87 protein-coding genes, 1 tRNA gene and 1 pseudogene (1 of these 89 running past the window's edge) are annotated in these 115,343 nt (G+C 55.8%); 43 read left to right on the top strand and 46 right to left on the bottom strand.

Annotation, left to right across the window (positions count from 1 at the left end):
- Window positions 1-2,262: the 5' portion of a glycoside hydrolase family 2 gene (locus tag DMG62_10960; protein PYY22992.1), read on the bottom strand. 84 nt of this gene lie to the left of the window's left edge; only the first 2,262 of its 2,346 coding nucleotides appear in the window; it begins with the start codon at window positions 2,260-2,262; the stop codon falls past the left edge of the window.
- Window positions 2,263-2,647: 385 nt separating this feature from the next.
- Here DMG62_10960 and DMG62_10955 point away from each other — a divergent pair, with 385 nt between their 5' ends.
- Together DMG62_10955 and DMG62_10950 are read left to right on the top strand one after the other, a co-directional pair.
- Entirely contained in the window at window positions 2,648-4,792 is a 2,145-nt protein-coding gene (locus tag DMG62_10955) for a glucan 1,4-alpha-glucosidase (protein ID PYY22991.1), read from the top strand.
- Between the two features lie 132 nt (window positions 4,793-4,924).
- On the top strand, window positions 4,925-5,551 hold the full coding sequence (locus DMG62_10950; GenBank protein PYY22990.1) for a hypothetical protein: 627 nt from the start codon (window positions 4,925-4,927) through the stop codon (window positions 5,549-5,551).
- Window positions 5,552-5,613: 62 nt separating this feature from the next.
- On the opposite strand, the gene DMG62_10945 is transcribed toward DMG62_10950, so the two are convergent.
- The gene (locus tag DMG62_10945; protein ID PYY23008.1) at window positions 5,614-6,897 is read right to left on the bottom strand and encodes an amino acid transporter; all 1,284 of its coding nucleotides are present in this window, start codon (window positions 6,895-6,897) and stop codon (window positions 5,614-5,616) included.
- A 281-nt stretch (window positions 6,898-7,178) separates the two neighbouring features.
- Between DMG62_10945 and DMG62_10940 the strand changes: the two genes are divergently transcribed.
- From DMG62_10940 to DMG62_10925, 4 genes are all read left to right on the top strand, one after another.
- Window positions 7,179-9,113 carry a molecular chaperone DnaK gene (locus tag DMG62_10940; GenBank protein ID PYY22989.1) on the top strand — a complete coding sequence of 645 codons (1,935 nt, stop codon included), beginning with the start codon at window positions 7,179-7,181 and terminating at the stop codon, window positions 9,111-9,113.
- 214 nt (window positions 9,114-9,327) lie between these two features.
- On the top strand, window positions 9,328-9,963 hold the full coding sequence (locus DMG62_10935; GenBank protein PYY22988.1) for a hypothetical protein: 636 nt from the start codon (window positions 9,328-9,330) through the stop codon (window positions 9,961-9,963).
- Window positions 9,964-9,998: 35 nt separating this feature from the next.
- On the top strand, window positions 9,999-11,216 hold the full coding sequence (locus tag DMG62_10930; GenBank protein ID PYY22987.1) for a molecular chaperone DnaJ: 1,218 nt from the start codon (window positions 9,999-10,001) through the stop codon (window positions 11,214-11,216).
- A gap of 71 nt (window positions 11,217-11,287) precedes the next feature.
- The gene (locus tag DMG62_10925) at window positions 11,288-11,659 is read left to right on the top strand and encodes a MerR family transcriptional regulator (protein PYY23007.1); all 372 of its coding nucleotides are present in this window, start codon (window positions 11,288-11,290) and stop codon (window positions 11,657-11,659) included.
- Between the two features lie 135 nt (window positions 11,660-11,794).
- On the opposite strand, the gene DMG62_10920 is transcribed toward DMG62_10925, so the two are convergent.
- Together DMG62_10920 and DMG62_10915 are read right to left on the bottom strand one after the other, a co-directional pair.
- Window positions 11,795-12,802 (bottom strand): hypothetical protein, encoded by a 1,008-nt coding sequence (locus tag DMG62_10920; protein ID PYY22986.1) that lies wholly within the window; start codon window positions 12,800-12,802, stop codon window positions 11,795-11,797.
- A gap of 113 nt (window positions 12,803-12,915) precedes the next feature.
- On the bottom strand, window positions 12,916-14,112 hold the full coding sequence (locus tag DMG62_10915; GenBank protein PYY22985.1) for a hypothetical protein: 1,197 nt from the start codon (window positions 14,110-14,112) through the stop codon (window positions 12,916-12,918).
- 453 nt (window positions 14,113-14,565) lie between these two features.
- On the opposite strand from DMG62_10915, the gene DMG62_10910 reads away from it, so the two are divergent.
- From DMG62_10910 to DMG62_10900, 3 genes are all read left to right on the top strand, one after another.
- On the top strand, window positions 14,566-18,075 hold the full coding sequence (locus DMG62_10910) for a TonB-dependent receptor (protein ID PYY22984.1): 3,510 nt from the start codon (window positions 14,566-14,568) through the stop codon (window positions 18,073-18,075).
- A 349-nt stretch (window positions 18,076-18,424) separates the two neighbouring features.
- Window positions 18,425-21,931: a hypothetical protein gene (locus DMG62_10905; GenBank protein ID PYY22983.1), complete on the top strand. Its 3,507-nt coding sequence runs from the start codon at window positions 18,425-18,427 to the stop codon at window positions 21,929-21,931.
- A 432-nt stretch (window positions 21,932-22,363) separates the two neighbouring features.
- Window positions 22,364-23,071, top strand: coding sequence for a hypothetical protein (locus DMG62_10900; protein ID PYY22982.1), 708 nt, complete (start codon window positions 22,364-22,366; stop codon window positions 23,069-23,071).
- A gap of 352 nt (window positions 23,072-23,423) precedes the next feature.
- On the opposite strand, the gene DMG62_10895 is transcribed toward DMG62_10900, so the two are convergent.
- Complete coding sequence (locus tag DMG62_10895) at window positions 23,424-23,612, bottom strand: hypothetical protein (GenBank protein ID PYY22981.1); 189 nt, start codon at window positions 23,610-23,612, stop codon at window positions 23,424-23,426.
- A gap of 41 nt (window positions 23,613-23,653) precedes the next feature.
- Between DMG62_10895 and DMG62_10890 the strand changes: the two genes are divergently transcribed.
- Both DMG62_10890 and DMG62_10885 read left to right on the top strand, forming a co-directional pair.
- Window positions 23,654-24,982: a sorbosone dehydrogenase gene (locus DMG62_10890; protein ID PYY22980.1), complete on the top strand. Its 1,329-nt coding sequence runs from the start codon at window positions 23,654-23,656 to the stop codon at window positions 24,980-24,982.
- A gap of 567 nt (window positions 24,983-25,549) precedes the next feature.
- Window positions 25,550-25,882, top strand: a complete 333-nt coding sequence (locus DMG62_10885; protein ID PYY22979.1) for a hypothetical protein — start codon at window positions 25,550-25,552, stop codon at window positions 25,880-25,882.
- Between the two features lie 88 nt (window positions 25,883-25,970).
- On the opposite strand, the gene DMG62_10880 is transcribed toward DMG62_10885, so the two are convergent.
- Window positions 25,971-26,963, bottom strand: coding sequence for a hypothetical protein (locus tag DMG62_10880; GenBank protein ID PYY22978.1), 993 nt, complete (start codon window positions 26,961-26,963; stop codon window positions 25,971-25,973).
- Between the two features lie 352 nt (window positions 26,964-27,315).
- Here DMG62_10880 and DMG62_10875 point away from each other — a divergent pair, with 352 nt between their 5' ends.
- Window positions 27,316-28,011, top strand: coding sequence for a hypothetical protein (locus tag DMG62_10875; GenBank protein PYY22977.1), 696 nt, complete (start codon window positions 27,316-27,318; stop codon window positions 28,009-28,011).
- Between the two features lies 1 nt (window position 28,012).
- Here the strand turns inward: DMG62_10875 and DMG62_10870 are convergent.
- A pseudogene (locus DMG62_10870) lies at window positions 28,013-28,494 on the bottom strand (protein-tyrosine-phosphatase).
- Window positions 28,491-29,342 carry an arsenite S-adenosylmethyltransferase gene (locus DMG62_10865; protein PYY22976.1) on the bottom strand — a complete coding sequence of 284 codons (852 nt, stop codon included), beginning with the start codon at window positions 29,340-29,342 and terminating at the stop codon, window positions 28,491-28,493. The pseudogene DMG62_10870 and the gene DMG62_10865 overlap by 4 nt, the downstream one beginning before the upstream one ends.
- An 84-nt stretch (window positions 29,343-29,426) precedes the next feature.
- Here DMG62_10865 and DMG62_10860 point away from each other — a divergent pair, with 84 nt between their 5' ends.
- A complete protein-coding gene (locus DMG62_10860; protein ID PYY22975.1) occupies window positions 29,427-29,837 on the top strand; it encodes an ArsR family transcriptional regulator in 411 nt (136 codons plus the stop codon).
- 50 nt (window positions 29,838-29,887) lie between these two features.
- Here the strand turns inward: DMG62_10860 and DMG62_10855 are convergent, their stop codons facing one another.
- Complete coding sequence (locus tag DMG62_10855; GenBank protein PYY23006.1) at window positions 29,888-30,544, bottom strand: DNA-binding response regulator; 657 nt, start codon at window positions 30,542-30,544, stop codon at window positions 29,888-29,890.
- Between the two features lie 40 nt (window positions 30,545-30,584).
- The gene (locus tag DMG62_10850) at window positions 30,585-32,183 is read right to left on the bottom strand and encodes a hypothetical protein (GenBank protein ID PYY22974.1); all 1,599 of its coding nucleotides are present in this window, start codon (window positions 32,181-32,183) and stop codon (window positions 30,585-30,587) included.
- Window positions 32,184-32,501: 318 nt separating this feature from the next.
- Between DMG62_10850 and DMG62_10845 the strand changes: the two genes are divergently transcribed.
- From DMG62_10845 to DMG62_10835, 3 genes are read left to right on the top strand one after another with little or no spacing between them, the layout of a single operon-like run.
- Window positions 32,502-33,260 carry a hypothetical protein gene (locus DMG62_10845; GenBank protein ID PYY22973.1) on the top strand — a complete coding sequence of 253 codons (759 nt, stop codon included), beginning with the start codon at window positions 32,502-32,504 and terminating at the stop codon, window positions 33,258-33,260.
- A 6-nt stretch (window positions 33,261-33,266) separates the two neighbouring features.
- The gene (locus DMG62_10840; protein ID PYY22972.1) at window positions 33,267-36,638 is read left to right on the top strand and encodes a hypothetical protein; all 3,372 of its coding nucleotides are present in this window, start codon (window positions 33,267-33,269) and stop codon (window positions 36,636-36,638) included.
- On the top strand, window positions 36,638-38,791 hold the full coding sequence (locus DMG62_10835; protein ID PYY22971.1) for a VWA domain-containing protein: 2,154 nt from the start codon (window positions 36,638-36,640) through the stop codon (window positions 38,789-38,791). Before DMG62_10840 ends, DMG62_10835 begins: the two co-directional genes overlap by 1 nt.
- Window positions 38,792-38,822: 31 nt before the next feature.
- Here DMG62_10835 and DMG62_10830 read toward each other — a convergent pair whose 3' ends face one another.
- The 4 genes from DMG62_10830 to DMG62_10815 form a co-directional block, all read right to left on the bottom strand.
- Window positions 38,823-40,949, bottom strand: a complete 2,127-nt coding sequence (locus DMG62_10830) for a hypothetical protein (GenBank protein ID PYY22970.1) — start codon at window positions 40,947-40,949, stop codon at window positions 38,823-38,825.
- Window positions 40,792-41,313: a hypothetical protein gene (locus DMG62_10825; protein PYY22969.1), complete on the bottom strand. Its 522-nt coding sequence runs from the start codon at window positions 41,311-41,313 to the stop codon at window positions 40,792-40,794. Before DMG62_10825 ends, DMG62_10830 begins: the two co-directional genes overlap by 158 nt.
- Window positions 41,314-41,320: 7 nt before the next feature.
- On the bottom strand, window positions 41,321-42,826 hold the full coding sequence (locus DMG62_10820) for an IMP dehydrogenase (protein PYY22968.1): 1,506 nt from the start codon (window positions 42,824-42,826) through the stop codon (window positions 41,321-41,323).
- 127 nt (window positions 42,827-42,953) lie between these two features.
- Window positions 42,954-43,940: a CPBP family intramembrane metalloprotease domain-containing protein gene (locus DMG62_10815; protein ID PYY22967.1), complete on the bottom strand. Its 987-nt coding sequence runs from the start codon at window positions 43,938-43,940 to the stop codon at window positions 42,954-42,956.
- A 247-nt stretch (window positions 43,941-44,187) separates the two neighbouring features.
- Here DMG62_10815 and DMG62_10810 point away from each other — a divergent pair, with 247 nt between their 5' ends.
- From DMG62_10810 to DMG62_10795, 4 genes are all read left to right on the top strand, one after another.
- Window positions 44,188-44,787 (top strand): ribosome maturation factor, encoded by a 600-nt coding sequence (locus DMG62_10810; GenBank protein PYY22966.1) that lies wholly within the window; start codon window positions 44,188-44,190, stop codon window positions 44,785-44,787.
- Window positions 44,788-44,816: 29 nt separating this feature from the next.
- Window positions 44,817-46,400, top strand: a complete 1,584-nt coding sequence (locus DMG62_10805) for a transcription termination/antitermination protein NusA (GenBank protein ID PYY22965.1) — start codon at window positions 44,817-44,819, stop codon at window positions 46,398-46,400.
- A 140-nt stretch (window positions 46,401-46,540) separates the two neighbouring features.
- Window positions 46,541-49,531: a translation initiation factor IF-2 gene (locus DMG62_10800; GenBank protein PYY22964.1), complete on the top strand. Its 2,991-nt coding sequence runs from the start codon at window positions 46,541-46,543 to the stop codon at window positions 49,529-49,531.
- 118 nt (window positions 49,532-49,649) lie between these two features.
- Window positions 49,650-49,940, top strand: coding sequence for a DUF503 domain-containing protein (locus tag DMG62_10795; GenBank protein PYY23005.1), 291 nt, complete (start codon window positions 49,650-49,652; stop codon window positions 49,938-49,940).
- A 324-nt stretch (window positions 49,941-50,264) separates the two neighbouring features.
- Here the strand turns inward: DMG62_10795 and DMG62_10790 are convergent, their stop codons facing one another.
- Together DMG62_10790 and DMG62_10785 are read right to left on the bottom strand one after the other, a co-directional pair.
- Window positions 50,265-52,727, bottom strand: coding sequence for an ABC transporter permease (locus tag DMG62_10790; protein PYY23004.1), 2,463 nt, complete (start codon window positions 52,725-52,727; stop codon window positions 50,265-50,267).
- Between the two features lie 245 nt (window positions 52,728-52,972).
- Entirely contained in the window at window positions 52,973-53,530 is a 558-nt protein-coding gene (locus DMG62_10785; GenBank protein PYY22963.1) for a hypothetical protein, read from the bottom strand.
- Between the two features lie 203 nt (window positions 53,531-53,733).
- On the opposite strand from DMG62_10785, the gene rbfA reads away from it, so the two are divergent.
- From rbfA to DMG62_10760, 5 genes are all read left to right on the top strand, one after another.
- A complete protein-coding gene (rbfA, locus tag DMG62_10780; GenBank protein PYY23003.1) occupies window positions 53,734-54,102 on the top strand; it encodes a 30S ribosome-binding factor RbfA in 369 nt (122 codons plus the stop codon).
- A gap of 28 nt (window positions 54,103-54,130) precedes the next feature.
- A complete protein-coding gene (locus DMG62_10775) occupies window positions 54,131-55,105 on the top strand; it encodes a bifunctional oligoribonuclease/PAP phosphatase NrnA (GenBank protein PYY22962.1) in 975 nt (324 codons plus the stop codon).
- Window positions 55,106-55,174: 69 nt separating this feature from the next.
- On the top strand, window positions 55,175-56,911 hold the full coding sequence (locus DMG62_10770; GenBank protein PYY22961.1) for a dolichyl-phosphate-mannose--protein mannosyltransferase: 1,737 nt from the start codon (window positions 55,175-55,177) through the stop codon (window positions 56,909-56,911).
- 218 nt (window positions 56,912-57,129) lie between these two features.
- Window positions 57,130-58,062 carry a GNAT family N-acetyltransferase gene (locus DMG62_10765; GenBank protein ID PYY22960.1) on the top strand — a complete coding sequence of 311 codons (933 nt, stop codon included), beginning with the start codon at window positions 57,130-57,132 and terminating at the stop codon, window positions 58,060-58,062.
- An 11-nt stretch (window positions 58,063-58,073) separates the two neighbouring features.
- Window positions 58,074-58,721 carry a hypothetical protein gene (locus tag DMG62_10760; GenBank protein PYY22959.1) on the top strand — a complete coding sequence of 216 codons (648 nt, stop codon included), beginning with the start codon at window positions 58,074-58,076 and terminating at the stop codon, window positions 58,719-58,721.
- Here DMG62_10760 and DMG62_10755 read toward each other — a convergent pair.
- Complete coding sequence (locus DMG62_10755) at window positions 58,695-60,347, bottom strand: hypothetical protein (protein PYY22958.1); 1,653 nt, start codon at window positions 60,345-60,347, stop codon at window positions 58,695-58,697. The genes DMG62_10760 and DMG62_10755 overlap by 27 nt on opposite strands.
- Window positions 60,348-60,388: 41 nt before the next feature.
- Between DMG62_10755 and DMG62_10750 the strand changes: the two genes are divergently transcribed.
- Both DMG62_10750 and DMG62_10745 read left to right on the top strand, forming a co-directional pair.
- Window positions 60,389-60,955, top strand: a complete 567-nt coding sequence (locus tag DMG62_10750) for a hypothetical protein (GenBank protein ID PYY22957.1) — start codon at window positions 60,389-60,391, stop codon at window positions 60,953-60,955.
- 387 nt (window positions 60,956-61,342) lie between these two features.
- Complete coding sequence (locus tag DMG62_10745) at window positions 61,343-62,221, top strand: hypothetical protein (GenBank protein PYY22956.1); 879 nt, start codon at window positions 61,343-61,345, stop codon at window positions 62,219-62,221.
- A gap of 78 nt (window positions 62,222-62,299) precedes the next feature.
- On the opposite strand, the gene DMG62_10740 is transcribed toward DMG62_10745, so the two are convergent.
- The 5 genes from DMG62_10740 to DMG62_10720 all read right to left on the bottom strand — a co-directional run bounded on the left by DMG62_10740 (window position 62,300) and on the right by DMG62_10720 (window position 66,848).
- Entirely contained in the window at window positions 62,300-63,265 is a 966-nt protein-coding gene (locus DMG62_10740) for an LPS biosynthesis protein WbpP (protein PYY22955.1), read from the bottom strand.
- A gap of 122 nt (window positions 63,266-63,387) precedes the next feature.
- Window positions 63,388-63,846, bottom strand: a complete 459-nt coding sequence (locus DMG62_10735; GenBank protein PYY22954.1) for a hypothetical protein — start codon at window positions 63,844-63,846, stop codon at window positions 63,388-63,390.
- A gap of 12 nt (window positions 63,847-63,858) precedes the next feature.
- Window positions 63,859-65,322: a sigma-54-dependent Fis family transcriptional regulator gene (locus tag DMG62_10730; protein PYY22953.1), complete on the bottom strand. Its 1,464-nt coding sequence runs from the start codon at window positions 65,320-65,322 to the stop codon at window positions 63,859-63,861.
- 3 nt (window positions 65,323-65,325) lie between these two features.
- A complete protein-coding gene (locus DMG62_10725; GenBank protein ID PYY22952.1) occupies window positions 65,326-66,171 on the bottom strand; it encodes a hypothetical protein in 846 nt (281 codons plus the stop codon).
- 275 nt (window positions 66,172-66,446) lie between these two features.
- Window positions 66,447-66,848 (bottom strand): hypothetical protein, encoded by a 402-nt coding sequence (locus DMG62_10720; protein ID PYY22951.1) that lies wholly within the window; start codon window positions 66,846-66,848, stop codon window positions 66,447-66,449.
- A gap of 739 nt (window positions 66,849-67,587) precedes the next feature.
- Here DMG62_10720 and DMG62_10715 point away from each other — a divergent pair.
- Both DMG62_10715 and DMG62_10710 read left to right on the top strand, forming a co-directional pair.
- The gene (locus DMG62_10715) at window positions 67,588-68,619 is read left to right on the top strand and encodes a sigma-54-dependent Fis family transcriptional regulator (GenBank protein PYY22950.1); all 1,032 of its coding nucleotides are present in this window, start codon (window positions 67,588-67,590) and stop codon (window positions 68,617-68,619) included.
- A 215-nt stretch (window positions 68,620-68,834) separates the two neighbouring features.
- Complete coding sequence (locus DMG62_10710; GenBank protein PYY22949.1) at window positions 68,835-69,374, top strand: hypothetical protein; 540 nt, start codon at window positions 68,835-68,837, stop codon at window positions 69,372-69,374.
- 87 nt (window positions 69,375-69,461) lie between these two features.
- Here DMG62_10710 and DMG62_10705 read toward each other — a convergent pair whose 3' ends face one another.
- From DMG62_10705 to DMG62_10685, 5 genes are all read right to left on the bottom strand, one after another.
- Window positions 69,462-70,007, bottom strand: coding sequence for a hypothetical protein (locus DMG62_10705; GenBank protein PYY22948.1), 546 nt, complete (start codon window positions 70,005-70,007; stop codon window positions 69,462-69,464).
- A gap of 261 nt (window positions 70,008-70,268) precedes the next feature.
- Window positions 70,269-70,808 carry a hypothetical protein gene (locus tag DMG62_10700; protein ID PYY22947.1) on the bottom strand — a complete coding sequence of 180 codons (540 nt, stop codon included), beginning with the start codon at window positions 70,806-70,808 and terminating at the stop codon, window positions 70,269-70,271.
- 6 nt (window positions 70,809-70,814) lie between these two features.
- A complete protein-coding gene (locus DMG62_10695) occupies window positions 70,815-71,459 on the bottom strand; it encodes a transmembrane reductase oxidoreductase (GenBank protein ID PYY22946.1) in 645 nt (214 codons plus the stop codon).
- Between the two features lie 9 nt (window positions 71,460-71,468).
- Complete coding sequence (locus DMG62_10690; protein ID PYY22945.1) at window positions 71,469-72,455, bottom strand: aldo/keto reductase; 987 nt, start codon at window positions 72,453-72,455, stop codon at window positions 71,469-71,471.
- A 632-nt stretch (window positions 72,456-73,087) separates the two neighbouring features.
- Window positions 73,088-77,206 carry an alpha-amylase gene (locus DMG62_10685; GenBank protein PYY22944.1) on the bottom strand — a complete coding sequence of 1,373 codons (4,119 nt, stop codon included), beginning with the start codon at window positions 77,204-77,206 and terminating at the stop codon, window positions 73,088-73,090.
- 315 nt (window positions 77,207-77,521) lie between these two features.
- Between DMG62_10685 and DMG62_10680 the strand changes: the two genes are divergently transcribed.
- A complete protein-coding gene (locus DMG62_10680; protein ID PYY23002.1) occupies window positions 77,522-78,487 on the top strand; it encodes an alcohol dehydrogenase in 966 nt (321 codons plus the stop codon).
- A 110-nt stretch (window positions 78,488-78,597) separates the two neighbouring features.
- Here DMG62_10680 and DMG62_10675 read toward each other — a convergent pair whose 3' ends face one another.
- Window positions 78,598-78,918: a helix-turn-helix domain-containing protein gene (locus DMG62_10675; GenBank protein ID PYY22943.1), complete on the bottom strand. Its 321-nt coding sequence runs from the start codon at window positions 78,916-78,918 to the stop codon at window positions 78,598-78,600.
- Between the two features lie 94 nt (window positions 78,919-79,012).
- Between DMG62_10675 and DMG62_10670 the strand changes: the two genes are divergently transcribed.
- Together DMG62_10670 and DMG62_10665 are read left to right on the top strand one after the other, a co-directional pair.
- The gene (locus tag DMG62_10670; protein PYY22942.1) at window positions 79,013-79,390 is read left to right on the top strand and encodes a glyoxalase; all 378 of its coding nucleotides are present in this window, start codon (window positions 79,013-79,015) and stop codon (window positions 79,388-79,390) included.
- A complete protein-coding gene (locus DMG62_10665; GenBank protein PYY22941.1) occupies window positions 79,387-79,803 on the top strand; it encodes a hypothetical protein in 417 nt (138 codons plus the stop codon). Before DMG62_10670 ends, DMG62_10665 begins: the two co-directional genes overlap by 4 nt.
- A gap of 120 nt (window positions 79,804-79,923) precedes the next feature.
- Here the strand turns inward: DMG62_10665 and DMG62_10660 are convergent.
- Window positions 79,924-80,010, bottom strand: a tRNA-Leu gene (locus tag DMG62_10660).
- 227 nt (window positions 80,011-80,237) lie between these two features.
- Complete coding sequence (locus DMG62_10655) at window positions 80,238-83,078, bottom strand: hypothetical protein (GenBank protein ID PYY22940.1); 2,841 nt, start codon at window positions 83,076-83,078, stop codon at window positions 80,238-80,240.
- A 336-nt stretch (window positions 83,079-83,414) separates the two neighbouring features.
- Here DMG62_10655 and DMG62_10650 point away from each other — a divergent pair, with 336 nt between their 5' ends.
- The gene (locus tag DMG62_10650) at window positions 83,415-83,660 is read left to right on the top strand and encodes a hypothetical protein (GenBank protein ID PYY22939.1); all 246 of its coding nucleotides are present in this window, start codon (window positions 83,415-83,417) and stop codon (window positions 83,658-83,660) included.
- 51 nt (window positions 83,661-83,711) lie between these two features.
- Here the strand turns inward: DMG62_10650 and DMG62_10645 are convergent, their stop codons facing one another.
- From DMG62_10645 to DMG62_10625, 5 genes are all read right to left on the bottom strand, one after another.
- On the bottom strand, window positions 83,712-84,482 hold the full coding sequence (locus tag DMG62_10645) for a nucleotidyltransferase (protein ID PYY22938.1): 771 nt from the start codon (window positions 84,480-84,482) through the stop codon (window positions 83,712-83,714).
- Window positions 84,479-85,579, bottom strand: coding sequence for a glycosyltransferase (locus DMG62_10640; GenBank protein PYY22937.1), 1,101 nt, complete (start codon window positions 85,577-85,579; stop codon window positions 84,479-84,481). Before DMG62_10640 ends, DMG62_10645 begins: the two co-directional genes overlap by 4 nt.
- Before the next feature lie 159 nt (window positions 85,580-85,738).
- Complete coding sequence (locus tag DMG62_10635) at window positions 85,739-86,164, bottom strand: OsmC family peroxiredoxin (GenBank protein PYY22936.1); 426 nt, start codon at window positions 86,162-86,164, stop codon at window positions 85,739-85,741.
- A 145-nt stretch (window positions 86,165-86,309) separates the two neighbouring features.
- Complete coding sequence (lon, locus tag DMG62_10630) at window positions 86,310-88,757, bottom strand: endopeptidase La (GenBank protein PYY22935.1); 2,448 nt, start codon at window positions 88,755-88,757, stop codon at window positions 86,310-86,312.
- Window positions 88,758-88,991: 234 nt separating this feature from the next.
- Window positions 88,992-89,798 carry a prephenate dehydratase gene (locus DMG62_10625; GenBank protein PYY23001.1) on the bottom strand — a complete coding sequence of 269 codons (807 nt, stop codon included), beginning with the start codon at window positions 89,796-89,798 and terminating at the stop codon, window positions 88,992-88,994.
- Between the two features lie 306 nt (window positions 89,799-90,104).
- Between DMG62_10625 and DMG62_10620 the strand changes: the two genes are divergently transcribed.
- Both DMG62_10620 and DMG62_10615 read left to right on the top strand, forming a co-directional pair.
- Window positions 90,105-90,257: a lmo0937 family membrane protein gene (locus DMG62_10620; protein PYY23000.1), complete on the top strand. Its 153-nt coding sequence runs from the start codon at window positions 90,105-90,107 to the stop codon at window positions 90,255-90,257.
- A gap of 89 nt (window positions 90,258-90,346) precedes the next feature.
- On the top strand, window positions 90,347-90,592 hold the full coding sequence (locus DMG62_10615; protein ID PYY22934.1) for a CsbD family protein: 246 nt from the start codon (window positions 90,347-90,349) through the stop codon (window positions 90,590-90,592).
- A 329-nt stretch (window positions 90,593-90,921) separates the two neighbouring features.
- Here DMG62_10615 and DMG62_10610 read toward each other — a convergent pair whose 3' ends face one another.
- Together DMG62_10610 and DMG62_10605 are read right to left on the bottom strand one after the other, a co-directional pair.
- Window positions 90,922-92,985 (bottom strand): 5-oxoprolinase, encoded by a 2,064-nt coding sequence (locus DMG62_10610; GenBank protein PYY22999.1) that lies wholly within the window; start codon window positions 92,983-92,985, stop codon window positions 90,922-90,924.
- A 97-nt stretch (window positions 92,986-93,082) separates the two neighbouring features.
- Window positions 93,083-93,949: a 4-hydroxybenzoate octaprenyltransferase gene (locus tag DMG62_10605; GenBank protein PYY22933.1), complete on the bottom strand. Its 867-nt coding sequence runs from the start codon at window positions 93,947-93,949 to the stop codon at window positions 93,083-93,085.
- A 273-nt stretch (window positions 93,950-94,222) separates the two neighbouring features.
- Here DMG62_10605 and DMG62_10600 point away from each other — a divergent pair, with 273 nt between their 5' ends.
- Window positions 94,223-94,492, top strand: a complete 270-nt coding sequence (locus DMG62_10600; protein ID PYY22932.1) for a hypothetical protein — start codon at window positions 94,223-94,225, stop codon at window positions 94,490-94,492.
- A gap of 213 nt (window positions 94,493-94,705) precedes the next feature.
- Here DMG62_10600 and DMG62_10595 read toward each other — a convergent pair whose 3' ends face one another.
- Window positions 94,706-95,740, bottom strand: coding sequence for a thiamine biosynthesis protein ThiF (locus DMG62_10595; GenBank protein ID PYY22931.1), 1,035 nt, complete (start codon window positions 95,738-95,740; stop codon window positions 94,706-94,708).
- Between the two features lie 241 nt (window positions 95,741-95,981).
- On the opposite strand from DMG62_10595, the gene DMG62_10590 reads away from it, so the two are divergent.
- The 4 genes from DMG62_10590 (at window position 95,982) to DMG62_10575 (ending at window position 104,756) form a co-directional block, all read left to right on the top strand.
- A complete protein-coding gene (locus tag DMG62_10590; protein PYY22930.1) occupies window positions 95,982-99,071 on the top strand; it encodes a hypothetical protein in 3,090 nt (1,029 codons plus the stop codon).
- The gene (locus DMG62_10585; protein PYY22929.1) at window positions 99,071-99,823 is read left to right on the top strand and encodes a hypothetical protein; all 753 of its coding nucleotides are present in this window, start codon (window positions 99,071-99,073) and stop codon (window positions 99,821-99,823) included. The genes DMG62_10590 and DMG62_10585 overlap by 1 nt, the downstream gene beginning before the upstream one ends.
- Before the next feature lie 8 nt (window positions 99,824-99,831).
- The gene (locus DMG62_10580; GenBank protein ID PYY22928.1) at window positions 99,832-103,905 is read left to right on the top strand and encodes a hypothetical protein; all 4,074 of its coding nucleotides are present in this window, start codon (window positions 99,832-99,834) and stop codon (window positions 103,903-103,905) included.
- A gap of 209 nt (window positions 103,906-104,114) precedes the next feature.
- Entirely contained in the window at window positions 104,115-104,756 is a 642-nt protein-coding gene (locus DMG62_10575; GenBank protein ID PYY22927.1) for a protein-L-isoaspartate O-methyltransferase, read from the top strand.
- A 156-nt stretch (window positions 104,757-104,912) separates the two neighbouring features.
- Here the strand turns inward: DMG62_10575 and DMG62_10570 are convergent, their stop codons facing one another.
- Together DMG62_10570 and DMG62_10565 are read right to left on the bottom strand one after the other, a co-directional pair.
- Window positions 104,913-105,632, bottom strand: coding sequence for a hypothetical protein (locus DMG62_10570; GenBank protein PYY22926.1), 720 nt, complete (start codon window positions 105,630-105,632; stop codon window positions 104,913-104,915).
- 271 nt (window positions 105,633-105,903) lie between these two features.
- Window positions 105,904-106,344, bottom strand: coding sequence for a hypothetical protein (locus tag DMG62_10565; protein PYY22925.1), 441 nt, complete (start codon window positions 106,342-106,344; stop codon window positions 105,904-105,906).
- Window positions 106,345-106,669: 325 nt separating this feature from the next.
- Between DMG62_10565 and DMG62_10560 the strand changes: the two genes are divergently transcribed.
- Genes DMG62_10560 through DMG62_10550 form a run of 3 tightly spaced genes read left to right on the top strand, consistent with a single transcriptional unit; the run spans window position 106,670 to window position 109,443 of the window.
- Window positions 106,670-107,626: an HAD family phosphatase gene (locus tag DMG62_10560; protein PYY22924.1), complete on the top strand. Its 957-nt coding sequence runs from the start codon at window positions 106,670-106,672 to the stop codon at window positions 107,624-107,626.
- Window positions 107,626-108,354: a lytic transglycosylase domain-containing protein gene (locus tag DMG62_10555; protein PYY22923.1), complete on the top strand. Its 729-nt coding sequence runs from the start codon at window positions 107,626-107,628 to the stop codon at window positions 108,352-108,354. The genes DMG62_10560 and DMG62_10555 overlap by 1 nt, the downstream gene beginning before the upstream one ends.
- A 3-nt stretch (window positions 108,355-108,357) precedes the next feature.
- Entirely contained in the window at window positions 108,358-109,443 is a 1,086-nt protein-coding gene (locus tag DMG62_10550) for a hypothetical protein (GenBank protein PYY22922.1), read from the top strand.
- A 335-nt stretch (window positions 109,444-109,778) separates the two neighbouring features.
- Here the strand turns inward: DMG62_10550 and pheT are convergent, their stop codons facing one another.
- The 6 genes from pheT to infC all read right to left on the bottom strand — a co-directional run.
- Window positions 109,779-111,860, bottom strand: coding sequence for a phenylalanine--tRNA ligase subunit beta (gene pheT / locus DMG62_10545; protein PYY22921.1), 2,082 nt, complete (start codon window positions 111,858-111,860; stop codon window positions 109,779-109,781).
- 216 nt (window positions 111,861-112,076) lie between these two features.
- Entirely contained in the window at window positions 112,077-113,189 is a 1,113-nt protein-coding gene (locus DMG62_10540; GenBank protein ID PYY22920.1) for a phenylalanine--tRNA ligase subunit alpha, read from the bottom strand.
- Window positions 113,190-113,336: 147 nt separating this feature from the next.
- Window positions 113,337-113,702 carry a 50S ribosomal protein L20 gene (locus tag DMG62_10535; protein PYY22919.1) on the bottom strand — a complete coding sequence of 122 codons (366 nt, stop codon included), beginning with the start codon at window positions 113,700-113,702 and terminating at the stop codon, window positions 113,337-113,339.
- Window positions 113,703-113,984: 282 nt separating this feature from the next.
- On the bottom strand, window positions 113,985-114,179 hold the full coding sequence (locus DMG62_10530; GenBank protein PYY22918.1) for a 50S ribosomal protein L35: 195 nt from the start codon (window positions 114,177-114,179) through the stop codon (window positions 113,985-113,987).
- 194 nt (window positions 114,180-114,373) lie between these two features.
- On the bottom strand, window positions 114,374-114,871 hold the full coding sequence (locus tag DMG62_10525; protein PYY22917.1) for a hypothetical protein: 498 nt from the start codon (window positions 114,869-114,871) through the stop codon (window positions 114,374-114,376).
- Window positions 114,872-115,011: 140 nt separating this feature from the next.
- Window positions 115,012-115,343 (bottom strand): translation initiation factor IF-3 (gene infC, locus DMG62_10520; protein ID PYY22916.1); only part of this gene is annotated, 332 nt, incomplete at its 5' end.

Below are 115,343 nucleotides of genomic sequence, written 5' to 3'. Positions count from 1 at the left end.
CATCCCCACCTCCTGCCCTGCCCGAACCCATACAGCGCCACATCCGCCAAAGAGGCTGAATGGATTCTCGCCGATGAGGTCCGCTGGACCTTCAAGGCTAAGCGAAATCGCGGCTGTAGAGTAGCGGCGCAAGTTGCCATATTCGTCAGCAACGCGCATGGCGATACGGGTGCTGTCAGCTCCATCGGCGACGAGCTTGCTGTCATCCGCCGATAGCAGAAGTTGCCGATCGATACCTTCGTGTGCGTAAAGCTTTTCAACGATCTTCTTGCCTCCTATATATCCCTCGATCTTGAGAGGTCCCTTCTTCGGTCCCTTGTGCAGATTCACCGTGAACGGCGGATGCGGAAGGTTACCGAAGGTAGCGCGATCGGGATCCGCTTCTGAAACCAGCTTGTCGCCGACGTAGAACTTGAGATGGTCGCAGTTGGAACAGACGATTGCAGTCTCCATCACCTGGCTCCAGTCGTCCGCGGCTGACCATTGAAAGGCCGGTTCCAATACGATTTCCTCCGAAGGATCGCATTGCGATTGATAGAAGAAAGCTGCAGGCTTGGGCAGGCGAAAGATGTCGCTGACCCCGTGATAGCAAATGCGATCGCCTGACCCGAACTCCTCGTGTGTGTCGTAGTCGAAGGCGCACCAGCCCAAGCCGCCGGCGTATTGCGGGTTGCTTGCGATCGTGTTGTGCACTCTCGCATGGCGACGAATATGCTCCGCGAGTCGCTCGCCTGAGTCGTTCATTTTGGTCGGGTAAGTGTGGCCGCAGAATTCCGTGTTCAAGTAGTTCGGATGATTCGGAAGACGCAATGGGAATCCGAAGTCGTTCATAGTGAAGACGTCCTCGAGAAATTCCGAATCGTAGAAATACCGGACGCCCCCGGTTTGCCGAGTGGGATCGAGTTCGTGCGCTACCGCGTTCGTCTTGACATAAAACTCGTGATAATCGTGCGATTCGTTGATGCGAACTCCCCAGAGAATGATCGAGGGATGATTCCAGTCGCGTCGAACCATGCGACGAACATTGTCGATCGAGATTTCCTGCCATTTGTCGTCTCCAACGTGCTGCCATCCTGGGATTTCTTCAAAGACCAAGAGGCCAAGTTCATCGCAAGCGTCAAGAAAGTGTGGAGACTGGGGATAATGTGATGTTCTCACGATGTTGCACTTGAGTTCCCGTTTCAGGATGTACGCATCACGCCGCTGTCCTCGCGAGGCCATCGCCTGACCGGCGAACGGAAATGTCTGGTGGCGGTCCAGACCGCGCAGCTTCACCTGCTGACCATTAAGCTCGAAACCTTGATCCGTGAAACGAGCAGTGCGAAAGCCGAAGCGGCGCCGATCTTCGTCGATCACTGACAAACGCCGCTGGTCTGAATCAGTGATCGGATGATTCTGCAGGATTCGAACAACCACGGTATAGAGATAGGGGTTCTCCAAATCCCATTTGCGAATCGAACCCAAGTTGCTCAGCCTGATGTCGTGCGCTACTGGTTCTACTGAGGCGGGACCCGCAGGAATTGCTTGGACGGCCCGAGCAATGACGCGATCACCATCACGTAGTTCCGCCTGCAGGACAAGTGGGGTCGGTTGAGCCTCGATCCGTCGCACGAAACACGAAACAGCAGCGGTGGGCCGATCAGAAAGAACATCGCCGGGCTTCACGAAAATATTTTCCAGATACACGAATGGCACCAGGCGCAACTTCACGTCGCGGTAGATTCCCCCAAAGGTCAGGTAATCGATTTGCCCGCCGAAGGGAGGAATGTCGGGGCGCTCGCTAGAGTCAAGCTCCACAGCCAGCAAGTTATCGCTTTCCCAATTGATGTGTTGCGTCAAGTCGAAGGAGAAAGGAGTATATCCACCTTTGTATTCCCCGAGGCGCTGACCGTTAATCCATACCGTGGAGGCGGTCATGGCTCCATCGAAGTCCACCAAGACGTGCCGTCCGCGAGCTTCGGGGGGCAGCCGGAACTTGCGGCGATAGATCGAGACGAACTGGTACGATTTCTCGTCGAAGCTATGCCACGGCAATTTCTTGTTGGTGTGCGGAATCGTGATTTGATCGAATTTCGAATCATCGAAGTCGATTGCAGTGTCGTTCGGTAAACGCTGTGCGTTGAATCGCCAATTGCGATTGAGAGGGAAGACGATTCGTCCAGAATACGGACTCTCAGGGGTTGGAGGAGTGAGCGCTTCGGATTGAAGCGCAATAGCGGCGAGCGCCGCCGATCCGGTTTTCACAAAGTCTCTTCGATTCATCGATCGTCGATCCTGTGAGAAGTGAAAGCGGGACAGTGTTTCAGAAACAGTTGTCAATGGCAAGACCGCTGAACGTCACAATAGCAGTTGACAGACTGATCTGAAGCGTCGTAGCAAGAATTAGCAGGAACGGTTGCATCGCATCATGCGAACAGCCAGCCGGAAGGACGATATCAAAGGAAATCAGCGAAGGAGATTCCCTGCTGATTCCCTAGACGATGAGCATCGTAAGTATTGATGCGGGTTTCATAACCAGGATTTTCGTTTCGGGAAAGATTCCCTGCTGCTTACCCTGATGCAGGGAAGTGGCTGTTTATGATCTCAAGAAGCTGAGCTCCGTCGCTCTCATTGCCGTTTCCGTTGGGCATGTGCCAGAATCTGACAAATGAGGGTTCGTTGCGCTGTCCTGTTTCTTTCTTTGGTTTTCCCCTTGTTATCCGCGAATGCCCAGCTTGCTCCCGGCGCTCCTGGCCAAATGGCTCACTGGACAGGCGGCAACAAGCAGGGAGTAGGCACCTCGAATTCCTTGAGTTCACACGTCTGGTTCACGCTAGGGCCGGATGGGGTTCTTAACGAGGTTTATTACCCGACAGTCGACAAAGCCAACACGCGCCTGCTGGAGTTTGTTGTCACCGACGGCAAGAGTTGGGTCGAGCGCGAATCGGAAGATACCACGCACCAAATCGAAGTGCCGGATACGGAAGTGCTCAGTTTGCGTCAGGTGAATACATCCAAGGCTGGACGTTATCGCATTACCAAAACGTACATCACTGATCCGGAACGGGATGCTCTGCTGATTCAGGTGCGTTTTCAGCGACTGAAGTCCGGCCCAGTCCAGCTGTATGTGCTCTACGATCCTTCGATTAATAACAGCGGAATGCACGATACCGGCTATAGCATCGACGACTCGCTAGTTGCTTCCGATAATGGCATCGCATCGGCTCTTGCCAGCAGCTTGCCATTTACTAAGACGACTAGCGGATACTTCGGAACCAGTGATGGCCTCGTTGATCTGAAGAAATCATTTACGCTGAAAAATCTCTATCCGAGAGCGCAAGATGGCAACGTCGTGCAGATGGCAGAACTTCCTTCGGCGGCAACTCGCGATGTGAACTTCACGATTGCCGTTGCATTCGGATCCGAAGGCGAAGTGGCCATCGAGACTGCTAAAAAATCTCTGCAGAAGGGCTATGAGCACGCCTATACCGAGTACGCAAAAGGGTGGCGAGACTGGATCGGCACGCTGAAGCCAGTTGATGCGAAGTATCGCGATCAATACCAGATCGCCGCGATGGTAATGAAAGCGCATGAGGACAAGACGTATCGCGGTGCCGGCGCAGCGTCGCTCACCATTCCGTGGGGAGAGGAAACTGACGCCGACCAGCCTTCGGTAGGCGGATATCACTTGATTTGGGCGCGCGACCTGTACGAAGTCGCAACAGCGTTTTATGCGATCGGGGACAAAGAAGCTGCGGACCGAGCCTTGAATTATCTGTTCAACGTCCAGCAGAAGCCAGACGGATCATTCCCGCAAAACTCATGGCTCGATGGCCGCCCATTTTGGGGCTCGCTGCAAATGGATGAGGTTTCCTATCCGCTGATTCTCGCCTGGCAGCTCGGACGCACCGACTCCCAAACTTATGAGAAGCATGTGAAGCTGGCAGCCAACTTTATCGTGAAAAACGGTCCATCTTCGCCGCAGGAGCGTTGGGAAGAGCAGTCGGGATACTCTCCTTCCACGATCGCTGCCGAAATCGCCGGCCTGGTTTGCGCCGCTCGAATCGCTCAAATGAATCATGACGACGATGCACGCGTGCAATGGCTTAATGTTGCAGATGACTGGGCAAGTAAGCTCGAAAGCTGGACTGTGACCCAGAACGGGAAGTACTCCGATCGCTACTTTCTGCGCTTGAGCCAGCATGGACAGCCGAACTCTGGGGAAATCATCAACATCGCGAATAAAGGCGGCACTTGGGATGAGCGTGAAATCGTCGACGCAGGATTTCTTGAGCTGGTTCGTCTTGGGATTCGATCCGCGGGCGATCCGCTGATCGAGAAATCGCTCGGAGTGGTTGATACTGTGATCAAAGTCGACAGTCCAAATGGTCCAGTCTGGTATCGCTACAACCACGATGGCTATGGTGAACAGGCAGACGGACATGGCTATAACGAAGTGGGGATTGGCCGCTTATGGGTCTTGCTCGTAGGCGAGCGCGGCGAGTATGCGGTCGCATCGGGAAAGGATCCTGCGCCTTATCTCGATGCCATGCAGAAGATGGCCAATAATGGACACATGTTGGGCGAACAGGTTTGGGACCGAAAGGATTCTCCAGATCCGAACCGGTTCCAATTTGGCGAGGCGACTGGCTCTGCGACTCCGCTGAACTGGACCTGTGCACAGTTTGTCCGACTTGCAGTAGCAGCCGAAGACAAGAGACTGCCAGAGACGCCGGCCATCGTTAGCGAGCACTTTGCTCAACGACGGGCGTCACGGACGGAATTGCCAAAGACGCAGGGCGGAACTCACTGATCTTTCATCGCACCGATTTTCAAAATGCGAAAAGTGCACGATAAGTTGTGCCAAAGTGGGACCGTCGCGCGAAAAGTTGTTTAACGCCCCGTATAATCTGCATGACACTAAATTCTGCTGAGAGGGTTATCTTTGAAGAGAACGCTCCTAACGCTCTTTTGCTTGCTGGTCCTGTCTAGCCTGGCTTACTCACAAGCGGCCGACGTTGCCGTCCTGGTCGGTGGAATCTTCACAACCGATAAAACACCGCCAACCGGTGTGGGAAGCTGCTCGACCAACAATCCATTCTGCGGCCTGACAGTTCACACCCCCTCTAGGATTTCGTATGAAGGTGCTTTAGGCGTTCGGATGGTTAATCTGCACCTGGCCTCTCTCCATTTCGATCTGCCCGTAGTGGGAACACCGACACGAACTTTAGAGCAAGGAGGCTTTCGGCAGAATTACTCTACTGTGCTCGTCACACCGGGTGTGCGGTTGAAAGTCTCTTTACCTTTCTTGTCCCCATTTGCTGCGGTGGGTGGAGGTTTTGCTCATTATTCTCCTGGCACAACCGCCTGTAGCCCTGCCTGCACGGGAATAAGCAACGCGAGCAGCAGCACAGTAGGCGTATTTGAGGCTGGGGGTGGATTGGAGTTTGGCACACATATTCCTTTGGTAGGCTTTCGGGCCGAGGCGCGTTTTTTTCATACTGGATCTCCCAACTTTAATGTTGGGCAAAATCAGGTTTTCGCCGGTGCTGGACTCGTCTTGAAGTTCTGAGGAACAGAAGCTTCACCACTCAGCTCCGACAGCTTTCGTTCAAAGTCACTTCGTCTTTTTCATCAGTGCTCGGGACGCCATGCTTTAGCATTTTCCGCAACCTTCCGACTGGTTAACCTGCAGAGAAGGTAAATGCCTCCTCCCGCAAGCATTACCAGCAAGCTGAACCAGAGCGCGTTCATTCCAGCTACGGTCTCGCCGCGACTATGAAGTGCGGCAACGATGATGAGAACAGTCGGAGCAACCCCAAGCAAAGCGCAGGCTGGTACGCCACCTGGAATCCGAAACGGACGTACCAATTCTGGCTCGCGGATCCGTAGTAGGACGAGCGCGACGAATTCGAGAACCATACTAGCGCCCCACAGGACGATGTCGAGTGTGACGAGTCGCTCAAATCCCAAACCCAGGCAAGCTCCCCAGAGAATCGCGCAGGTAATAATCGCCACCCAAGGAGCTTGAGTGTTGTTCGTTGTGAGCGCGAAGGCTCGCGGCAGGAGTCCATCTTCGGCCATTGTCATTGGAAGCCGGGAGTAACTCATCAGGAGCGAATTGAATGTGGCCAGAGCTGCCACCATTCCGCCCCCGATGATTGCGATCTCCAGCCATTGTCCTGCGATCTGCCCGCCGATGGCGGCCCATGCACCAGTGGTCCAAGCCTGCGGCGGAATGCCAGTTCGGGACATGGCGCCTATAGGAATGATGTAGCCCAGCACGATCAGGACGATTGTCAGAATCATCGCCAACGGATACACACGTTGCGGGTTCTCGACTTCGCCGGCGACGTTCGAGGCATTATCGAAACCCATGTAGTTCCACATGCACACCATGAGACCCCCGATCAATCCAAACGATTGTGTCGGAGTGGTCGGTCCCGATGAGCCGCTCTTCGAGTGGATGAGTGCGAAGACCGTGAGCAAAATGAAAGGTCCGAGCATGATGAACAGCATCGCCAACGCACTGTCACCGACTGCCTTGCCGCCTGCCAGGTTCCAGAGGACGCACACGGCGATCACGGCGACACCAATTGCGATTCCGTGCCATTCCCTCTCGGATCCGGGAAGGATCCGCGACGCGTAAGCCACAAACAGGGTCGGGTAAATCGCCATATCGAAGATGCTGGCGGCCAGTGACAACCATGCTTCCTGAAATCCCCAGAATGGACCCGCAGCCCGACGTACCCAGATGTAATACCCACCTTCGGCTGGAATTGCGCTCGAGAGCTCCCCAATCATCAGAGCTGTTGGCAGGCTCCAGATTAAAGGAGTAATCAGCAGCAGCAGGATTGCTCCTCCGTACCCGGCTCCCCTAACTACGTCTTCCAAGCCATAAGGGCCGCCCGAGACCATGAAGTAAGTAGCAGCGATCAGCGGCCAGAGCGTGATCCCCTTCCTCGGTTTAGCGTTCAATTGGCCTGAGTCCTCCTTAAACGCAAAGACCCGGATTCTAACACCCAACAGCTATCCTCATGAAAATAAAAGTCAGAAACAGGAATCCCGAAGCCTTTACCAAGCATCTACATCGCAGTTGACAATAAGTCACTCAACTCTCATACTACGTCTGTTATAAAATAAGTTCTTATTGGTTTTCAGCAAGATAGGGGCTAAGCGAGAAGTTAGGAGACGCCAATATGGCAAAGATTATCGGTATTGACTTGGGTACGACCAACTCGGTTGTAGCCGTTATGGAAGGCGGGGAACCCAAGGTCATAGCAAATGAAGAAGGCGGCCGGACTACACCTTCGGTGGTCGCGTTCACCAAATCGGGTGAGCGATTGGTTGGCCAAGTCGCCAAACGCCAAGCCATTACTAATCCGGAAAACACAATTTATTCGATCAAGCGGTTCATGGGCCGTCGTTTCGACGAAGTCAGCGACGAGATGAAGATGGTGCCCTACAAGGTCGTCCGTCAGGGGGACCATGTGGCGGTGGTCGCGCAGGGAAAGGAACACACGCCTCCGCAGATCTCGGCCATGATTCTGCAGAAGTTGAAGAAAGCTGCGGAAGACTATCTCGGTGGGACTCTCACGGAAGCCGTGATTACCGTTCCCGCGTACTTCAACGACGCGCAACGTCAGGCGACCAAAGATGCCGGCAAGATCGCCGGTCTCGATGTAAAGCGCATTGTGAACGAGCCTACGGCGGCGGCACTCGCTTACGGTCTCGATAAGAAAAAGGACGAGACCATCGCCGTGTACGACTTCGGCGGCGGCACCTTCGACATCTCGATCCTCGAAGTGGGTGAAGGCGTGATCGAGGTGAAGTCCACGAATGGTGACACGCACCTCGGCGGCGACAACATCGACCAGCGCATCGTGGATTGGCTAGTGGAGGAATTCAAGCGAGAGGAAGGGCTCGACCTGCGGGCTAAGGGCAACGAGATGGCTTTGCAGCGTCTGCGCGATGCCGCGGAAAAAGCCAAGATCGAACTGTCCACTGCAATGGAGAGCGAGATCAACCTGCCGTTCATCACAGCGGATGCCTCCGGTCCGAAGCATCTGGTCAAGAAGCTTACTCGTTCCAAACTGGAACAGCTGATCGAAGACATCATCCAACGCTCGGTAGGACCATGCAAGCAGGCAATGAAGGACGCGGGCGTTGATCCCAGCAAGATTGACGAAGTCGTGCTAGTTGGCGGACAGACGCGTATGCCGCGCATTCAGGCGCTGGTGAAGGATCTCTTCGGCAAGGAGCCTCACAAGGGCGTGAATCCTGACGAAGTGGTTGCGATCGGAGCTGCAGTACAGGCCGGCGTGCTCGGTGGCGAAGTGAAAGACCTGTTGTTGCTCGACGTGACTCCGCTGACGCTATCGATCGAGACTCTCGGTGGGGTGTCCACGACGATGATTCCGCGCAACACAACGATCCCGACCAAGAAGACGGAGACGTTTTCAACGGCCGCGGACAGCCAGACTTCGGTCGAAGTTCACGTGTTGCAGGGCGAGCGTCCCATGGCGGGGCAGAATCGTACGCTCGGCAAATTTCATCTAACCGGAATTCCGCCGGCTCCGCGAGGCGTGCCGCAAATCGAAGTCACTTTTGACATCGATGCGAACGGCATCCTCAACGTCACGGCGAAGGACGTTGCGACGAGCAAGGATCAGAAGATTACGATTACGTCTTCTTCAGGTCTGAGCAAGGAGGAAGTCGAGCGCATGGCGAAGGACGCCGAATCGCACGCTTCCGAAGACAAAGCCAAGCGCGAAGAAGTGGAAGCGCGTAATCAGCTCGACTCGATGGTTTATCAGATCGACAAGATGCTGAAAGAGCATGGAGACAAGATCTCCGGCAGCGAGCGTGGCGATGTGGAATCGGCGTTGGCCGATGCCAAAAAGGCACTCGAAGGCACCGACGCAGCGGCGATGAACTCCGCACGCGAGCGGCTCACGCAGGCTTCGCACAAGTTGGCTGAGGCGATGTACAAATCGGCTCCGCCGACTGGCGCTGCGCAAGCTGGCGGCGCAGCTCCCGGCGGCGATGGTGCTCAGTCTGGCCAGGAGCAGAAGAAGGATGAAGGCGTGATCGACGCTGAGTATGTCGATGTCGAGCCGAAGAAGGCTGGGTGATCCCATTCTGCACAGTAGAGACGCAGCATGCTGCGTCTCTACTGTGGGATGAACAAAACGCGGGCTTTATAGCCGCAAAACGATTCACAGAGTTTGGGGTTAGTAGCAGTAGAAGGGAACCAGGAGCACAACATGCTCCGTATCAGGGACATGAAACAATATTTGGTGGTGAAAATTGCGCAGCAGTTGGGATCTCTGATTGAGCTGATCCCGGTTGCTGGACTTTTTCCGCTCGAAGCCGCCGAACAGTTCGTGCGCAACGCGGTGGCGACCGAGCCGGAATCATTATTTCTTATTCAGCAGGTTGGGAACGCATAATCGAAACGGAGCTCGGGTGAGCCTGGCAAAGAAGGTTGTACGACGAACGATCCCGCTGTGCGGGATCGTTCTCATTTTAGGAAGTCTCGGATGCGGGAGAGTTTCGTTCTATAGCTACGTTGCGAATCCAGCCTCGGCGCAACCTGACAGGGCGCCCGCGAGTCAAGAGCTGATCGTTCTCATACAGGAATTTCTGAAGAATGTTCCAAACAATGAACGGGTTACTTTCGACCGTTTCTTCGCCGATGATGTTCTTTACACCCGTGGCACAGGAATTCTAATCACCAAAAAAGATGTCCTTGCTGACGCAGGCAAGACTAGTGCGCCGCGAGCAAACGCGAGTTTCAGCGGAGAAGACTTCACCGTACATCAATACGGCGACATCGCGGTAGTGAACTTCCGTCTGGTAATGCATTCCACGGACAACGATAAGCCGGTAACACGCGCATTTCGCAATACTGGAACGTTTATGAAGCGCAACGGCAGATGGCAGGCAGTTGCCTGGCAAGCGACGTCGATTGCGGAGAAGTGAAAACGAGCTGCGAAGCTTCGCAGCCTTGAAGCTAAATGGCTACTCAGACCAAAGACTATTACGCGGCGCTCGGTGTTAAGAAGACGGCCTCGGCGGACGAGATTCGCAAGGCTTTCCGCAAACTTGCGCGTAAATATCATCCTGACGTTAATCCTGGCGACAAGAAGGCTGAGGAGAAGTTCAAGGAGCTCTCTGAAGCCAACGACGTTCTCAGCGATCCGAAGAAGCGCAAGATCTACGATCAGGTGGGCTTCTATTCCGACAACATCGATCCCGCCACGGCGGAAGCATACGCTCGGGCAGGTGGCGCCGGCGGTTTCCCGGGCGGAGGGGCATATACACGCGGCTCCGGCGCCGGCGGGCAAGGTGTCCCGTTCGATTTTGGCGGCTTTGATTTTTCCGATTTTGCGAGCGGCGGTTCGAGCCAGAAATCGAGCGGCGGATTCCGCGATATTTTCTCCGGCATTTTCTCGGGCGGAGGCGGACGCGTGGAACCGCAGGGTCCCGAACCGGGAACCGACCTTGAGTATCAGGTAAATGTAGGATTCTGGCAGGCGATTCGCGGCAACGTACTGCGTTTGAGCATTACCCGCCAGGACGTGTGTCCGGTTTGCAAGGGAACGGCTACGGTTGGTTCAGGACAGACATGTCCGGAATGTAAAGGGAGCGGGCACATTACTCAGACCAGCGGTCGCATGAAGTTCAACATGCCCTGCCCGCGATGTCACGGAATCGGGCAGATTCAGAATGAGTGTCCGAATTGCCACGGTCAGGGGTTGATAAACGTTACCGAACCCCTTGAAGTCCGTATCAAACCGGGAACCCGCGGTGGTCAACGCATCCGCATCGCTGGAAAAGGCAATGCCGGCCGTGGGGGCGGCCCACCTGGCGATCTGTTCATTATCATCCGCATAGAAGAGCATCCGGTGTTTCGCCGCGAAGGAGACGATATCCACGTGACCGTCCCCATCTCGATCACCGAGGCATCGCTTGGAGGGAAGATCGAGGTGCCGACCATCGATGGGCGCACTCAGCTCAAGATTCCGCCGGGTACACAGAGCGGGCAGAAGCTGCGCATGCGCGAGAAGGGCGTGCCATCGGCTACCAAAGACGGAGCCCGCGGGGACGAGATCGTCGAGGTAAAGATTGTGGTTCCGCAATTGCGTGACGAGCGCTCGAAGGAAGTCATGCGAGAGTTGGCGAAACTGAATCCGGAAGATCCCCGCGCGGAGTTATGGGCGAAAGCCAGCTAGTAAGTTCCGCGGCTTAGGACTTTGCAAGCCGAGCAGCTTCTCTTATGAAACGACGCAAACAAGGAGCTTACATGATCTCGGCCGTGGCCGAGATGTACGGCATTCATCCGCAGACGCTTCGTCTGTACGAGCGCGAAGGTTTGTTGAAGCCTTCGCGGACGGAAGGCAATACTCGTCTCTATACCGATCAAGATCTTGAGCGGCTCGAATTTATTCTCAGCCTCGCTCGCGATCTGGGTGTGAACATTTCTGGCATCGCGATCATCTTGAACATGCGTGAGCGTATGGAAGAGATGCAAAGGCAGATGCAGGACTTTGTAAAGTTCGTCCAAAGCGAAGTCTTTGCACGGGCTGCCGCGACCCATTCCGACGCGAGTAAAGGCGCCTTGGTTCCACTTCGCCGGACGATTCATCCTGCCGGCAATCGCGATCGAAAGCCCTAACAGCGAGGCGCCTCTGTCTGCGGCCTTCGGGTATTTTGCGCCCCAAGGGAATTGAGCCATGCAATTGTCACGAGTAATGGATAAACGACCGATCTCTTCAAGACCTCGCGAACTCTACAAATCGATGAATGCGATCTAGCGCTCCAACAATGAATTCATCGGCGCAGGAGTGCTCGGCTGTTGTACCGCCACCGAGGTTAGCTCGCTGATTCTCCTCGCCGCTTGCTCTCGCAGTGATTGCTGACTGCACTCGGTGATGAATTGCTGGTATTCGGATACTGCATTGTGCGGCTGATGCAATGCTTCAAATGACGCCGCCGCGATGACGTGCACTGTTGCCCAGTTCGCATGGGGCAGAGCGTGAGAGGCCCTGGCTTCTCGGATTGCCTCGTGGTACCTGCCGAGCTTCAGAAAGGACTCAGCTTCCATGGCGTGAATGTCCACCATATCAGGAGTCCCAATTCGGTATCGCTCCAGAATGGTTAGAGCCTCATCGAATCGTCGTTCCACGATCGAGAGCTTAGCCAGATTCATCAGCGCAGGCTTGCTGCGGGGATTCAGCTCCAGAGCCTTTTCGAGGTACTGCCGTCCGCTCTGCGGATCCCCAAGCTGATTGCAAATCACTCCAAGGATGTTGTAAGCACGCGACAATTTTGGAGCTACTTTAGTGACCTCGATGAAAGAGTTCCGAGCCTTCTGCAATTCCCCGCGTTCGAACTCAGCAAAAGCGCTTTGGAATAAAGATCTGACTCGAGACGAGATTCGCAAGTCTTCAACTTCCACATCGTCTTCCAGGAGAGCGCTGTGCGAATCGGCTCGGCCAACGATTGTGAATCCAAGTTCGCATGGGCCGGAATCAGGGACGTGTAGAGGTCCAGCGGTGAGGAAGTTAGTATCTACGCCACCAGTCTGCAGGCGATACTCGCCTGGGAGCAAATCAGGAATGGTAATCGAGCCCGTCTCGGGAACTCGAACCTCACGAATACGACGGCTTTCATCGAAAATCTGTAATTTTAGCTTGGCGGGAACTGCGCCGCTGGACATTACGACTTGAACATGGCAACTCTGAAGCTTTGAGTCAGACGCTAAAGAGCAGATCGATGAGCAGAAGAGTAGCAGAGCCGAAACTAAACTGCGTTGCATAAGGGCCTCGCGAGAATGACGCGGGCCCGGCTACTCGGATAGTGAGAATGTGATCAGTAGTATCAGAACGGTGATGTTCCATGCGCGAAACGGTGCGGTGTTCGCGAATGGTTTTACATGATGCTGGCAGATTGTGCAGGGGACCTGGGAAAGACAGTATCGACGATCTCGACTCTGCCGGGAGTTCTTACCAGCGGAATGCGGACGAGTAGCCTGACTCCGTCACGCGAGTTCTCAAGTTCCATTGTTGCACTTTCCTTGTACAGCAGCGAAAGACGTTCCATGGTGTTTTTCAAACCAATGCCGCTGCGAACCTTCCAATCGGGACGAACCGACGGGCCATCGTTATAGATCGAGATAATAAGATCGCCGCTTTCGGCTTTGGCGCGGAGCTCCACGCGACAGTCGCCGCGCGTGCGAGCCACGCCGTGCACGCAAGCATTCTCCACCAGCGGCTGCAAGAGCATGTTCGGAACGCGCGCTTCCAGCACGTCGTCGTCAATATCAATCTCTAACTTCATTCTGGAGCCAAATCGAATCTTTTGGATCTCAAGATACTCCTCAGCGAGCTCCACTTCCTCCAGCAAGCCCACTTCGCGGCTATCATCGCGGGCCAGCGCGAGCCGAAGCAGGTTGGCAACTCGCGAAAGCATCTGATCGGCTGCAGCGGTGTCGCGATGAAGCAGGCAAGACACCGAGTTCATCGCATTGAACAGAAAATGAGGATTTAACTGCGCGCGGAGAGTCTGGAGCTTCGACTCGATCAGAGCGTGCTGTAGTTGAAGCTTTTCGCGTTGATCGTCACGATGTCGCCGGTAATACTCAACCGAAGCGAGCACCGCAAGGATCGTAAGATATTCAATGATGTTCTGCCCAAACTCGCCGCGCAGGTTGTACATAAGGCGCGCCTTCACGCTCATGTCGCGTATTCCCAATTGCGCAATCGCCACGCCGGCGATATAAAGACATGTCGCCACAGGAGCGGTGACGATCGCAATGCCAGCGTGTACGGCCAAGTCCCGTTTCCATTTTGGGCCTTGCAGGGAGAAAACGCGCATGTATTGCCAAATGGCGAGCGCCATCAGGCTCCACACATAGAAATCAATAAGTTGATTGGCAGCCTGTTCAGAGAAGTAGTTGTTTGGCCGATTCCACTGCTTCATCACCTGATGCGCTTGCCAGGCCAGCAGCAATGCGAAGCTCGTCATAATCGCGAACAAATAAGCAACAGGAATGACGAAGAGCCCTCGCTGGTTCTTTCGGATGTGACCCTGCGTTTGGTTCTCAACTTTCTGAATCTGGTCAATCATCTTTCTATAACGTCTTTCTATTAGCTAGAGCACGCTCAATCAATTGGACTGTACAAGCAGATGCATGCGAGTCACAGGACTGTAATCTTAGTCTCTGCAATGCACAGAAAATTGAACTGATCCTCCTGTAGTCCCTAAAAAATCGGTATTGGTCCCTAAGGCTTGCTTTTGTTGCCGCGACGCAATCTCAGGAATGGCCTTGAAAAGGTGACTCAAAGAGCCATCAGAAAAGTCCTTGTTTCTGGAGGCAGGTGCGGCCGACTATTCCAGATTTTGTAGTCCTATCTCCCGCTCGACGCGCAATTTGCTCAATTCAAACCGACTACCTCTATCCAACCGGGTACGACTCGTTATCGAGGGATGCAATTTCGTACCTAACTTCCAGATTGGCGTTTCGGCTGGCTTGCCACATGCACACAGCAGCCAGGAACGCATTTGCGTTCTGGAGGAAGGATGCACCGCAAAATTACGAGTGTTCTTGCAGTGATGCTCTTTGGCTGCACGTTGCTGTTTGCGCAGGTTCAAAGTGGGAATATCACCGGGACGGTGCGAGATACTTCTGGAGCCGTGGTTCCTAATGCGACGGTCGCTGTGGTGAATCTCGGAACTCAAGCGCACAGAATCGTTCAAAGTAACTCGGCGGGGACTTACACAGTTACAGGCTTGCAGCCCGGACAGTACGAAATCACGATCACCAGCGGAAACTTCGCTCCTTTTAAAAGAAACCTGACCGTTGCCGTTGGAGGCAACGAGACGGTCGATGCCTCGCTGGGAGTTTCTGCCTCCACCACGGTTGAGGTTGTGGCGACCAACCCAGCAATCGAGGTCAATACGCAGTCGCAAGAGCTTTCGCAGGTGATCAGCTCTCAGCAACTGTCACAGCTACCCAGCCTTACGCGCAACCCATACGACTTCGTAATGTTGTCGGGAAACGTGAGCGCCGGCGATCGCACCGGAGTGGGATCGGTTCAGGCTGGTCAAAACGCCGGGCAGAGTATGACTGATCGCGGTGTTGGCTACTCAATCAATGGACAGCGCTCTTCGGGCACGGAGATATTGCTTGATGGAGTCGAGAATGGCGATCTTTTTGCCACTGGCGCGGCTCAGATCGTTCCGCAAGATGCCGTTCAAGAATACCGCATATTGACCAGCAACTTCGACGCGCAATACGGGCGCGCCTCAGGCGGCGTCGTGAATTTAACCACGAAGGCGGGCAGCAATTCTTTACACGGCTCGGCATGGGAGTTCAATCGCGTGTCCGCGCTCACAGCCCGCACGTATGACAATGCTGCCAATAATCTTGCTTCCATGAACAGCGGCAACGGTCCTATTCCCAAGGGGAGCTACACGCGCAATCAGTTTGGGTATGTTGTCACCGGCCCGGTCATCAAGAACAAGCTGTTCTTCTCTCAGATCACGGAATGGGTTCGCGTTCGCAGCGCTGCGAGTCTGAACGCACTTGTTCCAACACCGCAGCTGATTTCCTTTACCGCTCCTAATGTTCAACAGTATTTCCAGGGTGCAGGGAAGAATGTTCGTCCCTTCGGAAGCACGTTGAGCGCAGCGCAGGTAGTCGCGGCTACGAATGATACGGGCGCATTTGCACAGCGAGTGCCAGGCAACACGCCCGCTTTCGGCTCGGTGAATTACATCGCGCCGGCCGATGCCGGCGGCGGCAATCCACAAAATACCAAAGACATCATCGGCAGGCTCGATTTCAATCCGACCGAAGCCACGCAGATGTTCTTCCGCTACGCACTGTATGACGAGAACGATTTCCCTGGAGTTATTTTTAACAGCCCGTACACTGACTTCAACGTTGGCCAGGCTTCCTTCGCCAACTCCGCGCTTTACTCCATCAATCACACTTTTTCTTCATCAGTGCTCTCGAGCAGCAAGATCAGCTATGCCCGAGAACGGCTGAATCAGAGCTTCGATAAGGCCTTTGCCAACATCCCCACGCTCTACCTCGATGGAGCGCCGACGATCGCGAATCAGCCGGTGAATCTGCCTGGGTTCTTCAGTCTCACGCCTGGAGCGGGAGGACTCCCGTTCGGAGGACCGCAGAACGTGATTCAAGCGAATGAGGATCTCTCATGGGTGAAGGGAAATCACACCATGCGCTTCGGCGGGCAATATAGCTATCAGCAGGTGAACCGCGCATTCGGGGCCTTTGCCCAGGCCACTGAAGTACTCGGCGCTAACGCTTCACAAGGGCTCGACAATCTCATCAACGGCAACCTTGTGCAATATACGAAGGCGGTATTCCCTCAGGGCAAATTTCCCTGCGTACGGAATCCGAACACGAACGCGCTGGTGGTGACTCCCGCTTGCAGTCTGAATCCTCCTCTAACGCAACCCAACTTTGCTCGCAGTTTCCGTTATCGGGACTGGGCTGGGTACGCGCAAGATAGCTACAAGTGGAGTCCGCGACTCACACTCAACTATGGATTGCGCTATGAGTACTACGGAGTGCAACACAACAATCATCCGGAACTTGATTCCAACTTCTATCGAGGAAGCGGATCGAACTTCTTTGAGAAGGTAGCGAACGGCGCTGTGTTTACGGTTCCGAACAGTCCGATTCATGCCCTGTGGAATCCAAGTTACGGAACGCTTGCTCCTCGAGTCGGATTTGCCTGGGATGTGTTTGGAACAGGCACGACAAGTCTGCGCGGTGGGTATGGCATCAGCTATGAGCGGAATTTCGGCAACGTCACTTTCAATGTGATCCAGAATCCGCCGAATAACTCAACCATCAACCTCCAGGCCGGAGGAGGCATTCCGTTGTTCGTGAGTCTCGACCCTCTTGGTCCGGTTTCGGGCGGAGGGGGAGCTACGATTCCGCTGCCTCCAGCCAGCTTGAGGAATGTGGATCAGGACATTCGAACTGCTCAGACTCAGTTCTATAGCATGGCGCTGGAGCGCAGAGTGGGAGCGAGTTCGTTGGTCGCTATGGAGTACAGCGGCGCGCGCGGAATCCACCTATACGACATCAAGAACATCAATACGCTTGGCTCGGGACAGGCGTACCTTGGACAACCGTTCAACGGAACATTCCTCACTCGCGTGAACCCGCAATATACCGGCATCAACAACCGCGGAAGCAATGGCGACTCTTACTATCATGGGCTCAATTTCCGATTCCAGACGCAGGACATCTGGAAGTCCGGCTTGAGTATGGTCGCCAACTATACCTTTGCGCATTCGATCGACGATCTAAGCTCGACCTTCGCCGATAACCTCCAGGGAGCTTCGGGCGGAATTGGGAATTTGGGATATCTGGATCCACGCAACCCTGGGCTGGATCGCGGAAATTCGGATTACGACATCCGCCATCGCGTGGTGGTTTCGCCGATTTATGAAACGCCATGGTTCAAGCAATCGGGTGGCTGGTCTCATCTGTTGCTTGGTGGCTATACCTTTACGAGCATCTTCACCGCGCGTACCGGAACTCCGTTTGGCGTCTTCGACAGCACAAATTCTGCGAACGCGGGAGGTGGATACGGGTGGCCGCGATACGTTCCCGGCGCATCGATCACTGGTTATTCGACGGGAACTCCAATCAGCGTTGGCGTGGACAGCTTCAACATGCTCAATTTGCCGGCAGCGAATACTACGGTATTCAATCCGACAATCGGGTTCTCGGACTTTGGTCCATATCCCGTAACTATGACTCATCGCAATGCGTTTCGTGGTCCTGGCGCGTGGTCATTCGATCTCTCGGCAGCCAAGAACTTCCGCATCGGCGAACGTATGAATCTGGAATTCCGAGCCGAGGGATTCAACATTCTCAACCATCACAACTTCTTCGTGAACGGCGCGAATCTCGATGTACCCAACTTCGCTACCGGCGCACCCATCCAAGTGCTGGCGAAGAAAGGTGGACTCGGAACGCTAGCGACCGGCGGCAATCACGATGAGCGCCGCTTTGGACAATTCGCTCTCCGATTGCACTTCTGATCCCTAGCTGTTCTTTAATTAATTCTTAGGGAGCCGTCCCTGCGGCTCCCTTTTTCGTGCCTAGCGGATTGTTTCTAATCATCAACAGTCTCCATGAATTAATAGTTTGGGTCTATCTCCTCCAGAAATCCATACTCACCCACCGTCAACTGATACCAAGCTGTTGTATTGGGTATTCAGTGCCAGCAACCTCGTGACACAAATCAGTAGTTTCATCACTACGAATCCGGCATTCGTCACTGGGAAGCCGATTTCGGTCATCTTGTACTCAAGTAGTACCGTTTTAGGAAGCCCACGTGCACTCATTGTTCCACAGTAAAACGCACAGCGTCAGGAGATGTGAATTAAGATGAGTTTCAGACTGTCAAAAGTGTTTGCGCCTTGCATGAGCGCCCTCATGCTGCTCACAAGTTTCCTGCTGCTCGTCCCAATGCTAGCGGGACAAGGAATCACGACCGGTTCGATTACCGGTAGCGTGCAAGATCAGCAGCAGCAGGTGATCCCAGGGGCCAGGGTGACCGCCATCGAGAATGGCACCAATACGTCATTCAATGCGACGACCGATGCCTCAGGCTCATTCGAACTGCGAGGATTGCCTGTGGGTACTTACAACGTAGCCATCGAGGCTTCCGGATTCAGCAAGAAGCAGGTGACCAATGTGGGAACGAGCGCCGGACGCGCCTCCTCGTTGGGCGTGCAGATCTTGGGAATCGCCTCGACCCAGGAATCTATAACTGTCGAAGGGACCGCCCCCATTCTGCAGACTGACACGATGCAGATTGGCGAATCATTCGAGACGAAAAAGCTTGCGGATTTGCCTGTAGGAAATGGACTCGACATCGTCACTCTGTTCACGCCGGGCGTTGTCCCGGCTGGCGACTCCGGCTTCAGCAATCAAGGTGGAGCACAGTTCGCCGCGAACGGTCAGCGAGCTCGCGACAACAACTTTCAGCTCGACGGACAGAGCAACAACGATACTTCCATCGGCGGCCCCGTGGTTTTCTTCGGCAATCAAGACGCCGTCGCCGAAATCCAGGTGCTGACGAACTACAGTGCGGAGTATGGACGCAACACCGGAACCGTCGTGAATTATGTCACGAAATCCGGAACCAACAATTACCATGGTTCGGCGTTCGAGATCTACAACGGGAATTGGGGTGACTCGCTGGCGAATCAGGACAAGTCGCCACTGTTCGGCATTTGTCCAAAGGGAGTCGCCAAAGGAACCGCGACAGACTTTGCGAGCTCCTGCACTGAGCCGGTTGTTCCCCGCAACGTGGACAACCGTTTCGGAGGGATAATAAGCGGTCCGATTTTGAAAGATCGACTCTGGTTTTTCGGTTCCACCAATCTGGAGAAAATCCGCACGGGCCCAACGCTAGCGTCGTCAGGCGGCCAGCTTACTCCTACTCAGAACGGACTTGCGCAGCTCGCAGCCGCGTTTCCGAACAACCCTGCCGTTGCGGCGTTGAAGGCGGTCGGACCCCTTGCGGTGACAAAAGGAACGCTCACTGTGGGAGCGCCGCAGATCGTGACGGTGAATGGAAGGCCGATCGAGTTTGCCACGGTAACTCGGAACCTCGATGCCATTGCCAATGACTATGAAGGCAGCGGGCGCATCGATTACCAGCTTTCCCAAAACGACAAAATCTTTGGGCGGTATTACTACCAGAAACAGTTATTCACGAACGTCTCAATAAATGGCCTTGCCGGATTGGCGGCTGGACAGTTTATTGACGAGCCGAGCCGCACTCACTCAGTAGGAATTGATTGGGCGCATACTTTTTCTCCGATGTTCCTCAACCAGGCTCGCTTCAGTTACTTCACAACGACTGTGGGCTTCGAAAACGGGGGGTTCCCCGACTGCAGCCGCACCAACTTCGCCAAATGCCCCACCTTCGTTAATTTCAATGACAACACCCTGGGATTTGGAGAGGTAAGCGGGTTTCCGCAGGGACGCGATGTAATCAATTATCAGGTCCAGGACAACGCCACCCGACAAGTTGGAGCTCATGCTTTGAAGTTCGGAGGCGAGTTCCAGCGCCAGCGTCAGCCAAATTTCTTCCTGCCCAATTCAGCCGGGACATTTACGTTCTCTTGCCTAGCAGCGTGTGCACCCGGACAGACTAGCGATTTCATTAGCAACACTGCAGCGCAGTTCCTGTTTGCAGATGGGCCCCCGCAAATCAACTTCGAGGAGAATGATGGCGCCTTCTACTTGCAGGATGATTGGAAAGCTCGAAGCAATCTCACTTTGACTCTCGGATTGAGGTACGAAATAGGCTCACAAGCCGTGAATCTGCTGCACGACATTACGGTGCAGCGCGAGAGCAATCCTGCGACGGCATTTTGGAACACATCGTTGCCATTGTCGCGGACGACTTTGCCTGCGATTCCTATCGCGAACAAGAACTTCGCACCGGTTGTGGGATTCGCGTATTCTCCAAGCGGCGGATGGTGGGGTAACAATGCAACCGTCATTCGCGGCGGTTTCAGAATTGCCTACAATCCGGAGTTCTACAACCTCTTTACAAACGTCGCTGGAGGCGCGCCATTCGTAAACCTCGGTCAGGTTTCGAATTGTCCAAATTGCTTGCCCGCTTCGGGAAACGGCGCCGATGTTCGATCTAGCGATTTGGCATTGATTCCGCGAGGCGTAGATCCAGGCACACGCAAGCAAACGCTGGTGGCGCCGAACCTGCACAATCCATATGCCGAACAGTGGAACCTCGGTGTGCAGCGCCAACTTGGTTCTCGCATCGTGGGGGAACTCCGGTATGTTGGAAACCGTGGCGTAGGACTATTCCAGGACGTGAATACGAATCCAGCGCTGAACGCGCTCACTGCTGCCGGATTTGGAAAGTTTATCCCCTCCAACTTCACGCCTTGTGCTACTCCGGGAGCGCCAGGCTTCTCAGCTGGCTACGCGAACTGCAATCAGACTCGCGTTCTCTCGCGTAACAACATCGGTATGTCCTACTACAACGGACTGCAGTCCCGTCTCGATGTGCAGGGCTTCCGTGGCATGACGGCAGGAGTGAGCTATACGTTTAGCCACACCATCGATACTTCCAGCGAGGTATTTAACAGCCTGGGTGGAGGAAGCACGCTCGCTTATCCGCAGAACCCATTCAACATCACCGGAGGAGAGCGCGGGACCAGCGGTCTCGACTATCCGCACGTATTCTCGCTCTACATTCTTTACGATCTTCCGTTCTTTAAGGATCGAGGAGGAATCATGGGCAGACTGTTGGGTGGATGGCAGGTGAATCCAGCTTATCGTTTCACCAGCGGTCAACCTTACACGCCGGTTGAAGCTCGCGGACTGGGAGCCGGCACGACTCTTTGCGATCCAACGGGAACGTTCAGCACGGCGAATTCGCCCTGCCGGCCGATCCTCGCAAATCCAAATGCGCCGGTCGATACAGTGGGCGCATATGATAACAACTTGCAGCTGACAAACTTCTTCACTGGAGCTCCGATCAGCGGTAGCGCCGTGCATTGGATTCTCAATGACAACAACGCTGCCAGAGTGCTCGGAACGCCTTTTGGAGGAGCAGCCCGCAACACCGTGCGCGGCGACACCATCAACCAGTTGAACCTGTCTCTCTTAAAAGACATGAAGCTTACAGAGAGATTCACGGTCCAATTGCGAGGAGTCGCTTACAACGTGATGAATCGTCAGTATCGTGGGGTGCCCGATCCGCAAATCCGGAACGGAAACTTCGCCGATCAGCAAGGTTCATTCGGGAACACCTTCTTCAACAGCAACGGTGGCAATCCGCAACAAGCTAACTCGATCTTCTCCGGAATCGATCGCAGGAGGATCGAGGTCGGCGCGAAGGTCATCTTCTAGACGTCGGTACGTCGGTCGTCAGCGGTGAGGAGAGTCCTCACCGCTTCTTTTTTGGTACATGAGCGCCAATTCGGACGAAACTTTCAATTTGCCAATATCAGCGCACTGATATTTCTCCTGTTCAATTTTGAACATTCATCACCCAGCGATGGACAGTGCGATCCACTGAACGCGTCGTTCAGCAGAGGAAATCTGAGGTTTTATCAATCACCTGCATTGGACAACAGAATCTCCATTTTCATTGCGACCTCGGACTGTCACACTCGTCTGAAGTCCATACCTAAACAACGACAACTTATCCCCACGAAGGGACGAAATCTGCTCTGCTCCGTCCAAAGCTCAGCTCCTGCCAAGTGAGAGGCGAGAAACTTGCACTGAATCAATAACAGTCGTGTTGCCGGTGTGAGCCGGCAAGGGAGGGCTGTCGTGGGAATGCCAAGTACTGCGGAGGGTCAGATCAATATGATTCTTGCCCCCAAGTTGCGAGCCGTCATTGCGGACGATGAACCCCTATCGCGCGAGAAGCTGCGGGTTCTGCTGGAACGAGAATCAGACGTACAGATCGTCGCTGAGTGCAGCGGCGTAGAAGATACGTTAAATGCGGTGCGAAGCCATCATCCCGATGTGCTCCTGCTCGATATCGAACTCGAAGGCGGCGATGGCTTCGACATCATCCGCAGCATTCCCGGTGAGATGCCGATCGTGATATTCACTACCGCCTACGACAGCTACGCTCTCCAGGCCTTCGAGGCGCAAGCCCTCGATTATCTGCTGAAGCCATTCGATCAGGAGCGCCTGCATCGCGCATTGGAACGTGCCAAGACTGAGATGACGAAGTCGGCCAAGGGCGCGCTGAACGACAACCTCGCCAGCCTGCTCTCGGCAGCACGGAAGCCCCACGCGGAGAATCGGCTCATTATCAAGTCAGGCGGACGCGTAGTATTCATCCAGCTCGACGAGCTTGATCCCTCGCAATTCATCCGCATTCACCGCTCATTCATCGTGAATGTAAGCAAGATCAAGGAGCTCCAGCCCTGCAACAACGGAGAGTTCATGGTGTCACTGCGTAACGGCAAAGAACTCCCGTGCAGCCGCTTCTATCGCCATGCCCTGGAGTCGCTCTGGAAGGGAACTCAGTAGGATTCCAGGCGAATCGCCAGACTAAGAACAGCGAAAGTAACAGTGAACTTTTAGTTTTCACCGGACGGTTTCGAATTCTGCCCAGAATTCGCAAAACTCGATTTCAGGAACACTGAATTAGCAGTGAATTGCTTTTTATCATCAGCTCCCGTTTTCCGGCCTGCTCCGACATTGCAACTGGCTGAATTCGCGCTATAGTGTGGCCGTGAACCGTACGGACACGCTAGCCGAAGTTCCTCACCGGAAGCCAGAGGATTCCAGCGCTACCTGTTATTGTCCGAACTGCTCATCGCGGCTCGAAGATTCACGCTGCAAGATGGTGTGCAGGAACTGTGGATTCTTTCTGAGCTGCTCAGACTTCTACTGAGTTGATCGCTGCCAACACACGCCATCTCAGGACAGCAGGCAATCGTCCCTTCAGCAAATGGCGTCTCATCAGAACGCATGTTGAATTCTCCTTCCACCTCCTGGCAGTGAGCTTTGTCTCCTTCAGCACGACCCGCATTGCGGGGCCATTTTTCTGCGTGAAACGCAGACGCATCGTAGAGCGGGCATCCTGCTATCGTTAATGAAGACGAAGCTATGAACGAGCTCAGACTTCTCACCATCCTCGCCTCCATGACTGCAGCTGTGTCTTTCGCCGCTCACTTCTCGGGCGCGCAAACGCAGAAGCCAACTACGTTCAGCGACTATCGCACGCAAGCTCCAGGCGTTTGGCACAAGATCACGGTCGCCGATCTTCCTGAACCCTACGCAACCAAAGCCGTAGACAACGGCCCTCCCGGAAGAGGACCACAAGGCGCGCTGGCCTCGCGCCCGAAGGACGTCTGGCCCAAAGCTCCTGCCGGATTCAAAGTGGAACTCTACGCAACGGGCTTGCGAAATCCTCGCGAGCTTCGCACCGCGCCCAACGGCGACCTGTTTCTGGCGGAAAGCGAACCCGGCGTTATCATGGTCTTCCGGGGCATCACCAAAGACGGCAAGGCCGAGCGCACTGAGACTTTTGCCACAGGTCTAAACAAGCCGTTTGGGATCGCGTTCTATCCCGTCGGACCCGATCCTCAGTGGATCTACATTGGGAACACCGACTCGGTCGTTCGCTTTCCCTATAAGAATGGAGAACTCAAAGCGAGTGGCCCCTCGCAGAAGATCGCCGATCTTCCCGGCGGGGGACGCCTTCGTGGCGGAGGTCACTGGACACGGGATATTGCTTTCTCCCTCGATAGCAAGAAGATGTACGTCTCCGTCGGCTCGCATTCCAACGTCGACGACACCGACAATAATCCCACGGAGTCCGAACGCGCCGACGTTCTCGAGTTCAATCCCGATGGCTCGGGACGCCGCGTCTTCGCCTCCGGCATTCGCAATTGCGTCGGAATTGCCGTCAATCCCAAAACGGGCGAGCCGTGGTGTTCCGTCAACGAACGTGACAACATCGGCGACGATCTTCCGCCGGAGTACATCACGCACGTCAAGGATGGAGGCTTCTACGGCTGGCCCTGGTATTACATCGGCGGCCATCAGGACCCGCGTCATAAAGGAAAGCACCCGGAGTTGAAGGACAAGGTCGTCGTTCCCGACGTCCTGGTGCAGCCGCATAATGCGTCGCTCGAGATGGCGTTCTATGAAGGCAAGCAGTTTCCCGCACAGTATCAGGGAGACATCTTCGCCTCCGAACACGGCTCCTGGAACCGCAAACTACGGACTGGCTACGAAGTAATCCGCGTGCCCCTGCATCAGACCGGCCACGCAGGGGGCGAATACGAGGACTTCCTCACCGGCTTTGTAACTCCAGAAGGCGACGTTTGGGGACGTCCAGTAGGAATCGCAGTAGCGCCCGATGGGTCACTGCTAGTAAGCGACGACGGATCAGAATCGATCTGGCGGGTGAGCTATTCCGGAGGTAGATAGTCTCGCACTTTTGGTGGGACGACTGAGAGTGGTCCACCACGATCGAGTGATGGGCTGACGAAAAAAGTTCAGAGTCTCCCTTCCAGCCGGACGGGTGAGAGTCTTCTGCGTTATAAGGGAAGGCTCATATCGCGCAGAGGAAGGCAGGCCAATCGTCCGGATCAAGGCCGCACTGAATGCGTCACTGCTCCCTGCGAATCGGTCAGCCGTACCGAGCTAATGGCGCGTGATCCCGCTATTCATTTGTACGCCCCGAGGAGATGCTTTGGCTGGCACTGGGCCCTGTTTGGGACCCAAATTGAACATCGGTTGCGATTCTATTTCACCATTGCCCTGACAGGCGTGACAGGTTCGACCGTTTCCATCGGTGCAGCGCCCTTTGCAGACGGGACACCTTTGTTTCATTGACATGACAACATCATACCTGAGTCCAGGGATGTCCAGCGCCTTCTTACGCCACTAAACCGTTTTGATCTTGCTTTTCCACGCGGACGCTGCCATGATGGCGATCCCTTTTCGCACCAATTTGGGAACGGAACATTCTCTGACCGGCCTGGCCGGCATGGAATGAAAGGAGTGTCACGTATCGTGCCTCGCATAGGGACGAAACTCACTCGCGCCGGATTATCTGTTGTCCGCTATGCCTTACCCAGCAAGATCACTACTCACCTTCTCCGCTCTGAAGGTCGCACAGTTTGCGGCGTGAAGACTGCAGGATCGCGCTGGAAGCGCGGCGGCACCTTTAATCCTGAGCACGATTGCAAACGCTGCGCCAAACGCTTTCGTCGAGGAGTGGAAAATGTGCTGACCTACTGTCCCAAATGCGCACTGGATCTAAACGCCAGCTTCGAGCTCCAACCCGACCGCAAATGCCAAAACTGCGGCTTGCAATGGACGTAGCCGGAACGCCAGACTGTCTTAATTTCATAAACGGATTCAATTTCTAAGTGGCTTTTTGAAACTTCAGGAAAGTGGAGCCTGCCCTGCTCTACTTATCCGTCACTGTTTCGCTTACGCCGACGATCCTGGAATCGGTGCGGAATTTTTTGTAGTCGCGGAAGCTTTGTTCGGCGTCCATGTTGAAGTTCTTGAGCAGAGCGACGCGTACGTCGATTTTGAAATTGAGCTGGCGCGGTAGCCAGACCTCGTCGTTGATGCGCGTTTGCTCGATCATGACGTGCGAGCCCTTGTGGATGCGGGCAAGGAACAATCCCCAGGAGACGGTGTCGAGGGCTTCGACGTCCATCTTTGACATCTGCAGGTCGGCCTTGTCGATCCAGATGCGGCCGTGAAATTTGGGCAGGTAGTTAGCGTATTTCATGTGCGGCACGAAGCCGGCACGAGGCTCGGCGGAGATCGCCCACGCTTCGCGGTCGCCCACTAGCTCGGTGCCGAGCAGAGTGAAGTTGTAGGCGTTGACGATCTCGCGTTCAAACTGGCGTCCTTCTTCGCGATCTTTGGCCTCGCGCTCAGCGCGTTTCTGGCGGTCTCTGTCCAATTCGTTTTTACGCTTGTTAATGATCTTCTGGATCTTCTCTTCTTCTTTGGCCGCTTCCTTTTCTGAGATCGGCTTGTCATCTTTTTCGATCAGTTTCTGCACCTGCTCGCCGTAGATATTCAGGACTTCATATGTCCTGGTCTCCGTAAACTTCGTGTTTCCCTTGCCGTCCAGATGATTCTCGACATCGCGTTCGATGTAGGTGTAGTTGCGCTGCTTTTTGTCGTTCTCGATGTCGTTATCGGTGACTTTCTGAATCAGGTTTCGAATCTGTTCTGCGCTGAGCGATCCCGACACAGAAGGCAAGTCGGGAGCGGGCTTTCTGGTCGAGACCGAGGTTGCGTCGGAATCTTTGATCAGCGAGTGCGCCGGAGAGGGCTGAGCCATAGTGCTGGGATGAACCGCGAAAGTCGCTATGCCCAAAATGAAAAGAGCGAAACCTGTGCGCCTCGTCGGCATGTTATTCAAAATACGCATAGTCATTGAATGTTCCTATAAAACATATGAGCGGGCGAATCGGGTGCTGACCCGCTTCGCTGGGATTAATCACCTTACGGCAGTACACCTGAATGCTAGACGGATGTAGAGATCCGAAATTAGCACTAGCACTTTGTGATTCCTCAAATACGTCCGGAGAAAGGTTTGGGGGCAAACAGATTCTCTATGATTAGCGGCAAGTACCGAGCGTGGAGCGCACGTCATGTTACCAGCCCAAAAGAATGAAGCTGAGAGGGACCATTTTGGACGATGGGCGTAAAATAAAGCTATGTCGCGACTGGTGATAGCGGCCGCCTTGGTTTTCGCTGTGGGGGTCCCTATGCACGCGCAGCGTGGGATGCGCGGTGTCGGCGGCGCTAGAGTTGCGATGGGTCGCAGTGCGCCACCGATGGGCATTGCTCCAGCCACTCAGCGGCAATTCTTTGCTCCCCACCCTGCGATGATGACTGGATCTCGAGTGCCGTTCGCTCCTCAACGGCGGAGTGTCATGCCCTTTGCCCACATCAATAGTGCACCGATCTTCAGGACCCACGCCTTCGGCAGCCGCTTCGATCATGGTTTTCATCGCCGACGCGTTTTCGTGGTCGCCTCTCCTTATTACTACCGCTCCTATTGGCCATACTATTACAGCGATTACGGCTATCCGTATTACTCATTCAGCTCGTACTCATCTGAGCCGGCGCCGGCCAACAACAGCTCTTACGCCGATCTCAGCAATCAAATGAGTCAGCTCGACTCAGAAGTCCGACAGCTCCGGGATGAGAACGATTCTTTGCGCTCAGCGCTCGAGGAACAACGTCGCCCAGTAGCTCCGCCCAGTCCAGCCGGAGCCAAGCCCGCGGATGAGCCTGCTACGGTGATTGTTTATCGCGACGGTCATCGCGTCGAAGTCCAGAACTACGCGATTGTGGGATCGACGCTTTGGCTGCTATCAAACGCTCGCGCCACCAAGGTGCCGCTCGCTGATCTCGATATCAACCAGACAGTCAAAGCAAACGAAGATCGCAGCGTGAATTTCCTCGTTCCGAAATAGGTCATTCGTTTCCAGTGCGATCGATAGCTTTCTTCAACGCTATCTTGTCCAACATCGGTAGTGCTAAAGAGAGGAGGAATCCGATGCGCCGGTCCAGGATGGTGAATGCGTCGCGGAACGCTCGCGTAATTTGTTCTGGAGTTCCGGCAACCATGCGGGATCCGGAACTCCCCAATGTGCCATCATTGGCTGACCTAGCCAAACAGGGCAAATCTCCTTGGCAGCATTGTCGCAAACAGTAAATATAAAAGCTCTGGAGCTTTGGGCACGGCAAATTCATTCCAGCTCTTGCTCTGCAAGCTCTCATCGACTCGTGGCCATCTGAATCTGCCGCAGGGCTTCGCAATGGACCCCCGCTCGATGACTTCCCTCGCTGAAGGCGCGGAATTGCGGTTCGCCCCGGTGACGCAGAATAGCTTCTGCCATGATTGAACGCGCGGAGTTGCCGGTGCAGAGAAAAAGCACGTTATAGGTTGGCTTCATAATGGGCTATTGCAGCAGTTCGGCCCACAGCCGCAATCAGGCTTCTGTGCGCGAACGAAGGCGCTGATGAACTTGCCTTCAACTTGAGAGGCAATGGCGTCCACGTTTACTCCCTCTGCATTGAGAAAAGCCCGGGCATCTCCGATGTTGTAAATGCGGGTTGGTTCGATCTCGATGGAATCGAATCCTGCCTGCTTGAGCTTTGCAATGTAATCGTCGTCGCGCAGCGCGCCGGCGATGCAGCCTACCCACAGCAACATGCTCCTTCTCACCTGGTCGGGAACTTCGCCGCGCACGACTACATCCGAAACAGCGAATCTGCCGCCAGGCTTGAGAACCCGAAACACTTCCCGCAGCACCTTGTCCTTATCAGCGGAGAGATTGATTACGCAGTTCGAGATGATGACGTCCACCGAACAGTCAGGCAATGGAATATTCTCGATTTCCCCTTTCAGGAACTCCACGTTGGTTAGGCCAGTCTCTTTCTGATTTTCGCGAGCCAGGGCGAGCATGTCGTCAGTCATGTCAAGTCCGTAAGCTTTCCCAGTTGGGCCCACTCGCCTGGCGGAAAGCAGCACATCGATGCCGCCGCCGGAACCGAGATCCAAAATGGTCTCGCCCGGCTTCAGTTCAGCGAGCGCGGTGGGATTGCCACAGCCGAGCGACGCCTTTAGGGCCGCGTCAGGCAGAACGGATTTTTGCGGGCCGTCGTAGAGATCGCGGGTAATTGGATCAATTTCCGTGCCGCAGCAGGAGGGAGCGCAGCAGGTCGCCGATTCTCCCGACGTGACACGACGCGCCACTTCGCCGTACTTCATTTTCACTTCGTCTTTGATTGCATTGGTCATGCTTTCCTCGTATTCGCTTGGGCGAATACATCGAAGTTACTCTTCGGCAACGTATCTGTCAAGGCGAATATATATAATGGACGAATGCATGAGGGCACAAACCGGAGTCTGCGGCTGGATCAGTTATTCCGCGCTCTTGCGGATCCGACGCGATTGCGAATTATCAACCTGATGGATGAGCAGGAGGTTTGCGTTTGCTATTTCACTCAGGTGATCGCAGCGCCACAACCGAAGATCTCGCGGCATCTTGCCTATCTGCGCCGCCTCGGGATCGTGGGAGCCCGTCGGCAAGGGAAGTGGATGCATTATCGCCTGCTTATGCCTCAGGAGCCGCATGCTGCTTCGATCCTGGAGAGCACTTTGCAGGCCCTACGGCAGGACAAAGCCATGCAGCGCGACCGGGCTCGGTTGCAGCGAGCCTGCTGCGGACCGAATAGCCTCGTGCAAGTGATCGGCGCACCCATGCCGGCGCGGATCAGTGGTGTGATTGGTTGAATCGCACAAAAAAGCCCCGCCTAGGCAGGGCTTTTCATTTCGGGAGGAGACTACTGGTTCACTGGAATCTTGATGATCTTCTTTTGAATTGCATAGGTAACCAGTTGCGCCTTGTTGTGGATGTCGAGCTTGCGCATCAGGTTGAACTTGTGCGCTTCGACGGTTTTCACGCTTAGGCCGAGGATAACTGCAATTTCCTTTACGGAATTGCCTTCCGCAAGCAGTTTGAGAATCTCGCGCTCCCGCGGAGTCAGCGTGGAAATTCGCGGCCGCATACGCGTATCTCGCACGCGCGAACGAAAATCTTCGACCAGCTTGCCGAGCACTTGCGAGCTCAGGTACTTGCCACCTTTGTAGACATCGCGCACCGCGGTCAGCAGTTGCGGGGCCGGCGTGTCCTTCAACACGTATCCGGCGGCTCCTACTTCGAGACATTGCACGAGGTAATCTTCGTCCTCATACATGGTGAGGAAGAGGATCTTGGTTTCTGGCCGATTCTTGCGGATCTGACGAGCGGCCTCAAAGGACGAGAGTCCGGGCATGCCGATGTCCATTAGTACGATATCGGGACGCAGCTCTCTGGCCTTCTCGACTGACTCGCCTGCATCTGAGGCTTCGCCGACTACTTCGAAGTCCGATTCGGTTTCCAGCAGCCGCCGTACGCCTTGACGGAAGAGTGTGTGATCGTCAGTTAGCAAGCATCTGATTTTTGGCATGCGATTCCCTGTTTAACAAAACTCCTTACGCTCACGCTGTCTGCGACATGGCTTCGTCGTACTGTCTGGCCGGTACCATGATCTCGAGTCGCGTCCCTTTGCCTTTCTCAGACTGGACGCGGACCTCCCCATCCAGAGAAGCTATCCTCTCTTTGATTCCGGCCAGGCCAAACGAGTGGCTTCGCGGAGTATTAACCTTTGATGGCATGCCGATACCGTCATCTTCAATAGTCAGATAGACGGCGTTCTCATGCCGGCTCATTTGCACGGAGGCACATTTGGCCTGCGCGTGTTTTGCAACGTTGTGCAGTGACTCCTGAACCACCCGGTAGATAGCCGCTTCGATTTCCGGGGCAAGACGGCCAACGTCTTCGTTGATGGCGACGCGAACCTTGATCCCTGTGGCTTTGGCCACATCTTTTGCTTCTTTGCGGATAGCAGCAACCAGGCCGAGTTCCTGCAGCATGAGCGGAGACAGACGCGCAATGATGCGGCGTATGCCTTCGATGGTTCGATCGACGACACCGACGGTTTCGCGGATTTTGCCTTTCGCTGTGCGGCCGGTGAGCTGCGCTTCAAGCATGCCGAGATACAGACGGATCACCATCAGCGATTGCCCGGTCTCATCGTGGAGCTCGCGGCTTATGCGTTTGCGCTCGTCTTCCTGCGCTGCCAGCAAGTGAGCGGAGAGTTCGGCGATTCGGGCTTCGCGAGCGCGCAGTTCCTCGGTCATTTGGGCTCGCTCGATGGCCATCACGGTGCGATCGCCGATCGCCCGCATGAGATCGCGTTCGTTGGGCAGCCACTCATATGGCCGCGCAAAGCCGAGGACCATAGCTCCGATGACATTCTTTCCAGATTTGAGGGGCACTCCCCAGAGCGACTTTGCGCGTTCTTTGATTCCGTCGTGAAGTATTCGGGAATCGCTGGCGACGTCAAGGATCATGTCCGGCTCGCCGGTTGACACTAGGCTGCCACAGAAACCTTGGCCGAGTTCGAATTCGGTATCGTCCGGGACGAGGCCTTCGACCCCCAGGGAGCATTCCAATTTGAATCCGTCGCCCTCCGGCTTGCGTAACAGAATCGCTGCCATAGACGCGCCGAAGTTGGCGCTCGTGATCTCAAGCACCTTCTCGAACATCGCGCCGATATCACCGGACCCAAGTTCTGCGTCGAGCACACGCAAGAGAGTCGCGAATTCGCGTGTCTTGGCGTCAAAATACGCGCCAGAGACGGTAACGAACGTGGCTGATTTGAGAACATCGAGCGTTGCGATCACTTCTTTTAACCTTGCCCCGAATAGGCCACTTAGGTAGGGCTCACAAAGCTCCTGATAGATCTCTAGCGAGCGCGCGACGGCTCGCGTGTCCACTTGCAGCTTGGCCAGCCGCATGCCGAAGTAATCAACGTTTTCGAAAAATCCAGCAAGATCGTTATGAGAGAAGAAGGAATGAGCGGTATTAAGGCTAAGCCGCTCAAGAGCTCCTAGTTCGCGCCTGGCAAAGCCGAACTCTGTCGCAATCTGCTCGCGCCACTTTTCCGTTACATCGGTGTAATAGGGATTGAGCGTACTCAGGATTTCAACAAGCAGTTCGCGCGAGCTGTCCTTGAGTGACAGAACTGAGGACAAAATCAGACTCCCGGGACGGCGGCAAGCGGTTTTTATTCCAGTTAACTACCACTCACCAAGTTAACTACAATTTTAACGGACTCTCTAAGGTTTTGTCATTAGGAGGACCAAATCTTATTAACCGTTTGATTATACGGAGAATATCTGAGGCAGGTAAGAGCGGCTCGGCTGCCAATCACGTACCCGAGGTCCTGCTTGCATCGTGTTGATTAGCCGTGCACAATGACACCGCCACGCACAAAAATTTACATGCTCTGGCGCCTCTTTACGGCGCTGATTTTCGTCTTCTTGGATACAGTTCTGAACGGGTGACTTGCAATGAAAAGCTCAGCTAAGTTCTTTGTCATCAGCGCGGTTGTTTCCGCGTTGTTCGTTTGCTCCTCGGCTGCACAGGAACCTGTGCAGGATGGCTCACAGCGTCCCCATCGCCGAGGCGGACAAGGGGCAGGGGAATTCCGCCGTGGCGCCTTCGGTGAGGTGACCGAGATAAACGGCTCGACTGTGAAGATTAAGCTGCCGAATGGTTCGATCGGCACCGTTAATACCACATCTAACACTCGCTTCAGGAAAGACGAGCAAGAGGCCAAGCTCTCCGACTTCAAAGTCGGGGATCACATCTTCGTACGTGGCGAATCCACGGGCGAAAACACATGGACAGCCAACGCGATTGGCTCCGCACCATCCCAAGCCCAGGTCGAGGAGCGCATGGGCAAGACGATCGTCGTGGGAGAAGTGAAGTCGATTGATGCTCCCAAGCTCACGATTGCCCGCACTGACGGGATGACGCAGACCATCGAGGCAGACGAAAACACGTCGTTTCGGCGTGGACGCGACGAAAGCATTACTCTGCCGGACATCAAAACTGGAGACGCGGTGTTCGCTCGCGGCGAAGTTAAGAATGGCGTGTTTGTCCCGGCGAATGTTAGCGTCCTAGATCCCGAAATGGTTCGTCGTATGAAGGAGCGCGGTGGGATGATGGGCTTCGAAGGAGGGTTCGGACGAGGATCAAGTCAGGGCGGAGCCGCGGATCACTCAAATGCGGGCCAGCAGCAAGCTCCAGCGCAGGTTCCCAAGTAGTACCCGATGAAAATACGTTGCTTCCACACAGCGGCACTCGGAAACGCGGTCTGCTTGATCGCTCTCCTTGGCACGCCAGCGTTTTGTTTGCCTCAGACTCAAGCACCTTCTGGCGAGACTACTGCCAGAGTGGATGCTCCTGTGAGTGATTCGCCGAACCTTGCGCCGCAATTCCTTGTGCGCGGGATGGTGAAGTCTGCGAAGACCCCTCTTCCCGGAGCTGCGGTCAGTGCCTCCAATACTCTGACGGGAAAGAAGGTCTCCTCCGCAACCGCCATTGATGGCTCCTTCACACTTGCGTTGCCATCGCGTGGCCGATACGTAATCAAAATTGAGCAAGCTGCTTTCGCTGCCATCACTAAGGAAGTAGTGATTACGCCAGAGACGCCGCAAGCGGCGGTAGATGCGGATCTCATGCTCGCGTCGCGCGCACAGATTCTCGCTGCACAACAAGCTGCCGGCACTCAGCAACAGATTGCAACTGCATTAGCGAACCGAGGCATGCAGAGTTTGGCCGTCACTGAATCGGACACCGGGGCTGTTCCCGGATCGGGAGCAGCGAATGACAATTCGGTCGCCAGTGGCTTGCCCCCGAATGGAGCGGGCAGCGATGCGCCGACCGAATCCGTCTCGATCACGGGCGCTATGGGACAGGCGCAGAATTTCGGCATGAATCCGGATGAGCTTCAGGATCGAATTCAGGAATTCCGCGATCGCATGCAGCGGGAAGGCGGTTTCGGCGGTGGCGGAGGTCCACTGATCCTCGGCGCCGGGGGGCCAGGCGGTGGTGGCGGCTTTGCTGACGGCCCGGGCGGCTTCATGCTCGGTGGGCGAGCGGGCAGATTCAACATTAATCAGCCGCACGGCTCCATCTTCTACAGCACTGACAATTCCATCTTCGATGCGGCTCCTTATGCGCTGAACAGTGGCACAAACTTGCTTCGCGGACCGCAGCAAAAGCCTGAGTACGATCAGAACCGCTTCGGAGTTACCCTGGGTTCACCGCTTCACATTCCGCACCTCGTGAAGGACGACAAGACGTTCGTTTTCCTCAATTGGACCGGTGGGCGAAACCAAAATCCTTACGACCAGTTCTCTACCGTTCCGACGTTAGCTGAGCGTCAAGGCAACCTCTCATCGTTTCCAACCCAACTTGTAGATCCGCGAACGAATCAGCCGATCCCTGGCAACGTGGTTACGAATATTGATTCGGCTGCCCAGGCGCTGCTGCCGTTCATTCCTCTGCCAAATCTTCCGGGAACGACGAGGAATTTCCATTTCGTTACCGCGCTTACTCAAAACAACGATCAGATCGCTGTACGTGTGATTCACAACTTTGGCGAAGGCGCTACTTTCATGCCCTTTGGAGGAAACGCTGGCGGCAGCGGTGGCCGAGGGGGACGCAGACGAGCTCGCAACAACATCAATTTCAATTTGAACTATAGCGATTCCCAGAGCCAGGTATCGAATCCTTTTCCTACTCTACTCGGCAATACCGACACTTCGGGGATCAACACAGGCGCTGGATGGATAGTCAGCAGGAACCGGCTAACGAATAATCTCCACTTCAACTACAACCGCAGCCACACGCAGCTCAGCAACCTCTATCAGAACAAGGTGAATGTAGCTGGCATGGCAGGAGTTACAGGAACGTCGCAGGATCCGTTTGATTACGGTGTCCCTGTTCTTTCTTTCACAAGCTTTCAAAGTGCTCGCGATACAGGCGCAACGTTGAGCAACAACCAGACATTCTCGTGGTCTGACAGTGTGATCTGGCGGCTCGGCAATCATAATCTGCGGCTCGGCGGTGATTTCCGCCGAATTTACAACGACCTGCGTACCGAACAGAACGGTCGGGGAAGCTTTACGTTCAGTGGGACTGGCTTTACAAGCGGCTTTGACTTCGCCGATTTCTTACTTGGCCTGCCTCAGCTCACGTCGATCCAGGGTGGGACTACCACATACGAATTCCGGCAGAATTCCTGGGATTTGTTCGTGCAGGACGATTGGAGGGCCACCGGCAATCTGAGTTTCAATTTTGGACTGCGGTGTGAGTATGTCTCTCCGTTTAGCGAGGCTAACAATCGGCTCGTCAACCTGGACATTAATCCCACGATCACTGCCGTGAGTCCAGTTTTCCCGGGCACATCGGGACCCTTCACGGGAGGATTTCCCATTACGGTAGTCCAGCCCGATCGCAACAATTTCGCTCCTCGAGTCGGCATCGCCTGGAAGGCAGCGAAAAAAACGGTTTTGCGTGCCGGTTATGGCATCAACTACAACACCGGCCAGTACGGCAGCATCGTACAGAACCTCGCATTTCAGCCTCCGTTTGCTTTTACCTCGACCAATGTGACTTCGGCTGCTTCGCCGCTTACGTTGGAAAACGGATTTCCGCCTCCTACGGCGGCGGTCACCAACAACTTCGCGGTCGATAGGAATTACAAGCTCGGATATGTGCAGATTTGGAACGTTGACATTCAAAAGGAGCTTACGCCTTCGCTACTCCTGAATATCGGATATAACGGCGCGAAAGGCACCGCTCTCGACATCGAACGCGCTCCGAATCGACTGCCGGACGGCGGTCTGCGCATTGCTGGCGTTCAGCCCTTCATTCTCGAGACCTCGCAGGGAGATTCGATACTGCACGCAGGGAGCGTTCGCATACGCAAACGGCTCCGACATGGCATTTCCGCGCAGGGGACGTATGTTTTTTCGAAGTCGATTGATAATGCCTCCAGCATTGGCGGCGGAGCGGTAGTGGTTGCGCAGAACGATCAGGACCTTGCTGCTGAGCGAGGACTCTCCAGCTTCGACCAGCGCCACCGCTTTACCGGCAATTTCCTGTATGAGCTGCCATTCGGCACGGGCAAGAAGTGGCTAAACAATCAGGGCGCGATGAAGGAGGTCTTTGGCGACTGGCAGTGGAGCGGGGACTTCACAATTGCGTCGGGACTACCGTTCACGCCGCGCATTCTCGGTGCCCTTTCCGACATCAGTCAGGGCGTAAACGGTACGCTGCGCGCGAACGTAGTCGGAGACCCGACGGCAGGAACTTGTCCTAACGGATTTGCGATCGGAACGATCAATTGCTGGTTTAATACCGCAGCATTTGTGCAGCCAGCTTCCGGTCAATTTGGCGATGCACAGCGAAACAGCATTCGCGGCCCTGGCCAGCTTATTTTCGACATGTCGGTGAGCAAAACATTGCTGGCGAAGGACACACGTGCTCTTGAACTGCGAATCGGCGCGAACAACGTCTTTAACCGGCCGCAATTCACCACCATCGACACGGCTTTGAACTCCCTAACCTACGGCCAGGTAATCAGCGCTGGGGCAATGCGGCGTGTCACGCTGAGCGCGAGGTTCAGGTTCTAATGCAGCCGTCGCTTTCATCTGAGATCATAGCGTTGATCCTGAGTTTGTTCATCGCCGCGCCGTCTCTCCCGGCGCAGGATGCTCAACCTCAGACGCCTTCTCCTGACGATTATAGAATTCGCGTCACCAGCGATCTGGTGCTCACGAATGTGGTTGTTCGCGACAAGCAGGGGAACCTCGTTCGTGGCGTCACCCAGGACGCGTTCAGTATTTACGAAGATGGCCAGCAGCAGCGCATCTCAAGCTTTGATTTTGAAAACGTGGATGCGTTGGCGACCGCGGGCGCAGCCGGTCCCACGGTAAGTGGTACGGCTGCCCCGATGAGGATCATTGGCAGTAAAGAGTCAGTAAACAAAGAGCAGCTTAAGAATCATCGCCTAATCGTGCTCTTCTTCGACTTCAGCGCGATGGAGCCTGACGACATCGATCGCGCGGTGTTTGCCGCACAGAAGTACGTTGACAAGCAGATGGCGCCCGCGGACCTGGTCTCTGTCATCTCTTTGGCTTCCTCGATGCGAGTCGATCAGGATTTCACGAACGACAAGACGCGGTTGAAATCTGTGCTGGCCGGCTACACCTCAGGCGAAGGTCAAGGATTCCAGAGCGGTGACACTGGCAGCGCAGACGGCACTCCCGATACCGGCGGTTCGTTCGTTGCCGACGACTCCGAGTACAACCAGTTCAACACCGACCGCAAACTGCAGGCAATTCAGTCTGTGGCAAAGGCGTTATTGAAGATCGATCAGAAGAAGTCGATCATTTATTTCAGCAATGGCGTGAGCCGCTCGGGAATTGAGAATCAGGTTCAACTGCGAGCGACAACGAATGCTGCGGTGCAGGCAAACGTCGCTCTGTACACGCTGGATGTCCGAGGTCTGCAAGCATTTGCCGCTGGCGGCGAGGCGCAAAACGCAAGTTTGCGCGGACGGGCTGCGTACTCCGGTCAGTCAGTACTCGATCAGTTCAGCAGCAATGCCGACAGTCAGGAGACACTCACAACTTTGGCGGGGGACACCGGTGGCAAAGCCTTTCTCGATTCCAACGACCTGAGCGGAGTGTTCACTGCCGTGCAGCGGGACACCTCGGCTTATTACGTGATCGGTTATCGCAGCTCGAATCCTGAGATGAATGGAAAGTTTCGCCGCGTGAAAGTAGTATTGAACCGTCCCGATCTGAAACTCGAATACCGCAAAGGCTATTTTGGTCCTAAGGACTACGCGCACTTCAACAAAGAAGACCGCGAGCAGCAGATGCTCGATGAACTTGCTTCAGAACTTCCTGAAATCGATGTCGCTGTCTACATGGCAGCGGCTTATTTCCGCATGGACGATGCGCATTATTACATTCCGGTTTCAATCGTGATTCCCGGATCGCAAATTCCATTTGTCACCGAGAAAGACAAGGATCGCGCGACCATCGACATCATCGGAGTTGTGCAGGATGAACTCAAACATGCGATCGGCAATGCCCGAGAGACGGTGAAGCTGGTGGTCGACGAATCGCGCCAAGTGCGCCACAAGAACGTTCAATACAACACGGGCTTCGTGCTCCCTCCAGGGAAGTTCCACCTTAAGTTTGTAGTCCGCGAGAACCAAACCGGGAGACTGGGATCATTTGAGGCTGACGTCACCGTTCCCGATTTGCGCAAAGTGCCGCTCAAGATGAGTTCGATTGTTCTGGCGAACCAGCGAACGCCAGTATCGCAGAAGAAGAACAATCCGAATCCGCTGATTCGCGATGGTCAGGAGTTGGTGCCTAACGTTACGCACGTCTTCACTCCAGATCAGCATCTGTACATGCAATACGAGGTGTACGATCCAGCGAAGGAGAAGCGCGATCAGAGCGCAAATGCCCAGGGACAGCAGGAGAAGCTGCCGAAGAACGCCGTGCATGTGCTCACGAATGTCGAATTTCTACAGGGCAATGCCATGGCGTACTCGACGCCGCTGGTAGAGGCGCGCGAGATTAACGCGCCAGAACGTAAGGCTGCTGTGTTCCAGTTAGATGTACCGTTGTCGCAGCTTCGTCCCGGACTTTATACCTGCCAGGTGAACGTAATAGATGATGCTGGTGGAAGCTTCTCGTTTCCGCGGCTCGCGATTCTTGTGCGACAGCCGACAAATGTGGCCAACGCTTCCTCGGGAGGTAACTAACAAGTGAGTCGAATCCTCGATACAGATTGATTTAAGTGGCGTCGCCACTCTCGGCCTTCTCAACTTCCTCGAGCGCTGACTTCTTAACTTCAAATCGGCATTCCCGAGGATCTTTATCTTCGCGTAGCCCCTCGTAGACTGGGGCGCGCATCTTTAATCCACCTTCGCCGGTTTCATGGGTCCACTCGGTGAACTTGATCTCAGCGACAAGCCCTGGCTTCACGAAATGCACGCTGCGTGGGCTATCAACCTTGCCGTAAAAAGGATTCTCCTTCGTCTCCAGCTTGCGCAGCTTCTCCCACATTTGCGCATGGGACACCTGAGTAAATCCGCTGCCCGCCTGGCCGATAGGAATCAAACGTCCCTTTTCGTCATAAAGCCCAAGCACAAGCGATCCGAAATTCTCTCGGCTACCGCGAGGATCGGTGTAGCCGCCGATCACGCACTCCTGGCGCTGCGTAATCTTGATTTTTAGCCATTCGCGGCTTCGCTTCTGGATGTAACAGCTCGTGCGGCGTTTCGCGACGATGCCCTCTAGGCCCTGTTGGCGTGCGGCGGCCATCAAGGCTTTTCCGTTGCCGGGGAAGTGGTCTGAAATCTTCAGGCGCTCATTTGCCTGAATGACTTTCGCGAGCAGCTTCTTGCGATCCTCAAGATCGACTTTCATCAACGAATAGCCATCCAGGTAAAGCAGATCAAAGGCGTAATAAAGGATGAAGATGCTGTGATCAGGCGCGCGGCGTTTTCCGTTGCCGGAGAGACCGCTGCGTTGTTGCATCAGACTGAATGTGGCACGCCCGCCTTCGTCAGCTGCAACAATTTCGCCGTCCAGAATGCAATTGCTACATTGCAGTTGATCGGCAATTGATTGCAACTCGGGAAAAGCTTCTGTCAGATCATTCTGATTTCGGGAGACCATGCGTACGGATCGTTTGTCTTCTTCGCCCAAAAAAAGGACTGAGCGATATCCATCCCACTTGATCTCGTAGAGCCAGTCGGGATCATCGAATGCGTCATCAACCAGCGTTGCCAGCATGGGATGGATCTGGCGCGGCATGGGCTGTTTCGTCGCGCCCTTTACCTCATCGAGCGCGAAATCTTTTTTTTTAGACTTGGTGCTGGCTCCCTGGGTCGAGACTCTTGCGCTCTTTGGTTCTTTGGCCGCGACGGATTTAGTCCGCGACGTGCTTTCTGCGCGTACGCTTGAAGGTTTCCCATTAGAGGTTTTCTGAGCGACACGTTCCGGAGCACTTTGATTGTCGTGCTTGGCGATGGAGTCTGCCAACCATGCATTCTTCTCGCTGGTACGTCCTCTGGAGCCAGGTCGGCTGTGCCATTCAGCAGAGCCTGCATCGCCCGCGATCTCTGGCATCGATCTCCCAGTCAAAACCGAATAATCAAATTTGTCGATGTCATAGCTGGGCTTCATCTGATCATCTTTCTTCTTGATCAGTAGCCACTCTGTGCCTTTCGATCCTGGACGTCGCGAGCGCATCTTCGCTAGTACGAAATCGCCCTTGAGCTTTTCTCCATGCAGGCGAAACTTCAGGTCGCCTTTGGCCACCATTGTGAGAGCCTCTTTTTCACGCTCGGCGCGATTCTTTTTGTGATCCGAATAGTCCTCCTGCAGCGGCTCCCAGGTTCCAGTGTCCCAGACCATGACCGTGCCGGCGCCGTAATTATCGGGAGGAATAATGCCTTCGAAGTGGAAGTATGAAACCGGATGATCCTCCACTTGCATCGCGAGCCGCTTGTCTGCTGGATCAAGCGAGGGGCCTTTTGGAACGGCCCATGACTTGAGCACTCCTTCCATTTCCAGGCGAAAGTCGTAGTGCAGATGGGAAGCTCGATGCTTCTGAACTACAAACCGGAATCCCTTTTTGGGATCGAGCTTCGGCGGAGGCTCTGGTGTGCGTTCAAAGCTGCGTTTGCGTTTGTATTCTTCAAGGCCCATATGACCGTCTCGGCGTAAGATGCTTGCCGAAAAGCAGACGCTACTACTATGCCGAAACCTCTTCCAGTTTTTCCACTCGGCGTGCCTGCCACAGCTTGAGTCCGAACAGCGCAATCGCCAGAAAGAGGACTCCGCCGGCAAGGTCGAGGGCAACATCCCAAGGTGTACCTGTACGTGACAAGTCGGAGCTCTGGTGCCATTCATCCAGGATCGCGGTTGCGAGAGTCATGCCCACCGCCAGAGCTGCGCATTTCCACCGTTGTCCTGATCTCGCAGAATTTCGAGGTACGTGTCCGGTCGGATCGGAATCGTCCAGCAGCGTGTGAAACCAGGAGCGAAAGAGCAGAATGCAGAGCAGTCCGTATCCGGTGAAATGCCCACTCTTTCGCAGCAAATGATGCAATCCCGCGAAGCTCTCTGCGGACATTTGCACGCGTAAAAGATGCAAAATCTGCCACAGCCAGCCGCCCGTCACTGCGGAGGAAAGGCGGAAGGACTCATACGCGATCACTCCAAGCCAGAAGAGTGTCGGTAACCAATATCGAATGTTTCTTGTGAATGCCTTCAATCGCGCGCTACTCCAGCCGGTAGTTTGGAGCTTCGCGCGTGATGATCACGTCGTGCACGTGGCTCTCGCGCAGACCGGCGCCGCTGATGCGCACGAAACGCGCTTTCTGTTGCAGCTCTGTAATGGTTGAACATCCCACGTATCCCATGCCTGAGCGCAGCCCGCCCACGAGCTGCAGCACCATGTTTGCCAGGGGTCCGCGATATGGAACCCGACCTTCGATGCCTTCTGGCACGAGCTTCGCCAATCTGTTCTGATTTCCATTTTCAATTAGCTCGGCTGCCGGCGTGTCGTCGTCATTGCTCTGGAAGTAGCGCTCACTCGAACCTTGTGCCATCGCGGCCAGCGATCCCATGCCTCGATATGCCTTAAAGGAGCGGCCCTGATACAAGATCGTCTCGCCGGGGCTTTCATCCACTCCGGCAAAAAGCGAACCGATCATTACCGAACTGGCACCGGCGGCAATCGCTTTTGTGATGTCTCCTGAGTATTTGATCCCCCCATCGGCGATGACGGGAACGCCGGAATCCTTGGCTGCGCGCGATGCTTCAGCGATTGCATAGATCTGCGGCACTCCAGCGCCGGTTACGATGCGAGTCGTGCAGATAGACCCCGGACCAATCCCTACCTTAACCGCATCAGTGCCAGCCTTGATCAACGCGCAAGCTCCATCGAATGTGCCCACATTACCAGCCAGCAGTTCGATTTCCGGCAGCTTGCTCTTGATCTCTCGCACGGCATCAAGGACGCGAGTCGTGTGACCATGTGCACTGTCGATCGCAAGTACGTCTACTTTGTAGCGCGCCATCTCCTGCGCGCGTTCGAGGTAGTCGCCGGTCGCTCCAATGGCTGCCCCTACGCGGAGACGCCCTTGCGAATCCTTTGCGGCGTTTGGATACTTCAGCTTCTTTTGAATGTCCTTTACGGTGATCAAGCCCTTGAGGTTCTGCTTTTCGTCCACGACTAACAGTTTCTCTACGCGGTGCTTGTGCAGGATTGCCTCGGCTTCTTCCAGCGTAGTGCCTACAGGAACGGTGATCAGATTCTCCTTGGTCATCACCTTGTCCACAGCAACGTCCGTTCGGGTCTCGAAGCGCAGATCTCGGTTCGTGAGAATGCCGACCAGCTTCTTATTCTTTGTAACCGGCACGCCTGAGATCTTATATTTGCGCATTACGTCGAGTGCGTCTGAAATCTTTGCCTCGGGCGAGATCGTCACCGGATCAACGATCATGCCGCTTTCGGAGCGCTTCACTTTGTCGACTTCCCCAGCCTGTTGCTCGATCGAAAGATTGCGATGGATGATGCCGATCCCACCCTGCTGCGCCATCGCGATCGCCAGGCGCGATTCGGTAACGGTATCCATCGCTGAGCTGATGATGGGAATATTCAGATTAATTGTGCGCGAGAGCCGTGTCTGTGTTTTAGCCAGTGCCGGAACCACATCGGAATGCGCTGGCAGCAGGAGAACATCATCAAAGGTAAGAGCCTCAGGGACGGGAAAATGAATCATTCAAATCTCACTTGCGTTTCTCCATTGTAAGGCAAGGAACCGGAAGAATCGGGTGATCTGGCGATCGGGCCATCGGGTGAATTAACAACCCAGGCCCGCGAGATTAACCATTCTTAACTTCACCCGATCACCCGATGGCCTGGGGAAACTTGTTGTGCGGGTACAAAAAATGAATGATCAGAGCCACGACCCCCAACAGCACGAAGATGAACCAGCTTCCCTCAGGGCCGACGCTTCCTCCTGTGATCCACGCTGGCCCGGACAAATGCGTGCTAAGCAGATGCTCAGGCTGAACAAGACCGCTATCAGGAACGCCGTAAAGAAAACTCTCTGAGTAATCCCACATGAAATGAAACCCAATTGCCCACAACAGGGTTCCAGTACGCCAAAGCGAAAAAGCAAGCATCATTCCGAACGCAAACACCGCCGCTATTCCGACCTCCGATTCGCCTGGATTCTGCACGTGCAGCGCTGCAAACAACAGCGCCATCACGATTGCTGCCGGCCAGAATCCGATTCCTTCCGTCAGGGTATGTAGCGCGTATCCGCGGAAAGCGTTTTCTTCGAACAGCGCAACAATTAGGAATCCGAGCAGATTCAAGAGCGCAGCCATGAGAAGCTGGGAGCCGCCCAAATAGCGGGGGCCGAACACGAGGTGATGAGTCGCGCGCAAACCCAACAGCATCAAACTTAAGGACGCGAACCCAATCAGACTTCCTGCGAACAAGCGCGAAAGAGCGACAGAATCTCGTAATCCGTAAGAGAGCATCGAGCGACGCTCCACCTTGGACATGATGAGCGTGCCGAGCAGAATGCAAAGAAATAACAAAGCGTCTGATATGTCCCCGACTCTGGATTCCAGCAGATGGCGGAACGGCTTGGCGGCCACAAAAACCATCGGGATGAGTACCAGTCGAAGCAAGATCAGGAAGAGTACAAAGCGCCATCCGGCGCGCAAACCTCGTTCGTTAAGAAACAGTGAACTGCGCCAAGAAGATTTGGATTCGGATGACGTTGATGGGTCGGAATCGTCAGAAATAAGCGATTGATTTTCAGTGTCTTGCAAGCGTTTTTCCGGCCTTTCTGGCGCTGCTTTGCTGGTGTTTGTAGCCATTTTCGTGAACTGAGGCTGGTTTGTAAATCACCCACATCAGGCGTATCATCACACTTTGTGGTGTTCACCCCGAGTCGGCTTATGAGCTGAGCGTAAGAGTCCGATAACGGGGCCCCTGAGGGGGTGGCTAGGCTTCCTTCATCCACGTGGTGTGGTGGAGAAATCGTTTGGCGAAGCAAACCAGTGGGCGATAGCCCACTTTTTATTTCCGGCAAACTTTTTGTGATTTGCAGGTAGAAGACGGGCGATGCCATTCGACGAAGCTCATGTGCGGGCGATTGCGGAGCGAATCGCGGCTTCGTCAGGACTCGAAGTTGTTGATCTGGAGTTTCACGGCGGCGGCAAGGGTCGTGTTCTCAGGATTTACATCGAGAAGAATGCCGAAGGAAGGCGTGCTCTTGAGCTGCAACTAGCTGCCGCAAGTCAGGCTGCGGAAAAGACATCTGCGCCAGAGAATTGGGATCGATTGGCGGGTGTAACTCACGAGGATTGCGCCAATTACAGTCGCGAACTGGGCACGGTTCTCGACGTAGAAGATGTGATCCCGGGCGGCCAGTATTTATTGGAAGTTTCATCGCCCGGCCTCGACCGGAAGTTAGTAAAACCCGCTGATTTTCAGCGCTTCTCGGGCAGCAAGGTCAAGATCATGACTCGGGAGCCTGTGGCAGGCAACCGGCACTTTGAGGGCAGACTTCGGACGTTAGACGAGAGCCGCATCGCGTTGGAGATCGAGTCAGGCAAGAAGAAGGGCAAGAAGAAGTTCGATACCGAAGGCGATGGCGCCTGGCCTGCGGTTGAGCTGGAGATGACCAACATCGAGCGCGCCCGGCTGGTGCCGGAGATTTAGACAGTAGGAATAGGGAACTAAGGGCAATCATGGCAAGTCCGCTGTACGAAAATATTGAGGCGCTAAGCCGGGAAAAAGGGATCGATCCTCAGATCGTAGTGAATGCGGTGGAAGACGCGATCGCTGTTGCCACGCGCAAGCACTACAAGATCCAGGAGAACATGCGCGCCGAACTCAACAAAGAGACAGGCGCGATCCAGGCTTATAGCTACAGGACCGTCGTCGAGACTCCGGAACAGATCGAAGATCCGAACTCGCAGGTCACGCTTGAGGATGCGCGACGCGTCGATCCCAACGTCGAAGTGGGCGGCGAGATTCGCCAATACAAATCGACGGATGGTGTGCTCGGGCGTATTTCTGCGCAGCTTGCCAAGCAGGTGATCTTTCAAAAGGTTCGCGAGGCCGAGCGCGACACGGTTTACAACGAGTACATCGGACGCGTAGGCGAGATTCTCAATGCCACGGTGAAGCGTATCGAAGGTCCAGACGTGATCTTCGATATCGGCAAAGCCGAAGCACGCATGGGGCGCAAGGAGCAGTCGAGGCTCGAATCGTTCGCCGTAGGCGAGCGTGTGCGTGTGGTGCTGGTTCGGGTTGAGAAGGCCTCGAAGGGACCGCAGGTAGTGGTTTCGCGTGCCGCGCCGGAGCTTGTGCAGAATCTGTTTCAGACTGAAGTACCGGAGATTTACGACAACACCGTAGTGATTCGCGCGATCGCTCGCGAAGCGGGTGAGCGCACGAAGATTGCCGTGATGTCACGCGACAAAGATGTCGATTCGGTCGGAGCTTGCGTTGGGATGAAGGGCATGCGCGTGCAGTCCATCATCCGTGAGTTGCGCGGCGAAAAGATCGACATCATCGAGTATCACGAAGACGCGGTTACGTTTGCCGAGAAGGCGCTGCAGCCCGCGAAGGTGAGTCGTGTCACCGTTGTTGATGCGACGGAGAAGCATCTCGAAGTGATTGTCGACGATACGCAGCTTTCGCTGGCGATTGGCAAGAAAGGGCAGAACGTACGCCTTGCGGCGAAGTTGCTTGGCTGGAAGATTGACATCAAGAGCGAAGAAGAGAAGCGGCAGGAAGTTGAGCAGCAGATGCAGGCTCTCACTGCAACGACCACTACTCCGCTTGAGAAGGTTCCGGAGTTGGGCGAGCAAGTGATTGAAAAGCTGGTTGGCGCTGGAATCACGACGGTCGAAGCTCTTGCGGACATGACGCCAGAACAACTCGAAGAGCTGCCCGGCATCGGTCCAAAGACGATCGAAAAAATCAGCATCGCCGTGAACAACTACTTCTCTGCTCTTGAAGGTGGCGAGGTTCAGGCCGCCGAAGCTGGCTTGGAAGACGTCGCCATCGACGCTCAGCCCGGGGTTGGTGCGGGCGAGAATGTCGAGATGCCGAATGTGCAAGCCGAGAATTCGGAGTACGAAGAAGCGGCTGAGACTGGCCAGGCGCTTGAGGCTGCTGAGATCGCTGGCGTAGAAAATGCTCCGGCGGCAGATGTTGCGGAAGTGCATGTGCATGGTGAGGAGCCCGTTCCGGAAGCGGAAGAGGTTGTTGCTCCGGAAGAGCCGCAGCCTGAGGAAGCTAGTAAGCCGGAGCATCATGAATAATTTGTGGCTTGCAGCATGGACGCTGCAGGCGGTTTCCCGGCCCGAGCCGGCCGGAACCACGTAACCAAGGTGATCGATTAATTGATCTCGTGAGGGTTGTGATGATCGTGTAACGGGATAGCGGAGAGAACACAGGGCGGATGAGCAAAGTTCGAATTAACGATCTGGCAAGGGAACTGGAAGTCAAGAGCAGGGCGATCCTCGATATCCTTCCCAAAGTCGGAGTGACGGAAAAGAAGACACACTCGAGCTCCATCGAGGTTGACGAAGCTGAGCGTGTGCGCAAGCATTTTGCTGGACAAGGTGGGGCGGGCACTGCCCGTGATGGCGGATCGCGCTCGGCCGAGTCTGCAATCAAGACCAAAGTCGATCTCTCCCACATCTCCAAGCCTGGCGATGTCGCCAGTTTGTTGCGCCGCAACGCCGAGACTGCTGCCCCACCTTCGCCGAAGCCAGTGGCGGTGCCTCCGGCCGCAGTTCCGAAGACACCGGCTCCGAGTGCCGCGCCTCCTGTTGAGAGGGTCGCCGCTGCCCCACCAGCTCCCGCGCCCGAAGCGCCCGCTCGGCGCGTAATCAAACCGGTAGTTGGTCCGCGTCCGTCGTTTACAGTTCCAACAGCAGCGCCCAAGACGCCGGAAGCCGCTGTTCCCGAATCGGAAATCGCTGCTCCTCCGCGGGCTGCTGCTCCGACTGAAGCGCCAGCTGCACCTGTCAGCGCAGCGCCTGTGAGTGCGCCGCCTGTGCGGGAAGAGAAGCCTCCTGCAGCGGTTCAAGTCACACGGCCTTCGGCTCCGCCAGCGGCGGGTTCCATCGCCAGCGCTTCGCAGCAGCAACGCACGCAGGTACCGTCTCAGCCTATTCGTCGCCTAATCACGCCGCAAACAGGACCGCGTCCGGTCTACACGGCGCCGCCGCAGTCTTTGCGTCCGGCTGCGCCCATTGGAGCGCACGGAGCTCCGCAGCCTGGACAGCGTCCCGGTGGCGGAATGCCGGTACGTGGTCAGCCGATTTTCCAGCGTCGTCCCCCAATGGGAGCGCCGCAACCCGGGCAGCGCCCGCCGATGGGTCCGGGAGCACGCCGGCCCATGCATCCGACACGACAAGCGCCGGGAGGCCGGCCTATGGGATTGGGCGCTCCTGGCCTCGCTCCGCCGCCACCGCCTTCGGGTACTCGTCCAGCGGGACGTCCCGGTGCGCCGGGAAAGCGTCCCGGACAACGCTATGTTCCGCGTGGAGTGAAGGAAGGCCCAATGAAGGGCTTTACTCCACCGCCACGATTTACGCCGCAGATTTCGAACGAGCCGGTGCCGATCACACGCTCCATCACGATTACTGAAGGCATTAGCGTGAAGGATCTTGCTGAGAAGCTCGAGGTGCGCGCGAAGGAGATCATTGCGCGGCTGCTGCACCGGGGCGTGTTCGCGACTGTCAACCAGACGCTCGATGCAGAGCTGGCGAAAGACATGGCGCGCCAGTTCGGAGCGGATACAGAGGTCATTAGCTTCGAAGAGCAGATGTCGAAGGACAGCGAAGCGGGCGTTGCAGCCTCAGACGGTCTCGATGCCGGAGCCGTCGTGCGTCCTCCTGTAGTCACGATCATGGGACACGTCGATCACGGCAAGACCTCGCTGCTCGACGCGATCCGTGAGACCAACGTTGCTGGTGGCGAAGCTGGTGTGATCACGCAGCACATCGGCGCTTACAAGGTTCGTATCACCAAGGAAGAGTCACCGGCGTTTGGGCGCGAGATCGTCTTTCTCGATACTCCGGGTCACGAAGCGTTCACCCGCATGCGAGCACGCGGAGCCAAGGTCACGGATATTGTTGTCATCGTCGTTGCTGCCGATGACGGCGTGATGCCGCAGACGCTTGAAGCAATTGACCACGCCACGGCGGCGAAGGTTCCATTGATCTTTGCGGTGAATAAGATCGATAAGCCGGGAGCACTCCCCGAACGCGTGAAGAAGCAGCTCGCTGATCGTGGATATGTTCCTGAAGAATGGGGCGGCAAGTACGTCTTCGTGGACGTTTCCGCCAAGCAAAAGACCAATTTGAATCTCCTTATGGAAATGATCTGCCTGGTTGCCGATCTGCAGGAACTCAAGGCTTCGCCCGATCGTCCTGCGACTGGCGCTGTGCTCGAAGCCAAGCTCGATCGCGGTCGCGGCGCCGTTGCAACCGTGCTTATCCAGAATGGAACATTGCGCATTGGCGACACGTTCATCTTGGGCAACACTTTCGGCAAAGTACGCGCAATGTTCGACGACCGCAGCAACGCTGTTGACGAAGCAGAGCCAGCAACACCGGTGGAAATCCTTGGTCTGGAAGGCATACCCGAAGCGGGAGATACGTTTACCGTCGTCGCGGACCGCGAGAAAGCCAAGAACATCGCAACCTATCGCGAGCAGAAGGCTCGTGAAGCGCAGTTGGCGAAGTCATCTCGGGTAACGCTCGAGGGCCTGGCTGAGCAGATCAAGACTGCCGGCGTAAAAGAACTGCCGATCATCCTCAAAGGCGACGTGCAGGGTTCAGTCGAAGTGCTGGCCGATTCGCTGCAGAAACTCTCGAACGAACAAGTGAAAGTCCGCGTGTTGCGTTCCGGCGTCGGCGCCATCACCGAGAGCGACGTGCTGCTGGCATCAGCCTCGAATGCGATCATCATCGGATTCAACGTCCGCCCGGAGCGCAAAGCCCAGGAACTCGCCGAGCAGGAAAACGTCGAAGTCCGCCTGCACTCGATCATTTACGAACTGCAGGACGAAATCCGGAAAGCCATGGCCGGATTGCTCGAGCCGGTGTTCAAAGAAACTTATCTCGGACGCGCCGAAGTTCGCGAGACTTTCCGCGTTCCCAAAGTGGGCACGATTGCCGGCTGCTACATCCAGGACGGGACCATCAAGCGCGACGCGGAAGTTCGCCTGCTGCGGGACAATGTAGTCGTCTTCAAAGGCCGCGTGGGCTCACTGCGACGCTTCAAAGACGACGTCAGCGAAGTACGCAACGGCATGGAGTGCGGTATCAGTATCGCCGGATATGGTGACGTCAAAATCGGCGACGTCATCGAGGCATTCAGCGTTCAGAAAGTCGCCGGCGAGCTGATTGGCGCGAAGCCCCAATTAGTACACCAGTGATAGCAAAGTAGGGCACGGACTTCAGCTGACGAAGTTTGCGGAAGAATGTGGCACAGCCGCTCTGCGGCGGTGGAGGCGCGACGAAGGTCGCGCCTTTATTTTGCAGATTTCCGGAATTATGCCGATTGCCGTCCTCACTCTCGAGATCCGCATCGAAGGCGCGCAGTCTCTTAAGGACAAACGTCAAGTGCTGCGCAGCCTGAAAGACAAGCTCCGTCACAGCTTCAACGTGTCCGTCGCGGAACTTGACGAAACCAATCTGTGGCAGCGAGCAACGATTGGAGTAGTTAGCATCTCCAGCTCGCGTGACTACCTCGCTGGGCTGATGCAGCAGGTGGAACGTGCCGCTGGTCGTATCGCCAACGATAACGGCGCCGAACTCACCGATAGTTACGTGGAACTGGAATGAGTCACACTGTCAAAGATTAACCTTCACTATTCGCCATTCTATTTTGTCCGCCATGTCGTGGAATGGGCGAGAAGGAATGACTGCCTCAATCTCAACCTCGTGTCGGCTTACACGAATTCGATCCCCGTGGCTTGCATGGGATATCCCTCTAATCCCCGGCGATCTCGTACGGGGGATATCCCCCCGGGGACCAACCTGGGATCTGCTGGCTACGTCCTTTGATTGAGGGGACTGGGGAAAAAGGGCTTCCCGACAAAAGGCCGTTGCTCGCTTCGAAGCGAGCTCATCAGGTGTCAGGCTTTCTGTGTGGCCGTTCTCTGACGATTACTCGTCTCGGAGAGTGGTCACCGGTTCCACTCGCGTCGCCCGATATGCCGGGATCACGCTGGCGAGGAAACTAACCAGCACCAAGGCCAGAGATACGGTCATGAATGTTCCGAGATCTGTCGGCTTAACGCCGTAGATGAGGCTCGAAATGAACCGTCCGAGAGCAAGCGCGCCTGCAACTCCTATGGCAACGCCGAGCGCCGTCGGCTTCATTCCTTCCGAGACCACCATCTTTACAACATCAGACGTTTGCGCCCCAAGCGCCATGCGAATTCCGATCTCGCGCACTCGGCGACGCACTGTGTATGCGAGCACGCTATAGATGCCGATTGCGGCCAGCACAAGGGCTACTCCGGCAAACACAGCGAGCAGCAGCATGTTGAAGCGTTGCTGCGAAAGCGTGCTCGCAATGAAATCTTCCATCGTGATCACATCCCCGATTGGCAGCTGCGAGTTGAGCTGATGCATTGCATTGATCGTTGCCGGAGTGATAGACGCAGCATTCGATTGAGCTCGAACCATGAGCCACAATGGGAATGATCGCCATACAACGGTCGGAGGAGCAGTGAGCTGCGCAAGCGGAACGTAAAGCATGGCTGCCGGTTCTGCTGAATCCAAGCCGCGGTCCTTAATGTCGCCTACCACGCCCACGATCTCTCGTATCTTGTTGGGAAAGAACGTCAGCGTAAGATGCCTTCCCACCGGATCTTCGTTGGGCCAGAATCGCTGTGCCATCGACTGGCTTATGATGATCGTGCCCGGACTGCTTGCTGTGTCCTGGTCGCCGAAGTCCCTGCCGTGCATTAGAGGGATGTGCATGGTATGGAAGTAGCCAGGACTGCTGATGCGTACCGAGACTTCCGGTTGATCGGCCATCGCCTGTACCGGATGGCCCTCAATTTGAATCGGCTGATTCGAGCCACTGCCGCTCAACGGCAGGTCGTCAATAGCTGCTGCGGATTCAATTCCAGGCAGCGCTTTCACCTTGTCCACCAATTCCTCATAAAACGCAATTTCCTGCGCGGGCTGGGGGAAGGCGATCCTCGAGATGGAAGGGATGATGGCAACAACATTGTGCGGATCGAGCCCAGGATCGACTTTGCGAAGAGCCCATAGCGTGCGGATCAACAGGCCAGCGCCGACGAGCAGCATCAGGGACAACGCAACTTCAGAGACGACCAACATCCCGCGTGTGCGATTTCCTGCCCCGTCTGAACTTGTCCGCGTGCCTTGCTTGAGAGCTTCGCTCACATTCACTTTACTGAGCCTGAATGCCGGCACAAGACTTGCGACGATGCCGGCAACGAACGACACTACCAGCGTAAACGCGAGCACCCAGCCGTCCACTGCAATGGCGGAAGCCCGTGGCAGTTTTGACGCGAGAAACGCGACGATCAGCCTTACTCCAAAATGAGCGATGAGGAGTCCGAGCAATCCTCCGGTCACGGACAAGACGACTGTCTCGCAAACTACCTGCCGAAGCAGGCGAATTCTTGATGCTCCCAAGGCGGAACGAACCGCAATCTCTTTCTGGCGTGACACGATTCTTGCCAGCACGAGATTTGCCACATTTGCACAGGCGATCAGCAGGACGAGCGCGACTGCACCGAGCAGCACGAGCAGCGGAGTACGGACGTCTCCTACTAATTCTTCGCGCAGTGGCTTAACGACTGCGCCCCAACCCTTGTCATCAGCGGGAAATTCCTGTTCGAGGCGGCGCGAGATCGTATCCATCTCAGCTTGTGTCTGCTGTATGCTCACTCCCGGACGCAATCGCCCGATCACCGAATAGTGATGCTCGCCTCGCACGGCGCGCTCCTTGTCTGTCATTGCCAAGGGGGTCCAGAGCTTTGCCGCGTCAGCGGGATCCGATGCAATTGGAAACTGAAACTTCGCCGGCATCACGCCGATCACGCGGTAAGCTGCTCCGTCGAGCGAGATGTCCTGACCAACGATTCCCGGATCCGCAGCAAATTGGTTACGCCAGAAGCTTTCGCTGAGTATGACCACATGGTTGTGGCCGGGCTGATCTTCATCGCGCGTGAAGATGCGTCCCAATAGCGGTTGAGCCTGCAAAACCGGGAAGAATTCCGATGAAACGGCACGCCCACTTACGAACTGTGGTTCTCGCTTGCCGGTGAGGTTGAAGGAAGACCACGAGTAAATGGAGATTTGCTGAAACACGTGGTTCTGCGCGGCCCAGTCAAGATAATTCGCAGCAGACACTGCAAATTCCTTCATTCCGGGAAAGCTTTTCTGCGGAGGTGTATGCCAGATCTGCACCAGTCGATCCGGCTGGGGGAAAGGAAGAGGTCGCAACAGCACCGCATTTACTACGCTGAAGATCGCGGTATTAGCGCCAATGCCCAGGGCGAGGACCAGCACCGCAGCCAAGGCGAAGCCACGGCTCCTGTTCAGTGTGCGAATTCCATACCGCAGTTCTTGCAACAAGTTTTGCATCGTATCAATCCCAGGATTAGAAGTTAAACGCATTGAGACCGCAATCCCGGGACCAATGCAAAAAAAGAACTAACTTGAGGGAAATCAGCAGCTTGACTGCGGCTTCAAGTTCACTGGGCTGTTCGACCAAAGGAGTGAGTGTTCGCCTGTGAACAGTGAGAAAGACAAAAAGACATTAGGGGAGGCTGGTTCTTGCAGGCTGGCGCTTCTGAATTGGAACTCAGAACTTCAGAATCGGTCGCAACTCAAAGCGCCCCAGTTCGCATCGCCAGATAGAGGTTCTGCTCAGCTTCTTCTGCGGCAAGACCAGAAGGCAAAGCGCCACCGTTGTATCGCGCCATCCGGTTTTTCCATTTTAGGAAATCAGTGATTGTTTGCGGTTCGATCCTTACTTCCACTCGCCGCAAACTCGCGAGAAGCAGGTTCATTTCGTTTGCCAGGCCTTCGGAAGTGCGAAGGTTCTTTTTCGACTTCTGCATAACACGTATCTCACGACCACGAACTTCGAGAAGTCCCCAGCCGCAGGACAATTCGTCGACGGAGATCATCTCTGCCGGAGCGAGATAAAAACGCTCGCATCCGAGGGCGTGCTGTGGATCGGTGCGCCAGGGCTTCAAGGCATCGGCATGGAAGTCCGATCGCGAGACTTTGCACTCGATCACGACCGAGTGATTTTGTCCCTTCCATCCGATGGCGTCAGGAGTCTCGCCACTGGAGCAGCTCTGTTCGGATAGAACAATGCTACAACGATACTTGGAGCGCAGCCAACGCACAGCCTCCTCAATAAGGCGGAGATGAGTCATAGGAATTCTGTGATTTCGCAAGCGAAACGATTTCTGATTTTGAAGAGCGGGATCACACTTGCAGTCTCTCCCTGTGCTCGTGCAAAAGGTAAGTGTCACAAAGGTTTCCTGTTCAAATGCATCTTCCAAATCACGAAATTACCGAATCACGAAATCACATAATCTTCTGGTATGCTCATGAGTTTTATTCACGGGAGCCTTTCATGGTACAGCCACGCGCCCCGAAACATCAGCGCGAGCGGCGGGTGGAAGCGTTTCGCGAGGAGATCGATCTCATTCTCGAGGGAGAACTTGGAGATCCTCGCATAGGTTTGGTCGCGGTCACCGAAGTGGTACTCGCTCCGGGCGGCAAGATGGCGCGTGTTTTCGTTCGCGTCGATGGCGATGATGATGAAGCGGAGCAGACGCTCGCCGGACTCAATGCCGCAAAAGGCTTCATTCGTCATCAGTTGGCAGATCGCATGGGACTGCGTCATGCGCCAGAGCTCGTATTCGTGATCGACCGCTCCGAGCAATACGTTTCGCGTATCGGCGAATTACTCGGACGCACTAAGAGGAAAAGGAAGACGTAGCAGAGCAGGAGGCATCTCGTTTAGCGCCATGATGGATCAGGTGCTCAAGCAAATCGAGCAGCGCGAAGCCTTTGTACTTACGTCGCATGCTCGACCTGATGGCGACGCCATTGGCTCTTTGCTAGCCCTCTATCAAATGCTGCGCCAGCTGGGGAAGACCAGCCAGGTGGTCATGAGCGATGCAGTACCGCTGATCTATGGTCCACTGCCATATGCTGACGTGATCCTGCACAGTTCGCAGATTCCGGATGGTGCTCCTGCTACGGCCATCATCCTCGAATGCGATGGCGTGCAGCGTACGCGACTCCAGGGCCTCGAAGGCCGCTTTCTCATCAATATTGATCATCACAACAGCGCCCGCAACTTTGCCGACGTGAACTGGATTGACGTCAATGCCTGTGCAGTTGGAGAAATGGTTTATGAACTTGCCCGGGCCGCCAATGCAAGCATTACTCCCGAAATGGCAACGTGCTTGTACACTGCAGTTCTTACCGATACGGGAGCATTCTGTTATGCGGGTACTGACGAGCGCGCATTCGAGCTGGCGCAGCAATTAGTGCGCCGCGGGGCAAACCCTGTTGATATCGCGCACCATGTGTATTTTTCCAATCCCACTTCAAAGATGAGGCTATTGGGGAACGCGTTATCGAATCTCCATCGCGAAGGAGCTTTGGCATATATGCACATCTCGTCGGCGGAGATGGAGCGCAGCGGCGGACTGGACGAGGACTGCGAAGGTCTTGTGAATTACGCCTTGAGTATCCAGGGCGTCGAAGTGGCACTTTTTTTTCGCGAACTTGCAGACGGCAGATATCGCGTAAGCCTACGCAGTAAAGGACAGGTGAACGTCGCCGCAATAGCTGAGCAGTTCGGTGGCGGCGGGCACGCCTGTGCGAGTGGTTGCGCGGTATCTGGTCCGCTATCGAGATCCCTCGAACTCATTCTGGCCCAGCTCGGTGGAGTGTTTTCTCCTGGCGGACGCGGGCCTGAGGCGACAGCCTGAATTGATCACAAGAGAAGATCACATCGTGGCTGTGTCTCTTGTTCAGAGACTGCGGTTCACTCTGCCCGTATGCAAACCAAAAGCTTCCTGGGCACAATCTTGGTAGTACCAGCGACAGCCATCGAGCAGGGAACGGACCCAAGAAGGCGCATTCTCGTCATCGAGGTAGCCACTGTATTTGCGCTCTCTCTCCTGCTTTTCTTCTACGGTCTTGGCAGCTTCGGGCTGGTTGGTGCGGACGAGCCGCGCTATGCGCAGGTAGCGCGCGAGATGCTGCACAACAACGACTTCGTTACGCCTACGCTGCATGGGAGTCCCTGGTTGGAGAAGCCCGCACTCTATTATTGGCGTGCAGCCGCGGCTTTTCGAACATTCGGCGACAAGGATTGGGCAGCCCGCTTACCCTCCGCGACTTTCGCGGCTGCACTTGTCATCATTATTTACTTCCACATGCGGCGCTTCCGTCCGGGAGCGCAGTTTGGCGCCGCGCTCATCACAGCCACATCCGCTGCAGTGATTGGCTTTTCCCGCGGGGCTTCTACCGACATGCAATTGGCCGCGCCATTTGCCTTCGCCATGCTCGGATGGTATGCCTGGTTCGAAACGGGAAAGAAATTCTGGCTCTTTGATCTCTATTTCTTTCTCGCTGTTGGCACGCTTGCAAAAGGACCGGTAGCGCCGGGTCTCGCATTCTTTATCGTGCTGATTTTTGCGATTGTGCGGCGCGATTTGAAACTGGTTTGGAAGATGGTGTGGTTGCCCGGAGTGCTGATCTACTCCGTCATTGTGCTGCCCTGGTACATCGCCGTGCAAATGGCGAACAAAGACTTCTTCAAAGTCTTTTTCCTCGAACACAACCTCGAGCGCTTCGCCACCGACCTTTTCCAGCACAAGCAGCCATTCTGGTTTTACCTTCCCGTTCTGATCCTCTCGTTAATGCCCTGGACCGTCTACGCGATCGCAGCTCTCAGCTCTGCCGCAAAGCAAACTTGGCGGGACTGGCGCAGCTCTTTTCCAGGGCGCGTGCGAGAAAGCGAGCAGATAGGAGATTCCTTTCCGGAATTTCTTGTGATTTGGGCCCTGTTCCCGATCCTCTTCTTTTCATTCTCACAGTCAAAGCTGCCGGGTTACATACTGCCGTCAATCCCGCCATGTACGATTCTCACCGCCGACTATCTTCAGCGCAGGAAACGGGCAGCCATGCGCACTGGTTTGCTCTTTGGACACTCTCTGATTACCGCAGTCCTGACAGCGGCCGTGCTCCTGGTCCCACACGTTGTCCTTGAACCTAAGACGATGCCGCCGAAGGCGGCGCTTGGCTATGCAGGCGTCACTGGAGCCGCGGTTTTTTGTTTCATCTTCGTCCTAGTGCGACGCCGAGGAGCGCGAATGCTGTTATGGACCACGATAGTCCCGGTAGCCTTTGGAATCTTCTTTCTGCTGCATTATGCGGGACGCATTCTCGGCGAGGCATACTCCAGCCGGCAGGTTGCAGATTACGTAAAACAGATCGAACATGATAATCTCCACACCCAAATCCGGCCGGTGGCGGTCCTGGATACGCGGCGCGAAGTAGAGTATGGGCTCGGCTTTTATCTCGACCAGCGCATCGAACGTTACGAGCGTGGCGAGATTCCAACCGTTGGTCATATCCTAGTTGCCCGTGCAGGAGAGCACGCCACAATCGAGAAACTCATCGGGCCAAATCGCTCGGTCGTTTCGTTCGGCTCTCCATTTCCGGGTAAGGCGAATCCGCAGCATTTGGAGGTGCTCTGGGTTTCGTCAAGTGGATCAATCTCAAGGTAAGCTGAGTGGTTACGGCTGCACGTTGTGGTTCCTGCACCGGAAATCACTTTCCGCGCAGGCACGGCTACTCTTAGACTCTGGTTCCCGACTCTTGCCGGTCTGCGTTTGCCCAGATGGCAGGATTTGCGAAGTTGCTCAGGAGTGGGATTTTGTCTTTAAGACAAGGCAGAAGCGCAGCTGCTGTAAGACGAGTCCACGAAGTTGTGGACTGTTTGCCCGTGGAAATTATCGATCTTCGACATTTCGGTGCCGCCGAGTTGCGCCCTCTGCTGATGGAGGAAGCTCGGCTCTGGTCGGAGCGCATGAACTGGGACTACCAGAGCTCGGCGGAGATGATTCTTCGTTACCTCGATTCCAAAATTCTTCCCGGGTATGCCGCTGTCGACGACGGCAAAGTCGTAGGGTATTCATTTTTCGTTTACGAGGGCAGCAAGGGTGTGGTTGGCGATATGTTCGCGGCAGCCCATTCGCAGCCCGATCTCAGCGAGCGGCTGCTGAACCATGTCACTGAGACGCTGCAGAATTCTCCCGGCATTCACCGAATCGAAGCCCAGTTGCTGTTGCACGATACGGGTTCCACGGTGGCTCCGTTCGTGCATCGAGGCTTTCGGCGTTTTTCCCGCCTATTTATGGCGCTTCCGCTGCGGCCTACGCCTGAATTCCGAGTACCCGGGCTTCGAGGCATCACACTGCGTCCCTGGGCTGAGCAGGACTTCCAGGCAGGTGCGAACGTCATCATGCAAGCCTACGCCGGTCATGTGGACTCCGAAATCAACGATCAGTACCGAAGCATCGCCGGCTCGCTGCGCTTCCTGAACAACATCATCCGTTTCCCCGGCTGCGGGACCTTCGATCCAGCATCATCGCTCACGGCGGTACATACATCCTCTCGTTCCATTATAGGAATGCTGTTGTGCTCGCGCGTGCGAGACGATGTTGGACACGTAACCCAGGTTTGCGTTCTGCCCGAATATCGCGGCCAGGGACTCGCCCGTGCGATGATGGCTTCATGCCTGCGTAGTCTTCTGGAGCGCAAGTTTGCCGAGCTGTCTTTGACCGTCACCGCGGCGAACCACCATGCGATCGCGCTTTACGAGCGCCTGGGTTTTCATACGCGCAGGATATTCGATGCTTTTGTCTGGGAAGGGTAACTGACGCCGCATTGCCTTACCCTCATCCACTCCTCCTGGGCCATCGTGGTGCATCCAGGTACGCGCGTGAGAACACTGTTGAGGCCTTCAATCTGGCGCTCGCTCACGGCTGCGACGGCTTCGAGTTTGACATTCGATATACGCGCGATTGCCGTCCCGTCATCTGTCACAATCCGTTGTATCGCCGCAGACGTATTGAGAAACATCTGCTCTCCGAATTTTCCTTACCTTGTGCCGACGAGGTGATCCGCAACTTTGCCGGCCGCGCCTTTCTTGATATTGAGCTGAAAGTCTGTGGAGAAGTCGGCGCAATTCTGAACGAGCTACGCTCTGCCAACCGGAAACGATTTGTGATTTCGTCGTTCTTGCCCGATGTGTTGCGTGGAGTTCACGCCTCCGCAGCGGATACTCCCCTTGGAATCATTTGCGAAAATGCGCGTCAACTCCGGCATTGGCCATCGCTACCCATTGGCACAGTCATCATTGAGAGGAAGCTTGCGACGAAGACTCTGGTGCAAGAGCTTTGTTCCGCAGGTAAGCAGATTTTTGTATGGACGGTAAACCGGCAGAAGGAGATGCTGCGGCTGGCCGAGCTCGGAGTCGACGGCCTGATTTCCGATGACACGTTGCTGCTAGGGCGCACGTTCCACGAAAAGTGACTCTCCGCTCCAGGTCGTAGCCGGTGGATGGAGGAAGCGGCGTCGTTCTTGTTCGAAACTTTCAAGCTCAGCTCGCTTTTGTACTTCACTCCATCCCAAAACAGAACCGATCCTTTGGCCGGCGATTCGAGCGCAATCATCGTTCCAGCAAGCTCCCAGCGCGAGGGGAACGCGACGCAGCAGAATGTCCGACAGCGTGACAGCCGACTCGCGTTGCACGGCCTCGAGTGCCTCGGCCACGATGTGCTCTGAGTGAGCGCACAACGGTCGACGTAGCGCGTCATCCTGGGCCGCCGCGCGGGCAATCGACTCCGCCCGCTGCCCATGCCATTCCACAATTGCCGAGGCGGTGCAAGCAGAAATGTTTCCGGCTTGGGCTACGGTTCGTTCCCATTTCTTCACCGCTTGGTCGAGGACCACCCCGGATCCCACCGCAAACGCCTGGGCGTGGGCGTAGTGAATTTTTACTCCCATCCTGCGCGCGCAGTGGCGCGCGAGAGAAGCTGCGGTTGTGAGTTTGCCCCCGATGACGGTAATCAGCCCGGCAACTCCATCTTCGATGTGATCGTGCAGGATATGACGCCGCGAAATTGCAGACAGTGACTCACGCGGACTATAAGGCAACGGCCTCACGCCAGCGTACGAGTAACGAATGTCACCTGCGTCGATTCCGCATCGCGGAAACAGCATGCGCAGCGTGGTCAGCAGATATTCGATCTCTTTCGGCGATGGTTCGACGTGATCCGGCTTCTCCTCCTGAGGAACCTCCGTAGTGCCTACAAGAATCTGTCCAGCCCAGGGAATTACGAATACAGTGCGTCCATCGGCCGCCTCGCAATATATGGCTTCTGCAGGAGCGCCGCTGAAGACGGGGATGACAATGTGCGAGCCGCGAATCCCGCCAATTAGCTGGCGCTCATCGAGCTGCGAAGATTTCAGGATTTCGTCTGCCCAAGGTCCGGTGGCATTTATGATCCAGTCGGCAGTAATTTCCGTCTCTTCCGACGTGATCAAGTCACGCAGGCGTACTCCACGCGCTTTGCCCTCGCGCGTGAGAATTTCGAGCGCTTGGGTGTAGTTTCGGACTACGGCTCCAGCCGCTGCGGCTTCAGCCAGCCATTCTGCTACGAGTCTCTCAGGGTATTCGCATTGTGCATCTTCGTAAGGGAAGAGGCTCAGGCGCAAACCCTGATCGAGAGTCGATTCCAATGCTGCCAGGCTCGAGCTTCCCTTGGTGCCGCGTGTTTGTGCCGCGCGGCTGTATAACCATATGCCCATCCGGATTGCTAGAGCGCTCCGCCTGATTCCGTGCGTGGGCAATGCCAGAACGAAGTCCAGCGGACGAACCAGATGCGGATAGTCCCGAAGCAGGCGTTCCCGTTCTCGCAGGGACTCGCGTACCATGCCAATTTCACCATGCTCGAGATACCGAAGTCCGCCATGGATGATGCGCGTTGCCCGGCTAGTAGTCCCGCTGGCAAAATCAGCCTTCTCCACCAGCAGCACGCGCCGTCCGGCAAGCGCGCACACCCGTGCAATGGCCACGCCATTAATGCCGCCTCCGATGATGGCGATTTCAAAGTTAGAGCCTCGCAGACTCGGGCGGGCTGGACGCGAATAGGACATGCTATATAGATGCAGAGTAGTTGGGACGGCTCACGGAATCAATGCCGCGCTATCAGCGGCAAAAGAATCCGTCTCATTACTCAACATCAGCGGTAGGCGGGAGGCGAATTATGGCGAAAAAGAGCGACTTTGAACCCGGTGATGGTCCATTTCGATTCCGCGTAAAACTCGAAGGAGCAGACAACATGGAGGTCGCCGCCATGCGTCCGCCATTTGATGTACCTGCGGTGTTCGGCACGAAGGCTCGCGTTCCCGTGCGGGGAACCGTGAATGGATATCAATTTCGTAGTTCGCTTTGCAACATGGGCCATGGCTACTTCATGGTTGTAAACAAGCAAATGCGTGCAGGAGCCAAATGCAAAGCTGGCGACGTTGTCGAAGTAGTGCTTCAGCGCGATCGGGAGGAGCGCGTAGTCGAAGTTCCTGCCGAGATCAGCAAGGTCATCACATCCGATAAGACTGCTGAAAAGACCTGGGATTCGCTCTCGTATACTCACCAGAAGGAATGGGTTCGAGCCATCGGCGACGCCAAGCGTGATGAGACCAAACAGGCGCGGATCAAGAAGATGATGGAGGCTATGAAAGCCGGCAAACGCCTCGGATTCTAAATCAGCATTGCGAACACATTGATTACGTGGTTCCGCTCCCCCGACCGGCACCCGGCAAGCTACTGACTTACACTCCAGGCCGCGAATGATGCTTCGTCCACTTTGAACGTTTAACTGGGCTGACTTGACGGCATTGTTCCAGCAACGAACTGCCCGACCGGGCGGGTGAGACGGCGGCTAACAGCACGTAGCCAGCCTTAAGGCAACTCTCGCCAAATCGTGTAAAAGCAACCAGTTTCAGCCAGAAATTCAGGCAAAATTTCGTTCCCCACGATCCAGCTTCTAGAACCAAACTCATTACCATCAGCAACTTACGAATCAAATCGCATGGAACGAAAGTTGCTGAACTAAGGTGCAGGGCGCAATTCGCCCAGGAGTTTTCCAGTCATGCACGAAGAAGAAACACCACAAGTAGAGAAAGAACCAGAGTTTGAAGAAACCCAGGAGTTTGAGACCGCCTCGTCGGGCGTTCGTTTCGGGGTGTTAGCCGTAGTCCTTCTGGCGTTCGTCGGGCTGTTCGGATATTCGATTCACGAGCGCAATCTGGCCCGACAGCTCGCTGGTCAGAACGACCAAGCGTCCGCGGCATTGAAAGAGACTCGCTCGCAGATTGATGCGCTAAACACCAAGCTCGATTCCCTTGTCGCAGCACGCCAGCCCGCGGTCGCTCCGCAAGCTACGCCTGTCGTTCAATCCCATGCCATCGCTCGGCACAGCAAGCCTGACCCGCGCTGGAGGAAATTGCAAAACCAGCTCAATGCCCAAGGGAAAGCAATCGAAGAGAACCGTACTAACCTTGACTCCACTCGCCAGGAATTGTCGTCAGCGCGTACCGAACTTCAAGGTTCGATCGCCAGGACGCATGACGACCTCGTCGTTTTGCAGCGCAAGGGCGAGCGCAACTATTACGAATTTGATATCGACAAGTCGAAGCAGTTCTCGCACACCGGGCCAGTTGGCATTAGCCTCCGCAAGGCCAATATCAAGCATCAGTACGCCGATTTGGAATTAATGCTCGACGATCTGAAGATGTCGAAAAAGCACCTGAATCTCTATGAGCCGGCAATGTTCTACCCTGGGGACGAAGAACGCCCTCTAGAGCTGGTGATTCAACGGATTAGTAAGGATCACATCCATGGCTACATCAGCGCGCCAAAGTACCGCAATTCGGAATTGACCGCCGCCTCCAGCGACTCGGCTGCGGCGCCTGCCACGACGGCGCAGGATACAACTGGAGCTCCGCAGTTGCAGCCTCGGCACCGCTGAAAAGATTCTGTTAGATGTTAAAAAGGCACGGCTAAGCCGTGCCTTTGCGGTAGAAGGAATAAGGAGAGCAGCCAAAAGCTAGCTCGACGCATTTCCAGCCGGAACCAACGCTTGCTTATACCACGCCACAGTGCGGCTCAGACCCTCTTCGAAGCCCACCGTTGGTTCGTACCCCATGGCGGCTTTCGCCAGTGAGATATCGGCAAGCGAATGCTTCACGTCGCCTGCACGAGGCGGTGCGTACTTTGGCTGACCGTTGTACCCGATAATCGCCGCCAGAATGCGGAAGGTCTCGTTCAGCGAGAAACGAGTTGCCGTAGCCACGTTGAATACACGCCCACTTACCTTCTCTGCGGGCGCGTTGCACGCCAGCAGATTTGCGTTTACAGCGTTCTCGACATAGGTGAAATCGCGGCTCTGTTCGCCGTCGCCGAAGATGGTGCACGGCTTGTCAGCGAGCATCTGCGTAATGAACTTGGCCAGGACACCGGAATATTGTGAAGTCGGATCCTGATACGGTCCAAAGATGTTGAAGTAGCGGAGCGAGACAGTTTCAACTCCGTATACGCGGTAAAACGAGTTGAGATACAACTCTCCAGTCAGCTTTTGCACGGCGTAGGGTGACATTGGATTGGGAAGCATTGCCTCGTGCTTGGGCAGAGTGGGAGTATCTCCATACGCAGACGAAGACGCAGCATAAACCACGCGTCTTACCCTTGCCTCGCGTGCGGCCATCAGCACATTGAGAGTTCCATTGATGTTCGCATTGTGACTGGAAACTGGATCTTCCACCGATCGGGGGACAGACGGAATCGCGGCCTGATGCAGAACGTAATCGACTCCGCGAAAGAACTCGGCTAGGCCTCGCGTATCGAGAAGATCGAGTTCGCGAAACTCAATCTTCTCTTTCAAACCCGCCAGGTTTTCACGCTTGCCAGTTTCAAAGTTGTCGAAGCCACGAATGGCTTCTCCACGACGCACGAGTTCTCGCGCAATATTGGAGCCGATAAAGCCGGCAACGCCAGTGATTAAATAAACAGCCATGAAGTTATCAAGAGCACTCCCGCTGACCTAAGCAGACTCAGGGAGGGCACGGATTTGATCCGCCGTCCTCGCGGCACGATCAAACGTGCCGCTTCCGAATGTAAGGGCCAACACAATCGATTCTAGTACTCGCTGCGAATTCCAAGAATGCGGAAGTCTGAGAGAAAGCTTTTCACCACGTACACTACGCGGTTGTTGCTTTGGGGATCAGGAGGACGAAGAAAGAATCCGGAGTGTGCAACAAAGGGTAGGGAATTATGGACGATTCCCTCTGTCACCTCGCCATCCTTGAATTTAAGCTTGATCCAGAGCCCTTCGATCTGGGGATTGCGTTCGAAGAACTTTACTTCAACGTAGTCAGTCCGACCCTCCAGCGTCTTCACAAAGAAGAGCGCTTTGGTATTTTGCAGCTCAATGACCTGGCGACCGCCGCCGGTATCCAGTGCGACAACCGAAGGCAGAGTCTGTCCTATGAGTCCGGCAGAGAGAGGATCGAACGACTCTGAATTGCGAAGGACACCCTTAACCAGCGATCCATCGGCTAAATGCGCAACAACCTTCAGTTCGTCCCGTTCTGGCATACGCAGAACAGCTTACCGCAATCCGGTGCGTGGCTCCGATAGGCGAGAAGATCCCGGAGGGACAATTTGATATTGCTTAATTTTGTACAAGAGAGCCTTGTAGCTGATGTTCAGGCGGGCAGCAGCCAGTTTGCGATTCCAATTGGTGGCAAGCAGAGCCTGCTCGATGGCGCGAAGCTCGGCTTCATCCTTGAGACTGCGAACCAGGGACTTTAGTCCGCCTTCTGGAGCGGCCACAATTCCGCCATTCAATGAGGCTTCGGCCGAACCGTTCCCCTGACCCTTTCCCTTCGCCTCAAGTTCCGAAATGGCCATCTCTTCGTCCTGAAGCACCAGATAGCGCTTCACGAAGTTACCAAGCTCGCGCAGGTTGCCGGGCCAGTGATACAGCATGCAAGCCCGCACCAGGCGCTCGGAGTAGCTCAGGGGGGCGTTCGCGTAACGCTCCGATAAGCGGTTCATGAAGTGCTTCAGCAATAGGGGAATCTCTTCGCGGCGTTCGCGCAGCGGGGGAATATGCATGGTGAACGCGTTCAGGCGATAGTACAGATCCTCGCGCAGGGTCTTGTTGGCGATCGCTTCTTCGATGTTGATGTTCGTGGCGGCCAGAACGCGGACGTCGACGGTTACGTTCGAACGGCTACCGAGGCGCGAAAAAGATCCGTCCTGCAGCACATGAAGCAGCTTCGCCTGCAGCGCAGTCGTCATTTCGCCGATTTCATCGAGCAGAATCGTCCCTTTGTTGCACTGCTCAAACTTTCCCGGCTTGGAACGCTGAGCACCGGTGAAGGCACCAGCCTCATATCCGAATAACTCGCTTTCGAGCAGTTCGGCCGGCAGCGCTGCGCAATTTACTTTGAGCAGCGGACGGTGGGCGCGGATCGACATTTTATGAATCAACCGCGCAAGAATTTCTTTTCCCACTCCGCTCTCACCGAGAAGCAATACAGGAACATCGACTTTCGCGACCAGGGAGACTTGCGCGCGAATTTGCTTCATCTGCGGGCTGGCTGCGAGGAAGAAGAGATCGTCCTCCAGACTCTCGATTTGGACGTCGTCTGAGACGCTGTAGCGCTGTATGTCCGCAGCGACTTTGGCCGGTTTTTCAGGCTCAAGGCAGCGCTTCAGGACGGCATCGAGTTCTGACTTGTAAAAAGGCTTAGTAACATAGTCGAGCGCACCCAGCTTGATCGCCTGTACAACTGTGCTGGTGTCACTCACGCAAGAGAGAACAACGATCTTTTGCTCTGGACGAATCTTTTTGCATTCCTCGATGGTTTGCAGGCCATTCATGCTCGGCATAGCCATGTCGAGCAAAATCAGACTGGGATTGAGTCCCTCCTGCACGCGCTTAATGGCCTCGAAGCCGCTTCCGGCCGTCTCCACCGAGTAGTTATCCACTTCGAGCAGGGTCTTCGTATAACGAAGCATGCTGGGTTCGTCATCAACGATCAGAATGGTGGCGTTTGCGCTCATGACTTACTCTTTGGTCCTCATTGGCAGCAGCACGCAGAATGTACTCCCGTGACCGTGCTCGCTCTCTACCCAGATTTTTCCTGCGTGCGCTTCTACCAGGCGACGTGCGATCGCCAACCCAAGTCCCATACCGTGTGAATCGGAGGTCTGCTGCAATCTCAAAAACTCGTTGAATATTTCCTGATGGAATTCAGGAGGGATTCCCGGCCCGCTATCTGTGACGCACATTCGAATCGCATTGGGCTGATGATCAGCTTCAGCGCGCCGCTCGTTGGCAAACGGCAGCATCTGGCGATACGTCCGTCGCTCCCACAGATAGGTGCTGGTGCTGACGCGAATCTTGCCACCGACGGGAGTGAACTTCACGGCATTATCGATCAGGTTCGAGATGACGTGCTGCAGTTTCAGCGGATCAAACAGCAGCTGCCGAAGATTGCTTTCCGGACGGAACTCCCAGCGGAGTTTCTTCTGTTCGAAGCGGTTCGACCAGTGCTCCAGGACTTCAGCGATGCATTCGTTTACGTCCCCCAGCTCTTTTGCAATTCGGATCTTGCCTGATTCCAATGCGCTGAAGGCCAGAAAATCCTGAACGAAGCGCTGCAAGCGCAAACCGCTTTGCTTCATCTCTTCGAGAACTTTTCGTTGTTGCTCATTCAGAGGACCGAGCAACTGCCCTAAAAGCAGGTCAGTATAGCCGGTCATCACAGAAAGCGGTGTTTTCAGTTCGTGGGCTGCAGATGCTAGCGCTATGGTGCGCCGGAAAATATCCTGCTTCAGCGAATCTTCAATCTCGAGTCGAGTGGCAGACGAGATTGTACTTGCGACCGCCTGACCAGGGGAACTAGACACGCTTTTCTCCGTTTCCGGCACGAACTGCGGCCGGGAACTGCTAAATTGTTACCGAAACAGGGGATTCTTAAGGCTGATGGAGGAGTTTTCGCCTCGAAGTGATTCCGCTCGGCCAACCGAATGGCTTACGATATCGCAATATTTTGCAATTCTCAAGATAAGCTTTGCGGGATGTCGTACCGAAGTTACTGAAAGCAAACCTATAGTAACCGAGTACCATTACCTCTCTGGGCCTTTAACCCAAAGCCTGAAATCAAGTTTTGATTCGAGCAGAACTAGGCTTCGCCGAGATTCGAGGCCGCCTGGGCGAGAAAATCGTAGCTGTGAATGGCCGCAGCGATGCCGATCTTTCCAGTTTCCGGGTCGTTCTGAACCCTTACCACTTTGCCCTTGCAGGAAACCTGAATGGCAGCGGTCCGCGTGAGTTCTGGAGGCAGGGTCATGGTGAATTCAATTTCGGCTTCGGGACGAATCTCGCAATTCACGTAAAAAAACACGCCACTTGCGCTCACATCACGAGTCTTGGCGTGCACGGTAGCGTCGGATCCGGGAAGCCGAAGCCAAACCGGCATCTCTAGCGGAAACCTTGGGAGCACTCGTTTCTCATCCACGGGCAAGATTCCTGCGTTCCTAAGATTTACTGTTCCACGCTCGGGGCCATCAGCTCTGTCCAACATAAGGCCTGACAACGGGTCCGGAATATGACCGAAACATCAGGAAAAATCTTACTCGCTGTGTCCGCGAGACTAAAGCGATGCACATCGCCCGGCTGGCGTTTTTGAGGTAATTGCAGTTTGTTAACCATCTTGAGATGGGGCATAACTAGCTAGCCCTTTAGGCACTTCCGAGGATTTTTAACAGTTTCCACCGCACTGCAAGTGAAAACTTGTGCATACCAAATGGAAACCCATGTAGACAAGAATTCCATTGTTTTGCGTGGCCCTTCGGATTCTTAATTTTATTAGATACAAAAATAACGGGATTACGCGCCCAAGAACCCGCTTTCATCTGGTGGTAATCCATTATAGGGTCCACTTGCTGGTTTTTCCGCTGTTCAAAAGTTTAGATTAGGGAAATCGGCAGATTGCCCACTCTTCAGCAACTTGCCGGTGGAAAAAATCACTTCCGCTTCTGCAAATGTTTTCACGAGAGATTTTCAGTCATCACTGGAAATACCTAACAGCAGCGAACAAATTGATCATCGGTTGATTGGCCTATGAGTCCTGTAATGGATTGATCAATCGAGGTTTGTACATCTGAGTTCCGAGTTTTCCACAGTCTCCATTGAAGAATCTGAGTGTTGGTTGCGAATGTGCACAGGAGTGCACTGATAGTAGAACTCGTTTTTCGAATGTGACGCCTTCCGGAGCTTAGCCATTGAGCGCAACCGCCCTAGCGAGTAACGGTCACGGCCTTTTGCCGGCAGGAATTCCGCCCGAAACGGTGGTCTTCGGAACTACAGACCGCATGCAAATGCTGCAGCACAAGCTGCGTGTCGTCGCGGGCGCAAATGTCCCGATTCTGATCACGGGCGAAAATGGCACTGGCAAAGAAGTACTGGCCCGGATGATTCACCAGCAATCGCCATGGAGCGATGGCCCCTTCGTCAAGGTTAACTGCCCAGCGATCCCCGGTACCCTGCTAGAGAGCGAGTTGTTTGGATACGAGCGCGGATCCTTCACTGGCGCCCTTAAATCGAAGCCCGGCCGTGTAGAAATGGCCCACCGTGGCACGCTCTTTCTGGACGAAATCGGCGAAATGGAGCTGGCAATGCAGGCCAAACTCCTCCAGCTTCTGCAAGACGGCCAATTCTGTCGCATCGGCGCGCAGGAGGATGTGAAGGTAGAAGTTCGCGTGATTTGTGCGACGAACCGTGATCTGGCTGAGGAGATCGCGGCCGGGCGATTCCGCCAGGATCTCTACTACCGCATCAACGTAGTCCAAATCCAGGCGCCGGCGCTGCGACATCGTGTGCGCGACATTCCTACGCTCACCAGCTACTTTCTGGACTTTTACGGAGACAAGTTTTCGGTTCGGGCGAAGCCTTTTTCAGACGCACTGATGGCGATGCTGCAACGCTATGAGTGGCCGGGAAATATCCGTCAACTGGAAAACCTGATAAAGCGGTACGTCGTTCTGGGCAGTGAAGAAGCGATTACTTCAGAATTGGTTTCGCGCGGAGGTGGAAACTGCTTTGATCCGCTGATTCCATTGGACGGCAAGATTTCCTTGAAAAAAGCGACGCGCGACGCGATATGCGAACTGGAGCGCCGCATCATTCTCAAAGTCCTGCAGATGCACAATTGGAACCGAAAAAAAGCCGCGAAGGCGATGAGCATCAGCTATCGCGCGCTGCTTTATAAGATTCAGGAAACCGGAATTGCTCCCAGGCGCACCAAGCTAACAGATCGGCTCAGTGAAAGCGGAAACAACGGAATGATCAATTAGATCGGCAGCTGTGCATTGCTCATTGCAGAAGCATCCGAGAATTTCAACTGCGTTCCGATATAAATTCAAAGTACAAAAGCAAGGCATTTCTCGATTGAGTTGATCGAATGCTGCCCAAAACCTGCAAATTCTTTCGAAACGCAGCGAAAAATCAGAGAGCTCTAGGGATTCTCCGCGACTGAACGCAACAGAACACTATCGTCGTTCAGTGCGGGATGCAAAAAGGTAACAGAGAACCTACAGGGAATTCTTCTGACCGACCAGCTGTTTCTCCACAGCCCGTGCAACCAGCGCATACGAGTAAAATCCCGGTGATGAGTCGCCTCAAGACGCTGGCACTTGCCATTCTGCTGTTGCCATTCATGGCCTGTACCGAGGGCAAACCTCCACAAGCGCAGGACTGGTCCACGGCAACTGGTGCTGAAGCCTACGAACGGCTATGGTGGAAGGCGATTCAGAACGGAGACTTCAAAAGTGCAGAATGGCGATTAGCGTCGATGTACACGCTTACAACTTCTGCTGGTATCAAGGACCGCCAACAGGCGATGCAATATTTTCAGAGCCTGGGCGTCACCAGAGTTGACCTGGGCGAGCTGGAGATAAAGCCGCACGGGGTTGACATGGTGGTCACCTATCTCGCAACGGTGCAGACGAAATCGTCCGCGATGCCACAGCGTTTTTATATGACTACGGTGTGGCAAGAAGACAAAAAAGGCTGGATGGCGATAACCCACAGCGAAGTCCCAGCTACCTGATGAGTCCTAAACCCGCGCCAAAAACAAGAGGCACGGCAGCCTGACTTTGCCGTGCCTCGATTGGCGCTGGTTTAAAACCGCGTCTTGCTAGTTCTTGTCGTCCTCGTCTTTATCGTTGTTGAACCTGCGATCGGCGGCATTTGCGTCGGTGTCATCGGTGCACTGCAGCGTATATCCATCCCAAGGGAAGATATTGGCACTGGTTACGCGTCCGTTAACAACCGTGACCTGCAGGTTGGACAAAAACTCGAAGTTGTGAGATCCCTTATCCACCCAGATTGATTCAAACGGGATCTCATACACTCCAACTCCCGGATCCACCTGAGCGTTGGCATGCAGGAATGCCTTCACGGGCTGCCCGATGCTATCGAGTCCCTTAGCCAGGAAGCGAATGTGAATCGTGGCATGGTCCTTGTTTTCGCGGTAGCGAGCCACGTTAGTGCCGTCGACGAAGAAGACACCGTGATCGGCCGTGGGGCAGGGATTCATCATCCCGACCGTGCCGGGAAAGGTCGAAACCTGACTTCTGTGGTTCTTCTCTTTTTCCTGGCCGTTTGCGGCTGTTAGCGTCCCGCATAGGGACAGCACCAACCCGCAGGCCAGAGCAATAAAGTGGCGCTTTGTGCTTGGCATCATTTCCCTCCGTCTCGGCGGGGACTTCCGAGCACGAGAAAATCATGCCATAAGCAAACGCCGTTCGAGCCAGCCCGCAGACACGAAGGTCACATGGGTGATCGTTCCTTTGGTACAAACGAGTTGCCAATGTTCCCTTAATGGGAGAGGGACCAAGCATGTCGTTCGTACGAATCGTACATGGCCTTTGGTAACCTGCCGGCCAAAGCGATCAGCGTCCTGGCAAGGGATCGAGCTCAACTGGTTGACTCGCGATCCCGCTCATTTTTGCGGGCGCTCCCGGTGCACGTCCCTCATTCGAATGAATACGTGATACGCGAGACCATCCCACGTGTTGTGGATGCCAATGAAAAGCAACAGCAGCGCCGCGGCTCCAACCCCAAACAGCGCCTCGCGTAAGTGCAAGCGAACTACGAAGGGAGAGGCCGCAAGAATTCCATAGGTACCTAGTGGCAGAAGAACATGAAAGAGCCAGTCTTCGAATTCAGGCCGGTATGCGTTCTGTCTCCGCATACGGCGAGCGACGATCAGCGCATAGACGATTCCGCCGAATCCCATCAAGCCGCAAAGAGCTGACACTGAGGCTATGGTTTGCCAGGGAGCGCGCAGTAGCGCCGCGATAAACAAAACGACGCTGAAATGAACGATCGTTGGTGTCGCGAAAGCCGCACCTGCTTCCGGCGCAGCCGCACTTGGCTTGTCGGCGATGAGCGTCATGACTACGAACTGCAATCCGATCAAAGCGCCGGAGGCGGAGCCGACAATTACATAGAAGCTATCCCACTTTGCGAGCTCTTGCACGATGGATTATTTTTTCAACCTTTCAAACCTGTACGCCAGCTCCGGGCCTTGATCTCCCTCGTACGCGAGCTGGGCAACAAGCAGCGCAAAAGGCTCGGTATATCGTGCGATTCGAAGTGGACCGCAATCCACCGGCTCAAAACCGACGTCATCGATCAGTCTGACGGCGACATCTTTTGCGCGTCGCTGGTCGCCGCAATACACCAGACCAGGCCGCGACTTCCTGCGCTTAGCTTCGAATACACCGAAGAGCACCTCGCTGGGAATCGTGTTGAAGGCGCACACCACATGCGCTTTCGGAACCCGCTTCGCAAGCTCTTCCGCACCTGAGGACGTATTTGCGATGAGAAGTTTCGTGTTCTCCTCATCCATAGGCAAGGAGCAGGTCACGATTACCTTGCCTGACAAGTCGCCCGCCTGCTTCAGCACATCGTTGATTCGAGACCAATGCACTGCCAGCAATACAGCGTCTGCTTCCTTCGCGGCTGCATGTGGTGTACCGGCCCTTGCATTCCGTCCGGCGTCGCGCGCGAGGCGCTTGAGCTTCTGCTCGCTACGCGCATAGCTGAACACAACTTCGTGTCCAGCTCGCGAGAAGATAGTGCCAAGCTTTCCGCCCATCAGTCCCGCACCGAGAATGCCAATTCGCATGCAGCCTGCTTAGCGACCGACCAATTTTTGCAGCTCTTCCGGATAGCGAGCGCCTTGTACCGGGATCTTTAACGCAGCCGCCTCGAGTTGGCGGAGATCGTCGGACGAAAGCTGCACGTTAACGGCTCCGAGGTTCTCTTCCAAGCGATGCAGCTTGGTCGTGCCCGGGATCGGCACGATCCACGGCTTCTGCGCAAGCAGCCAGGCGAGCGCAATCTGAGCGGGTGTTGCCTTCTTCTCTTGTGCGAACCTGTCAAGCAGGTCCACGACCACTTGATTCGCTTTGCGGTTCTCTGGCGTAAAGCGAGGGACGACATTGCGGAAATCGCTCTTGTCGAATTTCGTGTCTTCGCTGATTTTGCCGGTGAGGAATCCTTTGCCGAGAGGACTGAATGGAACGAAGCCGATTCCGAGTTCCTCGAGTGTCGGAATCACCTCCACCTCGGGCTCTCTCCACCACAGTGAATATTCGCTCTGAAGCGCCGCGACGGGCTGAACTGCATGCGCACGACGGATGGTCCTCACTCCTGCTTCGGAAAGTCCAAAATGCTTGACCTTTCCTTGCCGGATCAAGTCCTTCACCGCTCCTGCGACGTCTTCGATCGGCACATCCGGATCAACGCGGTGTTGATAAAACAGATCGATGACATCAGTCTTCAGCCGCTTGAGCGAGGCCTCGGCGACTTCCTTGATGTGCTCCGGCCGGCTATCCAGACCAGCCTGCTTCCCGTTTTCGATCTTGAATCCGAACTTGCTAGCGATCACAACCTTGCTTCGGACAGGAGCAAGCGCTTCTCCTACGAGTTCCTCGTTCGTGAATGGGCCATAGACCTCGGCAGTGTCGAAGAATGTGACTCCACGTTCGACAGCCGCCCGGATTAACGTGATTCCCGTTTGTTTATCGACCGCCGGACCAAGGCCGAAGCTTATCCCCATGCAGCCGAGGCCGAGTGCCGATACTTCCAGATTGCTTTTTCCAAGCTTGCGCTTTTGCATTGCTTCTCCTTTCGCGCCACTCACAAATGAAGATTACGATGCTGCCCTTGCGCAATGTTTCTCGCGCTAACGAGCGGGTGATGTTCCTTCGCGGAGATTTCGTGATCTACGGTTTCGGCCGACTTGGGTCGGTGCGTCACTAGAATACTGGATAGAAGACTTGCTGCGGAAGACGGGACTCGGCACCGCGTATTGGAAATCCCAGTAAGATTGGCCTCATCATTGACTCCGAAAAGGGTGATCTCGGTAGAAGCCGATTTTCCCAGTAAGACTGGCAAGTTTTCCGGAGTTTACGTCGCCGAACGTAGCCGGAATTTAGCCCTTTATACCGTGACGCCTGCCAGAAGTAAACCAGGCCAACCCGGCTTCTGGTCTATTGGTCGATCCATGCTCGCCGTTTCCCGTACTGGGAGCGCCGACCAGCGATATCTCCGATTTGCCAGTGACTCGGACAAGAATTTCGTATCAAGCTCACCAGTCACCACCGTCGTGAGAGCTGCCATACTCCAAAGCAATTTTGGCGCACTGTCGGTGCTCGCAAGCCGGGGCCAACCTGATCAAGTTCTTGACGACTTCCCTTGGACGGCAAAAAAGCCCCACTCCCATGGGGCTTTAATGATCTGGCTTTCGAATCAATTACCGCAGGGTGAGACGTTTCTCCAGTTCGGAACGATGTCGCTCTCGGTCTGCACGCCGTTGTCTCCGTATGTCAGAGTGATCATACGGTTGGCAATTTCGTCGCAGGCTGAGCCCTTCTCCACATAGTTCCAGGAGCCCAGCGTGTATTTGTACTGGAGCTGCACGCCCTCGTTGCCTGTGAGCGTAATTGTCCAGTGCGTGCTGTCGACCTTCGTCAGCTGAGTCGCGCCCGGATCCCACATCGGCAAATTGCCATCGAGCAGGTTCAGCGTTCCGGCAATATGCACCGTGGCGTTTGTGCTCGTGGGAACAGTGACGTTAAACGTGATCGCTACCTTGCGCTGCTTGGCCGTAGCATTGACCTCGTTCGAGGGTCCGGAGCGGTTGTAGTACAGATCGATGGCACGCACGACGTAGAAGTAGGTCGTGCCGGAGAGTACGTTACTGTCGGTGTAGGTGGTTGCGGTTGTAGTGGCAATAATCGAATATGGGCCACCAGCTTGCGATCCGCGGAGCACTTCGTATCCGTACAGGTTGGGATCGCCTGTAACGGCACTCCACAACAGCGAGACGGTCTTCGGGCTGGCGCCAGTGACCTGCAGGTTTTGCGGAGCCGAAGGCGGATTGACGTTCGGGCCCGGATTGACGGTGAGCTTGCCCGGATTGGGCGGCAGTCCGCTAACGGGACCATTAAGATCGGCGTAGAGCCAGTCGCGGCCGTGGGTAGTGGAGTAACGATAGAGATAGTCGTAGCTTCCGACCGTGGTGGGCAGAAGGTTGCCGACGAACTCATCGTTGTTGCCGACATTGGTGTTGAAAGTTGAATCGACCCAGGTCCAAGCAGAATTTCCTGCAGGGTTGCTGCCCGTAGGACCGAAACCGACCTGTGCCATCAATCCGGGAGCAGCCCCGGGCTGATTCGTCACGCCATCAATCCAGACCTGACCATAAATACTCGGAGTGCGATTGACAGAGCTGATCGTCTCCGTGATGGACGGAGGCCACTGCAAGTTCGCCCAACCGATGACCAGGTGCGGGATGGCGTTGACCTCGTTGGAGTAGAGGCTTTCGTTTCCATCGGCATCAATAGTGGTGACGACGAAGTAATAAGTTTGGGCATTGGTGAGGCCCGTGGCCGTGAAGGTAGTCCTGGTCACAAGAGAGGTGTTCGCCCGCGTGTAACCGCCGCCGCTGACGGGACTCGCGTACACGTTGTAGCTGGCCGCGTGCGCCGTGCCAGTCCACGACAGTGACACTTGGTTTGACAATTCCTTCTGCACTGCCAGATTCGTAGGCGCATCAGGCGGCTTCAGATTCACCTGTCCGGTAGCAAACAGGATGGCGCTTTCGGGACCGAGTGTCGCCTGGAGCACACCACCGCTGGTGATCGCCATGGAGTCGGGATTCTGCACAGTGAAGATGCTTTGGAAGGTCAGGTTGTCCCGCAGGTACCCGGCAACCGGAACATTAACAATCTGCACATTCGGGCTGCGGTTGACGATCAATACCGCGGCCTGATGTTCCGTTTTGCGGCCAAATGCCACAGCGTCGTTGCTGTCATCGGCGAGCAAACCGCGGAAGTCGCCATGGCGTAGGACCGTTTCGTGTTTTCGGGCTTCGATCAGCTCGTGGTAGAAGAAACCCATTTGGAAGTCCGGCGCTCCGCCAACATCGGGCCAGGGAAAGGTGCGCCGGTCATCGGGATCGTCGTTACCGGTAACGCCCGCTTCATCGCCATAGTAGATAGTTGGAGCGCCCGGCACGGAGAACTGAATGGTGGCCGCAATCTGCTGCCGCCGCTTGCCCTCGGCAAGATTGGCAGGGTTGAATTCTTTATCATTGCGGTTGTCGGCACCGGGCGTCAAAACCCAGAGCAAACGTGCCGTATCGTGACTGTCGAGCAGGTTCATCATCGAGAAGTACGCGGCATCGGCATAGTCCTCGCGGATGGACTGGAGGCGCGACAAGAACTCGGAAGGCTTCAACTTGCGACCGCTGTCGGCGAAGCCCTTGGGGTCGAATGTCTGCGGCGCAAGGAAGCCGATTACAGCATCGCGTAGGCGGTAGTTCATGGTTGCGTCAGCGCGATCGCCGCGCAGGAAGCGCAGGAGTGTGCTGTCCTTCTGCCAGAGTTCACCGATGATCAACGCGTCGGGCTTGGTGGACTTCACCACTTTGCGGAAAGTCTCCCAATACCCATTTGGGAATGAACCGTCACCCATGACGTCTAGACGCCAGCCTGAAGCGCCCTGCTTCAGCCAGGAACGGCTGATGCTGTTGTGGTCAGTCAGAAAGTAGGACTGAACTGACGGCAATGACTTCGTTATGACCGGCAGACTGTCAAATCCGGCCCATCCGTTGTAGAAGGTGTCGCTGCCCCCGGGAGTGGAAGGCACGCAGGGCGACGGTTCGCCCGGCCCCGGAGGCCTAAACGTAAACCACGGACGCAAAGGGGAAGTGGCGTCTTCGCAGGCGCCGGATACCGCAAACTGACGATAACGATCGAAGAACGGGCTGTCGGACGAGAGGTGGTTGAATACGCCATCCAGAATGATGCGTATATTTTCGTCGCTGGCGCGATCAACGAGCCTCGCCCATTCTTTGCTGGTACCGAAGTACGGGTTGATTTTCGAGTAGTCGCGCGTGTCGTATCCGTGATTCGACGATGAGGAGAAGATGGGATTGAAGTAAATGGTGTTTACACCCAACCACTCGAGGTAATCGAACGATTGCTCAATGCCGTTAAGATCACCTCCGAAGTAGTCGCGTCCGCGCGGCTGCTCGATGGTGCCGGTGTTCATAGGCGTGTTAAAGCGCCACGGGCAGTTGCTGGTGGCATCGCTGTAGAGGTGGCAGTAGCCTTCGGGCAGTGCCCCCCACTGTTGCGCGATTACCGGATCCTCGTAACGGATGTCACCGGTCTTGGGATCGTTCTGCCTGTTTCCGTTGCGAAAGCGGTCAGGGAAGATCTGATAGATAACGGCATTCTTCGCCCACGGGGCACTGGTGAACTTGGGATCGTAGTACATCAGCGCGTAGCTGTTGTCGATGGCGTCGGCACTCGCGGCGCCGAGGCCGCCGTCGAGAGCTGGCGTGTTGTCTTCGTAGTATGCGTTGGCGGTGCCGTCGCTGATGATGAACCGGTACCAGAAATTGTTTGGCGTTTTCGAATTGACAGTTGTCTCCCAGAAATCACACGTGTTGTCGCCGAGGCCACTTTGGTAGCAAGGCACGCCAGCCGCAACAATCTGCATTGGAATAACGTTTTCGGCTCCGGCGTTGAGGTCGTACCAGCGGAGAGTCACATCCGTGACGTCATCGTGGTAAGTGCGGAAGCGAAGCTTAACCGGCGTGTTGACCGGAACAGCGCCGCCGGGCGAACGGTAAAGCGTATCGCGAGAGTCATGGCGAAGACCGTCCCATTCGACGTTGCTGTCGTGCGCCGGGGAGGCGCCGATGATGCTCAGGAGGTGAGTCGCTGGGTTGTAGGAGAACGTGACATTCGCGCTTGTGCTTAGAACCCTGAACGGGATGTTGTCCCCGCCGGGAGTGCCGTTCTGCCCATAGTTCTCGCTCCAACTGCCATTAATTGCGACTTTGCATTGGTAAGTTCCCTGCGGAATATTGGCGGTGAAGCTGTAAGTGCCAGTACCGCCTGGATCTTCCATCCAGGAACGGAAGCAGGCCGGATCCCAATTGCCGGAGCACCCGATGGTTATTTGATAGTCGCCGGGAACAGTAGCGATGACGCTGTTGTGATTATCGGTGATCCAGTGAGACTTGTTGTCGTAGTAGAACGATACCGTCGCCTGAGCAGGCAGGCTCAGTGGAATGTTGTTGCCGCCGGTGTTGAGGCCGTAGCTGACGTTCCAGTTCCCGTCGAGGGCGGCTTTGTAGTTGTAGCTTCCCGCTGGAATGGAAAAGGCGCCCTTCCAAATATCACTGTATCTGTCGTAGCTCAGCAATGTGTTGGAGCAAGACGGATCCCAGTTGTTGGCGCAACCCTGCGATTGTTGCAGGTCGCCGGCAATGGTGACAGAGGTGACCCCCATTTGGGCGATTGCGCAATGGGCAGTAAAAAGAAGACTGAAAAAGAGTGCAAAACGCTTCATATCGGCCCCACACGCCTTTCTGAGCGATCAGCAGTGTACTCTGAACCAAGTCGTTGTCAAACGTGAACCGGTCGATAAGCCCGTGCTTGTACCATATTGGGACGACGGTTGAATCCACTGAAGAAGCAACTCACGCTGGCCATTCGGCCCGCTGTAGCATCGCTGATTCTGCACCAGTCGTCGGCAACTCTTTCTTTGAAGCGTGATACGCTCGCCATCGATTTCTCGAATCGGCTAAACTGCATCGGCCAGCCACTTTCTTTGTCGCATGATCAGCAGGTCCTTTCGACCTATCCGCTGAAGGACAGACCGATGATGAAAGCACTGATTCGCGACCGATACGGTCCGCCCGACGTGCTCGAAGTAAGGGACATCGAACCGCCAGCACCAAAGGAACGCGAAGTTTTGGTGCGGGTGCATGCGGCCTCAATCAACGATTGGGATTGGCAGATGCTTCAGCGGCCGATGGTTCCGCTCGGCTTCAATAGGCCACGTGTACGGATTCTGGGTTCCGACATCGCGGGACGGGTTGCCGCCGTCGGCAGCGCGGTTCAACGTTTTACGGTCGGAGACGAGGTCTACGGTGATCTGTCTCGCTTCGGCTCTGGCGGCTGGGGCGGATTTGCGGAGTATGTGTGTGCGCCCGAAGTGGCGTTGGTACGGAAGCCGTCTCGAATGACTTTCGAAGAGGCCGCCGCGCTGCCGCAAGCCGGGCAGCTCGCAGTGCAAGGTCTCTTTGCGGCCGGACCGCTGAGATCCGGCCAGAAGATCCTCATCAATGGGGCGGGTGGCGGCGTGGGCACGATTGCCATTCAATTAGCCAAATCGCAGGACGTGGAAGTTACGGGTGTCGATAGCGCGGTGAAGTTCGAGATGATGCGGGCCATCGGCTTTGACCACCTGATCGATTACAAAAAGGAGAACTTTGCCAGGAACGGGCGGCGCTACGACCTGATCCTCGATACAAAAACGACTCGTTCCCCATTCGCGTACACGCACTCGCTCAGTCCCGGAGGAACATATGCCACCATCGGTGGCGACTTGTCCCGACTGTTCCAGTTTGTAATTTTCGGATGGTGCATTCGGCAAACCACGGGCAAAACCGTCCGCTTGGTCATGCTGAAGCAGAACCAGGACCTGCCATACTTAAACGAACGTTTCGAAGCCGGACAGCTAATCCCCGTGATCGATGGTCCTTATAAGCTGAGCGAAGCGCGGGAAGCCTTTCGTCATTTTGGCGCAGGCACTCACAACGGCAAGGTCGTCATCACGATGGAGTGAAAGTCGATCAGTTATTGCAACATCTTTCTGCCGCCCTGTTGCGCGTGAGTACTCGGCGACTGTTCCCTAATTGGATCGTTGAAGAGTAGCCCGTTATCCGGGAGGAACGATCACTGAGCACGGCGGACACTGACGCCGCGTGCAGTATCCCTCCATGGGCGCCGCACAGTGTAACGCGGGATAGCCGTAGCGTTTTCTTTGCCAACGGCGAGCAGCTTCCGTCGGACCAGCCAACTGACGGCGGCTTGCGCTGAACTCTTCGAAATTCCAATCGACTCCGCCAATTCCTGATAACTCACGTGAACGGCTCCTTGCCTGCGTGCTTGTTCGGCGGCGAGCCAAATGTAGAGCAGGAAACTAGCTGGTCTCCGATCATGCCCGACCAGGTCACGCATCAATACGTCCACGACGTAATCATCCAGGTTCAGCACGGCTATACCGGCAACTAATATAGCAACGACTGGCTCATTGCACGCGCGAATTCTGCACGCTATGCTCCGTTCGTTTTTATGGAGGAGGAAAACTGTGGTTCGCGGAATAAAGTTTGTCGGCATTCCCGTTCGCGATCAGGACGTTGCACTGAAATTCTATACGGAGGCACTCGGACTAAAAGTAGCCACAGACCAGCCTTTCACTGACAAGCAACGCTGGATTGAACTCCTCATTCCTGGTGCGGAGACCGGTGTCGCCCTCTACACGCCCGAAGGTCACGAGAGACGCATCGGCGAGTTTCAGTCCGTTGCCTTCTGGTGTGACGACGTATTCGCAACCGCCAAAGGGCTGAAGTTGAAAGGCGTAACTTTTTCCGAGGAACCCAAGAACGAGCCTTGGGGATCGATCGCCGTCTTCAAGGATCCGGACGGCAATCAGTTCGCGCTCTCCAGCAAGGTCAATCGCAAATGAAAAAACCAATTGCCAGAAAACTCGGTATGAACCCCGGCATGCGGGCGTTAATCATCGACCCGCCTTCGGGTTACCTGAAGTTGTTGACGCCTTTGCCTGACGGACTCACTGTCTCTTCCAGAGTCGATGGGATGTATCCCTTTGTGCAGGTCTTTGCAACGCGCCTGGCAGAGATCAGCACGTTCGCCAGGAAGCTCCCAAAACACGCGGCTCCGAATGCTTTGGTGTGGATTTCCTACCCAAAGAAAACCTCGAAAACAGCAGGAGATCTAAATCGGGATGTAATCCGGCGAGCGATGGATGGTAAGGGATGGCACGCGGTGTCCATCGTCGCTATCGACGAAGTCTGGTCCGCATTGCGCTTCCGTCGCGCCGGCCAAGTAGGTTCGCCCTCGAAGCGCAGCCCGGACTAAGGCGGGGCACAAAAGTGTCAATTCCCGAATTGTCGGCAAACCGCAAGAAATTCAATCGCGCGCACACTTCACATAGGCGATTTAGATAGCCGTCGTGCTAAGTCACTGGATCACGAGACTTGGTGCCGAAGAAGGGACTCGAACCCCCACACCCTTGCGAGTACATGGACCTGAACCATGCGCGTCTGCCAATTCCGCCACTTCGGCCTGGAAACGTTCATACCGCCTGGAGTTCGCTTGGTGGAAGAGCTAGCGAACCGCGGTTTGGACGGGCTGCTTATCTATTCTCGCTGTTGCGGGAATTGCGTGTCAAACCAGGTTTAGTAAAGACGCAGCATGCTGTATCTGCACGCTGCTGCCTGGGTGTTCCCGCCCGTGTATCGTCACGAGAAGGCATGGTGGAGACGCAGCATGCTGCGTCTCTACCGGATGCGCTAATTCGCTGTTACATACGCTTGCTGCATGTAGGCGGCGCCTGAGCCGTCCCAGGCTTTCAGAGTGATGCGATGTGTTCCCACCGAGACATTGATGTACGTGTCCACCTGGCTTAGCGAGTTCTTGTAAATCAGAATGCCATCGAGGTAGATCTGCATGGCAACGATCCCAGACGGTGAGCCGGAGTAGCCTTGCACGTGCACTGAGGTTGAGACGTTGCTGTTCGGCGTGGGAGATTGCATTACGACGAACGGCTTCGCTTGCACGGTGAGCGTCGCCGTGACCGGAGTGGCGAGGGCGATGGCATCGGCTGCTTTACCAGTGATGGTGTAGGTCCCAGCATTGGCATAAGTATGCGTTGCGCTCGGACCGGTGGACGTTGTTCCGTCTCCCCAGTCAAGAAACGAACTGCCGATAGTTCCGGAGGTGGCTGTCACCGTCGCGGTTACGCTGCTACCTTGAGAAATGGTCGAAGCGCTCAGCGACAGAGACGTAACCAGCCGCGGAATCACGTTTACGGTGACGCTCTGCTTATAGGCGTTGCCGAGCTTGTCCCAGAGCTTTACGACTACAGCGTGAGTTCCATTGCTTGCGGGAACTGTGGTGTCGAATGAATTGGCGTTGACTTGGTAGACAAGCGCGCCATCGAGGTAGATCTGCATCGCGTCCACTCCGCTGGGAGCTGATCCGCCGGCAACAACGTGAATCGGGGCATAGAGCGTTGTGCCATTCGCAGGCTGCGACACCGTCACAGTCGCAGGCGGAGCAGGAGCATTAATCGTGACCCCTGCAGTGGCTTGCGATGTGGCTCCAAGGCTGCTGGTCGCAGTTGCGGTTACGGTGTAGCTTCCGGCTTGTGAGTATGCGTGCGAGGCCGATGGTCCTGCAGAACTAGTCCCATCTCCCCAGGCGATTTGCGAGCTTGCGATCGTTCCCGAATTGGAGCTAACCGTGGCAGACACAGTTGCGCCTGTGGTCGCCGAGGAGGGCGTTACAGCGAGCGCTGTCGTGAACGGCGCGGCAACCGTGACGTTGAGAGTCTGCATGTAAGCAGCGCCAAGCTTGTCCCAGAGCTTCACGGTGACGTGATGCGTTCCTGCGCTGGCGGGAACAGTCGTGTCGAAGGAGGCGGCGTTCACCTGGAAGACGAGGGTGCCGTCGAGATAAATTTGCATCGCATCGACTCCGCTCGACGCGGTGCCACTCGCAACCACGTGAATCGGGCTGCTTACCGTACTGTTATTTGCCGGCTGCGCAACGGAGACGGATGCAGCCGGAGCAGGTGCAGTTACGGAAGCGGTAGCGCTGGCTTTCGCGGACATGCCCAGAGCGTCAGTGATGGTTGCGTTCACCGTGTAGGTTCCTGCATTCGCGTACGTATGCGACGCGCTTGGGCCGGCCGCTGCGCTGCCGTCACCGAAATCAATCATCGTAGTGAGGGCGCTGCCTTGCGGATCGGTGGAGGCAGCTGTCGACGCCGTTACTGCAAGCGGTGCCGTTCCCGATCCGGGAGAGATCGACAACTTTGCCACCGGAGCCTGTGGAGACGGCGAGCCGGAGCTGTACGTCACCGCGGCTGACATATGGTTCAAAATCGAAGGCTTTGCTACTGCTTTCACGTAAACCGAGTACGTTCCCGAATCAAATCCAAAAGCTGCCAGGTTTACAGTGCGAGTGCCTGCCGGGAAATCGCCGAGTGACATGAGGTTCGTTCCGTCGCTGCTGATAAACGCTGTGTAATGGTCGATTGTGCTTTCGTCGCCGCTGATCGTCCAATTCAGTGCGTCGCCGCTCACAGAAGTTGTCACCCCAAAGCAGTTGTCGATGCCCGTTTCAATCTCGGTGCCTTCTTCATAGTCGTTCCAGGTCACGAGCTGGAACCAGGCAAGCTGGTCGGCGGTGGACCACAAGCTGTTTGCCTTATTGAAAGTGGCAAGCCAGGTTTGACCGCATTGCTGCTGCATGTGCCGGTTTGCGCTCCAGCTTGCCAGCGTGTCATCGAATCCTTTGTAGCTCGTTCCTACCGGCAGCTTCTGGGAATACTGCTGCGCTGTCTGATAGAAGTTTGTCAGATAACTGAGGCTCATCGGATCAGTGGCGGTCACGTCGCTGGGCTGGACCCATGAGAATCCGCCGTTTGAATATGTCCGCGTGAAGCCAGCGGTGTTCTGAAAGACAAACTGCAAATTCGAAGCTGTGTTGGCGCGAACGCGGTTCCAATCGATGCTATAGCTCTCGACTCCGAAGTAGAACACCACTGGATTGCCATTCCACCGCATGTACGCCGGCGAGGGTACAAAGGTCTGCGTGACGTAATTCAAGTCGCTGATCAGCGCCGCCGTGACATCACAGCCCGCGGTGCTTGCGCAATTTTTGATGGCCCCGGCATCTTCCATGATCGCGAATTGGAAGGCTCCATTGCGCGATTGCGCTTCCGTCATCATGTTCAGCGTCGTGGTGTTGTGATGAGTGTTATTTGGACCATACCAGTCGATAATCACTCCTGCGATTCCGCGGCTGAGCATGTCCGTGACTTGCGCCTTAATCTCCGCCGGATCATTGGAGTTATAGCCAATGTCCATGTGGTAGCTCACACCGAACCAGGGCATGAAGTGCGCGTAAACGGCGGTGTTCGATCCGTTGTAGAGCAGGGAGCTGGTTGGAACCTTGCTCGCGTTTCCCGGAGCGGCGTTGCCGTTGGTCTGGGCCTGAAAAGTCGCCGCAGCGCTGGTGTTGTTACCGGTCTCTGCAGATAACGTGGTGGTTGGTGTGATCGGTGTGCTACCGAATGCCTGAAGACCAGAGAGGAGAATACAGATTAGCCCAATACGCGAAAGCAAGAGGCCTCCAAAAAGAGAAACCGGAGCCGAATGGGGCGGTGCTCCGGGTCGGGAGATTAATTGCTGGAATCGGGCAAATCTTAGCCGTGAGGGGTTAAGGGGGGATTCCGGTTTACTTCCTAGTACAGGGGGTTAAGTAACTTAGGAATAACTAGGTGCAGCGGGGACGCCGCGTAAGGAATCAAAATCATTGAAAGCAGAGAATTTGGAGCGAGGGCTGTTCAGGCGTGAGATCTTCGCATAGGTAACCAGGCCGAGTGTTACGCAAACAACTCTATTCAATGGTTCTGCTTCTAACAGCAAAGGGAACTTCACCCCTAAATCGGGAAGGTTAAGATGTTTGCTCAAACGCAGATGGAACCCACTTCGAAAATTCCCTCCGATATCAGTACGGAACTGCGGCGGCTTGCTCACGATCTGAGCAACTCACTGGAAACCATCATGCAGGCGTCTTACCTGTTGAGCCAATCCAAACTGGACGAGACTTCCAAGCGCTGGGCTGGCTTGATTGATAATGCGACGCGCGACGCTGCTCGCATCAATCGCGAGGTGCGAGAGATTCTACGTTCGCGCAGCACATAATCCAGCTTCTCTCAACGAAGGAATATCAGCCGCGCTTGATGTGCGCAGCTATCACGCTGCCCGCGTGTTTTCGGGACGCACGAAGCCAGGATCTCGGAGAAAATTCAGCGCCTGGTGGTAGCCCTCGAGGGTTCCGACATCCATGTAAATCTCGCCTGCGCATATAGAACGGACGGTATTACCTGCCGCGATGTAAGCGTTCAGCAAGTGGCCAAGATATTGATCCTGGCGATGTCGCGAATCCCAAAGCAGCTTGAGATTGTGAAATGCTTCTCCGCTGCTTGTGACGGCGCCCCATACCCAATGCGAACGCGCGCTCAAGCGCTTGACCTCAATTTCCTGCACATAGCCGTGCTCATCGGAAATTACCGCGTCAAAGACGGACGGGTTCGCTACAGGAAACAGCAGCAGGCCAAGATCGGCAGACGCCTCGAGCAGCGAGAGCGCCGGCCGATATCCGTTTTCGGGAAACCAGATGGTGTCAGGCAAGCCGATGAGAATTCGCTGATGATGGATCGCGAACGGGTGAGCGCGAAACAGAGCGTCGCACAGCCCTTGCGGCTGCTGCTGAAGAACATAAAAAATCTCGGCTGCATATTGGCGTTCGGCGAAGTAGCGAATCAGATCAGTCTTTTCCGCCGATATCACCATGCATATCTGATCGGCGCCGGCAGCGATCATGCGCTCGACCAGATACTCCGCGACCGCCTTCGGACGTTCCACGCCATCCACCAGCCGCGAGCCCACGGGAAGCAGTTCTTTCGAGCAGCCGAGAGGCTGAATGCGCTGTCCCATTCCCGCTGCGGGAATAATTCCTATCATGCGACTTCAGTCCTGGCGCGCTGAAGAGGTGTATAACTTCGCGCTCGCTGCAATGCCGAAATTACTTCCCGGGCTCTCTGGTCACCGGTGTGTTCACCCAGCGTGCGTTCTCGAGCCCGGGCCGCAATGGCGGCAAGTTCCGAATCGGGAAGATTGATCGCCGAGACTGCGTCATTGGCAGTGCGGGCTATCAGCAGCTCGCGCTCACAATCGAAGAAATGATCGAGACCCTCGAACCAGTCAGTGACAATCGGCGTCCCACAGGCGGCCGCCTCGAAGAAACGGCCAGAGGGACAATAGCCCCAGCGTGCCATCTCATTGCGCGTGATGTTCAGGGTAAGCCGTGAGGATGAGTAGAGCGCCGAGTGGTCCCCGGGCGAGACGTGCTCAAAGCGGCGCACGTTAGCGGGCCATTGCCAATCCCAGGGATACATCGCGCCAGCCAGCACGAACTGCTTCGATGGCAGCAATCGGGCCGGCTCCAGGAAGATTGTTTCAAGTTTCTGTTGCCGGTCGGCTGCGTAAGTGCCCATATAGCTAAGGTCACAGCAAAATTCCGCAGGTACGTCTACGCGGGTGTGCGACTCGGCATCGACGCATCCGTACAGCGGCAGCGCCAATCTCGCTCCCCAGCGGGAGGTAAGCTCATCAAGCGTACCTCCGCCCGTGAACGAGAGATAGAGATCGAATTCTCGAATCTGTCGCGCACGCAAGTACACGGTATCTCCTCTCTCCAGCGACGAGAGTGTGACTGGAGTGTCGAGGTCATAAAAGGCCTTCACTGGTCGCGCGAGGTCCAAAACTTCATCGACTATGCGAGCGCCATCTGGGCAGAAGCTGGCGCAGATGACCGCATCCGAATTCGAGGAGTACGCGAGCGCCCCGCCGCGAATCTTCTCCCAATCCGAGTACAGGATCAGGTCGCAGTAATCGCATTCGCTGAAGTCGCGATGCTTGGCGTAATAGGGGACATCTTTTTCGAAAAAAGTGACGTCGTGTCCCTGTCGGTGAAGAGCTTTGAGAATGGCGCGATACGGCGTGGCGTGTCCATTACCCCAGGACGAGGAAATGGTGAGCCCGAAGATCGTGATCTTCACCCGCTCCTCCAGCAGCAGATCGGTGTTGTCTCTCGACGAGAGAGGCAGGTCCCGGGCTGGACAGCGTCGCCACGGCAGAGCTGCTTGACTCTAAGATGCAATCTCGCCCGGGCCGGTGGCTGACGCTGGATGTTCAGGAAAGAAAAGACGCGCCAGCAGCTAGTTCTCCAGACTTGCCGATAGCGTGATCTTCGTATTCAAAACGCGGGAGATGGGGCATCCAGCCTTCGCATCGCTTGTGGCTTTGTCGAAGGCAGCTTTGTTGCCGCCAGGAATGCGAGCTTTAACGTCCAGATGGCTTTCGGTGATCGTGAATCCCGCATCAGTCTTTTCGAATGTGACCGTGCACTTGGTCTCGATGCTTTCCGGAGTAATGCTGGCTTTGCCAAGCTCTGCGCTTAGGGCCATCGAGAAACATCCAGCATGAGCGGCGGCGATCAGTTCCTCGGGATTAGTGCCCTTGCCGCTTTCGAAGCGCGTGCCAAATGAGTACTGCGTGTTCGACAGTGTTCCGCTGGCGCTCGAGATTGTGCCTTTGCCGTCCTTAAGTCCCCCCTTCCACTGCGCGCTGGCCGTCCTTAGCATGTTCTTGCTCCTTCAGAATGACGTAGAAAACCTTCCAGCATAACAAATGACGGTTTCGCGCCTCTCAGTCACAGACTCCCACTATGTCAAACAAAAAAAGGGACGCAGGGTGCTGCGTCTCTTTTGGGGTTTGAATCGCTATGACCTAGCTAACGCTCTGAAGCACGTGCTCGCGCTCTTCGGCGTCGTGGCGTACTTCTGCCTCGTCGTGCGGCAGCGCGATGTTAAGCGCCTCATCGATGCTGTTGACGTAGTGGACCCTCACACCTTCCAGCTGCTCAGGGCTCAGATCCTCTTCTACGTTCTGCCGGTTTTCCGCCGGAAGAATTACATCGCGAACACCAGCGCGTTTTGCGGCAAGCACCTTCTCCTTGATTCCGCCTACCGGCAGCACATTGCCGCTGAGCGTGATCTCACCAGTCATCGCTGTTAACGGATGAAGTTGTTTGCTGGTCAGCAGTGAAACCAATGCTGTCGCCATCGTCACGCCGGCAGAAGGCCCGTCTTTGGGAACCGCACCCGCCGGAACGTGAATATGGATGTCCAGCTCTTTCAAGAACTCTTCATCCAATCCCAGTTGCGTCGCATTGGAGCGTACCCACGTCAGGGCAGCCTGCATTGACTCCTGCATCACCTGACCCAGCTGTCCGGTCATGGTGAAGCCACCTTTGCCCTTCATCTTGTTGGCCTCGATGAAGAGCACGTCGCCGCCTGCCGGAGTCCAGGCAAGTCCTACCGCCACGCCAGGGCGCTTTGTACGCTCGGCGATTTCGGTATCCACTCGCACCTTGATGCCGCCAAGAAATTCCTGAACGACCTCTTTGCTGAGGACCAGCTTATCGGTCTTGCCTTCCGCAATACGACGCGCCTGCTTGCGGCACATGGTTCCGATATTGCGTTCGAGGTTGCGAACGCCGGCCTCCCGCGTGTAGTGCCGGATGAGGTGGCGCACCACCTCTTCCGGGAACTCGATCTGCTCAGCCGTGATTCCGTTTTCTTCAATCTGCCGCGGAATCAAGTAGCGAAAAGCGATGTGGACCTTCTCGTCCTCGATATATCCCTGCAGCTCAATGATCTCCATGCGATCACGCAGCGGTTCCGGAATGGGATCGAGCACGTTCGCCGTGCAGATGAACAGCACCTTCGACAGGTCGAACGGCACGTCCAGATAGTTGTCACGAAAAGTGAAGTTCTGCTCCGGATCGAGTACTTCGAGCAAAGCCGAAGCCGGATCCCCGCGGAAGTCGCGTCCAAGCTTGTCGACTTCATCCATCATGAAGACAGGATCGTTCGTTTCCGCTCGTCGCAAATTCTGAATGATCTGTCCCGGCAATGCGCCGATGTAGGTACGCCGATGTCCGCGAAGCTCAGCCTCGTCGTGCATGCCGCCCAGCGAGATGCGAGAAAATTTGCGTCCCAGGGAGCGCGCAATACTTCGGCCGAGCGATGTTTTGCCCACACCTGGAGGTCCAACGAAGCAGAGGATCGGGCCCTTCATTCCCGGCTTTAGTCTGCGAACAGACAAGTAATCAAGAATGCGGTCTTTCACTTTCTGCAGATCATAGTGATCTTCGTCCAGGATCTCCTTGGCTTTGGTGATATCGACATCTGTGCCGGAAGACTTGCTCCACGGCAACACCGCCAACCACTCGATGTAACTGCGGGTGAGCGAATAGTCAGCCGCCATCGGGGACATCCGGCCGAGTCGCGTCAGCTCCTTGAGAGCTTCTTTCTTCACCTCTTCGGGCATGCCTGCCGCTTCTATCTTTTTCTTCAGCTCTTCGGTATCACGCTGAGTCTCATCCTGCTCGCCCAGTTCTTTCTGGATGGCCTTCATCTGCTCACGCAGGTAGTACTCGCGTTGCGACTGCTGCACCTGATCCTGGACTTCCGTCTGGATCTTGTTGCGCAATTGCTGAACTTCGAGTTCCTTCGCAAGATGTTTGTTGATCTTTTGCAGCCGCAGCTTAACGTCGGTGATCTCCAGGATCTCCTGCTTGTCCGTCGTGGAGAGCGAGGGCAGGGAAGAGGCGATGAAGTCCACCAGCCTGCCGGGCTCTTCGATATTGATTGCGACCGTTTGCAGCTCGTCGGAAAGGGTCGGAGAGCCGGTAACGATCTGCTGGAACAAAGTCAAAACGTTGCGCTGCAGCGCTTCGATTTCCGGGCCGGTGTCGACCTTGCTCTCTGAAATTGTTTCGATCGTAGCCCGCATGAATGGCGTGAGCTGCTCGTAGTCGCGCACATGCACACGTTCCACACCTTCGGTAAACACAAACAGGCTCTGGTTCGGCATCTTCACGACTTTGTGAACCGTCGCCAGCGTGCCGATGCTGTATAGGTCTGTAGGTTGCGGCGTGTCAACGCGGGCTTCCCGCTGCGCCACCACCACAATGGATTTTTCCTCGCCCAATTGGTTGATCAGCTGGACCGAGCTTTCCCGGCCTACCGTCAGAGGCAATACCGCGTGCGGGAAAAGGACGGTGTCGCGCACCGGCAGCACCGGCAGCGAGCGGTCAATCTCCGGAACTGGCGTGTCCTTGGCCGATTCAGAAACGGCTTCATTCTTTGCGTTCTTGCTGGTATCTGCCATATAAGTGCCTTATAAACAATGGTCTGTTAAGACCTTGATAATAGATGACTCAACTTAGCTAAACGATTCCGGCCCGCCGAAAATCGGGTTAACCAAAGCGCAGGGAATTGTACTCCTGACGGACCTACTCCACAGCAACGAGAAGTGCCGGCGGAACGGAGCGCCCGGGCGCCTGCGCGTGCTCGGCCTAGTAGAGGCGCAGCATGCTGCGTGTCTGCCCTGCGGCCGAATTGTTCACCCAGCTTTGTAAATTCCCAGCACCTTCACCATCGGGCAGATCTCTCGCAGATGGTGCAATGCATGCTCCGTAGCCGCCGTTTGTCCCGACTTCAGATCGGCATAGAAGACGTACTGCCATGGATGTCCCTTTACCGGTCGCGACTCGATCTTGCTCAGCGAGATGTCGCGCAAGGCGAAGACCGCGAGGGTCTTGAATAACGCGCCGGGCTGATCAGGGACAGAGAAGGCTAGCGAAATTTTGTCTGCATCTTTGGCCCAGCGCTCGCCAGGAGAGATGAGCAGGAAACGAGTGAAGTTCTTGGCATCGTCCTCAATTCCAGTTTTGAGAATCTTCGCGCCATACTCTACTGCAGCCTGACGGCTGGCAATGCCGGCGGCATTTTTTTCCCCGTTTTCAATGACGTGTTTCACGCTCCCGGCAGTGTCATAAAAAGGAACTTGCTGAATTCGTGGATGATCGCGAAAGAACTTGCGGCACTGATCCAGCGCAACCGGGTGCGAGAGCACACGGCGAATTTGCGCCAGCTTCACCCCGGGCGTCGCGATCAGGTTGTGCCGAATGCGGAGCGGGTACTCGCGCTTAACGAACAAAGGATGGTCAAGCAAGAGATCGAAATGTTCGGTGACTGGACCAGCCAGCGTGTTCTCGATCGGAATCACCGCCGCTTCGGCTCTTCGCTTGAGCACACGATCAAAAACTTCCGCCGAGCGTGCACACGGCAACACGATGCAATCCGGCACCATCGCCAGAGCGGCTTCGTGACTGAATGAACCAGCTTCGCCTTGGATCGCAATAATCATGAGAATCAGAAGAAATCGGGTGATCGGGTCATCGGGTGATCGGGCGAAGTAAGAAGCGGCTCCGATTTTCAATCACAATTACAAAAATCGCTAAACTCACAAACGGTGCGAGCGCTGCTGCTTTTCACTTCACCCGATCACCCGATCACCCGATCATCCGATGGACCGATTCCTTTGGTTGCTTCGCATTCTAAACGCAGTCAGCAGCTCAGTCCCGCAGCACTCGATCTTCTACAACCTCTACTTCCCACCGGCCACTCATATCATGAGCGAATTTCGCAAATTGCATTTTGGGAGGTAGGGCAGATGCTTTGGACACTTTTTGTCATTCTGCTCGTGCTCTGGTTGGTTGGAGTTGTGAGCAGCTACACGCTCGGCGGATTTATTCATCTGCTGCTCGTTCTGGCTCTCGTAGCTCTCGTGTTTCAGCTACTCACCGGAAGACGCACAGCTCTATAGCCGATCAGCAGAATCGAGCAACCGGCAAGACCCTGAGACAAACAATTGATACATCAGTTCAGTTCACCTGAACGGAAGCGGAGGAGACTATGGATAAGGACCGTATGAAAGGCAAAATGGATGAAATTGCCGGCCGAGCCAAGCGCCAGGTTGGCGAGTGGACAGGCGACGATAAGAGCCAAATCGAAGGCGGGGCCGAAGAAGTAAAGGGCAAAGTGCAAAACGCCTGGGGCAAGGTGAAGGATGCAGCTCGCGGAGGCAAGCACGACGTCGAGCGCGAAGTTGATAAGGAAAACCGCGACATCGAGAACGACCGCGAACGCGATATTGCTTGATTAAGGACCACACACGTGAAAAAGGCGCTCACAAATGAGCGCCTTTTCTCTTGTCCCGACAATACGTGCTTTCCTGCCTGCGCTGAGTGAAAGGAACGAGGCTGTAATGAAACTGTAACGAACAAGCGCGTTTGTAAGCTGTCATCCCGAGCCCCTCTTTTGGGCAAACGATCTCCCGCGATGTTCCGGGCCTAACCGCTGCCGGTTTGGCTCTTTCACCAGGAGTCCATTTTTTTGGCCGAAGTGCCGCGTGACAGCAGTAAGTTCGAGGCATCACCGGTAGATCGTTCGCCCAAAAGAGGGCTCAGGATCAATCATTGCCATCCGAATTAATCTTCAGATGCTTTCCTTCGCCACATGGGCTTACGAGTATCTCTGACGATCAACAGCGCACCTGAACGATGCACGGCTAATCTCCATCCAGGAGGAACTACTGTGGTCGCCGTGTACTCGGTCACAACCAGCGGTCCAGACGCAGAGAAGCCGGCAGGGAGAGAGTCACGTTGAAGCACCTGCGTTTTAAGTGAGTTTGAATCGAAATAGACGGAGGACCGACTACTTGTAATCTTGTCAGCGCGCTCACTGCTAGAGCCGTAACTGGCTGCGCTCGGCTGTGGTAGAGAAGTGCGCACACGCAGGGTCACCAATTCGATCTTCTTGCCAGAATGGTTGTAGCCGAAGCGTCGCTGATGTGCTGCATGAAAGTCTTCGAGCAGCACAGAGCTGTTTCGCCAGGGAATGTTCAGCTCGTAACCCTGTCCCTGATATCGCAGGTCCGCTGAGCATTCCATTTTGACTTTTCCCTTCCATCCTTCGCTCGCGTATTCGCGAGCCGCCGCCTCTTTCAGGCTGGCAAGAGCTGTTTCGACTCTTTTACCGGTTTGGGCGAAGGCCTGGCTCGAGAGCAACGTCGGCGACGTACGCGAATAATCCTTCACAACGTCGCTGGTGAGAATCCCATACGCAGAAAGCGCACCCGGCGCAGGTGGCACAATGACACGTGATATCGAAAGCGAGCCCGCCAGATCGCAGGCATGGAGAGCGCCAGCTCCACCAAAGGAAAGAAGCGCGAATTCGCGGGGATCATAACCTTGCTCGATTGAGACCACACGAATGGCTTTTTCCATTGTGGCGTTGACCACTCTAATGATCCCGGCCGCCAACTCTTCGGCCGGCCATTTCAGGCGATTCCCTTTGATCCATTCGAAGAAGACCGCGCGAGTGCGGTCGATGTCGAGACGGAACTCGCCTCCGAGAAAATTCTCGGGACGCAGCCGGCCGAGCAGCAGGTTCGCGTCGGTCACAGTAGGCTGCGTACCTTTGCCATAGCAGATCGGGCCCGGATCGGCACCGGCCGATTCTGGGCCGACGCGCAAGGCTCCACCGGCATCGATGCGCGCCAGCGATCCGCCTCCGGCGCCAACGGTGTGGATGTTCAACATTGGAATTCGAACCGGCAGGCCTGCGATCTCTGCTTCGGCGGTCACGTGCAGCCGCCCTTCCAGCAACGCGACATCGGTCGATGTCCCGCCCATGTCGAACGAGATGATCTGCTCGAATCCAGCGCGGCGACCCATTTCGAGCGCACCGACTGCGCCTCCAGCCGGGCCGGAGAGAACCGTGCGAACCGGCTGGGATGCTGCAGCCTGAAGCGCGGTGATGCCACCGCTCGACTGCATCACGAAGAGCTTTGCTGCTGTGTTGTTTGAAAGCCGCGCCCGCAGGCTTTCGAGATAACGCTGCATCAGCGGTTGAAGGTATGCGTTGACCGCTACAGTGCTCATGCGCTCATACTCACGAAATTCCGGCAGGATGCGATGGGAGAGCGAAAACGGAAGCTTCAGAGCTCTGAGTTCACCCTCGACCGCCTGCTCGTTCGCGGGATTGGCAAATGAGAACAACAGGCACACGGCAATGGATTCGGCTCCGCTGTTTGCGATTTGTGAGCGAAGTTCCCCAAGTTCGTTCTTCGAAGCTGCGCGCTCGATGCTGCCGTCTGGGCGAGTACGCTCTGCAATCCCAAAGCGCAGCTCGCGCGCCACGAGCGGTTCAATGCGCTGCACGTTCAGGTCGTAGAGTTTCGGACGCGCCTGCCGACCAATTTCAATGGCATCTTCGAATCCCGCAGTGGTGACGAGCGCGGTCCGAGCACCCTTTCGCTGCAGCAAAGCGTTGGTGCCGACCGTCGTGCCGTGCAGGAGAACGATTTCCCGATTTGATTCCGCCCCAATCCGGGCCACGGCTTTGGCGATGGCCTCCGAAGGATCGTGAGGGGTGGAGAAGACTTTCAGGATTTGCAGCCGGCCGTTCTCGATCCAGACGCAGTCAGTGAAAGTGCCGCCAGTATCCACGGCGATGCGTAAGGGAAGTCTTTCTTTTCGACTGGGCGGCAGTTTCCGCTCTCCGGAACTCTCAAAGAACTTGTGGCATAGGCGCCCTCGCCTGTGCACTTTGCATAGATCACAGCCGAGGGCGGCTGTGCCACGAATCTCAGGAGTGGCGCACGAGCAAATCAGCCGCGAGGAACAGGAACAGCACCACGGAAATCACACCGTTCATTGTGAAGAAGGCGGCGTTCAACTTGGATAGATCGCGGGCTGACAGAAGCGAGTGTTCATAGGCCAGCAGCAGAGTCACAGCAGTCACCCCAGCAACTGCAATCTTGCCTAGTCCGAAGGCCGCCACCACCGAGATCAGCAAAATGAGCATCAGCACATGCATGGCGCGTGCAATCAGTAATCCTCCCGAAATCCCATATCGCCGAGGCAGTGAGTGCAGCCCATAGCTGCTGTCGAATTCATAATCCTGGCAGGCATATAGAACATCAAAGCCGGCCACCCAAAAGGTGACAACTCCAGTAAGCAGCAGAATTCGCGGATCGAGCGAACCGCGAACTGCAATCCAGGCAGCGGCCGGAGCAACGCCTAGCGCGAATCCGAGCACAAGGTGCGACCAGCGCGTGAAGCGCTTGGTGTACGAGTAAAGAAAAATAATGCCGAGGGCGACAGGCGAGAGGAGAAAAGTAAGCCGATTGAGCATCGCCGCCGCGAGGATGAAAATCGCACTGGCTGCTACGACAAACGTACCCACAAATTGCTTACTCAGAATTCCGGCGGGAACGGCTCGTGACTTCGTGCGAGGATTTGCCGCGTCGATCTCTGCGTCAACGTAGCGGTTGAACGCCATGGCTGCTGAACGCGCGCTGACCATTGCGATCACGATCCATAGCAACTGCCAGGCGCTGGGCCATCCACCAGCGGCAAGCATGGCCCCACAAAGCGCGAAGGGAAGCGCAAAGATCGAATGCTCCCACTTGATCATCTCGAGGGAGACGCGGAAGTTGTGGAGCTTCGACATTGGGGTTCATTGTAATTGCTGCCAGTATGAAGAATCGGGCGATCAGCGATCGGCATTCGGCGTTCTGCCGGTATTCTGTTTGGGACTTACGCCAAAAAACTTGTGGCCGAAAGCCGAAAGCCGACAGCCGACAGCCCACAGCCCACGCTCTTACTTCGCCCGATGACCCGATCACCCGATCACCCGATTCTTGTTTACCACCCCGGTACACCTTCACGGCTTTTGATTGCATCCCATGCTGAGTAGCGGGATGCTGTTTCCCCCGGAGTGACCATGGTAATCAAAGGCTTAAAGCACGTAGCCGAGATCAGTCGGATGTTTGACTCAACCACGCATCGCGAACGATTTCGCTATAGCCTGCGCCGCGAAACCTCGCCGGACATTCTTTATTGGGGACATGAGCACACCGAAGAAGCCGCGCTTGAAATGGCCAACATGTACTTGAACCTGCTCGACGATTGCGTGACCGCCCTGAGACACAAGCCCGGTCCACGGGCTCAGCACATTCAATTCTTAGCAAGCTCGAAGGCCGTCAGAGCCTGAGGAACCGGCCGATCGAGTGGGAGCGAAGCCCAGCAACCGGCCTGAACCTCGAGTAAATCACTCTCGTTACTGTCCTCCCCGAAACGAAGTGAGGGATCTGCGGTCCGCTGCGATCCCAAGAAAAGCAGACTCCTTGAGCCAGCATCAGGCGCTTCGGAATGGCACTATGGGCTAAGCGTGCGATCAGCACTAGTCTTACGATGGCCCGATTCGCTAGCTCCCTACGAACTTGGCATACAGACTTCTCGCAACCATCGGATCCGTCGTGCCCTTGATGATCGCTCGTCCATCGCGGAACAGCGTCATTTCGTAGGCTTCTCGCCAGAACTTCAGCACCATCTCGTTGTAGCGAACTTGTCCGTGCGCCGAGAGGCGTGAGCTCATTTCGCTGAAGTCCACAGGGCGCTCGCGCTCATGGATCTGGACTGAGTTGCGTCCGCACAGAGTGATTTGGGGGCGGGATTTGCCTTCGAGGTAGTCGAACCGGCGCCCTACGCAGACACTGCAGTCGAACAAGGGCTTGTCAGTAGATATGGCAGAGCGCTCATTACTCCAGAGATCAAATGAAAGCAATGAACGTCGCATTGCATCACGCGCCCCGGCGAGCAACTTAAGCGCCTCAGTCACCTGGAGCGACGCCACGAAATTGGCCGTGCTGTTCAATATGCCTGCTGTCTCACAGGTTGCGAAGGTGCCGCGTGGCGGCTCAGGAAAGATGCATGCGAGACACGCGGTCTGTCCTGGAAGCACATTCATGGTCGCCGCATAGGAGCCGACCGCAGCCGCGTAGATCCAAGGTATTCCGCTTTTCACCGCGAAATCGTTAATCAGGTACCGCGTCTCAAAGTTGTCGGTGCAATCCAGAATGAGGTTGACTTCTTCGAGCAGATATACGGTCTGCGGCGTCAGGTCCTTTACATAAGGATCGACGGCGATCTCAGAATTGATTGCGGCTATCTTGCGGGCCGCGGCTTCAGCCTTAGGGAAGCTCTGGCGCGCGTCTTCTTCGTCGAACAGCAGCTGGCGCTGCAGATTGCTGGGTTCGACGTAGTCCCGATCAATGATGCGCAGTATATTGACCCCGGCCCGAGCCAGCAAAGTGCACACGGAAGCGCCGATCGCGCCGCATCCGACGACCGCGACCTTGGCTTGTCGGATGAGTTTCTGTCCCTCAGGACCAATGGGCGCAAACAGCGCCTGCCGGGAGTAGCGGTCTTCAAAGGTGAAGGGCTCGTTCTTGGGGGTCATTTCCCTGCTTCGCCGGCCCTCATAGGGGCTAAACTTCAGCGAATCACCATTATTATAGGCGTGTGCATCCAGACATCTGCAACCGGCAGCCCCCTTGCGCGCGGACGCGCCTACGGGCCACTAGGGAGAGGATCTAATTTTTCTGCGACGGGCAGGTCACGGGAGAGCCGTGCAGCGACAATCGGCGGGGTTGGCATTCCTTTCCGATTTTCCAGGCTCCCGGGATCGCGCGTTGAGTTTTATGATCCCGAGGAGCACACTCGCGTTGCTACTTCTTCTCTCGGCAATGCCCTGCCTTGCAGGACAGGCCCAAGTTCCCGGACCTCCGGCACTCAAGGCTCAGGCTCAGAATGAAACGGCAGCCCCATCCATGCCTAATCAGGCTGGAAGCGCCTTTGCGCGCTATTCCGGATATCGCATTCGCAGCATCCATCTGCAGGGCTCCCAGCGAATCGATCAGGCGGACCTGCTCAAATCAATTTCCCTCCAGGCAGGACAGCTTCTTGACCGCGCTGCGGTCCGCGCAAGCTTGCAGCAGCTCTTTGCGACCGGACGATTCCGAACTATCGCCGCCGAAGTCGCACCCTACTCTGACCGTTCGCTCGATGTGAATCTCGTAGTGGAAGAGAAGCTGTTTATCGGCAGCTTGATGGTGTACGGAGCGCCGCGTCCGCCGACCGCAAACCAGCTGGTGAACAGCAGCAAACTGCAAATTGGGCAGGAGTTTGACGAAGACCTGATTGCCGCCGGCATTGAGCGCATGAAGAAGGTCCTCGCTGAGGATGGTTACTTCGCGCCTACCATCCGAATGGATTCTTCCATCGATCCGCCCCACCAGCGCATCGAGCTCAGTTTCATCGTCGATCGCGGCGCGCACGCAAGAGTGGGACAAGTGATCGTCAAGGGAGATGCTGGTTATGCCGACGGCAAAATTCGCAGCATCGCGAAGCTTCACCCCGGCCAACCAGTGGTCGCGACCCACCTGAGCCGCGCCTTTACCCGTCTTCACAAAAAGTATCAAAAGAGCGAGCGGCTCGAGGCGCAAGTGTCATTGGTCGATCGTAACTATCACACCGATACCAATCGGCTGGACTATATCTTCCAAATCAATCGTGGTCCGATCGTCGACGTTCGGGTAGAGGGTGCCCACATGCGGCGTGGGCTCATCAAAAAATACGTGCCCATCTATGAAGAAGGCGCGCTCGATGAGGACCTGCTCAGCGAAGGACGGCGAAATTTGCGCGACTACTTTCAGAGACAGGGATACTTTGATGTGGGGGTCACGTCGAGCCTATCGACCAAAGACGGGCGCGAGCTGGTGATCTTTGATGTTGATAGACGCAAGCGCCACACCTTCGAGGATCTGACCATTCACGGAAACAAATACTTTCCCAGGGAGAGCATTCGCGAGCGAATGGCGATCCAGCCTGCCGATGCTCTGCAACGTCACGGCCTGTTTAGCTCAGCTCTGCTCGAGCGCGACCTCTCCGTCATTACCTCTCTGTATCAGGCAAACGGGTTTCAGGCGGTGAAGGTGAATTCGAATGTACGGGACGATTATCGGGGAAAGCCCGGCCGCCTGCAGGTGCAGATCGACATCGACGAAGGCTCACAGACGCTGGTGAAGAACACAACCATCACCGGCAACACAACCTTCTCGCAGGACGTGCTGCTCGATCAGATGAGTACCATTCCAGGACAACCCTATTCCAACTATCTCCTCAGCAACGATCGCGACTCCATCGTGAGCTACTACTTCGATCGCGGCTTTCCCGACGTACAGGTAGAGACCACCACGAATCCTTCGCCGAATGCGCCGAATCGTCAGGATGTAGCGTTTAAGATCAGCGAAGGACGCCAGATCTTTGTCGATAAGATCCTCATCTCAGGTCTCAGGTACACGAAGCCATTCGTCGTGGATCGCGAGTTCGAGATCAAGGAAGGCGATGCGATGAGTCAATCGCGCATCCTGAATACGCAGCGAAAACTCTATGACCTGAGCATTTTCAATCAAGTCGACGTTGCCCCCGCGAATCCAACGGGGAATGTGGAGAGGAAAAATCTGATGGTGCAAGTGGAGGAGGCAAAACGCTACACCATCGACTACGGTATCGGATTCCAGGTTCAAACCGGCAATGTGCGAAGTGACTGCGAGAACGTGGTTGCAAATCCGACCTCGACGCAGGTGTGCAATCCCGGCGGCGCCACCGGCTTCAGCCCACTCGTTACCTTCGGCGTAACGCGCGCCAACCTGGGCGGGCGAAATGACAGCATCGTCTTCCGTACCAATCTTGGCCGCCTGCAGCAGCGCGCGCTGCTTAGTTATGTGCAGCCATACTGGCTGGATCGCCGAGATCTAACCTTGAGCTTCAGTGCGCTCTACGACAGCACTCAGAATGTACTCACGTTCAGTTCTGAGCGGCTGGAAGGTTCGGTCCAGGCATTGCAGCAGTGGCGAAAGGGAGAAACCTTCCTTTACAAATTTACTTATCGCCTGGTGAAGGTGGATCAGGCTACGCTGCACATCAATCCACTATTGATTCCGCTGTTCTCTCGCCCGGTGCGCGTTGGTATCCCCAGCATCAGCTACGTTCGCGATCATCGCGACGATCCCATCGATTCCCATAAAGGGAGTTACTACGCGGGGGACTTTGGCGTAGCCTCCAGGATCTTCGGATCGCAGTCGAATTACGCTCGCGTGTTCTTCGAGAACTCGACTTACCACACCTTTGCGGAGAACCGGAATGTCGGTGGCCGGCGTTGGACCTTCGCTCGCTCTACCCGCATCGGGGTGGAGGAGCCGTGGACAGCAGGAGGAAATCCGATTTCGGATATCGTGCCTCTACCTGAAAAGTTCTTTATCGGAGGCAGTAATTCGCATCGTGGCTTTGCGATCAATCAGGGTGGGCCGCGCGATCCGACTACCGGATTTCCCCTCGGGGGCGACGGGCTGTTTCTCAATAGTCTTGAACTGCGCAGTCCAAGCATTGCGCTCCCGTATGTGGGTGACAATTTAAGCGCGGTGATCTTCCATGATGCGGGCAACGTTTTCACTTCGCCGGAAAAGATTTTTCCCGGTCTGGCTCAGTGGACGCAGCCCCACAAGGAAAACTGCGAGCCGCAATCGACTCAGCCTTGCGACTTTAAGTACATGGCACAGGCAGTTGGGTTGGGCGTACGCTATCGCACGCCGATTGGGCCAGTACGCGTGGACTTCGGCTATAACCTCACGCCTACGTACTTTCCTGTCAAAGACGATCCTGTGCGTGGGCCGTATCTTGATCACACTGGAAGGTTCAACTTCTTCTTCAGCATAGGTCAGACGTTCTGATGCGAAACGCTTTCCTCATTTCACTGATTCTGATGGCTGCCTCGCTCGCGTACGCCGCGGAGACGCTGGACCGCATCGTGGCGACGGTCGATCGCCATCCCATCACCCGCAGCGATGTCGAGCAAGAGGCGCGCTTCAACCGCATGACAGAAGCAAAGCAAGGCGAAGTCACGATCCAAGAGGAGATCGCCGCCTTGGAGCGTCTGGTCGATCGAGATCTCGTCGCCGATCAGGTAGCGGTTTTTGGTGTGGTTCCGGTTACAAAGGAAGAACTCGATGCGCGGGTGATGGAGATGCGCAAGCAGCTTCCCGGCGGAGAGTCGGATGCAGGGTGGCGTCGGCTGCTCGCCGAATATGGTCTTACCGATGAAGACATCGCCAGCCGCGTGACCCAGGAGATTCAAATGCTGCGCTTCATCGATTTGCGGTTTCGGTCCGAAGTGCGAGTCGGGCCGCGTGCAGTGCAGACGTATTACGACACGAAATTTGTTCCCGAAATGAAAAAGAAGTCTCTCGCGTCTCCTCCCCCGCTCGATCAGGTACAGGATCAGATCGAGGCGATCCTGCGCGAGGAGCGCGTCAACGCATTAATCTCCGACTGGCTGAAGAGCCTCCGGACGCAGAGCCGAATTCAGACCTTTGATCCATCGTTGCCGCTCTCAGGACTCGATAAGAAGACTCCGGACATTTCAGACGTCCACACGCTGCCTTTGCATATTACTGGGCCGGCCGAGGCGGCCAAGCAGCAGTAGAACCTGCAATGACTGAGGAAATTCCCAAACCGTCGCGCCGTTCCCGCTGGGCTAAGCTCGGCATCGGCGTCGTGCTCATTGCTCTCGTGGCGAGCCTCGGTTTTTATCTCAACAGCGATTCTTTCCGTGACCGGGTGCGGCGCCGTCTCGTCAGCGAGCTCGAAGCGGTGACTGGAGGGAAAGTCGAGCTGAAGAACTTCGTCTGGGACTTCTCGCGACTCCAGTTCGAATTCGATGATCTCACCATTCACGGCTTGGAGAAACCAGACGACATCCCTTACGCCCATGTAGATCATGCGCGAGTGTCGGTCAAGATCCTTAGCGTATTCGGGCGCCAGATCGCTTTGCGCGAGCTTTACGTGGAGCACCCCGTCGCTCATCTGATCGTGTATCCGGACGGCACTACGAATCAGCCCAATCCCCAAAAGGGAAGTGGAAACGAAAACGGGAACGGGGTTCAGCAACTATTTTCTATGCGGATGGATCGTCTGAAGGTCAGCCAGGGCGTGCTGGTACTGAACCAGCAGCGCATCCCGTTGGATCTCAGCGCCGACACCGTGACTGCCGGAATGACATTCAGCGCGAAGCCCCATCCCAGCTACACAGGCAGCATTCGCGCCGGCAGTCTTCTGCTGAGACATCCTGGCTATCCGCAAGTGCTCACTCAGGCTGAAACGAACTTCAGCATCAGCAACAATCAGGCGCAAATCAGTTCGCTGCGTTGGGCAAGTGGCCGGTCGCAGCTGGAGGCCTCTGGAACCATCACGGATTTCCGTAGTCCGCGGGTTGAAACGAAGTACCGAGGGACAATCGAGCTTTCCGAACTGAGCAGGATTCTTGGAGTGCGCGAGCTGCGCAGCGGCGTCGTCGAACTTAACGGAACGGCTCGATATCTTTCGTCTGAAAACTTCTTCGGTTCCGGCAAGCTGGCTTTGAAAAACGGTGAGTACTCCGCTCCCGAACTGCGACTCAGCAACGTGGACGCAAGCTCTGAGTACACTGTCGCCGTGGACCGCATAACCCTGACTAAGTTGAGCGGACGAGCACTCACAGGCACATTTAACGGCAGCGCAAGTATCTTGCACTGGTCCAAGACAGCTCCGAAGAGTGGCTTCAGCTCCGGCAAGCTGACGCAGTCGGCAAAGAGACAACAGCAGGGAACGCTGGATCTGAATCTGGCAGGAATCTCTTTAGCCCAGGGACTGCGCGCGTTGCTGCCGGCGAAGAGTCCATTGAATCAGCTCCGCATCGCTTCCACGGGTACCGGCAAGCTGCAGATGCGCTGGACAGGCTCTCCGGCTGAAGCGGACACAGTCATCGATCTCGATGCGCAAGCTGTCTCGCCTGCACCCGCATCCGAGCTTCCACTCGCCGGCTCGGTCCATGCGACTTATCACGGTCGCAACGACCGCATCGACGTCACCGGACTGAATCTCGCAGCGCGCGCATCTCGCGTCAGCGCCACGGGAGCAATTGGGACCGAATCACAGCTGCGAATCTCGCTTAACACTTCAGACCTATCGGAGGTTGATACCGTAGCTCACGCGCTCAGTGGCGAGCGGCAAAAGATTCCCGCAATGGTTCACGGACAAGCATCCTTCAATGGGACACTAACCGGCAAACTCATCTCGCCAAGCATCGCAGGGCGCCTGCAGGCCAACGACTTCGACACAACTTTACCCGCTGCTGTGGAGCAGACTGCTGCCATAGCGGCCCCGGCCACGCTGCACTGGGACTCTCTCGTTGCAGACGTTGCCTACTCTCCCAGCCTGATATCGGCGCGCAATCTATTGCTGAAGCGCCGCGATGCGCAATTTTCAGGAGCGGGGAGCGTGAGCTTGCGCGAAGGTCAACTGGATCCTGACTCGCACGTCGAAGCCCGGCTCCGTGTGCACGACGCCGATTTGCTGGAGCTGCAACGTCTGGTTGGCCTCAGCTATCCCGTAACGGGAAAGGCAAACGGAGAGACGCACGTTATGGGATCGCTCGATAATCTCGCCGGTCTCGGACACATCCAGGTGGCAGGCGGAAGCATCTACGGCGAGCCTTATCGTTCCTTATCTGCGGATCTCCAGTTTCAAGGCAAGCAGGTGGATCTCCGCAATCTGATTCTCCAGCAAGACGGCGCGCGCGTGACTGGCGGCGGAAATTACAATTTCGACACCAAAGTCTTTGCCTTCAATGCCACGGGCAGCAATTTTGACCTGGCGCATCTTGCAAAGCTGCAAACGAAAAAACTCAGCATCGGCGGACACGCCGAGTTCGTGGCGAGTGGCTCAGGAACGATTTCCAGTCCTGCCATCAATGCCAACCTGTCGATTACCGGTCTTCTCCTCGGCGGAGAGCCTGCCGGCGATCTTCACGCCACAGCGGTAACTCACGGAGCCGATCTCCACCTCGAAGGCCACACCAACATGGAACTGGCCGCTGCCAACATCACAGGTGACGTCCATCTGCGCCAGGACTTTCCCGCCGAGATCCATCTCCATCTCGCCAAGCTCGACTTCGATCCGCTGCTGCGCGCATATCTTCCCGGCAAAGTCACCGGACATTCATCGGTCTCCGGAAACTTCGTGCTGCGCGGACCGCTCAAGAATCCTGGCGACATCGCAATGCAGGGAGACGTTAATCAATTCCAGGCAGACGTGCAGCACATTCAACTGCATAACGAAGGACCATTGCGTTTCTCAATCAGCAATCAAGTGGCAAGCGTCGAGCAGATGCACATCGTCGGAACCGATACCGACATTACCGGAACGGGAAAAGTCGAGCTCGCCGGAGCGGGCCGTCTCGATCTGCACGCGAATGGCAAGGTCAATCTGGGAATACTGCAGACCGTGAACCCCGCTGTTTCCTCTTCGGGACAGATGACCTTCACCGTCAATGGCACAGGCCGGTTGAACGATCCAAATTTCGCCGGCAACGTGCAAATCGCAAATGGCGCCGTCGCCTTTGTGGATCTTCCGAACGGATTGAGCGAGATTAACGGCTCGCTTAACTTCGATCGTAATCGTCTGCGCGTTCAGAAATTAACTGCCCGGACCGGCGGTGGCGATCTCGTTCTGGGCGGTTACGTTACCTACAGCAACGGGATTTTCTTTGATCTCACCGCAACCGGACGCGACATTCGCATTCGCTATCCCGAGGGAGTGAGCTCCCAGGCAACCGCCGATTTGAGACTCGTCGGAAATGCGCAAAACTCGGTGCTCTCAGGCGACGTTACCGTCACGAAGTTCGGTCTTACTCCGCAATTTGATCTCGCAACCTACGTTCAACGCGCCAAGCAGCCCACAAATCCGCCGAGTCCGAATTCCCTTATTGATAATGTGCGCCTCGATGTGCACATCGTCTCCACTCCCGAGCTGCGCGTCGAAACCTCCATGGCCCGCGTGTCGGGAGACGTGGACCTCCGGCTGCGAGGGACCGCAGCCCGGCCCTCAGTGCTGGGACGTCTAAGCATTGCGGAAGGCGATATCACCTTCAACAGCACTACCTATCACCTGGAGCGAGGCGACGTGGTGTTTGCCAACCCTGTACGCATCGAGCCAGTGGCAAACGTGGAGGCTTCGGCGCGAGTGCGAGACTACGACATCACCCTCGGGTTCCACGGAACGCCGGACAAGCTCAACGTGACTTATCGCTCCGAACCGCCGCTGCCCTCAGCCGACATCATTGCCCTGCTTGCTTTCGGCCGCACGCGCCAGGAGGGCGAGCTGTCGGCGCAGGGATCTCAGGCGGCCGCCAGCGAAACCTTCGCCCAGACCGCGTCGAATGCCATTTTGGGAGAAGCACTGAACGCGGCCGTAAGCAGTCGCGTGCAGAAGCTGTTCGGCATCAGCAGAATCAAAATTGATCCCAACCTCGGCGGTACCGGAACGGAAGGCAATCCCAACGCCCGTCTCACGGTGGAACAGCAAATTTCTAAGAACGTAACTGTTACCTACCTCACTAACCTAAGCCAGTACGCGCAGGAGGTACTGCAGGTCGAATACAACATCAATAAGAACGTCGCACTGGTTGCAGTCCGCGACTACACCGGCGTACTGGCAATTGACCTCAGAATCCGGCAACGAAAGCGCTAAAAAGGCGTTAGGAGAAAAGGAGAGCCGGCCGCCTCGGCCGTGTTTCGCGAGCAACGCCCAAACACTCAAATCGTCGTGGCTGAAGCTTCATGAACACTCCGACCTGAAAGCAGTTGCCACCAGAAACACGGCCGAGGCGGCCGGTTCTCCTTACTCATCTCCAGCTCCCCTGTTCCCTGTCCCCTGTAACCTGTACCCTATCCCTGCCCATGTCGCTCGACCTTCAGCGCGTCCTCATGATTGAGCGCCAGCTCAAGGCGCGGGGAATCTTCGACGAGCGTGTGCTTTCCGCAATCGGAAAAGTTCCGCGCGAGGAATTCATCTCGCTGGAGTTGCGCGAGCATGCCTACGAGGATCGGCCGCTGACCATCGGCTGCTGCCAGACGATCTCGCAGCCATACATCGTTGCCTCCATGCTGCAGGCCGCCGAGCTTCGTCGTGAAGATCATGTGCTGGAGCTGGGAACGGGATCGGGATATCAGACTGCACTTCTCGCCGAGATCGTTGCCAGCGTCGTCTCCATCGAGCGTCACCCAGAGTTGGCCGAAGTTGCGCGCGCGCGACTTTCCCGTTTGGGATACGCAAATGTCGAGATCGTGGTCGGCGATGGAACGCTCGGCTATCCCCCACGCGCGCCCTATCACGTGATTCTCGTCTCCGCCGCTGCTCCTCAGGTCCCGCAGGCTCTAATTGCGCAGCTGGCGACAGGGGGACGCATGGTGCTTCCGGTGGGCAGCCGCGACCTGCAGGAATTGGTGCTGGTTCGGAAAGACGAAGGCGGAGTTCGTCAGATAAGACTAGATGGATGCGCGTTCGTGCCCTTGATTGGGGAGGAGGGGTTTCGGGAGTGAGGCGTCTTGAGATGTCATTTCGAGCCGCTGCTGTTGCGGCGAAAAGTCCCTACAGACTCCTGCAAGGCCAGCTTGAGCGAAGACTGGTCGATGCCGGCAGTCTCGCAAGTCCATAGGATTTCTCGCTGCGTTCGAAATGACAACTGAAATCAAGAACTACTTCGCTAACGCCGCCGCCTTGCGGAACCAAAGCCGTTCCCGCCGCTTCAGATATCCAGGCAGCGTCTTCTTGCGAGTAAGCACTCGCTGAGCCCACTCGCGGCCCTCCGCGAGCTTGCCTTGCGACTTCAAAAACTCAGCATAGTTGACGAGCGTCTCCGAGAGCGTGGAGGTCTGAATCACGCGCTCAAACATCGCCCCTGCAGCTTCAGTCTGGCCGCTCTTCGCCAGCGCATCCGCGAGCAGGCCGGCAGCGCGGTCATAGTCATATCGCGAATCCTTGGCAAAGACATGTTGCAGATCGTGTATAGCCGCCGCATAGTCGCCCAGCTTCAGCTGGCAGAGAGCGCGCCGGTAGAAGGGATCGGGAGAATCCGTTCGTGTCGAGATCGCGCGGTCATAGCACTCGCGCGCCCGAGCGTACTTGCCATCTTCAAAATAAAGATCAGCAAGCTCCTCATAATTTCCCGCCGACGGATTGTCGAGAATCAACGCCTCCAATCGGCGAATGCGACTACGCCGCGGAAACACCTGAAAGCTGCGCCCGACCATCCCGATCTCCGGCAGCATTTCCACGCAGATGTATATGAAAGCTCCAATTCCGCTGCCAAAGATGATGATCCAAAGCCAATAGGTGTCAGGACGGCGGCGAATGAAATGCAGGATGGCAATAGCCTGAAGAATAACGCCGTAGCCAAAGAATCCGTGCAGTCCCATTGATCGTCAAGGATACGACATGGATGGAAGAGGCAATAATAGGATTTGGCGCCTGGACCAACGAGAATCGAGCGATCGGGTGAAGAAGACCCTGCAATCTTTGAGCCCCGAGCGCAACCGCAGCGCTCGACGGGGTCCCCGGAAACGCTCGGGTCCCTCCTGCGCTCAGGATGCTCGGACTTATTGGTATTTTGGGCAGAATTGGAGATGGCGGCTTCTTCGGGAAATCGGAATTCTTGAGTCGCTACAGAGGCTTCGTGTAACCACGAATTCAAGCATCCTGAGCGGAGGAGGGTTCCCGCGCGTTTTCTTCAGCGCGGGAGACCGGAGTCGAAGGATCTTTTGTTTTGCTTTTCGTCTGCCAATTCAGCTTCGCCACAATTCGTCCGTCTAACCGAAACTCCAAGCCGTACTTCTCCTCCCACGCAGCGATAAGATCGCGCCAGTGTGGATTGAGCCTCACGATCAAGGCTTCCTTTTTCGCGCGGCTCCAACCTTTCAATTGCCGCTCTCGCTCGAACGCCGCCTCCGAGTCGCCATATTCCTCGTAATACACCAGCCGCCATGTTCGGTATTTCGCGCTGAAACTGTTCGAGTGTTTTTGTGTGCGGTGTTCGATTACTCGGCCGATCAAGAAGTTTGTGAAGCCGATGTAAAGAGTATGTCGGGATGTGCTTTGCAGCATGTAGACGAAGTAGCGGCGGTCGAACATGGGTGGGGATTGTAGTGCATTGGCGGATTGGGGCAAACCAAAACAAAAGATCCTTCGACTCCGGCGTCCCCCGCGCCCGCCCCATCGAGCGCAACCGCCGCGCTCGACGGGGTCCCCGGAAACGCGCGGGTCCCTCCTGCGCTCAGGATGCTCGGACTTATTGGTATTTTGGGCAGAATTGGAGATGGCGGCTTGTTCGCGAAATCGAGATTCTCAATTCTCTACATGGACTTCGTCTTAACTATGAACTCAAGCATCCTGAGCGGAGGAGGGTTCCCGCGCGCTTTCTCCAGCGCGGGAGACCGGCGTCGAAGGATCTTTTGTTTTGCTTTTCGTGTGCCAATTCAGCTTCGCCACTCGTCCGTCTAAACGAAATTTCCCGATCACCCGATGGTCCGATCACCCGATCTTTCTCTCAGTTCCCAATGCTAGAATCTTCACAGTGTCTCTTCCGATCCGCCTGATTGCAGTCGACATCGACGGCACCCTTATCGATTCCACTCTGGACATTCCCGCAGGTAATCTTCAAGCTCTTCGCCGCGCGCATGATGCTGGCGTTGAGATCGTCCTGGTCACCGGACGCCGTCATCGCTTCGCCCTGCCGGTGGCCGAGCAGCTAGGATTCGAGTTTTGCCTTATCAGCTCCAATGGCGCTATCACGCGCTCAACCGGCGGCGAGCTATTTCACGCCGATATGCTTCCCCGTAACATTGCCCATCGGCTTTGCGAGCACATGGTAGAGTTTTCCGGCTGTACCGTGCTGACTTTCGACAAAGACGCACGCGGTGCCATTGTGGTAGAACGTACCGACGAACTCGGGACCAACATTCAGCGCTGGATTGACAAGAATCGCATGTACATCGAAGAAATAGCTCCTATTACCAAGGCGTTGGTCTGCGATCCGGTTCAAGCGATGTTCTGTGGGACCGTGGAGCGGATGAAACCGGCCGAGGCACGGCTCAACGACGGGACATTTGCCGGCCAGATCAACGTTCTAAAGACCCAATATGACCACCGTGATCTGTGCATTCTCGATGTTCTGCGCGATGCATGTTCCAAGGGCTCGGCCCTGGCGCGATGGGCGGCCCATCTTGGCATTCCACGCAGTCATGTAATGGCAATCGGCGACAATTACAATGACATCGAAATGCTGGAGTACGCCGGCTTCCCGTTCGTGATGGCGAACGCCTCCGAAGACTTAAAACGAAGCGGATGGCCAGTAACACTGGATAACGAAGCCTGCGGCGTGGCCGCGGCCATTGATGAAGTACTGGCAAATTAATGAGATTTGTTCCCAAATGGATGATGCTCGCGCTTGTGGCTCTCGCCACCACAGCGCTGCATGCTCGCGAGAACGCCGTCCTCCGCACCGGATTCACGATCTCCCACGACCATCACCAGCAGATTGGAACGAGGACTCGACTTTTTTTGAAAGCAGACAGCGAGGAGTACGTGGACATCGAGAGCGAAAAAATCGTCAGCTTTGAACCTGACGAGAGTCCCATTCCGGCGCCGCTTCCAGTCAGACAATTTACCGGCCCCTCGTCTTTGGACCTCGATCAGATCGTAGAAAAGGCCGCCCGGGAAAATCAACTCGACTCTGACTTTATTCATGCGCTGATTCTTGCCGAGAGCGAAGGTAAAACGACCGCGGTTTCTGCGAAAGGCGCGCAAGGTCTCATGCAGCTCATGCCGGACACCGCCGCCAAGCTGGGGGTTAAGAACAGCTTCGACGCGAATGAGAATGTCGCCGCCGGCGCCAAGTACATTCGTGAATTGCTCGCGCGCTATAACAATGATCCCCTGCGCGCCCTGGCCGCCTACAACGCCGGCGCCGGACGAGTTCAGCAGTACAACGGTGTTCCTCCTTACCGCGAGACTCGCGCTTATGTAGCGAAGATCATTCGCGAATTCAACCGGCGCAAACTGGAGCAGGAGCGTCTCGCCAAGGCTTCCAAGAAGCCAACCAGGGTAGCGGCAGCCAAGCAGCCCACCGCTTCGGGAAAATAACGAATCCACGTGGACCGCAAACGACTTATCGTCACCTCAGTTGTGGTGTTGATACTGGCGACGCTCGTAATCTTGCAGGTCCATGCCTGGCGCAAGTTCGATTGGGACATACTCGGAGAGTCCCTGGAACAACTGAACTGGTGGAAGATCCTCGGCGCCGTCGCGCTGGTGCACGTCGCCGACGGACTCAGGGCGGTGCGCTGGGCCATTTTTCTCAAGCCCGTGAAGAACGTACCGTTCTGGAGCCTGCTGCCGGCGCAATACATAGGCTTTGCCGGATTGGCGCTCCTCGGGCGTGCCGGTGAAGTGATCAGGCCGCTGGTGATCGCGCGACGCACGGGTCTGACCTTCTCCTCGCAATTCGCCGTGTGGACGGTCGAGCGCATCTTCGACATCTCGGCGGTCACCATCATCGTCGCCGCTGATCTTCTGCTCTCAGGCACACTACAGACATTCACCGAAAACCAATACAACATCATGCGAGCGCTGGGCGCAGTGCTGATCTTTATTGTTTGCTCGCTGCTCTTTTTTGCCTTCAGCGCTTGGCGCAATGGAGAGCAGATTGCGTCCTGGGTCGAGCGCAAGCTGCGTCACAAGCCCCACTTGGCTCATCGCTTTGCCGCAAAAATTAGAATCTTCAGCGCAGGCCTGCATACCATCCACGATGTGAGTTCCTTCATTGGTATCGCAGCACTTTCGCTAGTCATCTGGATGCTGATCGCAGGCGCCTATTACGCGGTGCTCCAGTCCTACGCGGATGCAACCGTGTACACCATGACGTTCGTCTACGGAATTATTCTCATGGCGTTCAGCGTGGCAGGAGGCGTTCTGCAGCTCCCGGTGGTAGGCGGCGGATCGCAGCTGTCGACGATCAAGGCGCTCTATTCCGTTTTTAATACTCCCCAGGAGCTAGCCACGAGCTGCGGCATCATGCTGTGGCTGGTGACGTTTGTCTCCGTAACTCCGCTCGGACTGATCCTGGCCCGCGTTGAGCATGTCTCTCTACGAAGATTGGGAGCCGAGTCGCACGCTGAAGAAGAGCAAGTCGAAGAAGCGGCAGAGCGGCCTGGTGTGGTGGATTCGGTGTGAGGAGTGTGTCTGCATTCCTGCCTCCGCTCAGGATGCTTGAGTTCATAGTTACAGGAAACCTCCGTGTCGAATTGAGAATTTCGATTTTGCGAAGAAGTCGCGATCTCCAATTCTGCCCAGAATACCAATAAATCCGAGCATCCTGAGCGCAGGAGGGACCCGCGCGTTTCCGGGGACCCGTCGAGCGCTGCGGTTGCGCTCGATGGGGCGGGCGCGGGGGACGCCGGAGTCGAAGGATCTTTGTTTTGGTTTGCTCCAACGCGCCCATGCACTACAATCCCCACCCATGTTCGAGCGCCGCTATTGTTTTGGTTTTGACTCTGGCAGCCGATGCGCTAAGCCCGCAAGCTTCCACCCAGCGCCTGCACCGCCGAAATCACGCGCTGGCTCCAGCCGGCTACTTCGTCGTCGCGCAGAGTCCGCTCACTTGACTGAAATATGAGGCGCAGCAATAACGAGTACTTTCCCTCCGGCACGCCGGAGCCGCGAAAGAGTTCGCGTGGCTCAATGGATTCCAGTTCGGGAATCTGGAGAGCTTCGATCGCGCTGCGCAAGTCCTCGTAAGTAACCCTATTATCGAGCAACAGCGAGAAATCGCGCTCCACCGATGGGTAGCGGGACAGCCGCTGATAGCGCGGCTCGCGCAGGGGAACTGCGAACAGGCCATCGAGCTCTAGTTGGGCGATCCAGACCTCTTGCTTGAACTTGCGCTCTGCCGCTACGTCTGGATGAAGCTGTCCGATTTCGCCAATAATTTCGCCGTTCAGCAGGACCTTAGCCGAACGTCCGGGATGAAAGTACCCCGACGCGGGCGCCACGAACTGCAGAGACTTGTTCTCAAATGCATCCAGAATCGCCTCTGTGTCGCCTTTCAAGTCGAAAAAATCCGCAGCACGCGGTTGCAGCTCAACGCCCTTCTCCCCGGCCGATCCCGTAGCGGCGAAACAGGCTATCTTCTTCTGCTCCACCCGTTCATTGGACATCGCGAAGACATTTCCCATTTCGAATAACCGGACGTCGTTCGCTTCGCGGTTAAAGTTCCACGCCAGCTGGTTGAGCATTCCGGGCAGCAGCGAATTGCGCAGCAGGGGCGCTTCCTCGCTCAAAGGGTTCTCCACGGCGACAGCCTGAGCAGACGAAAACCGCTGAGCATCGTCGCTCGAAATGAATGTAGGCGAGACAGTCTCGTCATATCCCAGCGCGAGCAGGCGGCTGCGAGTCTTCGTTTCCGGCAATGCGTGAGGCAGTTCGACCACTCCGCCAGAGAACGATGGCAAGGTATTCGCGAAATTGTTAAAGCCGTAAACGCGCGCGACTTCCTCGATCAAGTCGATCTCGCGTTCCACGTCCATGCGCCACGTTGGGATGTCGACTGTATATACTTCGGGCGGCTGAAGGAGTGTTAGCCGAGCGCCTTCCTCAGGCGCTCCGTTCGAGCCGGCGCGCACTTCTGTGAGTCCGAATCCCAACCGGACGAGGATGCGTGAGACCTCCGCCTCCGGAATATCCTGCCCGAGGATTCGCCGCAACTCGCCGCGCTCGAGTTGAATGGGCGCATGAATTACTTTGCGCGCGATCTCATCGTTATAGCCTGCGAGCTTTCCTCCGGCTGCATCCAGCACGAGTTCGCTGACACGATCGCAAGCAAGCGTGGTTGCGCCCCAATCGGCGCCGCGCTCGAAGCGATGAGAAGCATCGGTGTGCATGCTGTGTCGACGTGCCGTGCGGCGAACAGTTGCCGGATCAAACCATGCTGACTCAATGAGCACGTTGCGCGTGTTCGCGGTGATCATCGTGTCCCATCCACCCATGATCCCAGCCAGCGCGACCGGTTTCACAGCATCCGCGATGACCAGGTCGCCGGCATGCAGCTGACGTTCAACACCGTCGAGCGTCTTTAACTTCTCACCATGCACAGCCTGGCGCACGACGATCTTGCCCCCTTCGAGCAGATCAAGATCGAAGGCGTGCGTCGGATGTCCCATCTCCATCAGGACGTAATTGGTTACGTCGGCGATGTTGTTGATGCCCTGATGGCCCTCAATCAGCAGGCGCTCCGCGATGTATTGTGGCGACTTCTCGATGCGAACGTCGCGTATGGCACGCGCCGTGTAACGAGCGCAGAGCGCTGGCTCCAGAATCTCGACGGGAAAAGACTCCGGTTGAATCAGCTTCGGAAGCTTCAGCGTAATCGGCTGTAGCTCGACGTTGTAGATCGCCGAGCACTCGCGCGCGACGCCGTAATGGTTCATGGCATCCACGCGATTGGTCGTGATCTCCATCTCGAAGAGCACGGCGTCTCCCCCGCCGATGAAGCCCTCAACGGCAATGCCGGCGTGCGTGAGGTCTTCGGCCAGACGAATGTTATCGATGTCGAGCGCGACGAACTCGCGAAGCCAATGGGGAGAAATGCGCATGTGAGCTAGTGATTCGGTGTATATGTAACCCTGTCATCCTGAGGCCCTCTTTTGGCCGAAGGATCTCCCGGAATGATCCAGACTAAATTGCACCTTCCTGGCTCTTTCACGAGAATCTGGGGCCGAAGAGCCGGGACAGTGCAATTTCGCCTGAAACATTCCGGGAGATCCTTCGGCCAAAATAAGGCCTCAGGATGACAGTTTAGAAAACTGTCTTTACCCAAACTGCCTTAAAAACCTGACATCTCCCTGATAAAACAGCTGAATGTCGTCGACTCCATACTTCAAAATCGCGATTCGCTCCACTCCCATGCCAAACGCAAATCCGCTGTATTTCTTTGGATCGTAATCGACGAAACCATACACATTCGGATCCACCATTCCCGAACCGAGAATCTCGATCCAACCGGTGGACTTGCACATACCACAGCGTTCTCCGTTCAGACGTCCGCTGCCTCCGCACTTGAAGCAGGAGATCTGCATGTCGGCGCTCGGTTCCGTAAATGGGAAGAACGAAGGATAGAATCGCGTCTTCACGCTGGATCCGAACATTGCCTTCGCCGCTTGGTCGAGCGTGCCTTTCAAATCGCAGAAAGTGATATTCGTATCGACGGCAAGTCCTTCGACCTGGTGGAAGATCGGCGAGTGCGTCGCGTCAGCCGTATCAGCGCGATGTACCTTTCCGGGAACGACAATACGAAGCGGCGGCGGCTGCTTCTCCATGGCGCGAATCTGTACCGGTGAAGTATGCGTGCGCAGCAGCAGGCGCTCGCGCAGCGGCTTGCCTTGCTGCCCTTTGATTACCAGCGTGTCCTGCGTGTCGCGCGCGGGATGGTTGGGAGGGAAGTTGAGCGACTCGAAGTTGTAGTAATCGGTCTCGACCTCGGGCCCTTCGGCGACCGAGTATCCCATCCGCTTGAAGACTTCGACGATCTCATTCATCGTCCGTATGAGCGGATGCTCAATGCCAAGCTTGCGCCGGTTTCCGGGCAATGTGATATCGACGCGTTCCTGTTGCAGACGCGAAGCTGAAACCGCGGAACTGACGCGAGTGAGAGCTGCATCGATCTGTTCTTCGACGATCTTTTTGACTTCGTTAACGCGCTGGCCGACTTCGCGCTTGGCCGGAGCAGGAGCCGCTTTCAGCCACTGATCGTTGAGTAGCGTGAGCACGCCGTTTTTGCGCGCCATCCAACGATCGCGGAGGATCTTCCACTCAGCTTCGCTGGCGATCGCCGCGCTCTCACCCTCCAGGGCAGACTTCAAGTCTCGGGCCGCTGCGTCGAGAGCGGATGGGGAGAAGTCTTCGAGCTTAGGGACGGTGTACATGGCGCTTCTTTTCGATTGTCATTCCGAGCGGAGCATGACGTAGCGAAGCGAAGTCGTGCGAAGAGAGGAATCCCTACCATGCCCATACTCTTACGTGACTATAGGGATTCCTCGCGGGCAAACTACGCCCGCTTCGGAATGACAACGTTAGGCCGACTTAGCCAAAGCCGTCTTGGCCTGCGCTGCCAGCGTCGCAAACGCAGCCGCGTCGTTAGCCGCGAGCTCGGCCAGCACCTTGCGGTCCAGTTCCACTCCGGACTTCTTGAGTCCATCGATGAACTGGCTGTAGCTGATGCCGTTCAGCTTGGCGGCGGCGTTAATGCGCACGATCCAGATGGAGCGGTACTGGCGCTTCTTCTGCTTGCGTCCGGAGTAGGCGAACTTCAGTCCGCGCTCCACACTCTCTTTGGCGCTGCGATAGAGTTTTGATTTAGTTAGGAAATATCCACTGGCGCGCTCAAGAATCTTTTTCCGCTTGGCGCGCCGCTTGGTTCCGCGTTTTACGCGAGGCATCGGCGAGTCTCCTTTTTTTGACTGCGGTTATGCGGCTGGAGGTAAGGATGATTACCTCTTCACACGCGATTGCTCCGGACGAGCTCTTGTGCTCATCTCAGATCCTGCGCGTTGCGGGATCAACGGAGCGCGAGGATGGCTTTCAGCACTCGGCTCTCGGCGTTCGGCCATGAACCATTCTGGGAGTCCCACGCGAACAGCTCATTCAGTCTATCCAGATGCTGATCTCGACCAGAATGCTTCGTGGCTGAACGCCGAATGCCGACAGCCGATCGCCGTCCTTCAGTACGGAATCATGCGCTTCACTTTGCGCTCGTCGGCCTTGTCGACCAACGTATCCAGGTCCAGGCGCCGCTTGGTCTTCTTCTTCTTCGAAGTAAGAATATGGCGCATGAACGCATGCCCACGCTTCACCCGACCGCTGGCGGTCTTCTTGAAGCGCTTAGCAGCGCCACTATGGGTCTTCAGTTTCGGCATTCGTTCCTCTGCAAACAATTCAAATCCCCAGCGAGGTCTGCTCGCTGAGGACCGTTCTTAAGTATATGCGATTACGGGCCAACATGACCAATCGGGAAGAATCGGGTGATCGGGCCATCGGGTGATCGGGTGAAGTAAGAGCCGAACCTCAGATCTTGGACGTTGCCGGCCCTGAGCTGGGCTTCCATAGCGTTTTATCGTATCGGAGTTGTCTCAATCACATCGCTTTGGGTGAGCTCTGCGTCGCGTGCACCGTCGTCAAGTTTGGGTTCGCGTTTGAACTTCATGTCGCCAAAGCTGAGCAGATCATGTGTTTGGTGGATGGTCACATGCTGAATCCCCTGTTCCACAATGGGGCCTTCAGGCCACTGCCTGGGACGCGCGGGCACGAACTTATACCAGATCGCGATTCCTCTTCGGTCTGCAATCCACTGTCCACGCCACAGAGCCAGGCCATCACCGTGGCTGATCGTCGTGTACTCTCCCGGGATTCGATTCACAACGCAAACGAGCATCGCGAAAGTGTGGTCTGCATCGAAATACAGGATCGTGGCTTGGCTGTTTTGCAAGCGAGGATTGATAGTTGCAGGAGCTTTCTCCCATCTCAGGTCTGTTTGCAGCCATGCTCCTGTAAGAGGAGCGGCGTCGACGCGGGGCTCTTGCTTCCCGGCAGCGAACGCGAGAAGGCACATAAAAAGTACGAATAATCGCTCCGGAGATTTCATCGGGAAGATTCTAAGGTCCTAAACTACTGGACAACAGCTTCGACATGGTGATTCACGGAGGTTCTTACTTCACCCGATCACCCGATGGCCCGATCACCCGATTCTTCTCAGGCCTGTTGCGTCGCCGGTGGATTGCCTTGCTGCGGCCTTGGTGGAGGCTGCTGCTTCTTGCCTTCGACTTTCTTCGGAGGCGCAAGGATGGCGTGCAGCGTGTTTCCCTCCATTCGCGGACGGAACTCGACTACCGCGCGTTCGCCAACTTCTTTCAACAGGCGCTCTAGAATCTGGCGTCCCAAATTGGTGTGGGTCATTTCGCGGCCGCGGAAGAAGATAGTGGCCTTTACTTTGTCGCCCTGTTCGAGGAAGCGCAGTACGTGATTCTTTTTGAACTCGTAATCGTGCTCGTCCACATTGATGCGGAACTTCACTTCCTTGATGG

This window comes from Acidobacteriota bacterium, from assembly GCA_003225175.1.
GTDB lineage: Bacteria > Acidobacteriota > Terriglobia > Terriglobales > Acidobacteriaceae > Gp1-AA112.
Note: the sequence above shows the minus strand (reverse complement) of the source record. Positions and strands in the feature narration are given on the sequence as shown.

What these genes read in the sequence shown, in the direction of transcription:
- DMG62_10925 (PYY23007.1), top strand. Translation starts at nt 11,288, where the DNA reads ATGATCTCGGCCGTGGCCGAGATGTACGGCATTCATCCGCAGACGCTT.
- DMG62_10795 (PYY23005.1), top strand. Translation starts at nt 49,650, where the DNA reads ATGCCGATTGCCGTCCTCACTCTCGAGATCCGCATCGAAGGCGCGCAG.
- DMG62_10845 (PYY22973.1), top strand. Translation starts at nt 32,502, where the DNA reads ATGAAAAGCTCAGCTAAGTTCTTTGTCATCAGCGCGGTTGTTTCCGCG.
- DMG62_10720 (PYY22951.1), bottom strand. Translation starts at nt 66,848, where the DNA reads ATGTTGGACAGAGCTGATGGCCCCGAGCGTGGAACAGTAAATCTTAGG.
- DMG62_10735 (PYY22954.1), bottom strand. Translation starts at nt 63,846, where the DNA reads ATGCCAGAACGGGACGAACTGAAGGTTGTTGCGCATTTAGCCGATGGA.
- DMG62_10770 (PYY22961.1), top strand. Translation starts at nt 55,175, where the DNA reads ATGCAAACCAAAAGCTTCCTGGGCACAATCTTGGTAGTACCAGCGACA.
- DMG62_10605 (PYY22933.1), bottom strand. Translation starts at nt 93,949, where the DNA reads ATGTCGAAGCTCCACAACTTCCGCGTCTCCCTCGAGATGATCAAGTGG.
- DMG62_10645 (PYY22938.1), bottom strand. Translation starts at nt 84,482, where the DNA reads ATGATAGGAATTATTCCCGCAGCGGGAATGGGACAGCGCATTCAGCCT.
- DMG62_10620 (PYY23000.1), top strand. Translation starts at nt 90,105, where the DNA reads ATGCTTTGGACACTTTTTGTCATTCTGCTCGTGCTCTGGTTGGTTGGA.
- DMG62_10890 (PYY22980.1), top strand. Translation starts at nt 23,654, where the DNA reads ATGAACGAGCTCAGACTTCTCACCATCCTCGCCTCCATGACTGCAGCT.
- DMG62_10530 (PYY22918.1), bottom strand. Translation starts at nt 114,179, where the DNA reads ATGCCGAAACTGAAGACCCATAGTGGCGCTGCTAAGCGCTTCAAGAAG.
- DMG62_10705 (PYY22948.1), bottom strand. Translation starts at nt 70,007, where the DNA reads ATGCCAAGCACAAAGCGCCACTTTATTGCTCTGGCCTGCGGGTTGGTG.
- DMG62_10615 (PYY22934.1), top strand. Translation starts at nt 90,347, where the DNA reads ATGGATAAGGACCGTATGAAAGGCAAAATGGATGAAATTGCCGGCCGA.
- DMG62_10955 (PYY22991.1), top strand. Translation starts at nt 2,648, where the DNA reads ATGAGGGTTCGTTGCGCTGTCCTGTTTCTTTCTTTGGTTTTCCCCTTG.
- DMG62_10930 (PYY22987.1), top strand. Translation starts at nt 9,999, where the DNA reads ATGGCTACTCAGACCAAAGACTATTACGCGGCGCTCGGTGTTAAGAAG.
- DMG62_10835 (PYY22971.1), top strand. Translation starts at nt 36,638, where the DNA reads ATGCAGCCGTCGCTTTCATCTGAGATCATAGCGTTGATCCTGAGTTTG.
- DMG62_10800 (PYY22964.1), top strand. Translation starts at nt 46,541, where the DNA reads ATGAGCAAAGTTCGAATTAACGATCTGGCAAGGGAACTGGAAGTCAAG.
- DMG62_10785 (PYY22963.1), bottom strand. Translation starts at nt 53,530, where the DNA reads ATGACTCATCTCCGCCTTATTGAGGAGGCTGTGCGTTGGCTGCGCTCC.
- DMG62_10885 (PYY22979.1), top strand. Translation starts at nt 25,550, where the DNA reads ATGAAAGGAGTGTCACGTATCGTGCCTCGCATAGGGACGAAACTCACT.
- DMG62_10915 (PYY22985.1), bottom strand. Translation starts at nt 14,112, where the DNA reads ATGATTGACCAGATTCAGAAAGTTGAGAACCAAACGCAGGGTCACATC.
- DMG62_10625 (PYY23001.1), bottom strand. Translation starts at nt 89,798, where the DNA reads ATGATTATTGCGATCCAAGGCGAAGCTGGTTCATTCAGTCACGAAGCC.
- DMG62_10865 (PYY22976.1), bottom strand. Translation starts at nt 29,342, where the DNA reads ATGACCAATGCAATCAAAGACGAAGTGAAAATGAAGTACGGCGAAGTG.
- DMG62_10600 (PYY22932.1), top strand. Translation starts at nt 94,223, where the DNA reads ATGGTAATCAAAGGCTTAAAGCACGTAGCCGAGATCAGTCGGATGTTT.
- DMG62_10730 (PYY22953.1), bottom strand. Translation starts at nt 65,322, where the DNA reads ATGAGCGCAAACGCCACCATTCTGATCGTTGATGACGAACCCAGCATG.
- DMG62_10580 (PYY22928.1), top strand. Translation starts at nt 99,832, where the DNA reads ATGACTGAGGAAATTCCCAAACCGTCGCGCCGTTCCCGCTGGGCTAAG.
- DMG62_10840 (PYY22972.1), top strand. Translation starts at nt 33,267, where the DNA reads ATGAAAATACGTTGCTTCCACACAGCGGCACTCGGAAACGCGGTCTGC.
- DMG62_10945 (PYY23008.1), bottom strand. Translation starts at nt 6,897, where the DNA reads ATGGTCTCGGGCGGCCCTTATGGCTTGGAAGACGTAGTTAGGGGAGCC.
- DMG62_10525 (PYY22917.1), bottom strand. Translation starts at nt 114,871, where the DNA reads ATGTGCCTTCTCGCGTTCGCTGCCGGGAAGCAAGAGCCCCGCGTCGAC.
- DMG62_10710 (PYY22949.1), top strand. Translation starts at nt 68,835, where the DNA reads ATGCAAAAAGGTAACAGAGAACCTACAGGGAATTCTTCTGACCGACCA.
- DMG62_10820 (PYY22968.1), bottom strand. Translation starts at nt 42,826, where the DNA reads ATGATTCATTTTCCCGTCCCTGAGGCTCTTACCTTTGATGATGTTCTC.
- DMG62_10815 (PYY22967.1), bottom strand. Translation starts at nt 43,940, where the DNA reads ATGGCTACAAACACCAGCAAAGCAGCGCCAGAAAGGCCGGAAAAACGC.
- DMG62_10650 (PYY22939.1), top strand. Translation starts at nt 83,415, where the DNA reads ATGTTTGCTCAAACGCAGATGGAACCCACTTCGAAAATTCCCTCCGAT.
- DMG62_10590 (PYY22930.1), top strand. Translation starts at nt 95,982, where the DNA reads ATGATCCCGAGGAGCACACTCGCGTTGCTACTTCTTCTCTCGGCAATG.
- DMG62_10665 (PYY22941.1), top strand. Translation starts at nt 79,387, where the DNA reads ATGAAAAAACCAATTGCCAGAAAACTCGGTATGAACCCCGGCATGCGG.
- DMG62_10750 (PYY22957.1), top strand. Translation starts at nt 60,389, where the DNA reads ATGCCGCGCTATCAGCGGCAAAAGAATCCGTCTCATTACTCAACATCA.
- DMG62_10535 (PYY22919.1), bottom strand. Translation starts at nt 113,702, where the DNA reads ATGCCTCGCGTAAAACGCGGAACCAAGCGGCGCGCCAAGCGGAAAAAG.
- DMG62_10790 (PYY23004.1), bottom strand. Translation starts at nt 52,727, where the DNA reads ATGCAAAACTTGTTGCAAGAACTGCGGTATGGAATTCGCACACTGAAC.
- DMG62_10555 (PYY22923.1), top strand. Translation starts at nt 107,626, where the DNA reads ATGAGATTTGTTCCCAAATGGATGATGCTCGCGCTTGTGGCTCTCGCC.
- DMG62_10680 (PYY23002.1), top strand. Translation starts at nt 77,522, where the DNA reads ATGAAAGCACTGATTCGCGACCGATACGGTCCGCCCGACGTGCTCGAA.
- DMG62_10575 (PYY22927.1), top strand. Translation starts at nt 104,115, where the DNA reads ATGTCGCTCGACCTTCAGCGCGTCCTCATGATTGAGCGCCAGCTCAAG.
- rbfA (PYY23003.1), top strand. Translation starts at nt 53,734, where the DNA reads ATGGTACAGCCACGCGCCCCGAAACATCAGCGCGAGCGGCGGGTGGAA.
- DMG62_10905 (PYY22983.1), top strand. Translation starts at nt 18,425, where the DNA reads ATGAGTTTCAGACTGTCAAAAGTGTTTGCGCCTTGCATGAGCGCCCTC.
- DMG62_10875 (PYY22977.1), top strand. Translation starts at nt 27,316, where the DNA reads ATGCGCGGTGTCGGCGGCGCTAGAGTTGCGATGGGTCGCAGTGCGCCA.
- DMG62_10895 (PYY22981.1), bottom strand. Translation starts at nt 23,612, where the DNA reads ATGCGTCTGCGTTTCACGCAGAAAAATGGCCCCGCAATGCGGGTCGTG.
- DMG62_10805 (PYY22965.1), top strand. Translation starts at nt 44,817, where the DNA reads ATGGCAAGTCCGCTGTACGAAAATATTGAGGCGCTAAGCCGGGAAAAA.
- DMG62_10635 (PYY22936.1), bottom strand. Translation starts at nt 86,164, where the DNA reads ATGCTAAGGACGGCCAGCGCGCAGTGGAAGGGGGGACTTAAGGACGGC.
- DMG62_10860 (PYY22975.1), top strand. Translation starts at nt 29,427, where the DNA reads ATGCATGAGGGCACAAACCGGAGTCTGCGGCTGGATCAGTTATTCCGC.
- DMG62_10745 (PYY22956.1), top strand. Translation starts at nt 61,343, where the DNA reads ATGCACGAAGAAGAAACACCACAAGTAGAGAAAGAACCAGAGTTTGAA.
- DMG62_10595 (PYY22931.1), bottom strand. Translation starts at nt 95,740, where the DNA reads ATGACCCCCAAGAACGAGCCCTTCACCTTTGAAGACCGCTACTCCCGG.
- DMG62_10910 (PYY22984.1), top strand. Translation starts at nt 14,566, where the DNA reads ATGCACCGCAAAATTACGAGTGTTCTTGCAGTGATGCTCTTTGGCTGC.
- DMG62_10585 (PYY22929.1), top strand. Translation starts at nt 99,071, where the DNA reads ATGCGAAACGCTTTCCTCATTTCACTGATTCTGATGGCTGCCTCGCTC.
- DMG62_10900 (PYY22982.1), top strand. Translation starts at nt 22,364, where the DNA reads ATGCCAAGTACTGCGGAGGGTCAGATCAATATGATTCTTGCCCCCAAG.
- DMG62_10755 (PYY22958.1), bottom strand. Translation starts at nt 60,347, where the DNA reads ATGTCCTATTCGCGTCCAGCCCGCCCGAGTCTGCGAGGCTCTAACTTT.
- DMG62_10565 (PYY22925.1), bottom strand. Translation starts at nt 106,344, where the DNA reads ATGTTCGACCGCCGCTACTTCGTCTACATGCTGCAAAGCACATCCCGA.
- DMG62_10775 (PYY22962.1), top strand. Translation starts at nt 54,131, where the DNA reads ATGATGGATCAGGTGCTCAAGCAAATCGAGCAGCGCGAAGCCTTTGTA.
- DMG62_10920 (PYY22986.1), bottom strand. Translation starts at nt 12,802, where the DNA reads ATGCAACGCAGTTTAGTTTCGGCTCTGCTACTCTTCTGCTCATCGATC.
- DMG62_10695 (PYY22946.1), bottom strand. Translation starts at nt 71,459, where the DNA reads ATGCGAATTGGCATTCTCGGTGCGGGACTGATGGGCGGAAAGCTTGGC.
- DMG62_10685 (PYY22944.1), bottom strand. Translation starts at nt 77,206, where the DNA reads ATGAAGCGTTTTGCACTCTTTTTCAGTCTTCTTTTTACTGCCCATTGC.
- DMG62_10880 (PYY22978.1), bottom strand. Translation starts at nt 26,963, where the DNA reads ATGACTATGCGTATTTTGAATAACATGCCGACGAGGCGCACAGGTTTC.
- DMG62_10690 (PYY22945.1), bottom strand. Translation starts at nt 72,455, where the DNA reads ATGCAAAAGCGCAAGCTTGGAAAAAGCAATCTGGAAGTATCGGCACTC.
- pheT (PYY22921.1), bottom strand. Translation starts at nt 111,860, where the DNA reads ATGCGCATTTCTCCCCATTGGCTTCGCGAGTTCGTCGCGCTCGACATC.
- DMG62_10740 (PYY22955.1), bottom strand. Translation starts at nt 63,265, where the DNA reads ATGGCTGTTTATTTAATCACTGGCGTTGCCGGCTTTATCGGCTCCAAT.
- lon (PYY22935.1), bottom strand. Translation starts at nt 88,757, where the DNA reads ATGGCAGATACCAGCAAGAACGCAAAGAATGAAGCCGTTTCTGAATCG.
- DMG62_10830 (PYY22970.1), bottom strand. Translation starts at nt 40,949, where the DNA reads ATGAATGGCACCAGAGCTCCGACTTGTCACGTACAGGTACACCTTGGG.
- DMG62_10940 (PYY22989.1), top strand. Translation starts at nt 7,179, where the DNA reads ATGGCAAAGATTATCGGTATTGACTTGGGTACGACCAACTCGGTTGTA.
- DMG62_10570 (PYY22926.1), bottom strand. Translation starts at nt 105,632, where the DNA reads ATGGGACTGCACGGATTCTTTGGCTACGGCGTTATTCTTCAGGCTATT.
- DMG62_10810 (PYY22966.1), top strand. Translation starts at nt 44,188, where the DNA reads ATGCCATTCGACGAAGCTCATGTGCGGGCGATTGCGGAGCGAATCGCG.
- DMG62_10540 (PYY22920.1), bottom strand. Translation starts at nt 113,189, where the DNA reads ATGTACACCGTCCCTAAGCTCGAAGACTTCTCCCCATCCGCTCTCGAC.